The following is a 115,343-nucleotide window of genomic DNA, read 5'->3' on the forward strand; positions in this document are numbered from 1 at the left end:
GCCGTTCTCCCGGAACTGCGCGGCGTGCTCGGGATCGAGGTCGCTCAGGGCGGTCGCGATGGTGTCCACGTAGCGCTGCCCGTTCGTGGGGCTCATCCAGGTGGGGATTGGGTGTTCCGGGCTGGTCCGCGATGTCCACCGTGGGAACACCCTCAGAGACCACCGCGTGCGGCACGTTGGCCGAGGCCACGAACTGCCCGAGCCAGCCCTCCAGGCTGAGCCCGTTGTTCAGGACCAGCTAGGCACCGGACGCCTTGCCCACGTCCGTGAGGGTGGGCTCGTAGTCGTGGATCTCCGCCATGTTGAATCGTACATATTCGGTGCGTCGAACTTGAGGGGCGGGGCGGGTGCTGGGCACGCGCTGCGAGGTGCGGCGCCACCGTGTGGCAGTGGGGAGGCACTGACCGCATGGTGCTGCCGGGCCCGTGCGCGTCCACGTGCTGTGGCTGAGGAAACCGCTCAGCGAGAGCCCGCGCCCGGTGCCTGCGGCAGGAGCTGGTTGTCGAAGCGCACACCCCGCGGGTCCGGGGGCAGCAGCGCCAGGATGAGCAGTGCCGGAGCGCCCAGGAAGGGGACCAGGATCAGGAGGTACCAGAGCCCGGAGAGATTGGCGTCGTGCAGTCGCCGGACGGACAGCGCGATCCCGAAGACCACGCACAGGATCGCAGCAGCCAGCAGCGCGAGGGCCAGGAGGAGGTAGATCACGGCGATCCACTCGGGTCCGTCGGTCAGGGGTCCGCTGAAGTAATCGTGCTCGTCCGCATGCTGGCCGCCCCAGGACAGCAGCGCGGCGTACAGGGCGATCCACCAGTATTCGGAACGGGATGCGCGGCCGGAGAACTGCAAGCCCCTGCCGAAGAAGTTGCGCAGGGCCTTCAGGGGGCCCACGCGCTCGCCGGGCTGGGTGGCGCGAAACGCTGGCTGGTAGGGCATGGTCACGGGTGGTGTCCTCCTGCATCGGTCGCGGTGGCGTCCGCCGGGTCGAGGGGGCCCCGGGCCCCGGAGCCGTCGGACGGAATCGGATGGAGCATCCACGGTATCGGGCACCCGCCCAGCGGGCACTGGCCGAACGGCCAGAGTTCCGTGCGGCGTGAGCCGCCGGGGGCGTTTATGGGATTCTGGGTCCATGGCTTCCAAGATCGAGGACTACGCCCTGCTCTCCAACATGCGCAGCGGGCCGTTGGTCTCCCGTCATGGCTCGGTGGACTGGTGGTGCGTCCCGCGCTTCGATTCGCCCGCGCTGTTCGCGGCGCTGCTGGGCACCCCGGACCACGGCCGCTGGTTGCTGGCGCCGTACTGCGCGGTCAACGATGACGCCGCTGTGGACCTCTCCCTGCCCGGCGTCACCGCGGTGGAGCGGTTCTACGCGGAGAACACGTTCGTGCTGCACACCGTGTGGACCACGGACACCGGCACGGTGCGGGTCACGGACTTCATGCCCCTGAACTCCCGCACGGAACTGATCCGCCGGGTGGAGGGCCTCACGGGCGAGGTCGAGATGTTCCAGGACCTGCGGCTGCGCTTCAACTACGGCTCGTCGGTCCCGTGGCTGAGCCGCTTCGACGTGCTCGAGGAGGAATCGGAGGAGGGCGCGGTCGCGGAGTCCGTGCTCGTGGGCATGGCCGGCCCCGATTCCGTGGTGTTCCACGGTGACCCGCTGCCGGAGGCGGACCCGGACCGCAGCAAGCGGCGCCATGCGGGCTCCTTCACGGTGGCCGCAGGCCAGACCAGGGACTTCACGCTCACGTGGTTCCCGTCCCACGGCGTCCCGCCGGAAGCGGTGGACGTCAATGAGACCCTCACGGCCACGCTGAACCTGTGGCAGGAGTGGACGGATCTGTACGAACCGTACGATCCGCTCACGGACCCCACCGCGGACCCCGAACTCCCGGAGGACGGGGACGACGGCGCGTGGGCGGCGTCGTCGGCGGAAAGAAGAAACGCGGGCGAGCCCGCGTCCGGCCGGGACGTGGGGCGCCACGGGGACCGCCCGGCGGACGCCGACGCCCAGGAGACGGTGCACTTCACGAGCAGCCAGGATGCCCCCGAGGACATCATCCGCCGCAGCCTGCTCGTGGTGCGCGGGCTCATGCACCAGGCCACGGGCGGACTGATCGCCGCGGACACCACGTCCGTGCCGGAGGTGCTGGGCGGGGAACGCAACTGGGACCACCGTCACGCGTGGCCCCGGGACGTGGCCTCCGCGCTGGAGATCATGCTGGACCACGGCCACGACCGGGAGGCCGCGCAACTGCGCAACTGGTTGCTGCGCGCCGTGGCCGGGGACGTGGACAACCCCTCCAACATCTACACGCTGGACGGCTCCGGACAGATCCGCGAACGCCTCGTGGACCTGCCGGGTTACGAGCGATCGCGCCCGGTGCGCGAGGGCAACGCATCCGGCAACCACTACCAGGCGGACGTGGCCGGTCACGTGCTGCGGGTGTTCGAGATGCTGCGCCGGCGCGGCGTGCAGGAGGACCACCTGTCCTGGCCGTTGCAGCAGGCGTTGCTGCGCGCCGTCGTGGCCAACTACGAGGAGAAGGACCAGGGCGTCTGGGAGATGCGCGGCGAACCCCAGTACTACACGCACTCGCGCGTGATGATGTGGGCCGCGCTGCAGGCCGGCGTGGACGCCGTGCGGATCCACGGGCTGCCCGGGGACGTGGAGACGTGGGAGGAACACCGGGACCAGCTCGCGCACGAGATCTGGACCAACGGCTACGACCCCCAGGTGGGTTCGTTCGTGCAGTACTACGGCTCCACGGACGTGGACGCCTCCCTGTTGCAGCTGCCCACGGTGGGTTTCGTGGCCTACGACGACGAACGCATGCTCGGCACCGTGGCGCGCATCCGCAAGGAGCTCACGGACCGATCGGGGCTGCTGCACCGCTACCGCAACCTCCCGCAGCTCACCGACCTGGACGACGCCGAGGCGTTCGTGTCCTCGATCGGTCAGGACGGTTTCGCGGGGCAGTCGGTGCCGTCCGTGTCCGCGACCCTGCAGTTGGCCGAGCAGCTGGCGCTGTGCGGTCACACGGGGGACGCCACGCGGCTCACGGATCTCGTGCTCGGCACCGCCAACGAGCTGGGTCTGTTGCCCTCCACCTATTCGCCGTCCCAGCGCCGGGCCACCGGCAACTTCCCGCAGGTGGAGGCCCACCTGAACCTCATCCGGGTGCTGGACATCCTGGAGACGGAGCTCGATCGGTCGTAGGCCGGCGATTCTTCGCCGTGGCGGGGATCACGATAGCGTGTGAGGACCAGCCACGCCGGGCCCGGTGAGACTCGGCTGGTGGCCGAGGGAGTGCCTCGGCACCCTTCCCGGGCCGAGACTTTGGAGGCGTTGCAATGGCACGCACCGTCAATACCGGAACCGATCCTCACGCCCTCGCCGATCCCGCCGTGGACCTCGTGCGCACGTGGCTGCTCAGGGCTCAGGAGAACCAGCGGAAGAACACCCAGAAGAACCCCGCGGAGGACCGTCTGGCCGCCGTGCTCCAGGACCCCAACGGGTTGGAGTTCACGGTGGGATTCGTGGATCGCGTCGTCCGCACCGAGGACACCAAGGCCGCGGCAAAGGCCCTGCAGGACATCGCGACGTTGACCCCGCAGTCCATGCCCGCCACGGACCGGGCCCAGATCCAGGCGGGCACGGCGCTGTCCGGGGTGCTGCCCTCCGTGGTGGTCCCCGCGGCACGCACCCGATTGCGGCAAATGGTGGGACACATGGTCGTGGACGCCCGCCCCGGCCCGTTCGGCAAGTCCGTCAAGGCCCTGCGGTTGCACGGGCACCGGCTCAACATCAACCTGCTGGGCGAGGAAGTGCTCGGTGAGGACGAGGCCAAGAAGCACCTCGCGGACGCCGAGGGTCTGCTGCGCCGCGAGGACGTGGACTACGTCTCCCTCAAGGTCTCCTCCGTGGTACCGCAACTGTCCCACTGGGGCTTCGACCGCACCGCCGAGCGCGTGGTCGAGCGGTTGCTGCCGCTGTACGAGACCGCGGCCACCAAGGGCACCGGCAAGATGTTCATCAACCTGGACATGGAGGTCTACTCGGACCTCGAGCTGACCATCGAGGTGTTCCAGCGGCTGCTGAACAAGCCCCAGCTGAAGAACCTCGAGGCCGGCATCGTCATCCAGGCCTATCTTCCAGACGCCCTCGGCGCCATCCAGCGGCTCTCCGAGTGGTCCGGGCAGCGCGTCGCGGACGGCGGCGCACAGATCAAGGTCCGCCTGGTCAAGGGCGCGAACCTCGCCATGGAGAACGTGGACGCGGAGATGCACGGCTGGCCGCTGGCCACCATGGAGTCCAAGCAGGCCACGGACACCAACTACAAGCGCGTGCTCTCGTGGCTGTTCCACCCCGAGCGCATGCGCGGTATGCGCCTGGGGGTCGCGGGGCACAACCTCTTCGACATCGCGTTCGCCCACCTGCTCGCGGCGGAGCGCGGTGTCACCGACCGCATCGAGTTCGAGATGCTCCAAGGCATGGCCACCTCCCAGAGCGAGGCCGTGTCCACGGACGTGGGCCAGTTGTTGCTCTACGTCCCGGCGGTCAAGCCCGCGGAGTTCGACGTCGCCGTGTCCTACCTGGTGCGGCGGCTCGAGGAGAACTCCGCGAACGAGAACTTCATGTCCGGGATCTTCGACCTGGGTCCGGACAACTGGGTCTTCCAGCGCGAGGAGGCCCGGTTCCGGGCGGCGCTCGCTGACCTCGAGGACGATCCCCAGGCGCTCGATCCGCGGCGCGTGCAGGACCGCCGCACGGAAACCGCGGGGGAGACCCCCACGATCCCCCTGGACGAGCCGTTCCGCAACGAACCGGACACGGACGTCTCCGTCCCCGCCAACCAGAAGTGGGCGGAGGAGATCGCCGAACGCATCGGGGACCCACAGTGGTACGAATCGCTGGCGGTCCCCGAGCTGCTGCGGGACGTCGAGGAGAACTCGGGGGATGCGGTCGAGGCCGTGAACGACGTCGTCGCCACCGCCAAGGCCGCGGGGCAGCGATGGGCCGCCACGCCCGCTCGCGAGCGCGCCGAGATCCTCAACCGCGCCGGGGACATCCTGGCCGCGCGCCGCGGTCACCTCATGGCCGTGGCCGGCGCGGAGACCGGCAAGGTGCTGGAGCAGAGCGACCCCGAGGTCTCCGAGGCCGTGGACTTCTGCCGCTACTACGCCCGCCGCGTGCTGGAGCTGGAGTTCGTGGACGGTGGCGACTTCGTGCCGCACGCCGTGACCGTGGTGACCCCGCCGTGGAACTTCCCGCTGGCCATCCCCACGGGCACTACGGTGGCGCCCCTGGCCACGGGCTCGGCCGTGATCCACAAGCCCTCCCCCGAATCGCGGCGCTGCTCCACCGCCATGTGTGAAGCACTGTGGGAGGCCGGTGTGCCCCGGGACGTGCTGCAACTCGTGGCCCCCGTGGAGGGGGAGGCCGGTCAGCAGCTGATCTCCCACCCGGACGTGGAGCGCGTGGTGCTCACCGGCGCGTACGAGACGGCGCAGTTGTTCGCGTCGTGGGATCCCGCACGGCCCCTCACGGCCGAGACCTCCGGGAAGAACGCGCTCGTGATCACGCCCAGCGCGGACCGTGACCAGGCGGTGTGGGACCTGGTGTCCAGCGCGTTCGGTCACGCGGGGCAGAAGTGCTCCGCGGCATCGCTCGGGATCCTCGTGGGGTCCGTGGCCACGTCCGAGCGGTTCCGCCGTCAGCTCGTGGACGCGGCGTCCTCCATGGTGGTGGACTGGCCCGTGAACCTTCAGGCGAGCGTGGGCCCCACCGTGGAACAGCCCGGCGACAAGCTACTGCGGGCGCTGACCCAGCTGGAACCCGGCGAGGAATGGCTGATCGAGCCCAAGCAGTTGGACGACACCGGGCGGTTGTGGCGTCCCGGGATCCGCACCGGTGTGAAGCCGGGGTCCTTCTTCCACCTCACCGAGTGCTTCGGCCCCGTCCTGGGGCTCATGTCCGCGGACAGCCTCGAGGAGGCCGTGGAGCTGCAGAACGCCACGGACTACGGGCTCACCGCGGGCATCCACTCGCTGGACGCGGACGAGATCCTGCGCTGGGTGGACACCGTCCAGGCGGGCAACCTCTACGTCAATCGCGGGATCACGGGTGCGATCGTGCAGCGCCAGCCGTTCGGCGGCTGGAAGCGCTCCTCCGTGGGTCTCGGCGCGAAGGCCGGTGGCCCCAACTACCTGGCGTCGCTGGGCCGCTGGAAGCGCGCCGGGTTCTCGTCCTCCAGCACGGACCGCGGTGCGGCCGGTGCGTGGGTTCTGGACCCGCGTGTGCACCGCGCACTGGACGCCGTGACCCCGCTGATCTCGGACGAGGACCTCGTGTGGTTGCGCCGCGCCGCGCAGTCCGACCAGTCCGAGTGGCAGCGCGAGTTCGGCCAGGTCAAGGACCCCACGGCCCTGCTCAGCGAGGCCAACATGTTCCGCTACCGCCCCCGCACCGTGGTGGTGCGCGCCCAGGAAGGGGCGTCCCTCACGGACGTCCTGCGCGTGGGCCTCGCGGCCGTGCGCTCGGGTTCGCAGGTGGTCCTCAGCGCCGCGGACTCGCTGCCCGCAGCCGTGAACGGGCTGTTCGCCACGGTGCTGAACCCGGCGTCCGACGCCGAGTTCGCGCACGCCCTGGGCACCGGTTCCCTGGGCCCGCTGGGTCAGCTCTCGGACCTGCGCGCCCTGGACGACGACGCCCTCGACGTCCGCCACGGCGCCCGCGTCCGCGTGATCTCCCCGTGGGACGGCTCCGAGGAGGACCTCAAGGACCTCTACGCGATGCGCGCCGAGCACCCGGACATCGCCCTGATCACCGAGGACGTGGTGGGCGCCGGGCGCGTGGAGATGATGTACATGCTGGCCGAGCAGGCCGTGTCCATCACCATGCACCGCTTCGGCAACCACAGCCAGTCCATGCAGCGGGTGGTGGACGAGCTGGTGCGGTGACCCGGTGGCGTCGCCCCTGACGCCTGACCGACCACGAGTCGCGCTCCCGATTCACGGTGGCGCGGCTCGTGCCGTGAGGGGCGGTCCCGGTGCGCCGCTCCCCGGCCCACGGTGCGGCTCCCGACCCCGGGGCATTTCGCGCCTCAGATTCACCGCCCCCTGGTGTTCTCCTTCTGCTGCCGCCACGTCAGCCCACCGGCCACCATCACGAGCACCGCCACCAGCAGGAGGGCGCCGGGGAAGTAGAGCCGGGTCCGTCGTGAGACCTGCGCAGTCATGTCTCCACGGTACCGAGGGCCAGGGCACGGGAGCATTGGCCGAACGGCCACTCTTGGGGGACTGCCACCGTGGAGATGCAGCGTGAAGGAGGGCCGCAGTTTCACATGATGCTCGGCGCTATTGCGGGCGCCAGATTGCCGCAGCAGTGATTCCATGGGTGGATCACCGCACTGCCCCCATGCATGCCTGGATCCGGTTGGTCTCGTGGCTCGGGGCCGCCGCGGTGCTCCTGCGGGGTGGAGCCGGCACGGCGGGCGCATGGGGCTCGGTGGTTCTCGGGCACTCGACCTGGGCCGACTCCGCGGTTCTCGGCCATGCCCTCCTGTGGGATCCCCTGTTCGTCCTATGGGGATTGGCGCTTGCCGGAGGACCGGGTCACTCGCTCGTGAGCGCCTTGACGAACACGTCCTGGATATCCTCCGGGGTGCGGGCGACGTGCGAGGAGCCGCCCGTGGCCTCCGCGATCTGCTTCAGGACGTCCTCGTCCGCGTCCTTCGAGATGCCCACGGTGATGATGCGCACGGGGTTGTCCGGGTCCTGCTCGTCCTTGAGCATGGTGAGCAGGTTGTCGAGGGAGATGGAGCCGGGGTCGTGGTTCATGCCGTCGGTCAGGACGATCACCGTGCGCAGATGCCCGGGGGCGTCTTCGTGGAGCACCTCGCGGTAGGCGGCCAGGGTGGTGTCGTACAGGCCGGTGTAGCCGTCGGGGGCGTAGGTCAGGGACTCCGCGTCCCGGGAGAGCTGGTCCCGCTGGGTGCCGCCGTCCACCGAGGCGGAGAGCTCGCGCACCGGGGTGAGGGAACGGTAGTCCTTGTCCCCGTCCAGGTGCCGCTGGAAGGTCCACAGGCCGAGGGCGTCGTGCTCGGGGAACAGCCCCACGGCGGTCGCGGCGGCGGCCTTCGTCAGATCCATGCGGGTGGAGCCGTCCTGGTCCACCTTCTCGCCCATGGACCCGGAGGCGTCGATCGCCACGAGTGCGTGGAACGGTTCCGCCAGGTGCTGCCACTGGGCGAGCGCCTGCTGCAGGGCGGCGTCGTCCGCGGTGGGGGCGTCGTCACCGGGGGTGCTCGCCACGAGCTCCGTGTCCGCGTTACGGGAGTGGTAGGCGTCCCACTCCGCGCGAGAAACCACGGTCGCGCTGCGCGGCGGGGCGCCGGAGGCCGCGCCCGCGGCCAGGGCGGGGCTCAGTGGGCTCGGGCTGGCGGTGGTCTCCGCGGTGGAGTGCTTGACGAGCTGCTCGAGCCGCTCGTCGGCACTGCGCACGGGCGCGGCGTCGCCCTCCGTGCGCGCACGGAATTTCAGGGCCTCGTCCGTGGCGGCCTTATCGGCGCGCCCGTTCTCGGCCTCGCCCAGCGCACGGGAGACCAGCTCGCGCGTGCCGGCGTCCTCCTGGGGGCGCCCCAGCTCCACGTTGCTGTCCTGCAGCACGGCGGACCAGGTGGTCGCGCTGGTCTTGGCGCGGGCGACGACGACGGGCTCCCCACCCGCCGTACTCGCGTCACCGGACGCGGCGCTCGAGGCCGCGTCCGAGGGTTTCTCGCTCGCGGCGTCGTCCCCGCGCGGGATCAGGAAGACGGCGGCGAGCAGCAGCAGGACGGCCACCAGGCCCAGGGCCAGCCAGGTCAGCAGCGTTCCGCTCGGCCCGCGGCGTTCGGCGCGGTGCGCTCCGCGGTGCCGGTGCGTTCCAGGATCAGTCATCTCGGTGTTCCCCCGTCTCGTGCGTCACGGCCCCTGCGGGCGGTGGTGCACAGCCAGCCCGCTGCCCGCAGTGATGCGGCCGCGGTGCGTCCCCACGCCGTGGTGAGGTGGCACACACGACGTCTTCCCCGGGGACAACATTACGAGGTTTCGACGACGCCGCGGCGGCATGACGCTGTTTGGCGCCGCCGCTGGGGCCGGGCCATCCCCCTGCCCGTGCAGACCACCCGGCCCGACCGCCGGGTCAGCCCAGCACGGCCCGCAGGTACGGTGCAGTGGCGCTGTCCGGGTGCGCCGCGACGTCGGCGGGAGTGCCCGCGACAACCACCCGCCCGCCGTCCGAGCCGGCACCCGGGCCCATGTCGATCACGTGATCGGCCTGGGCAACCATGCGCATGTCCAGCTCGGCCATGACCACCGTGTTGCCCGCGTCTGCCAGCCCCTGCAGGTGGTTCATGAGCCGGTCGCTGTCCGCGGGGTGCAGTCCCGCGGTGGGCTCGTCCAGCACGTAGAGCGTGTCCCCGCGCGAGGCCCGCTGCAGCTCGGAGGCGAGCTTGACCCGCTGCGCCTCCCCGCCGGAGAGCTCGGTGGCGGGCTGGCCCAGCCGCAGGTAGCCGAGTCCCACGTCCCGCAGCACGCCCAGGGTGTGGTGGACGGCGTCCTCGCCCTCGAAGAACGTATGCGCCTCGTCCACGCTCATGGCCAGCACATCCGCCACGGAGCGCTCCCGCCACAGCACCTCCAGGGTCTCGGCCTTGTAGCGGGTGCCGTGGCAGTCCGGGCAGGGCGCGTAGATGCTCGGCAGGAACAGCAGCTCCACCATCACACTGCCCTCGCCCTCGCACGTGGGGCAGCGCCCACCGGCCACGTTGAACGAGAACCGTCCGGCCTTGTAACCGCGCCGTTTCGCCTCGTCCGTGGCGGCGTAGAGCTTGCGGACGGCGTCGAACAGACCGGTGTAGGTGGCCACGTTGGAGCGCGGGGTGCGCCCGATGGGCTTCTGGTCGATCACGACGACGCGCCGCACGCTCCCCGGCAGGGAGACGACGTGCCCGCGCACCTCGTCCGCGGCGTCGTCGGCGGTCAGCAGGTCCGCCTCCGGGTCCCCGGTGATCTCCGTGTCCTCCTGGCCGCCGTGGCCCAGCCGCTCGCGCACCAGCACCGGCAGCGCCTGACTGACCAGGCTGGACTTGCCCGAGCCGGAGATGCCGGTGACGGCGGTGAGGCACCCGGCGGGGAGGCTCACGTCCAGGCCGCGCAGGTTGTTGCGCGTGACGCCTTCGAGCTGCAGCCACCCCTGCGGCGTGCGGGGCTCGCGCGCCTCTGCCGACGGCGCATGCTCGGCGAAGAGGTAGCGGCGCGTCGCAGACTCGGGAACTTCCGCGAGACCGCTCGGCTTACCGCTGTAGAGCACCCGCCCGCCGCGCTCGCCGGCGTCCGGGCCGATGTCCACGAGCCAGTCCGCCTCGTGGATCACGGTCAGGGAGTGCTCCACCACGAACAGACTGTTGCCGCGGTCCTTGAGTCCGTGCAGGATCCCGATGAGCGCGTCCAGGTCCCGGGGGTGCAGACCTGCGGAGGGCTCGTCGAGCACGTAGACCACCCCGAAGAGCTGGGACGAGAGCTGGGTGGCCAGCCGCAGCCGCTGCCGCTCACCCCCGGAGAGTGTGGGCGTGGTGCGGTCCAGGGAGAGGTAGCCCAGGCCCAGGTCGATCATGGGCTGCAGCCGCGCCACGAGGTCCGCGGCGAGACGCTGCGCGGCGGCCCGCTTCTCCACGGAGAGGTTCGGGGTGCGCCGGACGTCCGGGGCGGCGTCGTGCGAGGCGCCGCCCTCCGCCACGCGCGAGGCGGTGGAGGCGGCGCGGGCCTCGGCGTCGAGCACGTGGTCATCCAGGTGCTGCGCCTCGCCGGGGGTCCAGTCCTCGGCAGTCACGGAGCGCGCGATCTCCGCCAGGCGCGCGAGCGGCAGGTGCGAGAACTCGGCGATGTCCAGGCCCTCGAACGTCACGGACAGGGACTCGTGCTTGATCTTCTTGCCGTGGCACTCCGGGCACAGCTCGCTCGTGAGGTACTGGGCCGCGCGCTTCTTGGTGCTCGGGCTCTTCGCGTTGGCGAAGGTGTCCAGCACGTAGCGCCGCGCTCCGACGAACGTGCCCTGGTACGTGGGCTCCACACCCTCCTGCTGGGCCCTGCGCGTCTGGTTCGGGGTGAGCCCGCGGTACACACCCACCGTGGGGCGGTCCTCGGTGTAGAGAATCCAGTCCCGGTCCTTCTTCGGCAGGTCCTTCCAAGGGGTGTCCACGTCGTAGCCCAGGGAGACCAGGATGTCCCGCTGGTTCTGCCCCGCCCACGCCACGGGCCAGGAGGCGACGGCGCGCTCACGGATGGTCAGCGACGGGTCCGGGACCATGGTGTCCTCGGTGACCTCGTAGACCCGCCCGATCCCGTGGCAGGTGGGGCAGGCGCCCTGCACGGTGTTCGCGGAGAAGTCCTCCGCGTAGAGCATGGCCTGTTCCGGCGGGTACCAACCGGCGCGCGAGTACAGCATCCGGACCAGGCTCGACAGCGTGGTCACGGTGGCCACGTCCGAGCGCGCTCCGCCCCCGCCGCGCTGCTGCTGGAGGGCGACGGCGGGCGGCAGCCCCTCAATCACGTCCACGTCCGGGACACCCGCCTGGTCGATCAGCCGGCGCGCGTACGGCGCCACGGACTCCAGGTAGCGTCGCTGCGACTCCGCGAACAGCGTGCCGAACGCGAGGGACGACTTCCCCGAGCCGGACACCCCCGTGAACACCACGATGGAGTCCCGGGGCAGGTCCAGGGAGACGTCCCGGAGGTTGTTCTGGCGCGCGCCGCGCACCACCACGCCGTGCTGCCAGGATGCGGTGTCGTTCTGTTCAGTAGTCACCTGGTCCACGCTACCCGGGGGTTCCGTCAGGCGGAGCGGGCCTGCCCTTCGGCGGTGTCCGGCATGGGGGGACAACCAGCCATACAGCGTCCTCAGCACCGTCGACATCCCCGCGGGCGCCGCATGACCGCCCATCACCACGGGGCGCGGTCGAGTGCTGTTCGAACGCCCCGCAGAGCGGCCCGGAGCGCGGCCGCACTCGCCCCGATTGAGCACCATGGGATGGACGTGGACTTCGAGCGCACGGGTATTCTCAACCCGGCCGTGGAGCCTCACCGGGTGCAGTGGCTGAACAAACCCCATGCTGAGGACGGCTCCAGCGTCTTCCTGGATGAGCGCGCGGTGCGTGGGCAGGTCCACTCCCCACATACCTCGCCGGGCGGTGGAGGAAGCGGGCGTGTGCCATAGGCCACCCCGCCACACTGGCCCGGGTGGTCGCGGAGCTGGGTGGCGAGATCCACGAATACAGCCGCGTAACCGAGCGGGACACCTCGGGTGACGGCGTGGTGGCCCACACCGACGCCGGGCTCGTGCGGGCGCCTCGCGCCGTGCTGGCCACCAACGTGTTCCCGTCCCTGCTCGAGCGCGACAGGCTCAAGACCGTCCCGGTCTACGACTACGCGCTGATGACCGAGCCGCTCACCGACGGGCAGCTGGACCCGATCGGGTGGCGCAACAGGCAGGGCCTGGCGGATCTGGCCAACCTACCGACCCGGCGGGGGTCGGCGGTCCTACCGTGGTCAGATCAGCAGCACCAGCACCACGATGACCGCCACGATCACTGCGAACACGATGGCCCAGTTGCGGGCCACGTGGCGGTCCTCGGCCCGGGTCTGCTCGCTGTCCGGGTCCCGGTCCGCGTACCGGTCGCTGCCCACGCCGTAGTACAGCTCGTTGGTGGACGGTTCGCGCGGGGGCACCGGCGGTCCGTGGCGGTCGGGCGAGTCCGAGGGACCGGCCGGGTGGGCGGCGTCGTTCTCGTCCTGGGACTCGCCGCCGATGGGACGTCCCGAGAGGCTGCCCGGCTCCCAGGTCTGCCGCGGTGCGTTGGCGCCGGGGCCCGCGATCGAGTCGCGCACGGGCACGCCCTCGCCCGGGTAGCGATGTCCGGGCCGGGAGGGCTCGTCCAACTCGTCCTCGCCCAGCATCTCGGAGGCCGGGATGCCGGTGGTCGTGACCGCGGGGCCCTGCGAGCCGACGGGACCCTGCGGCGTCGGCATCGAACCGGGCGCGGACGACGCCGCCGCTCCGCCGTCCCGGGGGTTGTCCGCCGCCGCGCGCAGCACCTCCGAGAAACGGGCCAGTGGCTCCCGCTGCGCGGGTGCCGCGTCGTGGGCGACCTGGTCCGCGCGATCCGCGACGGAACGCAGCACTGCAGCGTCGGACAGCCCGAGATCCCGGGCCGCCATGGCGAGTTCGAGGGGCGGGTGAGAAGGGTTTGCGGTGGTGGCCCACTCCAGCAGGCCGGTGCGGACGGGGGAGGACAGGGATTCCCGCAGGGCGGACTGGAGCGCCGGGACGTCCGCGAGCGCGAGCAGTTCGAGTGGCGGGGTGCTGCCGTAGCCGTGGGCGGCCTGGTCCAGCGGGCCGCGGTGGCCGAAGAGGGCGGCGAGCATGGCGGCCGCCGCATACCGGTCCTCCACGGTGCGCACGTCCGAAACGCGGCGCATCAGTTCCGCCTGGGCGGGGGAACCCGCCTGGCGGACCGTGTCCAGCAGTGCAGGGTCCGCGCGCACCAGCCGCGCCGGTTCCTGCAGGGCCCGGGCGAGCTCGGGATCCAGTGAGTCACTCATGACGTCCGCCTTTCTCAGTCGTGGGGAAAGCCTACGGGAGGTCGAGGGCGCGGTGCGGGGCTAGGGTGATCGACTGTGACCCGCACCCCATCTTCGCCGACGCGCACGGCCCCCGGAATCCTGCTGGCGGTGCTCATGGCCGCGATGGCCGCCGGGCCGGTGTTCAACTACGGGGTGGGTGCGCTGAGCGCCACCATCGTGGAGAGCTACGGGATCACCGAGGGGCAGTATGGGTTCATCATCACGGCGGTGTTCGTGGTAGCGGGTCTCGCGGCGCCGCTGCTGGGAGTGCTCGCGGACCGCATCGACACCCGCGTGCAGCTCACCCTGATCTTCGGGGGTGTGCTGGTGGCGTTCCTGCTCAGCGCCACGTGGCAGTCCTACGCCATGCTGATGGTCGCGGCCCTGATTGCGGGTCTTGCGCAGTCCTTCTCCAACCCGGTGACCAACCGCATCGTCGCGCAGCGCGTGCCGCTGGCCCAGCGCTCCGCGTGGATGGGGTGGAAGCAGTCCGGGGTGCAGGTGGGTCTGCTGGTCGCGGGCCTCACGTTCCCGGTGGCGGGCGCGGCGTTCGGGTGGCGGGGTGCCGCACTGTTCGGCGCGCTGCTGTGCGTTCCCCTGCTCGTCACGGGGTGGACCGTGGTCACCCGGCTGCAGCGCCGCGCCCGAGAGAACACCCCGACGACGCCGCCCGCTCCCTCTCCCGTCGCGCCCTCCGCCGCGGCGTCGTCGGGGGCGCTGCCGCCCGCGGTGTGGCTGCTGACGCTGACGTCCTTCCTCAACGCGGTGGGCACGCAGGGCGTGAATGTGTACGCGTCCCTGTTCGCGGTGCGGGCCATGGGGTACACCGTCACGGTGGCCGGGTTGCTGCTGGGCATGATGGGGGTGATCGGGATCGGAAGCCGGATCGGGTGGGGCCGGGTGACCGGCAGGCTCGGCAGACCCGCACCGCTGATCCAGGTCATGAGCCTGGGCGGGATCGTGGGGCTCGGGCTGCTCGTGCTCGCGGAGACGACGCAGCAGCACTGGCTCATGTGGCTGGGCGTCGCCTTCCACGCCGCTTTGCCACTGGCGGCGAACGTAGTGATCAACTCGGGCATCGTGGCCGCCGTGCCCAAGGAACGGATCGGGGTTGCGTCCGGACTGGTGGCCACCGGGATGTACCTGGGCTTCGCGCTCGGGCCCGTGGTGGTGGGCCAGCTCGTGGACCTCACGGGGGCGTTCACCGCCGGATGGGCCGCCGTCGCCGGAGCATACGTGCTGTGCTTTGTGGCGGCGCTGGTGCTCGGGCGGGTGCAGGCACGCAGAGCCTGAGATGTGAACGGGGCCCGGGGCGCGCAGCGCTCGCTTGGCCCTGGTCCCCCGGCCCGTTGCTTGTGGGAAACCGCACGGGGAGGCGGCCCTGCCGCGTGCCCGGCCCCGCACATGTGGTGCGATGGACCCATGAGCACACCTCGCACGGACCTCTCGCAGACCCTCCCCCGCCTGGATGGCAGCAGCTACAGCGCGTACAAGCAGCTCAAGGGCTCGTGGCGGCTCGGGGAGGCGGAGCTCGTCCTGGACCGCGTTCAGTCGGACCCGTACGCCCCGCCGTCCCTCGCGCGCGTGCGGCTGCCCCTGCGCAGCACGGGGATCCCGAGTGGGCTGATCGCCTCGAAGGACCGACGCGTGGCGGTCGGGGACTTTCTCACCCGGCAGTTCTCCCGTGCCGCCCGTGAGCTGGGCCCTCGCGGTGGCAAGGACTCGGGCGGGATCTCCATGCAGAGCACTGGCCAGGAGATCCTGGAGCGCTCGTCCGTCGTGGTGCCGGACCCCGCGGCCGCGGATGCGTACGCGGAGGTGCGCTGCGAGATCGCCCTGCCCGCCGCGGGCCGCCGCATTAAGGGCCATGCCGCGCACCGGCTGCTCACCGAGGTGCTGCCGGGCGTCGTCGAGCGCGCGCTGCGGTACGAGAACCTGGACACCCGCGCCCTGCAGGCCCACGTGACCTCCCACCTGGATGCCCAGCACCTGCGGGAGCAGCTGCCGCAGCGTGGACTCGTGGCGTTCGTCGCGGACAGCGCCGTGCTGCCGCGCGCCTCCGGGCACCGGGACGAACCGCTGGCCCGAGGCGCCGTCCTGTTCGAGACGCCTCCGGAGCTGCGCGTGGAGCTCGAGCTCGAAGACGGGTCGACCGTGAGCGGCATGGGGATCCCCGAGGGCGTCACGGTGGTCGTGGGTGGCGGCTACCACGGCAAGTCCACGCTGCTGCAGGCTCTGGAGCGCGGGGTCTACAGTCACGTGCCTGGCGACGGCCGCGAACGCGTGGTCACCCTGCCGAGCGCCATGTCCGTGCGCGCGGAGGACGGCCGGGCCGTGAGCCACACGGACGTCTCGCCGTTCATCAACAACCTGCCCACCGGCGCGGACACCCGCGACTTCAGCACGTCCAACGCCTCCGGCTCCACGTCCCAGGCGGCCGCCACTGTGGAGGCCGTCGAAGCGCAGGCGGGGGTGCTCCTGCTGGACGAGGACACGTGCGCCACCAACCTCATGGTGCGGGACGAGCGGATGCGGGCCATGGTTCCGGGCGAACGCGAGCCCATCACACCATTCGTGGACCGCGTGGGGGCCCTCTACACGGAGCGTGGGGTGTCTTCGATCCTGGTCACGGGTGGCTCCGGGGCGTTCCTGGACGTCGCGGACCTGGTGGTGGCCATGGACGCCTACCGCGCCGTGGATGTCACTGAGCGCGCCCGGCAGGTGGTGCGGGACTTCCCGCGCCCCGAGGACATGCGTCCTGCGGCGTCCTTCGGGGAGATCCGCCCGCACGTTCCTGGCGGCGCCTCGGAAGCGTCCGGCACGGTCCCGGCCGAACGCGGTACCACCCCGTCCGGACCCGGTGCCGCGGGGCACGATGCCTCCCGGTCCGGTCCGCGCCATGGCGCCACCCAGCAGGGCGGCAGGGACAAACCCGCTCGCGCTCGCGGCCTCGACACCATCCAGTGGGGCCGCGAGGACGTGGACCTCTCCGCTCTGAGCCAGCTCGTGGACCCTTCGCAGACGGAAGCGATTGCGCGGCTTCTGGAGGAGATCGAGCGCACGGCCGACGGCCGCACTCTTCTGACCGAGCTGGTGGACGCGGCCCTGGAGCGGGTGGTGCGGGACGGACTGGACGCCCTGGCCCACCACAGGGGCCACCCGGGACATCTGGCGCTGCCCAGGGCACAGGACGTGGTGGCGGCCTACCACCGGGTGCGCCGATGAGGGGCAGCGCGTGACCCCGGCAGCGGTGTGCGTCCCCTCGTACGGCTGCTCCCTCGGAACAGAGGAGGGGCAGAAATCCGCGGCGGTGGAGCACCGGCGGTGCACAGGCCGAGACTCGCGGAGGAGAAGGGGAGGAGAGACGCGCAGGTGGGGGGCGACGTCGTCCGGGGTTAGTTATCCACCGCGCGGCGAATGTCCTCCAGCGAAGTCAGCTCGCCCGCGTTGATGCGTTCGCGCACCGACTCGTATTGCTCCTGGGAGGACGCGAACGGGATCTCCTGCCCCTGGGCATCCAGCAGCCGGCCGTCCACGAACTGGTCGCCGTCCTGCAGTGCGCCGGCCTCGCGCGGGGAGAGCACCCGCAGCCCCACGGTGTTCATGCCCATGGCCTCGGTGGTGCGCCGGCTGCGGCCCATCTCGTTGAAGAAGAAGTTCATGACCAGCGCGGCCACGGCGGCGGACGAGATACCGGAAGAGAAGATGATGCCCACCCAGTCGGGGAACGCGTCGTAGAAGGTGGGGACCACGATCGGGACCATGCCGAAGGACAGGGAGACGGCCACGATGATCAGGTTCATGCCGCCGCGGTAGTCCACGCGGGCCAGCGTGCGGATGCCCGAGGACATCACGGTGCCGAAGAGCACGAAGCCCGCACCGCCCATCACCGGCAGGGGGATGGCGGCGATGACCTGGCCGAGCACGGGCAGCATGCCCAGCAGCACCATGAACACGCCACCCAGGGCCACCACGTAGCGGCTCTTGACCTTGGTGATCGCCACCAGGCCCACGTTCTGCACGAACGCCGTCTGCGTGAAGGAGTTGAACACCGGCGCCACGGCGGAGGACAGCATGTCCGCGCGCAGCCCGTCCGCGATGCGTGCCGAGTTGATGCGCGAGCCCGTGATCTCGGACAGGGCCAGGATGTCAGCGGTGGTCTCCGCCATGTTCACCAGGATCACAATGCCCATGGCCACGATCGCCGCCATGTGGAACGTGGGTGCACCGAAGTGGAACGGGGAGGGCAGCGCAACCCACGGCCCCTGCCCCACGTGCGAAAAGTCCGCCATGCCGGTGGCCCACGCCACCACGGTGCCCACCACGATCGCCACCAGGATGGCCAGCCGTGACAGCACCGCTCCGCCGAACTTGGACAGCAGCAGCACGGCAAGCAGCGTGACCCCCGCCAGGGCGATGTTGCCCAGCGAGCCGTAGCCGGGTGCCTTCTCGTCCCCGCCCATGGACCACGACGCCGCCACGGGCACCAGGGTGATGCCAATGGTCGTGATGATGGACCCCGTGACCACGGGCGGAAAGAAGCGGAGCACGCGGGCAAAGAAGGGCGCCACCAGGAACCCGAAGGCGGAGGCCACCATGATGGAGCCCATCACCGACTGGATGCCGCCCCCCGTGGCCAGCACGGACAGCATCGTGGCGATCCCGGTGAAGGAGACCCCCTGCACGAGCGGCAGCTGGGAACCGATCCGCGGCAGCCCCCACGCCTGCAGGAACGTGGCGAACCCGCCCACGAACAGGGCGGCGGCTACGAGCAGGGCGGTGGTGGCGGCGTCGTACCCGGCGGCACTGGCCACCACGAGCGGCACGGCGATCAGACCGCCGTACATGGTGAGGATGTGCTGCACGGCGTACGCCACGGTGCGCCCGGCGCCCAGCCGTTCGTCCTCGGGGCGGGACCCCCGCTCGTGGGAAAGGGCGGGTGATGCGCTGCTGGGCATGAGGATCCTCGATCGGGGCAGTCGTGAGGGGACACGGAAAGTGTAGGCGGGCGCGGCGCGTGCAGTGCCCGCCGCGCAAAACCGACTACCCTACGGGAATGGCCTTTCACGCGGACTCCACCGAACTGGACAACAAGGAAATCCTGACCTGGGAGGGGTTCGGGACCGCCACCCGGGAACTCGCCCAGCAGATCGTGGACTCGGAATTCGTCCCGGACATCATCATCGCGGTGGCGCGCGGTGGTCTGCTGCCCGCCGGGGCGCTGTCCTACGCCATGGGCGTGAAGCTCTCTGACGCCGTGAACGTCGAGTTCTACACGGACGTCCACGAGACCCTTCCGGACCCGGTGCTGCTCGCCCCCATGCTGGACACGGACTCCATCAGCGACAAGAAGGTGCTGGTCGTGGACGACGTCGTGGACTCCGGACGCACCCTTTCCCTCGTGTTGGAGCTGCTGCGCGGCTATGGCGCCGAGTGCCGCTCCGCCGTGGTCTACGAGAAGTCCCGCTCGGAGGTCCGTCCGGACTTCTCTTGGAAGTCCACGGACGAGTGGATTGTCTTCCCGTGGTCCGCGCAGGAGCCGGTGACCAAGCAGGGCTGATCCGCCCGTCGGCGCCGCCCCGCGCGCTGCAAAAACTCAGCAGGTGCCGTCTACCGAACAGTAGATGGCACCTGCTCCGTTAAGCACGCGATTGCGGGGGGGGGTGGGGCGTGGGGGGGTCTGGTGCGCGAGGTGTTACTTCTTGACCCGCTCCCACACCAGCCCGGCCGTGGCCTCCGCGATGGCCCGCTCCTCGTCCGTGGCCACCACGAGGACCTCGATTGCGGAGGTCTCCGCACTGATGCGGGCCACGTCCCCCCGGGGGGCCTCGTTGAGCGTGGGGTCCAGGGTGATCCCGAGCGCGCCCAACTGGTCGCACACCAGGGCGCGGAACTTGGGGGAGTTTTCGCCGATGCCCGCGGTGAAGATCAGCGCGTGGGCTCCACCGACTGCCACGTGGTAGCCGCCGATGTACTTCGCCAGGCGGTAGGCGGCCATGTCCAGTGCGAGCTGTGCCCGCCGGTCCCCGGAGCTGGCCCGCTGCGCCACGGCCCGCATGTCCGAGTCCCCGCAGACGCCCTGCAGACCGGACTCGTTGTTGAGGATTCGGTTCATGTCCTGGGCGCTCATCCCGGGGTTGCGCTCCAGCATGGCGGTGACCACGGAGGGGTCCAGGTCCCCGCTACGGGTGCCCATGACCAGTCCGGCCAGGGGGGTGTAGCCCATGGAGGTGTCGTAGGAGCGGCCCTCGCGGATGGCGGTGGCCGAGGCGCCGTTGCCCAGGTGGGCCACCACGGTGTTGAACTGTTCCCGCGGGATGCCCAGGAACTCGCAAGCCTTGCCGGTCACGTAGTCGTGCGAGGTGCCGTGGAAACCGTAGCGGCGCATCCCGTGTAGCTCGTACCACTGCTCGGGGACGGCGTAGCGCCAGGCCTTCTCGGGCATCGTGCGGTGGAAGGCGGTGTCGAACACGCACACCTGGGGCATCCCCGGATAGGTCTTCTGGATGGCCCGCAGTCCCAGGGCATGCGCGGGGTTGTGCAGCGGTGCCAGCGGGGCCAGCCGCTCGATCGCCCGGATGATCTCGTTGTTCACCAGCACGGGGGCGGAGAAGCGCTCGCCGCCGTGCACCACGCGGTGGCCCGCGGCGTCGATGGTGCGCCCGCCGAGCTCTTCGTCCAGACGCTGGGCGAGGATTTTCAGGGCCTGGGTGTGGTCCTGGATCTCCGACGTGCCGATGTTCTCGATCAGCCCCTTGGTGATCACCTCGCCGCCGGCCATTCCCGCCGTGGCCGTGGCGAGGGGGACGTTCTCGTCGATCGCGGGCATGGAGGAAGTGTAGGCTTGCGGTTCCCCGTCCGCCGGTTCGACCTCCCGCACCTGGTACTTGATGGAGGACGAGCCGCAGTTGACGACCAGTACGAGCATGGTGGTTTCCCTTCGGCGGCGCGCGGGCCGCGGTTGCCAGTGGCGGAGTTCGGGGTTGACGACGCCGCTGCGTCACCAACGCGGGTACGGCGGCCCCGCGCGCGGGGCCGCCGTGTCGTCACAGTGTTTGTGCTTGGATCGCGGTGATCGCGACCGTGTTGACGATGTCGTCCACGGTGCACCCGCGCGAGAGGTCGTTCACGGGTTTGCGCAGTCCCTGGAGCACGGGCCCCACGGCCACCGCGCCCGCCGACTGCTGCACGGCCTTGTACGTGTTGTTGCCCGTGTTCAGGTCCGGGAACACGAACACGGTGGCCTGTCCGGCCACGTTCGACCCCGGGAGCTTGGACTTGGCGATCGAGGCATCCACGGCGGCGTCGTACTGGATGGGCCCCTCGACCTCGAAATCGGGGTGGGCCTCGCGCACGAGGTCGGTCGCGGCGCGTACGCGCTCCACGTCCTCCCCGGAACCGGACCCGCCGGTGGAGTAGGAGAGCATGGCCACGCGCGGCTCCACGCCGAACTCGCGGGCGGTCTGCGCGGAGGCCAGGGCGATGTCCGCGAGCTGCTGCTCGTCCGGGTTGGGGTTCACAGCGCAGTCGCCGTAGACGAGCACGCGGTCCGCGAGCAGCATGAAGAACACCGAGGAGACGATGTTCACGCCCTCCCGGGTCTTCACGAATTCCAGGGCGGGGCGGATGGTGTTGGCGGTCGTGTGGGCCGCTCCGGAGACCATTCCGTCCACGTCCCCCATCTGCACCATCATGGTCCCGAAGTAGGAACCGTCGGTCATCCGTTCGAGGGCCTGTCCCTTGCTCACACCCTTGTGGGAGCGCAGTTTCACGTACTCGTCGGCGTATTTCTCGCGCAGTGCGGCGTCGTGCTGGAAGTCCACGAGGTCCAGGCCGTCGGCGTCGAAGTCGAGCTCAATGCCCTCGGACTGCGCGAGCGATCGGACCGTCTCGGGATCGCCCAGCACGGTGAGGTCGCAGAAGTTGCGCCGGTGGATGAGCTCCGCGGCGCGCAGGATGCGGGGGTCGTCTCCCTCGGGCAGCACGATCCGCTTGCGGTCCGCCCGCGCGGACTCCACGAGCTCGTGCAGGAACCGCAGGGGGGTGCGCCGCACGGGCCGCGGCAGGGTGAGCCGCCCCGAGAGCTCGTCGCTGTCCACGTGCTCCGCCCACGCGCCGCGCGCGGCGGCGATCTTGCGGGAGTGCGCGCCGGCCAGGGTGCCGCGCGTGCCGGCCACGGCCTGCGCGGTGGTGAAGGTGTCCTGCTCGGTGGTCAGCACGGGGAATGGAGCCGCGCCCAGCAGCGAGCCCACCGCGCCGGCGGGCCGGAAGCCTCCGGTCAGCAGCATCCCGGCGGGCACCGGCAGCGTGGGCGCCAACGACGACGCCAGGGTTGCCGAGACCACGTCCGTCCGGTCCCCGGGGGTGATCACCAGGTCCCCGTCCGCAATCTGGTCCAGGAAGTTCCCGGCGGTCATCGCGGCCACCTTCACGGCCTTGATGTCGCGGTCCAGGGACGCGGAGTTGAAGTCCGTGCCGTAGCCCTGGGCGTCCACGAGCTCGGCGACGGTGGGGTTGGAGATCGCGGGAATCTCCGGGATCACGTACGCGGGGAGGTTGTGGTTGCCGGGCTTGGCCTCCCGGCGGATCTGCTCCGCCTGCTCCGGGTCCGCGCGGTTGACGATCACGGCGTAGATGTCGCACCCGGCCTGGCGCAGCTCAGTGCGGGTCACGTCGATCGCGTTGAGCACGTCCTTTACACGCCCGGACTCGTGGGCTCCGATCACCGCGGCCACTGAGCAGCCCATGTTGTTGGCCAGGCGGGCGTTGAGGTCGAACTCGGCGGTGACCGCGTTGTGGGCCAGCAGGTCGGTGCCGTCCACGACGAGCACATCGCACTCCAGCGCCATCTCGGAGTACACGGCCATGGCGGCGGAGTCGAGGTCGTCGTGCTCACCTGAGGCGAGGATCTCGCGGCAGCGCTCCAGAGACACCGCGCCCCGGCACCGGGAGTCCGGGAGGTCGAAGGTGCGCTTCATGAGCTGCAGGACGGAGTCGTCTTCCGGTGCCGCGCCGTCGAAGACCGGACGGAAGAAACCCAGGGCGTCCGTGCGCTTGAACATGGTGTCCGCGAGGCCCAGTGCCACCAGCGTCTTGCCGCTCCGCGGTGTCATGGCGGAAATGTAGATGCCCTGCGTCATGGAACGTGCTCCCTCGCGATCGGTCGGCTGTGCCTCCAGTCTATGGACCGGGGCGGGGGTCGCGCCCGCGCAGTGCCGGTGCCACACTGGTCACATGCTGGTTGCCTTCTCAGTCTCCCCGAGCGGTGGGGACAATCCCGATGCCTCCGTCCACGACGCCGTCGCCGCGGCCGTCCACGTGGTGCGCGAGTCGGGGCTGCCCAACCGCACCGATTCCATGTTCACCACGATCGAGGGCGAATGGGACGAGTGCATGGCTGTGGTCAAGGAAGCCACGGCCGCGGTGGCCGAGTACGGTCCGCGCGTGTCCCTGGTGCTCAAGGCGGACATCCGCCCCGGCCACACCGGTGAGCTCACGGGCAAGCTCGAGCGCCTGGAGTCCGCGCTGCACAGCCACGAACTTGGCCGCTCGAAGGAGCGCCGCGGGATCACGGCAGGCGGTTCCGACGGCGCGGCCGGGCAGGATGCCGGCGGCCAGGATTCGGCGGCTCAACGCACTGCAGGCAAGCACGCCGCCGAGCGGAGCGAACCGTCCGCGGACGGCCGGCAGTGACCCCTCGCCGCGCTCTGTGAGCAGGAAGGGCCAGAAGAAGAACCGGAAGCAGGCTGCTGAACCCGCGCGGGTGACGTCGTCGGACGCCCCCGGTCTCGTGGAGCGCACCTGGGTCACGGACACCGGCACTGTGGAGCTGCAGCAGGACACGTACGTGCCCGGCGCGTGGGTGCTGCGCGTGAACGGGGTGCCGTCCTCGCACATCGTTCCGGACCACCCGGAGCAGCTGGAGTTCGAGTACATGCGCTGGTTCTCCACGGTGGCCGAGGAGCACGTCTCTTCCCGCCTGGATCCCACCGCGCTACGCGTGCTGCACCTGGGCGGCGGCGCGTGCTCGATGGCCCGCTACCTCGCGTGGCGCTACCCGCAGGCGCGGCAGGTGGTCGTGGAACTCGACGCCGCCCTCGCCCGCCTGGTGCGCGAGTGGCTGGAGCTGCCCCGCGCGCCCCTGCTGCGGATCCGGGCGGGGGAGGCCCGCGCGGTGACCGAGTCCCTCACTGAGGGGTCACGGGACCTGGTGATCCGCGACGTCTTCGCCGGTGAGCAGACGCCTGGGCACCTGCGCACACTGGAGTTCGCGCACCACGTGGACCGGGTGATGGCCCCGGCCGGTCTCTACCTGCTCAACGTGGGGGACACCCGCAACCTCAAGGGGACGCGCGCGGAGATCGCGGCGCTGCTCGAGGTCTTCGAGCACGTGGCCGCCGTGGCGGACGCCGCGATGCTCAAGGGCCGCCGCTACGGCAACGTGGTGCTCGCCGCTTCCCACGCACCGCTGCCGCAGGCCGGTTCCGCCGACGCCGCCGCGCTGGCCCGCGAGCTGCTCGGCGGTTCCCTGCCGGCCCAGTACAAGGACACCGCGTGGTGCCGCGAACTGGCCGCCGGCACCCAGCCGTGGCACGACAAGCCGGCGGACCCGATCCCGGAGGGGCCGGTGACGGGCGGAGACGACGCCGCGTAGCGCCGTCGTCGTCAGGGAACGGGCGTCAGGCCGCCCAGCCCTCAATGACGCCCACGCCGAAGAACATCACGAAGGCCAGCGCCACCACATACATCAGCGGGTGGATGTCCTTTGCGCGGCCCTGGACGAGACGGATGAAGACGTAGGAGACGAAGCCCGCACCGATGCCGTCCGCGATGGAGTAGGTGAACGGCATGACGGCGAAGGTGAGGAAAGAGGGCACGGCCACGCCCCAGTCCTGCCAGTCGATGTCGACGACGTTGCGGGCCATCAGGAAGCCCACGACGACCATGGCGGGCGCCACCGCCTCGAACGGGGCCAGGCTGACCAGCGGCGTCAGGAACATCGCAGCCAGGAACAGTGCGCCCGTGACGACGTTCGCGAGACCCGTGCGGGCGCCGTCGGCGATCCCCGTGGAGGACTCCACGAAGATCTGGTTGGAGGACGCGGACCCGGCGCCACCGGCAACGGCACCCAGCGCGTCCACGAGCAGCACACGGTCCACGTGCTCGATCTGGCCGTCCTCGGCCACAAGACCGGCCTGCTGGGAGAGCCCGACCATCGTGCCCATCGCGTCGAAGAACACGGACAGCAGGATGGTGAAGATCAGCAGCAGGCAGGAGATCGCCCCGAGCTGCTGGAACGCCTCCAGGGGCGCCGCCGAGCCGATCAGGGAGAGGTCCGGGAGGCCGAAGAACCCGTCCGGAGTGGCGGGCACCACGAGCGACCAGCCGTACGCGTTCTCGGTGGAGGATCCCGAGGGTGCCACCGCCTCCAGCACGTGCGCCAGGACGGTGGTGAGCACCACCGAGATCAGGATTCCGCCCTTCACATTGCGCACCATCAGCGCCACGGTCAGCAGCAGCCCCACCACGAAGGTCAGAGTGGGCCACCCGAAGAGCTGGCCCCCGCTGCCCAGCTGCACGGGCACGGTGGTCCCGGCGGCGTCCGGCATGCGGCGCACGAACCCGGCGTTGACGAAGCCGATCAGGGCGATGAACAGTCCGATGCCCACCACGATGGCCGTCTTCAGCGACGCCGGCACCGCGTTGAACACGGCGGTGCGGAAGCCGGTGAGCACCAGCACCACCATGATCACGCCGGCCCAGATCACCAGGCCCATCACCTCGGGCCACGTGAGCCCTGGGTTGGTGGCGATGGTGACGGCGAGGAACGCGTTGACGCCCAGCCCCGCGGCCATGCCGAACGGGGACCGGGCCCACACGCCCATGACGATGGTCATCACGCCGGCCACCAGGGCCGTCACGGCGGCCACCCGCGCGCCACCCAGGGTGTTGCCCGCCGCGTCCTGGCCGTAGCCGAGTACCAGCGGGTTGAGCACCACGATGTAGCTCATGGCGATGAACGTGGCCACGCCACCGCGGACCTCCCGGCCCACAGTGGAACCGCGCCGGGTGATGGAGAAGAAGCGGTCCAGCCCGCCTCGGGGCTCGCTGCGCTGAGCGGGCGGGGTGGATGACGACATAGGGATCCTCACGGGTGGGCGCGTTCGGGCGCCGAACGGGACGGGTGGGGGATGTTTGTGTAGAAATACTACGACGCCGCCGCCCGCGTACCGTGCTGCCCCGCCGGTTCCGCAGGGCGGGGCGCGCATGTGGTGCGGGCGGCCACGCGAGCTCCTCCGCGTGGTTAGGCAAGACTGACCCGCGTTCACTACCGTTGATCCAAGTCCCTGCAAGCACGTGAGACACGCGTGCGCGTCGAAAGGAATTCCGTGACAACTTCCAACACCCAACGTCCGCTGCGCGTGGCCGTGATCGGCGCAGGCCCGGCCGGCATCTACGCCGCGGACATGCTCACCAAGACCGAGGCGGTCCGTGAGGGTGAGCTCGAGGTCAGCGTGGATCTGTTCGACCGTTACCCCACCCCGTTCGGGCTCATCCGCTACGGCGTGGCCCCGGACCACCCCCGGATCAAGGGCATCATCACGGCGCTGCGTTCCATCCTGGACCGCGGTGACATCCGGTTCTTCGGCAACGTGGAGTACGGCAAGGACATCACCCTCGGGGAGTTCCTGACCCACTACGACGCCGTGATCTTCGCCACGGGTGCGGTCAACGACGCGCCGCTGCAGATCCCCGGCGCGGACCTGGACGGCTCCTACGGCGCCGCCCGTTTCGTGGCGTGGTACGACGGCCACCCCGACTACCCGCGCACGTGGCCGCTCGAGGCCAAGGAGATCGCGGTGATCGGCAACGGCAACGTGGCCCTGGACGTGGCTCGCGTGCTGTCCAAGCACGCCGAGGACATGCTCGTGACCGAGATCCCGGGCAACGTGTACCAGGGGCTGCGCAAGTCCCCGGTCACGGACGTGCACATCTTCGGCCGCCGCGGTCCGGCCCAGATCAAGTTCACGCCGCTCGAACTGCGTGAGCTCGCTAAGTCCCGTGACGTGGACATCGTGGTCTACGACGACGACTTCCAGTTCGACGAGGCCTCCGAGAAGGCCATGGCCGAGAACAACCAGATCAAGGTCATGATGAAGACGCTGCAGAAGTGGCGCGAGGACGATTCCCCCAAGACGGCGTCCCGCCGCCTGCACCTGCACTTCCTGCAGACTCCGGACGAGATCCTCGGGGACGAGAACGGCAAGGTCCGCGCCATCCGCATGGAACGCACCCGGCTCAACGGGGACGCCTCCGTGACCGGCACGGGCGAGTACACCGAGTTCCCCGTGCAGGCCGTCTACCACGCGATCGGGTACCTGGGCTCGCCCCTGCCCGAGCTGCCGTTCGATCCCGAACGCGGTGTGATCCTCAACGAGGAGGGCCGCGTGATCGAGGCAGACGGTTCCCCGGTTCCCGGCGTGTACGCCACGGGCTGGATCAAGCGCGGCCCCGTGGGTCTGATCGGGGCCACCAAGTCGGACGCCCTCGAGACCGTGAACCACATCATGGAGGACCGCGCGTCCCTCGCGGATCCGGATCACCCGCAGCTCGAGGCCGTGGTGGAACTGCTCGAGGACAAGGGTGTGCAGTACACCACGTGGGACGGCTGGCTCGTGCTGGACGAGTACGAACAGAGCCTGGGGCAGTCCTCCCACGATGCCGAAGGCAACCCCCGCGAGCGCGTCAAGGTCGTGGAGCGGGACGAGATGGTGGCGGTCTCCCGCGGAGCTGTCCAGCAGTAGCGCCCATCGGGTCGTCCTCCCCTCCCCTGCACGCCCTTGGGTCGACGCCTGCCCAGGCGCGGGATGGGATCGGTTGTGTGTCCTTGAGTGACGTGACGCGTGAGCCTCAGCTCCGTCAGTCGTAGCGTGGCCTGGACCGGACAGTTACGACAGGAGTGTTTCCCATGGCCCCGATTTCCCTCCACTGGTTCCTCCCTACCGCGTCGGATTCCCGCGGCATCGTGGGCGGAGGCCACGGGGCGAGGATTCAGGCCACGGAGACCCTGCGTGGGCCGCGTCTGCCCTATCTGGTGCAGGTGGCGCAGGCGGCGGAATACAACGGTTTCGAATCCGTGCTCTCGCCCACGGGCCTGTGGTGCCAGGACGCCTGGTTGACCACGGCCGCCATCTCCCAGCACACGGAAAGACTCAAGTTCCTCGTGGCGTTGCGTCCCGGAGCCATGTCCCCCACCCTGGCGGCCCAGATGGCGGCCACGTACCAGGACCTCACGGGGGGACGGCTCAACGTCAACGTGGTGGCCGGCGGGGAGTCCACCGAGCAGCGCGCCTTCGGGGACTTCTTGGACAAAGACGGTCGCTACGCTCGGACCGGAGAGTTCCTGGACATCGTGTCCCGTCTGTGGGATCACGAGCCACCCTTCGACTACCGAGGTGAGCACCTCGCCGTGGAGCAGGCCAGGCTGGACTTCCCGCCTGCGCCCCGTCCGCAGGTGTACTTCGGGGGTTCCTCCGCAGCTGCGGCCACCGTGGCTGCGGAACACGCGGATGTCTTCCTCACGTGGGGCGAACCACCGCAACAGGCAAAGGAGAAGATCGACCGGATCCGTGAACTCGCCAGGGCACGCGGACGCGACGTGCGCTTTGGCATCCGTCTGCACACCATTTCGCGGGAGACGTCGGCTCAGGCATGGGCGGTGGCCGAGGGCATGCTCGCGGGCGTGGACGAACGGATGATCCAGGAGCAGCAGGAAGCGCTGCGCCGTTCCGAGTCCGAGGGGCAGCGCCGGATGCTGGATCTGCACGGTGGTTCCGCGACCAAGTTGCAGGTCCACCCCGGCCTGTGGGCAGGAGTGGGCCTACTGCGTGGTGGAGCGGGGACGGCCATGGTGGGGTCCCACCGGGAGGTGGCCGACCTCATGGCGGAGTATGTTGCCGCGGGCATCGACGAGTTCGTGCTCTCCGGATATCCGTGCCTCGAGGAGGCCTACTGGTTCGGCGAGGGCGTCCGTCCGCTCCTCGAAGCCGACGGTCTGCTCTGAGCAGTGCAGGCTCCGCGCAGGGGCGGAACGAGCGGGCACTAGAGTCCCAGCAGCCTCCGGAGGTGGGGGTTGAGCAGGGTGCCCTGGGGGTCCATGGCGGCGCGCAGAGTGAGGAACTCGTCCCACTGTGTGTAGAGGGGCGCGAGTTCCTCGGCGGTGCGGGTGTGCAGTGTGCCCCAGTGGGGGCGGCCGCCGTGGTCCACAAGGATCTGCTCGGCGGCGGTGAGGAAGGTCTGGCTGGGCCGCCGGCCGTACTGGCGCAGGTTGATCCACCCCGTGTACCGGCCTCCCGCGGGGGAGAGGTGCCCCTGGTCCGGCGGGGAGCAGCGCACGGTCATGGGGAACGCGAGGTCGTACACGTGCGCGTCCACCAGGGTGCGCAGTTCGCGCACCGCGGAGGCGGTGGCCTCCAGCGGTAGGGCGTACTCGGCGGCCACGTAGCGCACCGGGCGGGCCACCGTGAACACGCGGTAGGACACGTCCGTGTAGCGCCGGGAGCTCTCCGCGAGGGACTCGATCCGGTTGAGCCGGCTCACCGCACGCGGGATCAGGTTCCCTACGCGGCCCAGCCCGGCGGTCAGGGAGGTGCGCAGGACGGCGTCGTCCGTGCGTCGCAGCGCCCGGGAGATGAGCGAGGCGGGGCGCGTGTAGGTCTCCGGGAGGCGGTGCAACCGGCTCAGGATGCGGGTGTGGGCCACGGTGGTGCCCGGCATCCACGAGAACTCGAAGTGGTCCGCGGCGGACATCCGCTCCTGCATGGTGTCCAGCAGGGATCCGATCGGCTCGCGGAACTCGGCGCAGTGCAGCCGGAACGCGTTGACGCATTGGAACGTCACGGAGACCACCACGCCCAGCACGCCCAGGTTCACCCGGGCGGCGTCGAGCAGCTCGGGACGGTGGGTATCGGAGCAGGAGATCAGCTCGCCCCCCGGGGTTGCGAGGCTCAGCCCGACCACCTGCCCGCCCAGCGATGGCTGGCCCAGCCCCGTGCCGTGGGTGCCCGTGGCCAGTGCTCCGCCCACGCTCATGTGCGAGGAGTCGGGCAGGTTGGCCAGCGCCAGCCCGTGCTGCTCCAGGGCCAGGTTCAGCTCCTGCAGCGTGGTCCCGGCAAACACCGTGACCCGCTGGTGGTCCTCGTCCACGGACACCAGACCCTTAAGCGCCGAGGTGTCCAGCAGCACGCCCTCGGTGGGGACCAGAGGGGAGCAGCTGCGCCCGGACCCGGCCGGGCGCACCGCCACGCCCTGCGAGGCGGCCTCCTGGAGAACCTGCAGCACCTGGTCTGAGTCCGTGGGGCGCACGGTCACGGCCGGCTTGATGGTGAGGTTGCCGCCCCACGACCGCCACGTGCCGCCCCTGACCTGCGCCGCCATGGTGGGGTGCTCGGCTCTTGCGCTCATGGCTCGCCTCCGTTCCGGGGGCTCGGCCCCTCGATGTCGTCCTCCGGGACGCGCTGCGTGGAGCACGCCCCGGGGCTCGTCCATCATCTCACCGCCTCCGCGGTGTGGGGGAGCACACGACTAGGCTGGCACCAGGACATCCTGCCCAGGGAGGGAGCACCATGAACGCACGTGAGGCCGAGATCGTCGTGGGTGTGGACGGTTCCGAGCAGAGCTTGGCCGCCCTGCACTGGGCCGCCCGGGAGGCCCACCGCCGCGGGGCGCCGCTGCACGTGGTGACCGCCTACTCGGTGCCGATGATCGGGGGCTCCACTTTCGACGTCGGCTACGCCGCGTTCGACGACGCCGCCATGAACCGGGCCGTGGAGGACCTCGTGGGCGAGGCACGACGCCGCGTGGCCGAGTTGGACGTGGACGTCCGGTCCACCGTCCAGGCCGGGGACCCCTCCAGTGTGTTGCTCGAACTGAGCGAGGACGCCCAGTTGCTGGTCCTGGGTTCCCGCGGTCGGGGCGGGTTGATCGGCCGCCTGCTGGGTTCGGTGTCCACCGCGGTGCCCGCCCACGCGCACTGCCCCGTGGGGATCATCCCCCTTCAGTGGGGCAGGGAGTACCAACTGCACGAGAACGTGAGCCGCCGTCAGGCGTTCGTGGACGGTGTGACCGTGGGCTCGGATGGTTCCCAACAGGCGAGTTCCGCGATGCTGTGGGCCGCGGAGGAGGCCGAACAGCTCGGGGTGCCGCTGACCGTGGTGTGCGCCGCGCCGTCGGACTCCGGATCCTCCGCGTGGCTGCCCTCGCCCGTGGACTTCGACAACCTGCGCGGGGAGATCCAGGCCGCGATCGACGCCGGCGTGCGGTGGCTGCGCGGGCACTTCCCGAACCTGGACATCACCGGCGAGCTCGTGGACGGATCCCCCATCCACGTCCTCGTGGAACGTTCGGTCCAGAACCAACTGGTGGTCACGGGGACCCGCGGTCGCGGCGGATTCGCGGGCATGCTGTTGGGCTCCACGTCCCAAGGGGTGCTGCACAACAGTGCCGGGCCGGCCATGATTGTGCCGTGCATCCGGGACCCGCGACTCGCGGACAGACCGGACGTCGCGATCTGAATCGAGGCGGCGCCGCTGCTCGGTGCCGACGCCTGGTGTCGAACGCGATGTGCCCCATCGATGTGCCCCATCGGGGTGCCGCCCCCCGGGGTGCCATCCCCGCCGTTCCGCGGCGTGCGCGGGCCCGCGGGACACCGCGCGGGTTTGTGCAACCGAGCCGTTTGCCTCTAAGCTACTCACGGTCCATCGTCCGATATTGCCGCTGGTGATGCTCGGACGGCGTTCTGGCCCCCATCGTCTAGCGGCCTAGGACACCGCCCTTTCACGGCGGCGGCACGGGTTCGAATCCCGTTGGGGGTACGTTTTCCCGTGCGAGGTACCGCGGGGTGAGCGATTTGCACAGTGAGTCGTTCGTCCTGGTAGGATATTCACTCGTTGGAAACAATCAAGGCCCTGTAGCGCAGTTGGTTAGCGCGCCGCCCTGTCACGGCGGAGGTCGCGGGTTCAAGTCCCGTCAGGGTCGCTCAGGCGGCGATGAAAAGGAAACTTTTCACGCCGTTGCGGCATATCACCGGAGGTCGCCTCCGGGAACGTGCCTGGCTCTGTAGCTCAGTTGGTAGAGCGTACGACTGAAAATCGTAAGGTCACCGGATCGACGCCGGTCGGAGCCACTGAACCCCCGCGTGGCTTCTACACGCGGGGGTTTCTTCATGTCTTCCCGCTTCTCGGAGCGGCCCGACGTTCGCCGGGCGGGTCCCTCGAAGTAGCTCGGCATGGGCCGGGCGGTATCTTCGACCAGCACTGCTGCGGGTTGGTGGCGTGGTGGTGGCGTGCACCCGACCTCCAGGGTGCGCCGAGGTTGGGACCCTAGCGTGGAGTGGGCCGTTCGCGGACGCCGCGGAAGGACTGCGCGGTTCCGCTGCGTCGGTCCAGCAGCCCTGGGTCAGCGAGCGCAGCGGGACCCGACGCCGGATCGGACGGACCCGGGTGGCCGGATCGGAAGGATCAGCTGTGAATCACCAAGTGCGCGCACTGCTGGCGGGGGCCGGTCTCATCGTGCTCCTCACGGCGTGTGGCGCGCGGCAGGGCCAGACCACCACGATCGAACTCTCACCCATCACGCCGTCCGCGAGCGCCGCGCCCCGCGCGCCGTCCGCGAGCCCCGCGGACACCCAGACGTGCTTCGACGTGGCCGAGGTCTACAGCGGGCTGGAGCTGCTGCCCCTCACCGATCGCAGCGAGGACGAGGACGCGAACGAGGACACCCTGGAACAGGCCCTTGAGTCCGTCAGCCGACTCCGTGGGAAGCTCCCCGCCGAGGTGCGTCCGGCGTTCGACGACGTCCGGGACATCCTCGACGACGCCGGCGCCACCCTCCAGCCCTCGGAGGCCGTGCGGATCCACCGGGCGTTGGAGCCGGCCGAGTCGTGGTTGCGGGCTAATTGCGCGAGCACACCGCGCCACTGATCCCGAGGTCCGTTCCGAGATCCGTTTTGCCATTCGCCCCGGGCTTCGCCCTTTAGACGGGGGTCAGCCTCGGCGCGGGGATCACGTCAGGCGCAGCCAGACCGCGCTGTCCACGCTCAACCGGTCGTTGACCACGGCGTTCTGGCCACTTGCCAGAAGCAGCTCACCGCGAGAGAGCTCGTCGAAACCGATCTCGCTCTCCCCGAGGTTCGCGGCCACCAGCATGGTCTCGCCGGTCCCGCACGACATGGTGTAGGCGAGGACGTCCTGGTCACCCTCGCTCAGAGGATGCCACGCGAACTCGGCCGTGCCCAGTTCCAGGTCGTGCCGGAGTTCCAGAGCCCGGCGGTACAGGTTGAGCGTGGACTGCGGGTCACCCAGTTGGTGGTCCACCGTGATCCCAGCGAAGGATTCGGGCTGCGGCAACCACGGATCCGGACCGAAACCCAGCCCGTCACCCACGGGAGCCCACGGCAGGGGGACGCGAGCGCCGTCGCGCCCCAGCTCCGAACCCGCGGTGCGATGGAAGGTGGGGTCCTGCCGCGCGGCATCCGGCAACTCGGTGTGCTCCGGCAGACCGAGCTCGTCACCCTGGTAGATGTACGCGGAACCCGGGAGGGAGAGCTCCACGAGGGCGGCGGCGCGCGCCCGGCGCAGCCCCTGACCGGCGTGCGGTTGCTCGTCCTGCGCGCCGATCCCGTTGGGGTAGGCCGTGCGGGAGCTCAACCCGTAGCGCGAGGCGTGGCGGACCGTGTCGTGATTGGAGAGCACCCACGTGGACGGCGCGCCCACGGCCGCATTGGCGCGCAGGGAGATCTCGATGGTGTCCCGCATGCGGTCGCGATGCCACCCGGCCACCAGGAAGTCGAAGTTGAAGGCCTGCTGCGCCTCGTCCGGGCGCACATAGCGAGCTAGGCGCTCGGCGGGGCCCACCCATGCCTCCACCACGAGCATGCGATCACCGGGGTACTCCTGAAGCACCGTGTGCCAGTCCCGGTAGATCTCGTGCACCCCGTCCTGGTCGAAGTAGGGGCCGGTGTCCATGGTCTTGCTGGGGCCGTCGGGCTCGTCCTGGGCGCCCTGGGCATCCGTGCCCTCGACCATGTGGACCTGCTCGTCCCAGTCCGGCAGGCCCGGGGCCTTGATCATGCCGTGGGCCACGTCCACCCGGAAACCGTCCGCCCCGCGGTCCAGCCAGAACCGCAGGATCGCCCGGAACTCCTCCCACACCTCCGGGTTCTCCCAGTTGAGGTCTGGTTGGGAAGAATCGAACAGGTGCAGATACCACTGCCCGTCCGGCACCCGGGTCCACGCCCGGCCCCCGAACAAGGACTTCCAATTGTTGGGCGGTTCCTCGCCGTTCTCGCCCCTGCCCTCGCGGAACATGTAGCGGTCCCGCTCCGGGGAGCCCGGCTCGGAGGTCAGGGCGGCCCGGAACCACTCGTGGTCCTCGGACGTGTGATTGGGTACCAGGTCCACGATGATCTTCAGGCCCAACCGGTGCGCTTCCTCCCGCATCCGGTCGAAGTCCTCGAGTGAACCGAAGCGCGGATCCACGGTGCGGTAGTCCGCGACGTCGTACCCGGCGTCGTGCTGCGGGGAGAGGTAGAACGGGGAGAGCCACACCGCGTCCACGCCCAGGTGCTTGAGGTATGGCAGCTTCTGGGTGACCCCGCCCAGGTCCCCCATGCCGTCCCCGTTGGAGTCCTTGAAGGAGCGGGGATACACCTGGTAGATGACGGCGTCGCGCCACCATTCGGTGCCGGTCGCGGTACGGGCACTGGTGTCGCTGGCGCTGGCAGTGGAGACCGAGGCGGTCTGGTCGGACCGGGCGGAGGGAGCCGTGGTGCGGTGGTCGGAGTGCGTTGAGGGGTCGGAAGTCACGGGATCCAGGCTACCCATCTCCCGCGGGGGCCTCGCAGCCACCGCGCCCCCATCGCCGAACGTCCCCCCGCTTTTACTCAGCTAAAGCAGATTTTCGGACGCTGAGCTGCTTTAGCTGAGTAAAAGCGCAGGGATGGGTTGGCGCGGATGCGTCGGACGACGGCCCCCCGCCCCTCCCCGCCTCAGTTCGCCTGCTGCAAGTGGGCCAACGGGGCCCAGCGCATGAAGATCCGGCGCAGCGCCGCAGTGGCCGCCGCCAGGTCCCCTTCGCGCAGCAGTTCCACGGCGTCCGCCATGTCCCGGGGGCTTTCGTCCGGCTGGAGCCGATCCGCGATGGACCCGTAGTCCAGGCTCACCACGGAGGCAGCGCTGAACGCGCCCAGCCACCGCCCCAGGCGGGTGAGGTCCTGCGCGAACGCCGCAGCCTGGCGCGCCTCGTCCGGGAGGTCGTGCTCGTCAGCGCCCCCCGAGGCTTGCTGAGTGGCGTCCTCCACGGTCTGGGCGGCCTGGATCACCCGGCGCGCGGCGGTGTCCGCGGGGGCGATGAGTCGGTGCACCTCGTGCCCGGAGTGGTAGGAGGTCACGTGGTCCTCTGGGGCGAAGGCCGCGAACCACGCGAGCGGGACCACGTACGCGGACTCACGGGTGTACACGGGGTCGAACGTCTCGCGGGACGTGGCCTTCGCAGCGTCGCTGACCTGCTTCTCCGGAACGAGTAGCGGCAGCAACTGGGCGCTGTCGTCGTTCTCCGCGGCTGTGAACAGGCGAAGGGATCGACGCAGCCGTTGCGTGGGGTGGAAGACCGGGAAGTCGCCGGTGGGTCCGGGCAGGCGTCGCGAACCGGCGGGTGCGGTGGAGAACGGCATGGTCCACAGCGGCTCGCGTGCGGGTGGGAGCAACGGCTGGGAGGTGTCGGACAGTCGGGCCAGTTGCTCCGAAAGTTCGTGCACGCCCGCGGTAAAGGGGTCCAGGGCGCGGGGGATGCCGGGTGCGTAGGCGGCGTCGAGATCCTGCTGGGGCACGTAGATCCGCAGCGCGAAGCGCATGGGCGGGCCCGTGATGCTGCGGTAGGCGCTGCCCACGTTGATCAGGGGCATGGCTCAGTCGATCTCGATGACGACCGGGGCGTGGTCGGACGCGCCCTTGCCCTTGCGCTCCTCGCGATCGATCCACGCGTTCTGCACACGGGCCGCGAGCGCGGGGGAGCACAGCTGGAAGTCGATGCGCATGCCTTCCTTCTTGGGGAAGCGCAGCTGCGTGTAGTCCCAGTACGTGTACACGCCCGGTCCGGGGTGGCGCTCGCGGACCACGTCCTGGAACCCGGCGTCCTCGATGAACGCGTTGAAGGCTGCGCGCTCGGGTTCGCTCACATGGGTGTACCCGCCGTCGCGGAAGAGCTGGATGTCCCACACGTCCTCGTCACGCGGGGCCACGTTCCAGTCACCCACAAGTGCGATCTGGGCCTGCGGGTCCTCCTGCAGCCACTGTTCGGCGTGGCCCTCCAGGACACGCAGCCACTCGAGCTTGTACGGCATGTGGGGGTCCTCCAGGCCGCGACCGTTGGGCACGTAGAGGGACCAGATCCGCACGCCGTCGCACGTGGCGGCGATCGCGCGCGCCTCCTGGGCGGGTTCCTGGCCGGGTTTGCCGAACGTGGGCTGACCGGGGAACGTGCGCTCCACGTCCTTGAGCCCCACGCGGGACGCGATGGCGACGCCGTTCCACTGATTCACGCCGAAATGCGCCACTTCGTAGCCCGCGAACTCGAACAGCTCCCATGGGAAGTTCTCGTCCTTGGCCTTGGTCTCCTGGATGGCCAGGACATCCACGTCCGAGCGGTCGAGCCACGCCTCGATGCGGTCGGCGCGGGCGCGGATGGAGTTCACGTTCCACGTGGCGATTCTCATGGGGTCCACCGTAGCGAGCCGCGGCCCACGCTGGGAAACCGCGGGCGGGCACGGCCCGGGTTCTCGTACGAGGGACCGAGCGGATCGGTTCCGACGGTGTTGTCGCAGGCCTGCGGGGCAGCGGACTCCATGGCTTCGCCAGCCTGGTCCTGCGCCTCGTTCGCGTCCTGGCTGGCCTCGCTCGCGGTGACGTCCGGGGCCACGGACGCGGCGGCGCCCGGGTTCTGTGTGGCGGCGTCGCCCACGAGGCCGTCCTTCCACAAGGGCTTATGGGACGGGGCGGATTGCCATTCGGCGGATTCCCGCCGCGTAACACCTCAGTGCCCCTGGTCGCGGGACGGGCGGTGTGAATTCCCAGGGCCGGTCCGGTCATGATCCGGGACGCGCCATGTGCCCCCGCAGTAGTGTGAGGTCATGGACGCAAGGCGGGCGCTAGCCGAGATCAGAGAACGCCGTATCCTCCTGAAAGCGGCCGGTGCGGGTGCTGGTGCCCTGCTGGGGGCGCAGGCCGTGGTGATCGCCTCGCTCGCCGGGCTCGACTGGTGGAAGCATCACGGGCGTCAGCAGCGTGACGCCCCGCACCCCGGGACGTTCAACGCGCACGTGCAGGACTCGGACATCACCATCTACACGTCGGGTGAGGCGGTGTACCAGGACATGCTCGATGCCATCGACAACGCCCAGCACTCCATCCACATGGAGACGTTCATCTGGAAGAACGACGAGACGGGTCAGCGCTTCCTGGACGCGTTCAACCGGGCCGCGGATCGGGGCGTGGAGGTGTTCATCATCTACGACGGGTTCGCGAACCTCGTGATCCCGTCCTCCTTCTACGACTTCTCGGACCGGGTTCATGTGTACCGGATGCCGGTGGTGCGCCGCCCGTTCTGGAAGGGGCCCCTGCGGTTCTCGGGCTTCAACCATTCCAAGATCCTGGTGGTGGACGACAACATCGGTTTCGTGGGGGGCTACAACTTCGGTTCTCTCTATTCCCGGCAATGGCGGGACACGCATATCCGGGAGATCGGGCCTGCGGTATGGGGGTTACGCAGCTCCATCGCGAGCGTGTGGAACGAGGACCGGGACCCGGAACACGCCATCGACTGGGTGGCGCCCAAGAATTGGGACCTGGAGGTGCGGGTCTCCGCGAACCTGCCCATCCAGCTCGTGTACCCCATCCGCGAGATGTACATGAACGCGATCAACAGGGCGCAGCACCACATCTGGGTGAACACGCCCTACTTCATCCCCGACCAGCAGATCCTGGACTGCCTCCTGGACGCGGCCGCTCGCGGGGTGGATGTGCGGATCATGGTCCCCAAGGACTCGAACCACATCCTGGCGGACTGGGTGTCCCGCGGGTTCTACGGCCAGTTGTTGGAGGGTGGGGTCACCATCTTGCTGTACGCCGCCTGCATGATCCACGCCAAGACCGCCACGATCGACGGCGAGTGGTCCACCGTGGGCACCGCCAACATCGACCGGCTCTCCCTCTCGTTCAACTACGAGACCAACGTGGAGATCGTGGACCCGGATTTCGCGGCCGAGATGGAGAAGGTCTTCCTCGCCGACTACGAGCACTGTGAGGAGCTGTCCTCGCCCCAATGGCGCGATCGCCACCCCATGGCCCGGGTCGCCGAGACGATCCTGGTACCGCTGCGCCCGTTCCTCTGACCGGACCCTCCCGATCGACGACGACACCGCTGGCGCCGCCGCCGACGCCGCCCCGCCCGCCGTGCGGGGCGGCGTCGTCGTCCTGTGGCGGGGTTGCGCAGCGGGGCCTCAACCCCGCGTGAGGTGACCCCTCAGCGTGGTGGCGGTGTACGCGGTGCGGAACAGGCCGCGGCGCTGGAGTTCGGGGACCACGAGGTCCACGAAGTCGTCCAGGGAGTCCGGCTGGACGGGCGGCATGAGGTTGAAGCCGTCCGCGCCGGCGTTGTCGAACCATTCCTGCATGCGATCCGCGATGGACTCCGGGGTGCCCACCATCGTGCAGTGACCCCCGCCGGCGGCGAGGCGGCCGAGCAACTGGCGGACCGTGGGACGCTCGGCCTCGATGATCCGCAGGATGGTGCCGTAGCGGCCCTGCGGACCGGTGAACTCCTCCAGGGGCGGCAGCGTGGGCACGGGCGCATCTAGGTCCCACTGCGCGCAGTCCTGCTCCACGAACGTGGAGAGCTGTGCGAGCGACTGCTCCACAGGGAGCAAACGGTCCACGCTGGCCTGCTTCTCGAGGGCCTCTTCGTGCGTGCGGCCCACGTACGTGACCAGACCGGGCATCACGATCACGGAACCGGGATCACGCCCGGCGCGGGCCACTTCGGCCTTCACCGCCGCGTAGTACTCCTGCGCGGCGGGCAGATCGTAGGCCACGGCGTAGATCCCCTCTGCAAAGTCGGCAGCGAGTGCCTTGCCGGGCCCGGAGGCACCCGCTTGGAAGAGGACCGGCTCCCCCTGGGGGGAGGGCGGAACCGTGAGGGGTCCATCCACCAGGAAGTGGCGGCCCTCGTGGTGCAGGCGGTGCAGCTTGGAGGGCTCAGCCCACCGGCCCTCCGGGTCTGCGGTGACGGCGTCCTCGTCCCAGCTGGCCCACAGGGCGCGGGCCACCTCCACGAACTCGCGGGCGCGCTCGTAGCGCTCATCCTTGGTCGGCATGGCCCGGTAGCCGTGGTTGCGGGCCTCGGAGTCCCACATGGAGGTCACCACGTTCCACCCCGCTCGCCCGCCCGAGATGTGGTCCAAGGACGCGAGCATCCTGGCCGCGTGGAACGGGGTGAAGAACGTGGTGGACACCGTGCACACCAGGCCGACGCGCTCGGTGGCCCGCGCCATCGCGGACAGCGCTGTCAGGGGTTCCAGGCTCCAGCGGGGTCCGCCGGAGACGTCACCCACGCTGTGCCCGTCCGCGAAGAACACCGCGTCGAACAGACCGCGTTCGGCAGTCCGCGCGAGCTCCTCGTAGTAGGCGATGTCCGTGAGGCGGTGCACCGGGGAGCCCGGCGCGCGCCACGCGGCCTGGTGGTGGCCGGCGCCGTAGAGGAAGGCGTTGAGGTGCAGCGTCCGGGCGGGTGTCCCGGGCGGCTGGTTCACCTGGGTGGGACGGGTGGACGCCGCAGGGGCGGCGGACGGGGTCCGCGCGGTGTCGTGCGGGGCGGCCATGTCAGTCCATCACCAGTCCACCGTCGACCACGAGGTTCTGCCCGGTGACGCCGCGGGACCAGTCGGAGGCGAAGAAGAGGGCGGTGTCCGCGAACTCCTCCGGGCTGGTGACCCGACCCAAGGGCGTACCGGCGGCAATGGCGTCGAAGACTTCGGCCGGGGTAGCGGCACTCGCGTCCGTGGTGCGTAGCAGGCCGCCGGAGATCATGTTGACGGTGATGCCCTGCGGGCCGAGATCTTTGGCGGCGGTGCGGGTGAGGGCGAGCAGGGCGGCCTTCGCGGCGGTGTAGTCGTGGTAGGGGACCACGGGGTTCTGGAAGAGGTTGGTGCCGATGTTGATGATGCGCCCCTCACCGGCCTCCATCATACCCGGGGTGACCGCCTGCATCACGTTGAGAGCGCCCACCACGGCGCCCTGGAACTGCTGCGTAAGGTTCTCGGCGGTCAGGTCCTCGAGGGTGGGTCGGGCGTCCCCGTTGAAGCTGAAGTCCACCAGGGCGTTGTTCACGGCCACGGTGATGGGCGCGCCGAAGTGCTCCCGGGCCCGGGCGACCATGTCCCGAACCTGGTGGGCGTCGGTCACATCCGCCTGGACCGCGAGTGCCCTGTCCTCCCCGAGTTCGCTGACCAGCGCGCGGGCCCGCTCCTCGCTGGAGTGGTAGTTCACGACGACGCGCGCGCCCTCCCGCGCGAACGCCCGGCTGAGGTGCTCCCCGAGCCCGCGGGCTCCGCCGGTGACCAGGACGATGGTGTTCTCGATCCGCATGCTCACTCCTGTGGCTCACGGCGAAGAAAGCGGTGCGCCACCTGCGCGGTGCGACCGTGACATCCCTTCGCCAGTACTAACTGGACAGGTTCGACGGGTGTCATCTCAGCCGCTGCGGTCCCCCACTCCGTGCCAGGTGGGCGAGAAGGGGGAGGGTGGCGGCACCCCGTGTCACTGGTGGTCAGTGTAGTCAAGGAGGTTTGGCGAGGATCAAGTGAGCGGATTGACCGAGAAGGATGGGGTCGCAGGGAACCCTGATAGGAAAGTGGCGAGACCAAATAACCGGCAGCGCGCTCGGCGGAGGGGCACGGCAGCCAGAACGGAGACGGGTGAATGTCACACCCAACAGCCGCTTCGCGGGCAAGGAACGTCGGATGGGTGCTGTGGCTCGCAGCGGTACTCGCCTGGATCGGAGGGCTTGTGGCGGAGCGACTCGTGTACTCCGGATCCCTGTCCTGCGAACTGGGCGACGGAAGCTCGATCTACGGTGAGCCGGGGTGGAGCTGGGTGCCACTGGGCCACACATGCACCTGGGAGAACGTGGGCGGCGTGACAGTCGTGGACGAGCCGTCCATGATGACTCTCGTACCGCTGCTGGTCCTGTTCCTGTGGGGAATCAGCCTGATGTTGACTCGTGTTTCCAAGCCACAGCCGCACCGCAGTCCGGGATAACCGGTCCCGCCGGTGGCAGCTCGGTCAAGACAGGCCGTTGCTCGCGGGGCGGCGCGCCGCTCGACGGCGCTGTGCCGCGACTTCTGCACGCCGTTCTTGCACCGCCTTGGTGAGAAAGATGACGGCGAAAAGCAGTTCCAGGGTCATGAGCAGCCATGATTCCCGCGCTCCAATGAAGGTGATCACGAAGAGGGCCACCATCGCGGACCCCAGGATCAGCAAGCCCACCGAATTCCGTTTCAGCATGCCCCCACCGTAGGCAGGTCACTGCCAGATCGTCTCGTGTCCCGGGTCGCAGCGACAGAGAAGCCGAGTGGGTTGCTGCGGGACCACCTTCTTGAAAGCCGCCCCGCGTGCGCCGCGCAAAAGCGCCCTGCTACCCTTGCTGGCTGGTGTGCCGGGAAGTCTGGTCGGCGGTAATGAGCGTGATGCCCGTCGACATTGGAGAAGTCCATGCCCCAGCACCACACGACCACCCCTGCCCACCGTGAGCCCGGATCGCCGGAGCCCGTGGAGCGGGAAGAGTCCTCCGGCTTCGTCTCGGAGCCCGGTTTCTTCAACCATCCTGAGCTCCCGTGCGAGCCCGACCACCCCTCGGGCGGTGTCCTCTCCCGCCTCCAGGACGTCCTGCGCCGCGAGACCGTGGCCGGCATCCTCCTGGTGGTCGCCGCCGTCATCGCCATCGTCTGGGCAAACTCGCCCTTCGCGGAGAGCTACTTCGCGCTGCGGGACCTCGAGGTCGGCTACGAGCCGTGGCACTTGAACCTCAGCCTCGGCGCCTGGGCCGCGGACGGACTGCTCGCGATCTTCTTCTTCCTCGTGGGCCTGGAGCTCAAGCGCGAGTTCGTCGCGGGTGATCTGCGGGACCTCGGCAAGGCAGCGGTGCCGATTGCGGCGGCGGTGGGCGGCGTCGTCCTCCCGGCTCTGATCTACGCGGGCGTTAACCTCGGCAGCCCCGAGACCCTGGGCGGCTGGGCGATCCCCACCGCCACGGACATCGCATTCGCGGTGGCCGTCCTCGCGATCGTGGGCTCGCACCTGCCCAGCGCGCTCCGCCTATTTCTGCTGACGCTCGCGGTGGTGGACGACCTGCTGGCCATCACCATCATCGCGATCTTCTACACGGATGAGGTGCACGTGCTCCCGCTGCTGCTCGCGCTCGTCCCGCTGGCCGTGTTCGGGCTGCTCGCACACCGCTTCCCCCGCTTCTTCGCGCACCGCACGTGGGCCGCGTGGGTGATCCTGGTGCCGCTGGCCGTGATCACGTGGGCCCTGGTCCACGAGGCCGGGATCCACGCCACGGTTGCCGGCGTGCTGCTCGGTTTCGCCGTCCCTGTTCTCGCGGGGAAGGCCTCCGGGGAGCCCGTGGAGCTCGCCGAGCACCTGGAGCACCGCGTCCGGCCCCTGTCCGCCGGGTTCGCGGTGCCGGTCTTCGCGTTCTTCTCCGCGGGCGTCACGGTGGGCGGCTGGGACGGATTGACGACGGCGCTCGCCGCCCCCGTCACGCTCGGCATCATCGCGGGACTCGTGCTGGGCAAGCCCCTGGGCATCATCTCGGCAACGTGGCTCACCACCGTGCTCACCGGACGCAAGCTGGACCCGTCCTACCGGTGGATCGACCTGGTGGGGATCGCGCTGCTGGCCGGGATCGGGTTCACGGTGTCTCTGCTGATCTCGGAGCTCAGCTTCGACCCGTCCGCAGCCGCAGGGGACCAGGCCAAAGTGGCCGTGCTGACCGCCTCGGTCCTGGCGGCCGTGCTGGCCGGCGGTGTGCTGGCGGTCCGCAACCGCCGCTACCGCAGCGCGTCACCCCGGGTGTTCGGGAACGACGCCGCAGAGGCGTAGGGACCGGGGGCTTCCGTCCCCTGCGGTGGTCGTTGCGGAGGGCATGTGCCGGGCGCTTCCCGGGGCCGAAACTGTGTCAGTCGCGAGGTGGGATCGCGTGGAACGGGGCCGTGCCATGGCACTCCACGACGCGCTGAGGGCCCGCATCACCGGGGCCCCAGTGAGTGACGCCGCCGGGCACAACCCGCTCGGCGGCGTCGGCGCTGAACGGGAGCGGGTTCAACCCTCCCGCCACCACGCATCCGCCGGGGTCACTGGCACGGTGCGCTTGTGGCGGGTGCGCAGGAAGGTCTGCTCCAGCTTCTCCGCGATCTCCTCGGGGACGTCCTTGCCCTCGAGGAAGTCGTCGATGTCGTCGTAGCGCAGGCCCAGCTCGTCCTCGTCCGTGCGCCCGGGGTTCTCGTCCAGGAGGTCCGCGGTGGGGGCCTTGCCTACGAGTTGCTCGGAGGCCCCCAGGTACGCGAGCACCTGGCGGTTCTGCCGTTTGTTCAGCCCGCCCAGGGGCAGGACGTCCGCGCCGCCGTCGCCGAACTTGGTGAAGAACCCGGTGACCGATTCCGCCGCGTGATCCGTGCCGATCACCAGCAGGTTGTGGTCCCCGCCCACTGCGTACTGCGCCGTCATACGCACGCGGGCCTTGGTGTTACCGCGGGTGAAATCGGTGAGCTGCTCACCGGTCGCGGCACCGTAGGCGGACTCGAAACCGCGGACGGCCGGCGCGACGTCGTACGTGATGACCCGGTCCGGTTGAATGAATTCGAGCGCCGCCTGGGCGTCGGCCTCGTCGTGCTGGATCCCGTGAGGCAGTCGCATGGCCACGAACTCGGCCTCGATCTCGTCCTCGCGCAGTTTCTCGACCGCGAGCTGGGCCAGGCGCCCGGCCAGGGTGGAGTCCACGCCGCCGCTGATCCCCAGGACGAACCCCGCGGTGTGCGTGGCCTTGAGGTAGTCGCTCAGGAAGTCGACGCGGCGTTGGGCCTCCCGCTCCGGATCGATCTGCGGAGAGACGCCGAGCTCGGCAATGATCTGTGCTTGCAATTCACGCATGCGTTCATGCTAGTGGCCGGTTCCCGCGGGGACAGGGGCCTACCGCCGGCCCGTCCCGTGGCGCGGAGGACGAAGGCCGGCGCTGGGCCCCGGTGCTGGACCCCCACGCTCGGACCCGCCCCCCGGGGGACCTATGAGATGCTGATCACATGAACGAGAACTCCTACGAGACCATTGAAGTCCGCCGCGAGGGACGCGTGGGTGTCATCACCCTGAACCGTCCCAAGGCACTGAACGCGCTGAACGAACAGACCATGCGGGACGTGGTGGCCGCCGCGACCGAGCTGGACCGTGACTCGGGGATCGGCGCGCTGATCCTCGCAGGTTCGGAGAAGGCCTTCGCGGCCGGTGCTGACATCAAGGAGATGTCCGGCAAGTCCGCGTCCGATATGTACCACGAGGACTTCTTCGCGGGGTGGGACGCTTTCGCCCGGCTGCGCACCCCCAAGATCGCCGCGGTGGCCGGTTACGCGCTCGGCGGTGGGTGCGAGCTCGCGATGATGTGCGATCTGATCCTCGCCGCGGACACTGCAGTGTTCGGTCAGCCCGAGATCGCCCTGGGTGTGATCCCCGGGATGGGCGGCACCCAGCGCCTCACCCGCGCCGTGGGCAAGGCCAAGGCCATGGACATGATCCTCACCGGACGGCAGATGCGCGCCGAGGAAGCCGAGCGTTCCGGTTTGGTCTCCCGCGTGGTCGCAGCGGACGAGCTCATGGACACCGCCCTGGAGGTCGCCGGAAAGATCGCGGAGATGTCCAAGCCCGCGGCCCAGCACGCGGTCGAGACCGTCAATGCCGCGTACGAGTCCGGGTTGTGGGCCGGCGTCCAGCACGAGCGGCGGGTCTTCCACGGGCTGTTCTCCACCGCGGATCAGAAGGAGGGCATGTCCGCGTTCGCGGAGAAGCGTAAGGCGCGGTTCTCCCACGAATGAGCCCTGTAGGGGACGACGACGCCGCGCGGCCCGGTCCGCGCGGCGTCGTCGCGTGTCAGGTCAACACCACGCAAGTGCGGTTCAAACAGGGCTGTGGTTACGCAGATGCGGATAAGCTGCTCCCATGACACACCTCCGTATCTCCCAGGCCGCGACCTTCGTGGGCGTCAGCGACGACACCGTCCGGCGGTGGACCGAGCAAGGCACGCTCACCGGGCACAAGGATTCCGCGGGGTACGCCGTGGTGGACGGCGCCGAACTCGCAGCATACGCGCGCGACAACGCCGTGAGCCCTCAGGATCCCGCCGGGGTGAACAGTTCGGCGCGCAACCGCCTCGTGGGACTCGTGACCGCCGTGACCTCCGATCCCGTGATGTCCCAGGTGGAGCTGCAGTGCGGCCCGCACCGGATCGTCTCGCTCATGAGCACGGAAGCGGTGCGTGACCTGGGGCTGGAACCGGGGGCCGTTGCCACGGCCGTGGTGAAGTCCACCGCGGTCATCGTCGAGACCGAGGGGCGCAAGTGATGGGGCGCGCGGCGACACGCATGCGCGCCCTGGCTTGCGCGGTGAGCGCGGTGGCGCTGGCCGGGTGCGCGGGAGCGTCGGACGGGGGAGGGGACGCGGCGTCGTCGTCCGATGAGGAGACGACCCTGCGGGTGTCCGCGGCGGCCTCGCTGACCCATTCCTTCGACGAGCTCGCGCGCACGTTCGAGGCGGCGCACCCGGGGGTGAAGGTCAGCATGAACTACGGAGGCTCGTCCGGGCTCGTGCAACAGCTGACCGAGGGCGCCCCCGCGGACGTCTTCGCCTCCGCTGACCAGAAGAACATGAAGAAGCTCACGGACGCGGGCCTGGCCGCGGGGGAGCCGAGCGTGTTCGCGACCAATGTGCTCACCCTCGCGGTACCCAAGGACAACCCCGCGGACATCACCTCCTTCCGGGACGTGGTGGACCGGGACGTCAAGCTGGTCACGTGCGCCCCGGAGGTACCGTGCGGTGCGGCCACGCAGGAGATCGAGAAGGCCAACGGTGTCGCGCTCCACCCCGTGAGCCAGGAGAACGCGGTCACGGACGTGCTCGGCAAGGTGACCTCCGGGCAGGCGGACGCGGGGATCGTGTACGTCACGGATGCCAAGTCCGCGCAGGACAGGGTCACGACCGTCGAGATCCCGCGCACGGATCAGGCGGTCAACAACTACCCCGTGGTCGTCCTCAAGGATTCCGCGGAGCCGGAGCTCGCCCGGCAGTTCGTGGACCTCGTCCAGGGTGACGAGGGCCGGAAGGTCTTGGAGGACGCGGGCTTCGGCGCACCGTGACGCGCGGGTTCGTCACGACCCCCCGGTGGGTCCTGGTCCCGGCGGTGGCGGGGGCGTTGGTCATCCTGTTGCCCTTGCTCGGCATGGTGCTGCGCATCGATTGGGCGCACCTGGGGGAGTTGCTCACGAGCGAGTCCTCGCTCGCCGCGCTGTGGTTGAGCCTTCGCACCGCGGTCGTGTCCACGGCGCTGTGCCTGGTGCTGGGGTGCCCGCTCGCCCTGGTACTGGCCCGTTCCACCGTGCGCGGCCTCACGCTCCTGCGCTCGCTGGTGCTGCTGCCGCTCGTGCTGCCACCCGTGGTGGGCGGTATCGCGCTGCTGTACACCTTCGGACGCATGGGTTTCCTGGGCGGCCCCCTGTCCTCGGCGGGCGTGGACATCGCGTTCACCACCGCGGCCGTCGTGCTCGCCCAGACGTTCGTGGCCCTGCCGTTCCTGGTGGTCTCCCTGGAGGGCACGCTGCGCACCGCGGGCGTTCGCTACGAACGGGCCGCGGCGGGCCTTGGTGCATCCCCCACGCGCACCCTGTTCCGGGTCACGCTGCCCCTGGTGCTGCCCGCGGTGCTCTCCGGGGCCGCGCTGTCCTTCGCGCGCTGCCTCGGCGAGTTCGGCGCCACCCTCACGTTCGCGGGCAGCCTGCAGGGCGTGACCCGCACGCTCCCGCTCGAGATCTACCTGCAGCGCGAGACCGATCCCGACGCCGCCGTGGCCCTCTCCCTGCTGCTCGTGATCGTTGCTCTGCTCGTCGTGGGGGTCAGTGCTCCCTCCCGACGACGCCGCGGCGCCGGCTTCCGCGCCAACCTCACCCGGTGGTTCGCGCCGGGTCCGCAGTGGGGTCCCCATCCGGAGGGATCACGGCCCCGGTCCGGTGGCTCGACGCAGTCCTCGAAGGACAGCCGCACTGCCCATGCGGTCGGGGACCGACCCGCGGCCGGGTCTGGGACGGCGGACGCCGGGGCCGGGCGGAATGGCGCCGTGGTCAGGACCGCAGCCGCATCCGCGGTTGCACCCGGGGGCGCGTCGGGCCTAGGGGTGAGCACGCCCCGCGCGGCGGGGGAGGCGCCCGGACTGATGGTCCGTGTTGAACACGACCGCCGCCGTGTGGCCGCCGAGTTCACGGTGGAGCCGGGAACCACCGCGGCCCTGATCGGGCCCAATGGCGCGGGGAAGTCCACCGTGTTCGACGTGATCGCGGGCCTGCTGGCCCCCGACCGCGGTGAGATCCGGGTGGGGGACGAATCCGTGCTGCGCGCCGGTGGGGCGGCCCAGGACATGTGGGTCCCGGCGCATCGCAGGGGCGTGGCCCTGATGGCCCAGGAACCGTTGCTGTTCCCCCATCTCAACGTGCTTGACAACGTGGCCTTCGGCCCCCGGGCGAGTGGCGCGGGGAAGGCGATGGCGCGGCGTCGTGCCCTGGCGTGGCTGCGCGAGGTGGACGCGCGGGCGTTCGCCCAGCGCATGCCGGACGAGCTGTCCGGCGGGCAGGCCCAGCGCGTGGCGATCGCGCGGGTGCTGGCCGCAGAGCCGCGCGTGATCCTGCTGGACGAGCCCCTGAGCGCCCTGGACGTGACCGCGCGGCCTCGGATGAGGAAGGTGCTCCAGCGGGTGCTCGCCGGGCGCACCGCAATGATCGTGACGCACGACCCGCAGGACGTGGCCAAGCTCGCGGACCATGTGGTGCGGCTGGAGCGGGCCGGCAACCGGGATCCGGCACCGCGCACGACCGCCGACTGAGCGCGGCGCGCCTACTTCACCTCGCGCGTGAGCACACGCCAGATCCCGATCACCAACGGGATCCCGATCCACAACAACCCGGAGGTGTCCGCCTGCGCCCATTCCGTGCCGGTGAGATCCAGCCCTTCTGCGAACGGGGTGAGTGCCGCTTTCACGTCCACCCACGCGGCGAGGATCAGGAAGGCCACGAGGGCCATGACCCAGGCGAGAGCACCGCGATGGTGCCCAGCGCCGCCACCGAGAGCAGTTTGGCGAGGACCACGCGCAGCCTGCGGGGTTCCTGCGTGAAGGGGATGAGCGCGGTGCGCTGGCTCCACTCATTGCATGCCGTGATGATCCCGAGCACGGGCAGCAGCAGACCCTGGGGGGTCGTGGTCACGGCCAGGGCCGCCGACAAGGGTGCGCCGTCGTTGCGTGCGACCCACATCAACAAGCCCAGAGCCAGAGCGGTCAGCATGCCGATGGCGATCAGCAGACCGCGCCCGGCGCGGGTGTCCACCTGCTTGCGCAGCTCGACGCGCGGCAGGGTCAGGGGCACACGGCGTCGAGCTCCAGCATCTCGTCCACCCGCGCCCTGCCCGCATCCGTGATGGTGGCGGAGAGCTGCAGCACCTCGCGGCCGGTGCGTCCGGGGTGCTGCGCAGCGGCGTCGAGCATCACGCCCACGTGTCGGCTGGGGTTCGGCAGCTCCGCGTAGCGGCGGCCCAGCACGAGCGCCTCACACGAGCTCACCGGCGTGAGACCGGTGAGCACCGCAGCCACCGAGGCAGGCGTGGTTTGTGGACATGTGCCTCCCACATGTCCAGGTCGATGGTGACCCCTGGGCCCACCGAATCCTGCACCCTCCCTGCGAGTCGTTCGCCCTCACGGCGGCTGGCCTCCCGCTGCTCTGCCGTTGGCCAGCCCCTCTCGTGGTCGAAGTTCCGAGTCCAGACCAGGACGTCCCTGGTGAGTTTCAGCGGGATGGGGAAGTCCTCCTGGTCCGGGAGACCGTTCTCTCCCCAGAACGGCCAGCTGAAGGTGTACTCGTTGAACATGCGAACGACGGGTGGTTCTGCCATGGCCGGTGCTCTCGGGTGGACGGGCAGCGCGTGGTGGGGACATCTTGCCGGGCCACGGTGCACGGCAGCGCATGCCTCCCCGCTGAACCGCGCCAGCTCGGGTCGGTAGCATGAGTCGGGCCGGTGACCGTCCGGCGTCAACATCGAGAGAGGACAACCCATGGCCTTCGTCTGCAGCGCCACCTGGACTGCGAAGCCCGGAGAGGAGGACACCGTGCGTGACGCGCTCTCCCACCTCTCCCCGGCCGCTCGCCAGGAGCCCGGGAACCTCTACTACCAGGCGTACCAGAGCCCGGAGGAGCCTGCCGTGTTCCGCATCTTCGAGGTGTACACGGACGAGGATGCGTTCACGGCCCATGTGAGCTCCGAGCACTTCGACCAGTGGGGAACACGCCAGGCGATCCCCGCCCTGGCGGAGCGTGCGCACAAGACCTACGAGACGCTCGACTTCTGACCGCCACACGTGACCAACTACGAGGGGACAACGCCGCCGCGCCCGGATCCTGCCCCGGCTGAACGAGGGCCCGTGTGGGCCCTTGTCCTCAGCGAGGTCTTCCAGGCGCCGCTCGTGCTGGCCGCGCTGCTGGTGGTCCTGCCGTGGACCGTGCACAGGAGCCTCGGGGCACTGCTGTGGGGCGTGATGGCGGCGCTGGCGGTCTGCGGGGTCTCACTCGCCACGGTCACGGTGCTGGCGCGTAGGGGTGTGCTCACCGACCACCACGTGAGCGTCAAGGAGCACCGCCGACCCGTGATGCTGGGGACCTTCGCGCTGGTGGCCGTGTTCCTGGCGGTCAACCTCGCGTTCCACGGACCCGTGGAGATCACCGGACTGCTCATGGCCACGCTCGCGGCGAGCGCGGTGGTCGCGCTCGTGAGCCCGTTCTGGAAGATCTCAGTGCACGGGATGATGATGGGCGGCACTGCGGTGATCCTGCCCGTCGCGGTGGGGCCGTGGGGTCTGCTGTTCCTGCCCGTCGCGGTGGCGGTGTGCGTGAGCCGCCGCGTCCTGCGTGCCCATACGTGGGCCCAGTTGTTCGCGGGCTTCGGTTTCGGGATCGTCGTCCTGGGCGGGATCTACGCACTGATCGCCGGTTGACGACGACGCCGCGCGGCCCGGTGCCGTCGCCGCGCCAGGGGTCATCGTGCCGTCGGCCCATGTACGGGCGGCCGGGGCGTCGACCGCTATGCGGGCGACTCGAGTATCTGGTTTGTTGCCCGGACCAACCGGCCCTGCCCCGCCGGCTCAGACCAGCGCGGTGAGTAGCGCTGCGGCCACCAACCCGCCGATCACGACCCACCCGGTGACCAGCAGCGTCTGTTTGGTCCCGAAATGTCGGGCGACCATGATGATCGAGGGGATGCTCAGGGCCGGCAGGGTGATGAGCAGGACCCCGGCCACCCCGTAGCTTGCGCCCGCCGCGGTGAGCCCCATGATCACCGGGATCTCGCCGCCGGTGGGGATCACCAGGGCCGCCCCGATCAGGCCCACGATGAGCAGCGAGAAGAGCCCGGCGTGGTCCGCGAGACCCGTGAAGTCCGAGAGCCATCCGGCGAACAACCCCACCAGCAGCACCAGGATCACGTACTCCGGGACGATCACCACCAGGTACCGGCCCAGTGCTCGCCCGAACCGGGTGACCAGCTCACCCCAGTGCTGCGGATCGGCGGGGAGGGCCTCGGGGGTCTGCACCGTGACGGTCGAGAACGTGCGGCTCACGAGCACTGCGGCGATCAACACCACCAGGATGCCCACGGCCACGCGCGTGGTCACGAAGGGCCAGGACATGGTCAGCGCCAGGAACACCAGCACGGCTGGGTTGAGCAAGGGGTTTGCGAGCCAGTACGCCATGGTGGCCCCCGCGGGCGCACCGCTGCGGCGCAGTCCGATGGCCACCGGCGCGGTGCAGTACGTGCACATCATGCTGGGCAGTGCCAGCAGCGCCCCGGAGATCCCCTGACCCCACGAGGTCTTGCGGCTGAGCACCCGCAGCAACCAGCGTCGGGGGACCAGGGATTCGAGGGCCGCGGCCACGAGCAGGGCAACGAGAGCGGCCTTCCATACGGCCTTCAGGTAGACCACGGTGAAGTCGATCGCACCCCGCAACGACGGCGCGGACCCCGGTTCACCCGCGGAGCCGAAGATCGCCGCCCCGTTCCACACCCCGGTTTCGGCGAGCGTCTGGGTCTTGGCCTCGTAGGGGAGCCACTTGGCCCACAACAGCCCGCCCACGAGGATCGCCAGGGTGATGCCCAGTCCCACCCACCCCAGGACGCGGGCGCGTGAGCGGTCGGTGGTCTCCACGGGAGTGACGGTGATGCTCACGGCGGGCCTTTCGCAGCAAGGAAGTTCCAGAGCGCCGTCATCCGGGAACGACGACGCCCGGCAAGCTTACGTCCGCGCCGGAGCTTCGGAGCGCAGGCCCGGGAACGCGCGACCCCGACATCACGCCGTGACGTGGGAGTGACGCAATGGACCCCTCTGTTGCACCCGTCACAGCGTTTTGGAAGGCTGGCTGGTGGATCAACAGTCGTCACCTCCAGGAGTTCCCGTGACCCGTGGTCAGGGAATCGTGCCCGCCGCACTGCCCGCCCACGTCGCGGACAACAACGCCTATTCCTGCGGTGTGCTGGACGAAGATACCCTGCACGTGTCCGGGATGGTGGAGGGCGCTGCGATGGGGCGGATCGCCACGTAAGGACGACGACGCCGCTGCGGCGCCATCCTGCCGCGCGGTCTGTCGGGTGCCGCGCGAGGTGAACTGCCCGGACCCCTACTTCCCGCGCAGCGAGGGGAAGTCAGGGTCCGAGAACTCGGTGTGCTCCCCGGTGGTCCCGCCCTCCGGGCCGCCCGGGTGCAGATGGGCTTCCCGGGTGCGCAGTTCCACCCGGCGGATCTTGCCGGAGATGGTCTTGGGAAGGTCGAAGAACTCGAGGCGCCGGATTCGCTTGTACGGCGCGAGGTTCACGCGGCAGTGATGCAGGATGCTCTCCGCGGTCTCGGCGGTGGGCTCGTGACCCGCGGCGAGCACCACGTACGCCTTGGGAACGGCCAGGCGGATGGGATCCGGCGAAGGCACCACTGCCACTTCCACGACCGCGGGGTGCTCGATCACCACGGATTCCAGCTCGAAGGGAGAGAGCCGGTAGTCGGAGGCTTTGAAGACGTCGTCCGCGCGGCCCACGTAGGTGAAGACCCCGTTCTCGTCCCGCGAGACCACGTCCCCGGTGTGGTAGACGCCGCCCCGGAACGCCTCATCGGTCTTCGCGGCGTCTCCGTGGTAGCCGGGTGTCAGGCTCACGGGACGCGGGTCCAGACGCAAGCACAGTTCGCCCTCGGTCTCGCTCACCTCACCGGTCGTGGTGTCGATCAGCACGGTCTCGTACCCGGGTAGCGCACGGCCCATGGCCCCGGGTTTCACGGGCATCCCGGGGGTGTTGGCGATCTGCAGTGAGGACTCGGTCTGACCGTACCCGTCACGGATCTCGGTGCCCCACGCGGCCTTGACCCGCGCGATGATCTCCGGATTCAGTGGTTCACCCGCGGACACCGTCTTGCGCGGCGGGTTCTTCAGATGGGTCAGGTCCGACTGGATGAGCATGCGCCACACGGTGGGCGGTGCGCAGAAGGACGTCACGCCCTCGCGGTCCATCTGGTCCATGAGTGCCACGGCGTCGAAGCGCGAGTAGTTGTAGAGGAACACGGTGGCACCCGCGATGAACGGTGCGTAGAAGTTGGACCACGCGTGCTTGCCCCACCCCGGCGACGCCACGTTCAGGTGCACGTCCCCGGGTTCCAGCCCGATCCAGTACATCGTGGACAAATGCCCCACGGGGTACGTGACGTTGGTGTGCTCCACGAGTTTCGGCAGGGACGTGGTCCCGGAGGTGAAGTACAACAGCAGCGGGTCATCCGCGGGCGAGGGCTCGGTCACCTCGAACTCCTCGGGACCCGCGAAGGAGTCCCGGTAGTCGATCACGGGGTGCTCCCCGATCTTCCGCGGGCCCGGTTCTTCACCCTCGCCCGACGACGCCGCAGTCCCGGCTTCCGGCGCTCCCGCAGCGTCGTCGCCGGCAGCAGCGGGCGACGGCGCGGCGTCGTCGTGCCCAGCGGAGGACGCGAAGACCGACGGTGCGGAACGGGGACGGTGATCGGGCTGATCGGGAACCTCGATGATCGTGAAGTCCCCGGGGACCTCCTCGAACTTCAGGGCGTTCGTGTGGGACGTGACCACCCAGGCCGCCCGGCCGCGCTCCACGCGGTCCTGCAGATCGGCGGGCCCGAGCATCACGGTCGTGGGGATCATGGGTGCGCCCAGTTTGGTGCACGCAAGCATGGTTTCCCACAACTCCACCTGGTTGCCGAGCATGAGGATGACCCGGTCACCGCGGCGCACGCCCCGCGAGCGCAACCATCTGGCCAGCTGCGACGAGCGCCGGGACAGCTGCGAGTACGTGCGGCGGGTCTCGGTGCCGTCCTCCTCCACGATCACGAGGGCCTCGCGGTCCGCTTCCTCGCCGCTGCCCAGGACGTCGAACCAGTCCAGGGCGAAGTTGAAATACTCGAACCGGGGCCACTCGAACTCGCGGTGTGCGGCGTCCAGGTCGGTGCGTAGGCGCAGCAGCTGGTCCCGTGCGGCGCGGAACCGCTGCGTGACGGAGTGTTCTGAGGCGGTGGTCTCGCTCATGGGATCCTTGCTGCGACGTGTGCGGATCCCCGGCCCGGCGCGCCGGTGGTGCTCGCGCCTCGAACCGGGGGTGGCTGGTTCCTCAAATTTACTGCACCGCACCGGGGCGTCGTCGCTGGTCGCGCGCTGACCGGGGCCTGCCGGCTCATGGGGCCCGTCGACCTGCGCGCACCGGAGCCGTACGATCGGGCGGAGAAGGCGACGAACGGCGTCATCAACAGCGTGCTGGACCGCCCACGAGGCGGGGAACGGAGCGGACATGGACATCAGGGACTCGACGGCGGTCGTCACGGGTGCGGCCTCCGGGCTGGGGGCGGCCACGGCCGCGGAACTCGTGGCGCGTGGGGCGCGCGTGATCGGCCTGGATCTGCCGCAGGTCGTGCACGCCGCCGCGCCGGTCGACGGCGTGCAATACGTGTCCGCGGACGTCACCGACGAGGAGCAGGTGCGGGCCGCCGTGGCCACCGCCGCGGACGTGGCGACGTTGCGCACCGTGGTCAATTGCGCGGGCATCGGGACCTCCGCGCGCGTGGTGGGCAAGAACGGCGTACACGACCTCGCGTTGTTCGACCGCGTGGTGCGGATCAACCTGGTGGGCACGTTCACGGTCCTCGCGCTCGCCGCGGAGGTCATGACCGCGCAGGAGCCCGTGGACGAGGCCGGTCAACGCGGCGTCATCATCAACACCGCCTCCGTGGCTGCCTTCGAGGGACAGATCGGCCAGGCTGCGTACGCCGCGTCCAAGGGTGGTGTGCATTCGATGACGATCGCCGCGGCGCGTGACCTCTCCTCCCGCGGGGTGCGCGTGATGACGATCGCCCCCGGGATCGTGGACACCCCCATGCTCGGTCGGGTGAGCGAGGATTTCCGCAGCGCCCTGGCGGAGTCCGTCCCCTTCCCGCACCGCCTGGCCCGCCCGGACGAGTACGCCCAGCTCGCGGGGATGATCGTGGAGCACGACTACCTCAACGGGGAGACCATCCGCATGGACGGCGCCCTGCGCATGGCGCCGCGTTGATCCTCGCTGCCGCGCGCCTGTCCCGTCCCGGCCACGCAGCCACGGGCGACGACACCGCACGGCCCCGCACATGACGATGCCTCGTCACGGTCCACCCGTGACGAGGCATCGTCGTGAAGTGGTCAGAGCTCCGTGGCCCCGGCCTGCGCGAAAGCCCCCGGGAGTCGCCCCGCTGAGGTCGAGACGCCCCCAGGGCGTTCCGCGGATCAGTCGACCGTGAGCACGATCTTGCCCACGGCGTGGCCCTCCTGGCTGGCGGTGAATGCGTCCGGCAGCTGCGCGAGCGGGAAGGTGCGGTCCACACGGACGGTGAGCTTGCCGTCGTCGGCCAGGCGGGCAAGCTCGGTGAGCTGCTCTGCGTCCGGAGAGACCCACATGTAGCTCCCGCCGTGCTCCTCCACCTCGGGGTCCGCGATGGAGGCGTGCTGGCCGCCGTCCGCGAGCACGGCGACGGAGTCCTCCACCACGCCGCCCACGAAGTCCACGACGATGTCCACACCGTTCGGGGTAAGCTCCTTGACGCGCTCCACGAGACCGTCCCCGTACTCCACGGGCTCCGCGCCGAGCTCACGCACGTAGTCGTGGTTCTTGGTCGATGCGGTGCCGATCACCCGCGCGCCGAACGCCTTGGCGATCTGCACGCCCATGCTCCCCACACCACCGGAGGCCGCGTGGATCAGCACGGTCTTGCCCTCCGCGAGACCCAGTCGGGTGAGCACCTGGTACGCGGTGAGTCCCGCGAGCGGCAGCCCTCCGGCCTGTTCCCAGGAAAGACTCTTCGGCTTGGGGGCGAGTGCGCGCACGGGGACGGAGACGTACTGGGCAAACGTGCCGCCGTGGATCCAGTCCTTGCGGGCGTAGGCGATCACCTCATCGCCCTCGGAGACGCTGGGGGTGTCGAAGCCCTTGCCCACGACGACGCCCGCGACGTCCCAGCCGGGGGTCGCCGGGAACTGGACGGTCATCATGGGATCCAGCCCGCCGGACATGACCTTCCAGTCCACCGGGTTGATGCCCGCGGCCTTCACCTTCACCAGGACCTCACCGGGGCCCACCTTGGGCATGGGCTGGTCGGTGAGCTCCAGTACGGAGGTGTCGCCGTACTGCTGATATGTCTGCGCCTTCATTGTGGTCATGTTTGTCTCAACAGCCCCGGGCGGGGACCTTATTCCATGCCGCAGCAAGGTCTGCCATTCCGGACCTGCCCCTGGGTGCCGGCGGCCACCCTCAACCCCCGCCGCAGCACGTGCGCCATGGCGTCCAGTCCTCCACCGAGGAGATCACGGACCGCGGCTACCTGATGCAGGCCGTCTCGCCCCGCCGGGGGTCATGGTGGTCGAGACGATCGTCGTCGCCGCGCTGCACGGCGCCTACGGCGGCCTCACGTGGGTGGCCTGCGCCAACTCGCGCGGTGTGGCCGTCTTCCTGGTCCTATGGCCTATGACCTATGGCCTATGGCCTATGGCCGTGGGGCGGCGTCGTCGTGCCTCTACCGGGCGCGTGCAGGAGCGCTGAGGCCAGGGACCAGGGGTGCGCGGCCTGACCCGCTCCGCAGGGTGAGCCGCAGCACCCCCTGGGCGTGGAATGGTGGACCCTGGGAAGAAACGACTTGTCGCCGAGTGGGAGCCCGCGCTCGGGCCTTCGTCACCTGGCCCGCGGCGTTGCCGGGTGCCCTGTTGCGGGACCTCGCGCTGGACGCACACCTGTGGGTCCTCGTCACGGACGCCGCCTCGGAGACCGACGCCGCCGCGTGGTTCGCGTCCCAGGGCGTCTCCCCGGACCGGGTCACGTTCGTCCATGCGCCGCAGGGCGACGACGCCGTGTGGGTGCGCGACTGGGGCCCGCACCCCGTGATGGACGAGCATGGTCAGCTGTGGTGCGTGGGCCCGCGGTACGTTTACGCCACGCCGTTCACTGCCCACGAGCCGGGAGCGCCTCTGGAGACTGCGGGCCGCGAGCCCCTCGCCGCGCTCGAGTCCGAGCCCGTGGACCAGCGTGCCCAGCCCGCGCTCAGCCGGGCGCTGGGGCTGCCGTTCGAGAAGCTCCCGCACGCCCATGCGGGAGACCGCACTGAACGGCGAGTACACGGCCCACCTGCCGCAGGCCCGGCCTCGGGCGAGATCGAGTACGCGGTCGAGGCCACCTCCGAGGATGGCCGCGTGCAGCGCTGGCCACGCCCGTCGAAGGCGTGGCTGCGGGCGGCGATAGACTGACCGACCGTGGCCAAGCTCTACTTCCGCTACGGCGCGATGAACTCCGGGAAATCCACGGCGCTGCTCCAGGCCGCCTACAACTACGAGGAGCGCGGACAGCGCGTGCTGCTCGCCAAACCCCACGTGGACACCAAGGGCGAGGACCAGATCCTCTCCCGGCTGGGTGTCAGCCGCACGGTGGACTTCCTGATCCAGCCCGGCGAGAGCGCCATGGGCCTGTTCAAGCGCCACTCCACCGGCGATGACCCGGAGGCCCTGCTCGAGCACGTGGACGCCCAGCCCGTGGCGTGCCTGCTGGTGGACGAGGCGCAGTTCCTGGAGACCGGGCAGGTGGACGACCTGCTACGGATCGCCGTGCTGCTGGACGTGCCCGTGATGGCCTACGGCATCCGCACCGACTTCCGTACCCGTTCCTTCCCCGGCTCCGAGCGGCTCATGGAGCTCGCCCACACCTTGGAGGAACTCAAGACCATCTGCCGCTGCGGACGCAAAGCCCTGTTCAACACGCGGAAGGTGGGCGACGACTTCGTGTTCGAGGGGGACCAGGTGGCCATCGACGGCGTGGCCGTCACCTACGAGTCCCTGTGCGCGGCGTGCTACCTGCGAGAATCCGGCGGCAGGCTGGGCTGAGGGGTTAGCCCCGACACGTAAACTGCCCGTATGAGCACCGACTTCTCTCCCGTGGACCTGGCCACCGCCCGTGAGCGCCTGCGCGAACTGATCAAGGACCTCGCCGTGGTGCGGGGCAAGGTCACGCTGGCCAGCGGCATCGAAGCGGACTACTACGTGGACCTGCGCCGCGTGACCCTGCACCACGAGTCCTCCCGGTACGTGGGTCAGGTCATGCTCGGTCTGCTGGACGAGGCCGGGATCGCGTTCGACGCCGCCGGTGGGCTCACCATGGGCGCGGACCCGGTGGGCAACGCGATCATGCGCACGGCCGGGGACCAGGGCCGCGCCGTCGACACCTTTGTGGTGCGCAAGGCTCAGAAGTCCTACGGCATGGGGCGTCAGGTGGAGGGCCCCAGCGTGGTGGGTCGGGACGTGGTGGTCGTGGAGGACACCTCCACCACCGGCGGTTCCGCCCTGACCGCCGTGGAGGCGCTGCAGAAGGCGGGCGCGAACGTCGTGGCCGTTGCCGTGATCGTAGACCGCCGCACCGGCGCCAAGGAGCGCATCGAGGAGACCGCGGGCGTCCCGTGCCTGTACGCCTACTCCAAGGACGAGCTCGGGCTTGACTGAGCCGGACGCGTCCGGGTCTCGGCAGGACGACGACGCTGCGCCCCGCGTCGTCGGCGTGGGCCCCTGGCAGGGCGAGTGGCCCGCCGGCGAGCGCTGGGACCCCGAGCTGCTGCGCGAGGGCGACCGCCGCAACGTTGCGGACCAGTACCGCTACTGGCGCATGGACGCGATCATCGCGGACCTGGACTCCAGGCGCCACGCCTTCCACGTGGCGGTGGAGAACTGGGAGCACGACTTCAACATCGGCTCCGTGGTGCGCACCGCCAACGCGTTCCTGGCTCGTGAGGTGCACATCATCGGGCGACGCCGCTGGAACCGCCGCGGAGCCATGGTCACGGACCGCTACCAGCACGTGCGCCACCACGCGAGTGTCGCGGAGTTCACGGCCTGGGCACGCGGCGAGGGACTCGCGGTGCTCGCGATCGACAACGTCCCCGGTTCCCAGCTGCTCGAGACGTTCGAACTGCCCGAACGCTGCGTCCTGGTGTTCGGTCAGGAGGGCCCGGGGGTCTCCGAGGAGCTCGTCGCGGAGGCGGACGCGGTGCTGGCCATCGAGCAGTTCGGCTCCACCCGCTCCATCAACGCCGGAGCGGCCGCCGCCGTGACCATGCATGCATGGATCCGCCGCCACGTGTTCGAGCAGCGTCCTGCGCCCTCGTCCGACGTCACGAAGGGCGTGGGAGCGTGAAAAAGGCCGGCCGACCATAGCCAGGAGGCAGAAGTTACCGTAGGGTCATGTGAGTTGAATCACATGATGAAAGGTTCGCATGCTCATGGCTGCCTCGACCACACAGCCATCGTCCTTGCGGCGTTCTGCGGGTGCCCTCGCCCTGGGCGTTGGGCTGCTGCTTGCTGGACTGCAGCCCGCGCATGCGCAGAGCGCAGCAGGCTCCGCACCGGATGGCGGTTTCTCCGAGCTGCCGCGCAGCGAGCAGGACCAGAAGCTCCAGGAGCAGGGTCTGACCCGCGATGATCTTGCTCGCGAGGATGCGCTGAAAAAGCTCCGCAGCTCCACGGACACGGACTTCTACAGCACCCCGGCGCAGCTGCCTGCCGCCAACGGGGGCGTGGTGCGTTCGGAGCCGTCCACGTTCTACCTGGACCCCGTCAAGCTCATCAAGCCCAATGCGTCCGCCACGCGCATCATGTACAGGACCACCAACAGCAAGAACCAGGCCGTGGCCACCACGGGCACCGTGCTGCAGTCCAAGGCTGCGTGGCGCAAGCCCGGCCCACGGCCGCTCGTGGTGCTGTCCTCGGGCACCCAGGGTATGGGCGACTCGTGCGCGCCGTCCCGTCAGATGGCCTTGGGCACGAACTCCGAAGGCCTCAGCCTGGCCGGCCTGATCAATGCTGGCTACAACGTGGTGGCCCCGGACTACATCGGTCTGGGCACTGACGGCGCCCACACCTACATGAACCGTGTGGACCAGGCTCACGCCGTGCTCGATGCCGTGCGCGGTGCGCAGCAGCTCGGCATGGAGGGAGTGGACGCTAAGACTCCCGTGGCCGCCGTGGGATACTCGCAGGGCGGCGGTGCCACGGCTGCAGCCGCGGAGAGCGCCCCTGAGTACGCCCCGGAGGTGCAGCTCAAGAGTGCCTGGGTGGGTGCGCCGCCCGCGGACCTCACACTCACGGGTCAGCACATCGACTCCTCTCTCTTCTCCGGCCTGTCCTTCTACGTGATGGGGGCGGCCGAGGACTCCGGGGTGGCGGTTCGGGACAGACTCAATGCGGAAGGGCAGAGGCGCTATGACAAGGCCCAGGACAGCTGCCTGGTGGGCACCGTCCTCGCCGACGCCCTGGTGCCGTCCGAGAAGCTCACGGCTGACGGGCGCTCCTTCTCCCAGCTGCTCGGGGACCCCGCTCTGAAGGCGTACCTGGACGAGCAGACCATCGGTGCCGCGGGCCGCCACCCTCGTGTCCCGGTGCGCATCGCCCACACCGTGGCGGACGACGTCGTGCCCTACCAGTCGGGCCGACGGCTCGCCCAGAAATGGTGCGCCTCCGGGGTGAACGTCTCCATGCAGACGCTCGCCACGCCCACCCATGTGGGGGCCTCCCTGGAAGGCATTCCCTCGATGCTCGTCTACCTGGACGCACGGTTCAATGGCATCCCGCAGACCAGCTCATGCTGGCGGCTGTGAGCGCCACGGGGCAACGACCCCCGGGCGCCGCGCACCCACCGAGGAGGTCACCCGTGGGTCCGCACGTGGTCACGGCGGCGTGACCACGGCGCGGCTCTGAGCCGATCGGGCCGCCACGGTTCATCCCGTGGCGGGCCGCAATTTTGCGGTGCCGTCCCGGGTCACGAGCAGACCCGTCGCCTAGACTGGAAACAGGCCTCAGGCCACGGTCCAGCCGTGCATCGGGAACCCAGTAGAAGGAGTGTTTCATGCCCATCGCAACCCCTGACGTTTACTCCGAGATGATCGACCGGGCCAAGGAGAAGGGCTTCGCCTACCCGGCCATCAACGTGACCTCCTCCCAGACCCTCAACGCTGCGATCCGCGGTTTCGCCGAGGCGGGTTCGGACGGCATCATCCAGGCGTCCACCGGTGGTGCGGCGTACTGGTCCGGCTCCTCCGTGAAGGACATGGTCACGGGTTCGCTGGCCATGGCCGCGTTCGCCCGCGAGGTCGCCAAGAACTACGACGTCAACATCGCGCTGCACACCGACCACTGCCCCCAGGACACGCTCGAGGGCTTCGTGCTGCCGCTGCTGGCCGAGTCGGAGAAGGCCGTGGCCCGCGGTGAGGACCCCATCTTCCAGTCGCACATGTGGGACGGTTCCGCGATCGATCTGGACGAGAACCTCAAGATCGCTCAAGAGCTGCTGGAGCGCACCAACAAGGCACACATCATCCTGGAGGTCGAGATCGGCGCCGTGGGCGGCGAGGAGGACGGCGTCGTCGGCGAGATCAACGACACGCTCTACACGACCGTCGAGGACGGCATGAAGACCATCGAGGCCCTGGGCGCCGGAGAGAAGGGCCGTTACATCACGGCGCTGACCTTCGGCAACGTGCACGGCGTGTACAAGCCCGGCAACGTGCGCCTGCGCCCCGAACTGCTCAAGCAGATCCAGGACGAGGTGGGTGCCAAGATCGGCAAGGACCGCCCGTTCGACCTCGTGTTCCACGGCGGCTCCGGTTCCACCGCGCAGGAGATCGCGGACGCGGTGTCCTACGGCGTGATCAAGATGAACGTGGACACCGACACCCAGTACGCGTTCACGCGCCCCGTGGCCGGGTTCATGTTCAACAACTACGACGGCGTCCTCAAGGTCGACGGCGAGGTCGGCAACAAGAAGAAGTACGACCCTCGCGTGTGGGGCGCCGAAGCCGAGACCGGCATGGCCGCCCGCGTGGTGGAGGCGTGCCAGAACCTCGGTTCCGCGGGTACCTCCATCAAGTAGGTTCCCCCTGCTCCTCCGGTGCCCCGTACCCCGTGGTGCGGGGCATCGTCGTGTCTCGGGCCGCAACACTACAGGGTCGCTCACCGGGGTGATTCGAATCACTTGTTACGCTCCCCAAGTATGGGAACGAGCCACTCGCCGGAAGAAAACCCAGACCGCGACCGCCACCACCTGACGGCCAATTCCGAGCCCTCCCGGGCCTACCTCGAACAGCTCGAGCAGGATACGGAACGTCGTAAGAACGAGCTGAAACATCACTTGGCCAGCCACGACGGCGCAGCGGATGAGCTGCATGAGCGTCTCGAATCCTCGATCGAGGGCCAGACCACGGCCCTCGGTCACGTACTGCACGAACTGCATGAGAACCCCGAAACGGCATTCCAGGAACATCGTGCGGTCAAGCTGATCGTCGATCATCTGGCGGACCATGACATTCCCGCAGAGAACCCCGCTTTCGGTCTGGACACCGCCATTCGCGCTGAGGTGACCTCCGAGGACTTCGACCCGGCGTGTCACCGCACCATCGCGATCATGTCGGAGTACGACGCCCTGCCCGGTATCGGCCACGGCTGCGGACACAATGTGATCGCCGTGACCGGCCTGGGTGCGTTCGTGGCACTCGTCGAGCTCATCCGGGGCACACCCTCCGCGTTCTCCGGCCGCGTGGTTTACCTGGGAACGCCCGCAGAGGAGGGTGAAGGGGGCAAAGAGATCATGGCCAGAGCAGGTGCACTGGAGGGCATCGACGCCGCGGCCATGGTGCACTCCTACATTGCTGATCTCGTGGACCAGGTGTGGCTCGGTCGCCGTGAGTGCACGGTGCACTATCGCGGTGCGGCAGCCCACGCGTCGTCGCACCCGTTCATGGGACGCAACGCTCTCGACGCCGCGGTGCTCGCCTACCAGGGGCTGGGCCTGCTGAGACAGCAGACCCCGCCCACCGATCGGATCCATGCCGTACTACCCGAGGGCGGAGAACGCCCCAACATCATCACCGAGGCCGCCACCCTGCAGCTGTACGTCCGTTCCCAGCGCCCTGCGACCCTGAAGGCCTTGTCCCAGCGGGTGACCGAGGTTCTCCAGGGTGCCGCGCTGATGGCCGGGGTGGATGTCGAGATCGATTGGGATTCGTCCCCCGCCACCCTTCCCGTGCTGGGCAATTCGCCCCTCTCCGATCGGTGGGTCCTCGCTCAGCGGCGCCGCGGGCGCGATCCTTACCCGGCGGGCACGGTGTCCGAGGTGCTGGCCGCGTCCACGGACTTCGGCAACGTCAGCTATCGGATTCCCGGTATTCACCCGTTGATCAGCATCACGGACCAGGACATGGGCCTGCACACCCGGGATTTCGCGGCTGCTGCAGCTACCCCGCAGGCAGAAGCTGCGGGTGTCGACGGCGCCTACGGACTGGCAGCGGTGGCTCTCGACTATCTGGTCGATGATGCACTGGCTCAACACGTCCGTGATGACTTCCACGCCGGCGGGGGCGGCATTGCCGTGGAGAGCTATTTCGACTGAACCGGAACCGGCGGGCCACGCATCGACATTTTTCGACCACTGACCTCGATGGAGTACACATGACCGCCACCACGACCAAGAGATCGAATGTGGGAGACAGACTCCTCACCGGTATCGAGCGGGTGGGCAACAAGCTGCCCGAGCCCTTCGCCCTGTTCACCATCCTGTTCCTCATCACGGCGGTCGTGTCCACCGCCATGGCCTGGGGCAACGTGGTCGTACACGTACCGGGGAAGGATGAACCCCTGGCGATCAAGGGTCTGTTCACCGGGGAAGGTCTCGCGTGGTTCACCACGACCCTGGGGGAGAACTACATCGGGTTCCCGCCGTTGGTCACCGTGGCCACCATTCTGCTGGCGATCGGGATCGCGGAGAAGTCCGGGTTTCTGGCCGCCGCCATCCGATTCACGATCGGTGGAGCCCCCCGCTGGTTGCTGCCGTACACCGTGGGTTTCGTGGGCGTGGTGGGGTCGATCATGGCCGATTCCGCGTTCGTGGTGATTCCGCCTCTGGCCGCCCTTGCGTTCAAAGCAGCCGGCCGTCACCCGGTGGCAGGTCTGCTCGGCGGCTTCGCGTCGGCCGGTGCGGGTTACTCCACCAATATCTTCCCGACGTCGCTCGATGCCCTGTTCGCGGGCATCACCAACGCCGTGATCCCTACCGTGCCCGCGCTCGCGAATCACGCCACCGAGGCCAACCCGCTGTCCAACTACTACTTCAACATCGTCGCGGCGGTCGTACTCTCCTGCGTGGCGGGGTTCGTCATCGACAAGGTGGTGGAACCGCGAGTCATGCGAGCGGGGGTGTCCAAGGACGAGGTCAACCCGGAGACGGGTCAGCTCATGACCGACACCCTCGCCATGCGCATCGTGGGGGACGAGCAAACCGTTGCGGAATCCCGGGAACCCCAGGTCGAGGCCGGATTGTCCCCTAGGGAGAAAAAGGCACTTCTGTGGGCATGTGTGACGTTCGTGCTGATCGGTGTCGCACTGACCGTCTTCACACTCTTGCCGAACTCACCATGGCGCAACGAAGACGGGAACTTCCTCCCCAAATCACCGCTGCTGGCGTCCATCGTCTTCATCATCTTCGTGTTCTTCTCCGTGAGCGGTTACGTCTACGGCCGGATTGCGGGAACCGTTCGGGGATTCAAGGACGTCCCGGTGATGATGGGAGCAGCCCTCAAGGACATGACGTCCTTCCTGGTCCTGGCGTTCATCCTGGGGCAGTTCATCGCGCTGTTCAACTGGTCCGGGATCGGTTCCTGGATCGCGGTCACCGGCGCATCGGGTCTGGAAAACGCAGGTGTTACCGGCTTCCCCGTGATCATCGGGTTCATCATTCTGTGTTCGATCCTGAACCTGTTCATCATTTCGGGATCCTCCATGTGGACTCTGATGGCCGCAGTCTTCGTGCCGATGTTCGGCATTCTGGGATTCGAGCCTGCCTTCATCCAGGCGGCGTTCCGCGTTGGTGACTCGGCGACGCAGGTGATGACCCCTCTCAACCCCTACATGGTCGTGCTGCTCGCCATGCTCCGTAAGTACGAACCCTCTGCCGGGCTGGGGACGGTGATGGCCAGGATGATTCCGTTCGTAGTCCCCTTCTGGGTGGTGTGGGTTCTCATTCTCATGGTCTTCTACTTCCTCGGCCTGCCGTTGGGCCCGGGAGTGGGCATCATGATCACGCACTGAGCCGCTTCGACGGCGCTCGGCGACGTCGTGCGCGAACGGCGTGGAGCGGCGTCGTGCGCGCTGCGTAGAGTGGCAACGAACCCTTGAACTCGGCGTGGAAAGGAACCCACCGTGGCACTGCTCGGCAAGAATCTGCTGGACGAACCGGCTCCCACCTATCTGGACGAGAACCCCGAGCTGACGGCCCGCCTCGACGCGGGTGACGTGGCCGAGGACCTCGCGGCGGCCTTCCCCAAGGAGCAGTTGCCGTGGGCGATGCTCGCGGAGGAGGCGCTCGCGGACGGCCGCACTCTGGAGGGGTACGCCTACGCCCGGGTGGGCTACCACCGGGGGTTGGACTCGCTGCGCGGCCATGGATGGAAGGGGCACGGCGCGGTGCCGTACTCCCACGAACCCAACCGCGGGTTCCTGCGGGCGCTGGCAGCGTTGGGCCAGGCCGCCGCGCAGATCGGCGAGATGGACGAGGCCGCCCGGATCGAGAAGTTCCTCAACGATTCGGACCCGGAGGCGGCGGAGCAGATCGCTCGCCGCTGACCCCGTCCGGCTGCGACGATGAACCGGTCGCCCGGTCCTGAACGGACCGGGCGACCTGGTCATATTCGCCCCGGCCCCCTGTGCGGATGCGGGTGAGGCGGGGCACAATGGAAGGACAGCCGGGGCCCATCGCCAGACCCGAGCACACCTCCTCGGGTACGCGTGCCCCATGAGAGGAGCGCGCCGTCATGAGAATCTCCGTACCCCGTGAGATCAAACCGGAAGAGGCCCGCGTGGGCCTCACCCCCACCATGGTCACCGCACTGGTCGCCGAAGGCCACGAGGTGTTCGTCGCGGAGCACGCGGGGGAGGGCGCGGGTTTCTCGGACGAGTCCTACCGCGCGGCGGGAGCGCGGATCACGTCCCAGGAGGACGCATGGGCGCAGGCCGAGCTGCTGGTGAAGGTCAAGGAGCCGATCGCCTCCGAGTACGACTTCCTGCGCCCGGACCTCACGCTGTTCACGTACCTCCACCTGGCCGCGAGCCGTTCGCTGACGGAAGCACTGCTGGACAGGGGCACCACGGGGATCGCCTATGAGACCGTTCGGGTGGGACGCACGCTGCCCCTGTTGCGCCCGATGTCCGAGATCGCGGGCCGCCTGGCGATCGCCAACGCCGCACACCACCTCCAGCACCACGCGGGCGGCCCCGGGATCCTCCTGGGTCGGGTGCCCGGCGTTGTTCCGGCCACCGTGCTGGTGATCGGCGGTGGCACCGTGGGTGAACACGCGGCCCGCGCAGCGGTGGGGGCCGGCGCGGACGTCACGATCCTCGAGGCCAACGGCGATCGCTTGCGACAACTGGACGCGCTGTTCCCCCACGCCCGGGTCCTGATGAGCGACACCCACCGCCTGGATGAGGAACTGCCGCGCGCGGACGTGGTCGTGGGTTCCGTCCTGGTCCCGGGCGCCTCCGCCCCCAAGCTCGTGCGCCGGGAGCACCTGTCGATCGTGAAGCCCCATGCGCTGCTCGTGGACGTGGCCGTGGACCAGGGCGGGTGCTTCGAGACCACCCGGCCCACCACGTACGACGACCCGGTCTATGCCGTGGACGGCATTCGCCACTACTGCGTGGCGAACCTGCCCGGCGCCGTGCCCGTCACGGCCACCCAGTCGCTCACGCACGCGACGTCCCCGTACGTGATGGCGTTGGCGCGCGGTGTGGACTCCGCCCTGGAGAACGACGCCGCTCTGGCCGCCGGGCTCTCGACCCGTGCCGGGCAACTGCACTCACCGGGCGTGGCCGCGGCCTTCCCCGACCTACCCGCGGCGAGCTGAGGACGCCGACGGCGCGCCCTGGAGCCGGGGCGCGCCGTCGTTCGAGCGACTCGGGATCTGCGCTTGGCCACGCCGTCGTCGGCGTGGAGCCGGGTCAGAACCGGGGTACGACGTCGTCGGCCTCGCCGGTGGAGGAGGTTTCCTCGGGGCGGACGCGTGAACTCGTGAAGACCTTGCACGCGAGCGCGATCAGGCACACCAGGATGAACGTGGCGATGAGCTGGAACCGCACGGCGGTGTCCAGGAGGCCCAGGATGATGATCGCGGCCAACAGGGCTAGGGCGAAGTAGGACAGCCACGGGAAGGCCCACATCTTCAGCGGCGAGGACACCCCGGCGCGGTCGGCGCGCTTGCGCAGGATGATCTGGGAGATCAGCGCCAGGGCCCAGACCACCAGGCACGTGGAGCCGATCACGTTGAGCATGACGTTGAGCACCGTCTCGGGCCACAGGTAGTTGAGCACCACGGCGATGAAGCCGAAGAGCACCGAGATCGTGACGGCGAGGCGGGGAACCCCGCGCGAGGAGGTGGCCGCGAGCCCACGCGGTGCGGATCCCCGGCGCGCGAGGGAGTAGAGCATGCGCGAACTGCCATACACGTTCGCGTTGAGCGCGGACAGCAGCGCCAGGATGATGACGATGTTCATCAGGACGTTCGCACCGGGGATCCCCACCTCCGTGAGGATCGCGACGAACGGGCTGGAGGAGAGGCCCTCATTGTTCCACGGCAGCACCAGCACCATGACGGTCACGGAGCCCACGTAGAAGATCAGGATGCGGATCAGGATGGTGCGGATCGCGCGGGCCACGTTGGTCTGCGGGTCCTCCGTCTCGGCGGCGGCGATGGTCACCAACTCGGTGCCGCCGAACGCGAAGACGACCACCAGCAGTGCGGCCGCAACCCCCGTGATGCCGTTGGGCATGAACCCGCCGTGCTCCGTGAGGTTGGACAGCCCTGGGCTCGGAGCGGGCAGCACACCGATCAGCAACAGCACACCCACGACCAGGAACGCCACGACCGCGGCGACCTTGAGCAGCGCGAACCAGAACTCCGTCTCACCCAGCGTCCCCACGCGCACCAGGTTGATGACCGTGAACACGGCCATGAAGATCAACGCCCACAACCATTGGGGCAGCGAGGGCCACATCTCGGTCACGAGCTGCGCGGCGGCGGTGGCCTCCGCGGCCACGACCACCACGATCTGGGCCCACCACAACCACCCGAGGGCGCGACCGATCGTGGGTCCCATGGCCTTGCCCGCGTAGGTCGAGAACGCGCCGGAGGACGGATCCGCGGCGGCCATCTCGCCCAGCGCGCGCATCACGAGCACGAGCAGCAGACACGCCACGAGGTAGGAAATCAATACGGCGGGCCCGGCGGTCTGGATCGCCGCGCCCGTCCCCACGAACAGGCCGGTGCCGATGGCCGAACCGAGCGCCATCATCACCAGGTGGCGCGGCTTGAGGTAACTCCCCTGTGGCGGTTGCGACGGCGCGTGCGGCGAGTGCTCGCGGGATCCCCCGTGGATCACGCTGGCCGAACCGCGTGCGCCGGTGGGACCGTCATGGGGTGGGCGGGGTGCAGTCATGGGAGAGAACATTACCCGTCCGCACGGGCACCGGTGATGGCCGTCCGTCATCTTGCGCACGGCAGGCGGGACCGGACGGGGCTACTCTGGGGCTGCCGCGGCCGATGTGTTCGGCGCGGTGATTCGCCGAGCCGACAACGGCCCCGCCGATGGGGGCACATTGCAACCCCTGAATCCGGGGATCGACCTGTGGGTACCCTGCATCCATGCGCAATCTTCTGAAGGACCATCGACGGGTCCCTCCCGCTCGTAAGCCCCCGATCTATCTGATCTCATGGGCGGGCTACCCGAATTTCGGGGACGAGCTGATTGCGGCCACCTGGGTCAATTACCTGGCCAAGGTGGCACCCACCACGGACGTGTGGCTGGACGTCCGCGAACCGGGGACCGTCACCGCCCTGCTGCGCGGCATCCATCCACGACTGCATGTGGTCAATACGGTCTTTCGCGCTCTGCACGACGTTGAACACGGCTCGGGGCGCTCGATGCGCAGCCTGATCGAGGATCTGGGGTCCCCGAAGTACGACGCGGGATTGCTCGCCCTGCGCGAAGCGAGCACCGTGCACCTGCTGGGCGGCGGGGTGCTGCACCGGGACTGGGCCGCGAACCTGCACATCGTCGAGGCGATGCGCGCGGTCCGGGAGGTCTCGGGAGCGCGGTTGTTCGCCACGGGCCAGGGGCTGATGCCCTTCGCGGGGGACCCGCTCACGGACCTGGACCACCTCAGCGTGCGGGACCGCCCCAGCGCCCAGGCTGCCGGAGTGCCCATGGGGTTCGACGACGCTTTCCTCCTCGCGGAGGAAGCCCGCCACGCACGCGCCCTCGGGCTCCTGGCCGAGCACAAGGGGGATGGGTCGTCCGCTCGCACCGAAGGTACGGACGCCCCGAGCGAGGTGGTGGTGTGCGTGCAGTCGGACACCCTGGCGGAGGGGTCCTTCGAGCGGATGCTGGACTTCGCCGGGGCGCAAGTGCGGCGGTGGGATCTACCCCGGGAATCCGTGCGCTACCTCGAGGCCATCCCCGGGGACGATCATGAGGGCTTCGACCGGCTGCGGGATCTCGTGGCCCCGGACGGGTTCATCCCGTTCCAGGCCGCATGGGACGGGGATTTCACGTTCGGGCCGCACCAGGTGTGGCTGACCACCCGTTTCCACCACCACCTGGTCGCGGCGCTGCACGGGGCCAGGGGTGTCGCGCTCAGCGGCAAACCCGGGTACTACGACGTCAAGCACCAGTCCGTGATCGAGGTCGGCTCCAACTGGTCGCTGGTCCATGCCGGGCAGACCTCGGAGCCTGTGGCCCTGGAAGAACTGACGGCGCCCGCGGGCTTCGCCGAGGCGGTGCGTGCCAAGCGGGACGAGGCGAAGCAGCTTTACGGCCGGTAGGGCAACAGGCCTGACCCGGACACGGCGAGGGCCCCATGACATCCACACTGTGGCTGCCACGGGGCCCTCGCCGTTGCGGAGGATCAACCGATGTGGTGAACCCCGCTGGGAGCGACTACTTCTGCTGGTCGTAGCGGAAGAGGAACGCCGCCATCTGATCGCGCCTCACGGGCTCGTAGGGGCGGAAGGTCCCGTCCGACCAACCACGGGCGATGTTCTGCCCGTTCATCCAGGCGATCTCCTTGTAGAAGACGCGGTTGGTGGGCACGTCCTTGAAGGGGGAGGCCTTCGGAGCGGTGTACGCCGGGGATCCCGCCATCCGGTAAAAGAACGCGGCCATCTGGTCGCGGTTGATCTGCTGGTACGGGCGGAAGGTCCCGTCCGGCCACCCCTTGGTGATGCCCTGCTCGCTCATCCAGGCGATCTCCTTGTAGAAGACGTGGCTGGTGGGCACGTCCTTGAAGGGGGACTTGGTGGGAGGCGTGTACTGCGGCGAACCGGCCATCCGGTAGAGGAACGCGGCCATCTGGTCGCGGTTCACGGCCTGGGCGGGGCGGAACGTCCCGTCCGGCCAACCGCGGGTGATGCCCTTGTTGGCCAGCCAGGAGATCTCCGAGTAGAACACGTGGTTCTTGGGAACGTCCTTGAACATCGGGTTCTGGGTCTCGGGGGCCTTCGCCGCGGACTGGAAAGTCTTGACCTCGGCCTTGGCGCCGTCCTGACCCGCGCGGATACCGGAGAGGTCCCCGGCGGCGTTGTGCAGGTGCAGGAACAGGGCCTCGCCCTTGGCGCTCTCCGAACCGCGGTGCGCGGTCAGCTTCTTACCGGGCAGGTCGGTGAACAGCGACGTGTTGACCTGTTCCCCGCGGAAGGAGATCTTCGGGGTGACCGGGCTGTACTCGATCACGCCCGTGCGGTCCACGGGGCCGTCGATGCTCCCGGAAAAGGTGGTCACCTGGTAGGTCAGCTTGGTGTCGGTCTTGGTGGGATCGATACCCAGCTTCGCGGCGCTGACCGGCATCACCATGGCGTTGGTGTCGAACGTGTTGGTGTCCACGTCACCCCAGGAACCGTTCAGCGGCTGGCTGTCGATCACCGTGAGCTCACCGTTGACGTAGCCGTACAGGTTCACCACCGGGTAGTCCAGACCATCCGTCCGGCCCAGGGCCGCGATGTAGTCGGGGCGACCGTTGCCGGTGGTGTCTATCGCGATCTCCGTGGAGACGTCCGGCTTGATTGTGCTCGCGTTGCCCCAGCTGGAGACACCGAAGTTGATCATGCCGTCCTTGCTCACGTCCTTCTTCTCGGCCTTCAGTTGCGGGAGGTTCGAGGAAGCGCCCACGTACTGCAGATCGGCGAACTGGGAGTTGCCGCCGGCCAGCTTGGTGGAATCCAGGCGGCCCGACTTGGCGCCCAGCTCGAAGGCCCCCAGGGCCGACTGCCAGCCGCCCTGGTCCAGGCCGGTGCCGGCGAGGGCGACGGCGCTCGTGCCGTTCTTGTCCCACCGGTCCAGCGTGGCGTTCTCCACCCGCATGTCGGCCGCCGGCTTCGGGGCGATCGACATGGGGACGCGCAGGTCCTGGCCGTTCTCCGTCAGGACCAGGCGGCCGGATTCGGAGGCCAGGAACTGACGGGCGAAGCCCAGCTGGGTCACGGCCTCGGAGGGGTCGTGGGTCTTGGCCAGTTGCGCGCGATCCACGGTGGCGGTCACCTTGACGGTGGCCTTGCCGCCCTTGGCCACACTGACCGATCCCGGCGTGGACAAGCTCACGCCCGGGACGTCGGTGGAAGCGTCGAAGCGCACCTGGTACGTGTGCGCCGCGCCGCTGGTGTTGTCCACGACCAGCTCACGGGAGAAGGTCTCCTTGCCGTTCTTGATCTCGGTGACCCCGAAGGTCGAGGAGATCAGGGCCGGATTGGCCTTGTCGTAGACCAGCACGTCCTGGTTCACGGCGCGCAGTGCGTCCACACGACCCGAACCCACGCGGTCCACCGCGGAGGTGGCCCCGTTCGCGGCGTGCACGTCGTGCACGGCCGAGTTCATGATGGCGGCCTTGATCATCTGGGGGTCGTAGTTCTGGTGCTTCTGCTGCACCAGGGCGGCGATCCCGGCCACGTGCGGGGTGGCCATGGAGGTGCCGGTCTTGACCGACACGCCGTTGCCCGCGGCCACACCGGCGGAACCGATGTTGGTGCCGGGTGCGGCGACGTCGGGCTTGATGACCCCGTTGCTGCCGTGCTGACCGCGGGAGGTCGAATCGTTGACCTGGTCCTTCTGGCCGGTCTGAGCCCTGGCGGCGCCGATCCACTCCGGGGCTAGCTTGACCCGGGCCCCGCCGGCCTGGGCGGCCGGCTTGATCTTGGCGACGGATTCCTTGCTCATCAACAGACCCGGGACGCCGGCGTTGCCCGCGATGCTCGTGGGATCCACCGAGTAGTCGGACTCCAGGACCACGCCCTTGCCGCCGGCGGCCTGGACGTTGTCGAAGCGGACCTTCGAGCCGCACGGGAAGCCGGCCTTGTCCTCCCAGTCGAGCATGACCCACTTGCCGCCGAAGTTCTGCGAGAAGGGAGTGCAGCCGAAACGGTTGTCCTGCGGGCCGACCACGACGTCGCCCTGGAGCTGTTCGGGCTTGGCATCGCTGTAGTTGAAGCTCCCGCTGTAGGAGCCGGTCAGTTCACCCTTGGCGCTGTCAGGCGAGAGGCCCTCGGCCTTGTCCTGCGCGGCGGTGCTGCCCTGGGAGTTGGCCACAGTCAATGCGGAACGCGCGCTGCCCGGGGAGCCGGAGATCTCGTGGGCGTCCCCGGCGTTGCCCGCGGCGATGACCGAGAGGATGCCCTGGCGGGACAGCGCGTCGATCAAGTCGTTCTGGGGGTCGTCGGCCGGGCCGAAGTCGGACCCGAGGGACATGTTGATGATGTCCGCCTTGTCCGAGAAGTCCCCGTCCATGTTGGGGTCCAGGGAACGGTCCAGGGCGTCGAGGACCAGGTTGGTGGAACCCTCACAGCCGAAGACGCGCAGTCCGATCAGTTGCGCCTCGGGTGCGGTGCCCGGGCCGATCCGCATCTTGCCGACCTGCTCCTGCGTCAGCTTGGTGAAATCGCCCTTGTAGGTCTTGCCGTCCGCGCCCACGCCGTAGCCCGCGGTGGTGCCCGCCACGTGCGTTCCGTGGCCGCCGGCCTCGCAGTCCAGCGGGTTGTTGTCCGGCTTCGGGACGCTGGTGGGAATCTGGGCGTCGTAGGCGTCGCCCGCGAGGTCGTACCCGCCGAGGAACTTCTTGGAGTCGTACAGACCCGAGTCCTTGCCCGGCAGGTCGTTCGAGGCCTTGGCCTTCTTGTAGGCGTCGACGGTGCCCGGACCACCGAAGTCGGCGTGGGTGTAGTCGATGCCCGAGTCGATGATGGCGACCTTGACGCCCTTACCGGTCTGGCCGGTCTGGGTCCAGGCGTTGAGGGTGTTGGTGTCCAGCACGGAACCCGCGTTGTTGCGGTAGGCGGGGACGATCTTGGAGATCTTGACCACGTCGGAGCGCTTGCTCAGCTCACGCAACTGCGCGGCATCTCCCTTGAGGGCGACTCCGCGAAGGGCGTTGGATGTGGTGTACAGCAGGTCGGACCCGGAGGCGGAGGCCAGGGTGGAACCCATGCTCTCCACCGACTTGCGGATGGCCTGCACCCGCGCGGCGGCCTGGACCGGGTCCTGGCTCCCGGAGCGCACGCCCTCGGGTTGCGTGGCCTCGAAAGCACTCGGTCCCTGCAGCTGCACGAAGACCGCCACCTGGCCCTCGGCATCCTTGAGGTCCGAGCCGATCAGCCGGTCGGGGTTCTGGGTGTTGTGGTCGTCCGTCTTGGGCGCCGGGGTGATGTCGACGGCGCTCGCCGGCAGCGCCGTGACCAGGGCCAATGCCAGGCCCAGGGCGGTCGTGAGGCAGGCCTTGGCGGCTCTGCCACGACCAGCCCTTGTCTCGTGGTTCATGTCTCGTCCTTTGACATTCGGGGGATGTCGTGAGGTGCATCGCAATGACCCAAGCCTGCGTGCGACCTACCGAAAAGTAAAGGTTTCATCAAAATATTCTGTGCTCTCACCAGTCGCGATGTCCGTGGCGTGTCGGACGCCGAATTCGCGCCGTGACCGGGGTAGGCGGACGAGAGCGGCGGTGGTGGGCGTCACCGTTAGAATTGGTTGGTACGTGCCCCGCGCGTACTCCTCAACCGTTGTCGTGCCGAATGGGTGCAAGCCCGGGCAGGAGTAGCCAGCTATGCCAGCAATCGTGATCGTCGGAGCCCAGTGGGGCGATGAGGGCAAGGGCAAGGCCACGGATCTCCTGGGTGGCCGGGTGGACTACGTGGTCAAGCCCAACGGCGGCAACAACGCCGGGCACACCGTGGTGGTGGGCGGTGAGAAGTTCGAGCTCAAGCTTCTTCCCGCGGGCATCCTCAGCCCCAACGCCACCTCTGTGATCGGCAACGGCGTGGTGATCAACCCCCAGGCCCTGTTCGAGGAGATCGATGGCCTCGAGGCCCGCGGCGCGGACACGTCCCACCTGCGGATCTCCGCCAACGCGCACCTCGTGGCCCCGTACCACCAGACGCTGGACCAGGTCACCGAGCGGTTCCTGGGCAAGCGCGCGATCGGTACCACGGGCCGCGGGATCGGTCCCACGTACATGGACAAGGTGGGCCGCCTGGGCATCCGCGTGCAGGACGTGCTGGACGAGTCCATCCTGCGGCAGAAGATCGAGGGCGCGCTGCGCCAGAAGAACGAGCTGCTCGTCAAGCTCTACAACCGCCGCGCGTTCGAGGTGGATGAGATCGCGGAGTACTTCCTGGGCTTCGCCGAGCGCCTCGCGCCCATGATCGTGGACTCCACGCGAGTGCTCAACGAGGCCCTGGACCGCGACGAAGTGGTGCTCATGGAGGGCGGCCAGGCCACATTCCTGGACGTGGACCACGGCACCTACCCGTTCGTGACGTCGTCGAACCCCACCGCGGGCGGCGCGTCCGTGGGCTCGGGTGTGGGCCCCACGCGCATCACCCGGGTGATCGGCATCCAGAAGGCGTACACCACGCGCGTGGGCGCCGGTCCGTTCCCCACCGAGCTCTTCGACGAGATGGGTGAGCAGCTGCGCAAGACCGGCGGCGAGTTCGGCGTCAACACGGGCCGGCCGCGCCGCACCGGCTGGTACGACGCCGTCATGGCCCGCCAGGCCGCGCGGATCAACGGCTTCACGGACTTGTTCATCACCAAGCTGGACGTGCTCACCGGGCTGCGTGAGATCCCGGTGTGCGTGGCCTACGAGGTGGACGGTCAGCGCTTCGACGAGATGCCCATGACCCAGTCCGACTTCCACCACGCCCAGCCCGTGTACGAGAACTTCCCGGGCTGGACCGAGGACATCACCGGGGCCCGCACCCTGGGGGACCTCCCCGCCAACGCCCGCGCGTACGTTGAGGCGTTGGAGAAGATGTCCGGGTGCCGGATCTCCGCGATCGGTGTGGGCCCGGATCGGGACGACACCATCGTGATGCGGGATCTGATCGCGGACTGACGCCCCGATCCCCACCCGCGGACACGACGACGCCGCTCCAAGCCTTGGAGCGGCGTCGTCATGTCATCCGTGGGGCACGGTCGGATCAGTGCTGCGAGACGTCTGCGGTGAGCAGGTCCACGGGCTTGTCCTTGGTCACGACCTTGTGCCCGAGCCACAGGGCCAGGAACACGGGCAGGCCCAGGTACGAGGACAGCAGGCCGAGGGCGTTGACCTCCCCGGACGTGATCAGGCTGTAGCCCTGACCCAGGATCACCACGGCACACATGATGAGCGCGACCACGGGGCCGATGGGGAAGAACCGGGCACGGTAGGTGAGGTTCTTGGGATCCCCGCCCTGCAGGACGTAGGCCCTGCGGAACCGGTAGTGGCTCCACGCGATCCCCATCCACACGATGAAACCGGCCAGGCCGGAGGCGTTGATGAGCCACACGTACGCCTGACCCTCACCGATCAGGGTGGTCAGGAAGCAGAACATGCCGATCAGCGTGGTGGCCAGCAGTGCGAGCATCGGGACACCGCGGCGGTTGACCCGGGCCAGGAACCGGGGAGCCTTCCCGCCCTTCGCGAGCGCGTAGAGCATACGGGTGGAGGCATACAGGCCCGAGTTGCCCGCGGAGAGGATGGCGGTGAGGATCACGGCGTTCATCACGCTCGCCGCGGCCAAGACACCGGCGTGCTCGAACACCAGGGTGAACGGGGAGATGGAGACGTCCTCCACGTCGCTCGCGAGCAGGTGGGGATCGGTGTAGGGGATCAGGAAACCGATCACGGCGATCGCACCGATGTAGAAGAGCAGGATGCGCAGGAAGACCGTGCGGATGGCCCTGGGAACGGTCTCGTGGGGGTTGTCGGCCTCGCCGGCCGCGACACCCACGAGCTCGGTGCCCTGGAAGGAGAACCCCGCGACCATGAAGATGGCCATGATGCCGGTGAAGCCGTTGACGAAGGGCGCCTCGCCGGCGGTCCAGTTGTGGAACCCGGGGGACGGGCCGCCCAGGATGCCCAGGATCATCAGAACACCCAGGACCAGGAAGATCACCACGGTGATCACCTTGACCAGGGAGAACCAGAACTCACTCTCGCCGTACGCGCGAGCGCTGAGGGCGTTGAGGGAAAAGAGGATCACCAGGAACAGCGCGGACCAGATCCACGCGGGGACGTCCGGGAACCAGTAGCGCATCACCAGCGCGGCCGCCACGAGTTCCGCGGCCACGGTGATCGCCCAGTTGTACCAGTAGTTCCACCCGATCGCGAAGCCGAAGGAGCGGCTGATGTAGCGGGTGGAGTACTCCTCGAACGAGCCCGCCACGGGCAGGTGCGTGGCCATCTCGCCCAGGGACTGCATGAGCAGGAACACCATGAACCCGATCGCAGCGTAGGCGACGAGCGCCCCGCCGGGACCCGCGGTGTTGATGGAGTTGCCGGAGGCCACGAACAGACCGGTGCCGATCGCACCGCCCATCGCGATCATGGTCAGGTGACGCGACTTGAGGGTGCGGCGCAGTGAGCCGTCGGGCGCGACGTCCTGGTCGGTGGGCCGTGGATCGGGGCGGTGGGATGCGTGTGGATCGGGCGGCGTGGCCGCCGTCGAGATGTTTCCCCCACCGGACGAAGATGAAGACACAGGGTTCTCCCGTAGTTGTGATGGTCCGGCGCCGCGCGGATTGCGGCGGCTGAGGGATATTATGCGCGGCATCACAGCACACGTGGGGATCCCCACGCAAGGGTCCACCGAAGTGGCCACAAATTCTCAGAAGACGATCACCGTGGTGATTCCCAGGACGCCTAGCATCAGACACGTGCCGGAGGTCACGGCCACGGCCACCAGGTCCGGCGTGATCCGCTCCCCGGCGATTCCCACGGATTCCCGCCGATAACGCATGCGTTGTGTGGCATAGATCCCTCCGGAGAGGCACAACGCCACGGCGAACAACGAGAGCACGAACGTGCCGTGGGCCGGGAGCCACTTCAGGTAGATCCCCGCGGCGGTGCACAGTGCCAGCATGGTCCGGCCCCAGGACAGCACAGTGCGCTCGGGTTGCAGTCCCGGATCTTCGTGCGTGCGCACGCCCGGCGGGGTGATGGAACTCATCGGGCCAGCACCACGACCACGAGCACCCCGGAGGCGATCGCGCCCCCCACCGCCACGAGCGGGACGATCAGCGGCAGGGGCAGGGGAGCCTTGTGCCGCATGGAACGTTCCACGCGCAGCCACCGCAGTGCGGCTCCGGCACTGAGGAACATGCCCAGCACCAGCAGGACCAGGGCCAGGAACTTGCGCACCGCGATGTCGAAGATGTCCCCGGTGAACGCCTCGATGGCGATGCCCCCGGCCAAGAAGGCCAGGGACGTGCGGATCCAGGCGAGGAACGTGCGTTCGTTTGCCAGCGTGAAGCGGGGGTCCGGTTCCGTCCCGCCGCGCAGGACACGGTGGCTGATCGATCCACGACGCCGCTCGGCCGGGTCTTCGGGGTGGCTCACGGTTCTCCTTCGTCTGGGCTCTCCGTACGCGCCTCTCGGCGCAGAAGCAGGATCCTGAGGTGATGGTATGCGCTCGGGGGCCGGAAGCGGCGTCGTGGGCGGGGGCGCACCCTTGTCCGCTCGTGCCGCGCACGAGAAGATGGTCGCACTCGCAGACCACTGGCGTAGGGAGAACGGGTCATGAGCACGAGCAACCACCCGGGCAGTGGCACCTCGCCCCACGAGGAAGGAACCCGGTACCCGGGGACCGAGTACCACCGCGACACGCAGCCCCTGTCCGTGTCGGCCGATACCCACCGTCCCTACGCGCAGCCCGCAGGACAGTGGCACTACGTCCCCGCCGGACCGGAGGACGCCCAGCGGCAACAGCAGGCGAGCTCCAGCTCGGAGACGTCACTCGTGCTGGGCATCCTGGGGGTCACCGTCCTGCCGATCCTCGCACCGTTCGCCCTGTGGCAGGCCACGAAGGCCGAGAAACTCGGCGGCAGGGCGACCGCGGGCAAGGTCCTGGGCTGGGTCGGTGTGGTGCTGCTGATCCTGATGGTGCTGTGGTTCGTGTTCTTCTTCGCGATCTGGGGATTCGCGATGAACGAGTTCATGCAGCAATCCCGCTCGAGCGTCTGAGACGCGCAGAAGCCCCGCCGGTCCGACCGGCGGGGCTCCGTCCACGTAGCTCGAGGGGCGCTACCAGATGGCCACGCGTTCCTCCTTCGGCAGCCACATGCCGTCCGAGTCCTGGACGTCGAACGCCTCGTAGAACGCGTCCACGTTGCGCGGGGTCTGGGCAGCACGGAACTCGGCGGGGGAGTGCGGATCCGTGGCGATGCGTGTCTTTAGCGCCTCGTCCCGGGACTTCTCCTGCCACACGTAGGCCCAGGAGATGAACAGCCGCTGCGCGGGGGTGTACCCGTCGACGCTCTCGCTGTCCGGACGGTCCTTCTTCTCCTGCGCGGTCTTCCATGCCTTGTAGGCAATGGACAAGCCGCCCAGGTCTCCGATGTTCTCACCCAGGGTGAGTTCGCCGTTGACGTGCGGAGCGGCGTCGTCGTCCGCGAACTGCGCGGGGGACAGCGCCGCGTACTGGCCCACGAGACGGGCCGTGCGCTGCTCGAACGCCGCGCGGTCCTGGTCCGTCCACCAGTTGCGCAGCTTGCCCTCGCCGTCGCACGTGGAACCCTTGTCGTCGAAGCCGTGACCGATCTCGTGACCGATCACCGAGCCGATGGCCCCGTAGTTCACGGCGTCGTCCGCGTCCTCGTTGAAGAAGGGGGGCTGCAGGATGGCCGCGGGGAACACGATCTCGTTGCGCAGCGGGTGGTAGTACGCGTTGACCGTCTGCGGGGTCATGAGCCACTCGTGCTTCTCCACCGGCTTGCCGGCCTTGCGCGCGAGCTCGTCCACCGCGAACTGGGCGGTGCGCACTACGTTGCCCACCAGGTCGTCCCCGCGCACCAGCAGGCCCGAGTAGTCCTTCCACTTCTCCGGGTAGCCGATCTTGGGAGTGAATCCGGAGAGCTTCTTGAGCGCCTCGGCCCGGGTGTCTTCCGTCATCCAGTCCAGGTGCTCGATCGAGTCGCGGTACGCCTCCAGCAGGTTCGCCACGAGCTCGTCCATGCGCGCCTTGGCGGACGGCGAGAAGTTCTCGGCGACGTACAGTTCGCCCACGGCCTCACCCAGGGCGCCGTTGACCAGACCGACGCCGCGCTTCCAGCGTTCGCGCAACTGCGGCGTCCCGGAGAGCACGGTCCCGTAGAACGAGAAGTTCTGGTCCACGAAGGCCTGCGGCAGGTACGCGGCGCGGGCGGAGACCACGTGCCAGCGGGCCCAGGACTTCCACGCGTCCAGCAGGTCGTCGGTGAGCAGCTCGTCCAGGCCCGCGAAGAAGCTGGGCTGGGCGTTGATCACGGTGCTCAGGTGCTCCGGGGTGAGCCCCATGCCCTCGAGCACGGCGTCCCAATCCAGGCGGGACACCTGGTCCGTGAGTTCCGCGAACCCCATGGGGTTGTACATCTTGGTGAGGTCCCGCACCGTGACCTTGTCCCAGTGCTGCGCAGCGATGCGCGTCTCGAGGTCCATGACCGCCTGCGCTTGCGCCGCGGCGTCCTCGAACCCGGCCAGCTCGAGCATCCTCTGGACGTGCGCCACGTACTTCTCGCGGATCTCGGTGTACTGGTCCTCGCGGTAGTACTCCTCGTCCGGCAGCCCCAGCCCGGACTGCCCCACGAACACGAGATTGCGCTGCGGGTCCCCGGGGTCCGAGTCCAGGTCGATGTCCAGCGCCGCACCGATCCCCCGGCGCATGGCCGTGCCGAACCACTTGGACAGCGCCCGCGTGGAGTCGATCGCCGCCACGGCTTCGAGGTCCTCGCGCAGCGGTTCGGTGCCGAGCTCCTCGATCCGGTCCGTGTCCATGAAGGACGCGTACAGCAGCGCGATCTTGGTCTCCGCACTCTGTTCCGCCGGGTCCGACGCCGCTGCCCCGCCGTCCGCGCTCGCGCCCGTGATGATCTCGCGCACCGCCTGCTCAGCCTGGTCCCGCAGCTCGATGAACGCCCCGGTGCTGGCCTTGTCGTCAGGGATCCGTGCCTCCTCCAGCCACGATCCGTTCACGTGGCGGAAGAGGTCGTCCTGGGGGCGGACCGAGCGGTCGAAGGCGTCGAGGTCGAAGACGGAAGAAGTCATGGCCCCACGGTACTGAGCGGCGGTGGGGTGGGTCACACCGGGGCCCGGGCTGTTCCCGCAGGGCGGAACCGGGCGACGTCGTGACCCTGGGGGCGGGCGGCGTCGTGGTCCCGGGATCCCCGGGGCTACAGCTGCAGCGCCACCGCGCGCACCGGGGACCCGTCCAACCCGCGCAGCTTTAATGGCAGCGCGCACAGCACGGGGTCCGGCCACGTGACGTCTCCGAGGTTCGTGAGGTTCTCGAGGATGACCCCGCCGGAACCCAGGAACCGTTCGTGGAACGGCAGCTCCCCCGAGTCGTGCTCGCCGTGCGGCGTGTGGTCGGGGTTGAGGGTGTCCACGCCCATCACGCGCACGCCGGCCGTGAGCAGGTGCTGCGCGATCTCGGCATGCAGAGCCGGGTGGGCCAGGTAGTGCGCGGTGCCGAAGTGCCGGGACCAGTCGGTGCGGAACAGCACGGCGTCGCCGGGACGCAGATCCGCGAGCTGCTCGCGGACGTCACCCCAGCCGATCACGTCCCGCGCGCCCGGGTCCGGGACGTGCACCACGCGGCACGGGCCCACGAAGTCCCCCAGGGATAGCTCGTCGATGGTGGCCCCGCCCGCCACGATGTGCGAGGGGGCGTCCATGTGAGTGCCGCTGTGCGTGCCCAGGTGCAGCTCGGTGACCTCGAAACCGTCCTGCTCCACCGTGGTGGCGACCCGGCAGGACACACTCGGGTCCCCCGGGAACACCTGCATACCCGTCTCCACGGGATGGCTCAGGTCAACGACCCGCATCGGAGGTCTCATCCTCTCTGCGCTGTTGCTCCACCCGAACCGCCTCTGGGTCCTCGGCCAGGTGACGCTGCTGCGGGGAGCCCGACACGGACTGCCCGGTGGCGAAGGCCAGGCCCAGGTACAGCGCAGCGGAGAGCACGAAGGTGGGGACGGTGGTACCCACCGGGGTGGGGAACCAGTACGTGAAGGCCAGCGAGGAGGCCGCACCGAGTACCCACACGACCACGGCCACGATGTTCACGCCACCGCGGTACCAGTACGCCCCACCGCGCCGGCGCAGGATGTCCGCGTGGTAGCTGCGCCGCTTCACCACGTAGTAGTCCATGAGCATGATCGCGAACACCGGGATGAACAGGGACCCGATCAGCCCCAGGAAGCTGGTGAACTGGTCCAGCAGACCGAGCCACGTGGCCCCCAGGACGGAGATGCCCCCGAGGATCAGGGACGCCGGCAGGAAGCGGATCTTGTGGGACGGCGCCAGGTCCACCACGGAGGACACCATGCCGTAGACCACCATGGTGTTGGTGGCCATCACGGACAGGAAGATGACCACGGCCAGCGGTGCGCCGAAGGCCACCACGAGCACCGTGGGGTCGAAGCCCACCGGTTCACCACCGCCCAGGATCACGTGCGTGATGGCGGTGGCCCCCAGGCTCATCGCGGCCACGGTGGAGATCACGTAGCCGACACCGGAACCCACGACACCGGCGGTCTGGGAGCGGGCCAGGCGGTTGAACTCCGCGGAGAGCACGGTCCAGGAGATGGCCGTGGCGATCACGATGTCCAGCACACCGATCGCCGAACTGCCCGCGGCGGGATCCACGGTCACGGCGGCGAAATCGGACACGGGGTGGGTGGTGAACGCGACCACGTAGACGTAGCCCATGATCGCCAGGATCACGAAGGCCAACCACGGTTCCACGCGGGCGATCCCCTCGTGGCCGAAGATGGCCAGCGCGACCACGAGCAGCTGGCACAGCACGGAGAACAACACCGGGCTGGAGAACCCGGTGGCCTGGGCCACCAGGAAGTTCACGGTGATGCCCGCGAGCATGGCCTGCACCCAGCTCCAGCCCATGAGGATCACCACGTTCGCCGCGACCGGCAGGAACGAACCGCGCAGTCCGAAGGACCCCCGGGTCAGGGCCATGGTGGCGAGCCCGGTGCGGGTCCCCATGTTGCCCACGAGCACGAGCACGGCGGCCCCCACGAGGGTGCCCAGCACGATCATGCCCAGGGCCACTGGCCAGGACACCCCGGGGACGAACAAGGTGCCCGTGAGCAGCGTGGTCACCACCAGGTTCGCCGCCAACCAGATCATCCCGATCCGGCCGACGCCCAGCGTGCCTCGCAGCGGGCCGAAACCCTCGGAGTTCTCCTCCAGGTGGTCGGACAGGCGGGACCACGCGGACCGACCGCCGGTGCGCTGCGTGCTCACGACTCGTCCCCGACCTGCGCCGGCTGGGCGGAGAGGTGCTCGTGCACGGCGACGATGCCGCCGTCGGACGCCCGCGCGAACACGATGGTCTCCCGCTCGAACGTGGTGCTGGGCGCGCCGTCGGTCTCCGTGGTGGTGCGGACGTCGTGGACGAACACCGCGGCGTCCCCGAGCAGGTGCACGCGGGCGTTGCTGCTCTCGCACGCGGTGACCCGCCACCCGGCGTCGAGCCACGATTGCCACAGCCGCTCGTAGCTCGCCCGATCCGGCAAGCGTTCGGATTCGGTGTGGAAGACGAACTCGGTCTCCGGGGCGAAGGATGCGAAATAGGCCTGCGTGTCGGTGGCGGCGAACGCGGCCACCAGTGCGGCCGCCGCGTGCTCCACCTCCTCACGGGTCAACGGAGCGCTGTTACGAACGGATGGGTCCAGGTTGTTCATGGACTGACTTCTTTCCTGAAGGGTGCGGGTGACGTGACCACAGGGTGTGGTCACGATTGGAAGGCATGAATGCGGAGAACGGGAAGGGCGGGGGATCGGTTCGGGCGTCCCGCATCACGCCCGCCCGTCACCGTTCACCGGTACGGGCGGGTGCTCGTATCTCGCTGTGTTCTCGCACAGTATGACCGCAATCACATTCCCGCCGAAAACCGGGTGTGAGGCGGTGGCGGATTCCCTGCGGGCCGTATGGGAATGGGTTCCGATCCATGCCCCGCGGGACGGTCAGTCCTCTTCTTCGTCCTCGGACGACGCGTCCGAGATCCTCTCGCCGCGGCGCTCGGCCATGAGCAGTTCCCACGTGCGGATGAGGCGGGGGATGGAGATGATCACCAGGCCGCCGATCATGTTCAGCGGGATGACCCACGCGAACCACACGAACCAGTCCAGGTAGGAGTAGTCCCAACCGGCGTGCATGGCACCGAAGATCACGATGGAGTTCAGCGCTCCGTGGAGCATGCCCAGGCCCACGACCAACAGGCCGCCGATCAGGGAGATCACCGCGGTCATCATGTCGTTGTCCGTACCCTGCTGCATGCGGGTCATGAGGGTGATGGTGGAACCGGCCAACAGGGCCAGGCACACGGTCTCCAACCCGATCCCGTCCGCGACGTACCCCGAGGCGACCTCCACCAGGGAGTCCGTGAAGTCGGGGAACGCCGCCACGACCACCCACATGAACACCCAACCACCCACGAGGTTGGCCAGCAGGGTCCCACCCCACAGCCGCACGAGTGACCACCACGTCCCGTGACCGGCGACCACCGCGTTGATGGGGAGCAGGAAGTCCTCGGTGAACAGCTCGGAGTGGGCCAGGCGCAACGCGAGCAGCCCCACGCCGAACGCGATGCCCGCCAGCAGTTTGGAGTCGGTGACATCCATGACCGCGAGCATGGCCATGATGCCCAGGCCCACGTCGATCCCGCCGAAGAGGCCGGTGATGATCAGCGCCCGCCACGTGCGGTGCAGCCGATCCGTGCCTTCCTGGACGGTGTTCTGGAACTCCTCGACCAGCTCGTCCTCCAGGGGCTGAGCGGTGCGTCCCGAGGAACGCCGCTTGGACTCGCTGTCACGCGCTGTGGGCATGGGCCTCAGCGTAGGGCACCCGGGAAGCCATCATGGGGAACATCTGTGCTGCAGAAAGACGATTTTCGCCGCCCCGAACGGTCTTATCGCAGCACAGATGTATCCAGCGGGAACCCCAGGGCGGCCCAAGCGTTCAGCCCCGGCCCGTGAACTCCGGCTTGCGTTTCTGCTGGAAGGCCGCGAATCCCTCCTTGTAGTCGTCCGTGGCGCACAGGGCCGCCTGGGCCTTGTTCTCCGCGGCCATGGACTCCCACAACCCCACGCGGTTGTCCCGCACCTGGGCCACGAGCTCCTTGGACGCCAGGTAGGACTGCGTGGCACCGCGGGCCACCTTCGACACCCGCTGCATGGTGAACCCCATGAGCTCGTCCGCCGGCACGGCCCGAGAGAACAGTCCCGCGGCCACGGCCTCAGCACCGGTCATCATCTCGGCGGTGTAGATCAGGTCCAGGGTGCGGTGGGCGCCCAGCCGCTCGGTGAACAGGGCGTGCCCGCCCGAGTCCAGCGTGGCCCCCAGGTTGGCGAACGGGGATCCGATGGTCGCGTCCTGCGCCACGTACACCACGTCCGTGGCGATCGCGAGTCCCAGCCCCACGCCCAGGCACGCGCCCTGTACCGCGGCGAACGTGGGCGCGGGGAAGCTGGACATCTGCTGCAACAGCGGTTGCACCTTGCCGGTGAGGTAGCCGTCGGTGTCGTCACTCGCCGGGTCCACGGCGGAGATGTCCCGGCCCGCGCAGAACGCACGCCCCTCGCCACTCAGCACGAGCGCTCGCACGCCGGCCCGCTCGGCCTCGGTGTACGCGGCGGCGAGTTCGTCCAGCGCGGCCTCGTCCAGCGAGTTGAGCTTCTTGGGTGCGTCGAGCACCACGCGGGCGATCTCGTCCTCGATCGTCAGGTCGATCACGGGGTTCTCCTTGCGGTTCGGGGTTCCGGTGCGCCCCGCGGGGCGAGCGGGCAGGTACGACGACGACGCCGCGCGGTCCCGGCGCGGCGTCGTCGTCGGAGTGCATGGGACTCAGGCGTCGAAGTCCACGCTCAACTGATCGGAGGTGGGGCGGGTCTGGCACGTGAGGACGTACCCGGCGTCCACCTCGTCCTTCTCGAGGGCGAAGTTCTCCTCCATCTCGAACTCCCCGCCGGTGACCTTGGCGCGGCACGTGCCGCACACACCGCCGGCGCACGCGAACGGGACGTCCGGGCGCACGCGCAGGGCGGCGTTGAGCACGGTCTCCTGCGCGGACTTGGGGGAATCCACCTGGGCGGAGGTGCCGTCCAGGTTGAAGACGATCTTGTAGTTCTCGCCCTTGGGGTCCGCCTTGACCGCGCGGCCCTGCTGGCCCTGCGGGGTGGTGGGCTTGCCCGTGGTGAACAGCTCGAAGCGCACGCGGGACTCGTCCACGCCGCGTTCCTTGAGCACGTCACGGCACAGCTGCACGAGCTCGAACGGCCCGCACAGGAACCACTCGTCCGCGGAATCCACCTGGATCACGTGGTTGAGCAGTTCCTCGAGCTTGTCGTGGTCGATCCGCCCGGACATCAGCGGCGAGATCCGCTGCTCGCGGGACAGCACGTGGTGCACGGCCAGGCGGGCGGGGTACTTGTCCTTGAGGTCGCCCAGCTCCGCCGCGAACATCACGTCCATGGACGAGCGGTTGGCGTAGATGACGTCTATCGCGGCGGTGTCGGAGGCGCGCAGCAGCGCGCGGGCGATCGCCATGATGGGCGTGATCCCGGACCCGGCGGCGAACGCCACCAGGTGCACGTTGCGCTTCTTGGCCACCTCCCGCTCGGCGAGCTTCTCGGGGTCGTTCATGGAGGTGATGTTGACCTTGGACGTGAATGCGCCCTGCGGGTTCATCACGTCCAGGGTGTCCCCGGCGGCGAGCTGCTCGTTCGCCCACGTGGAGAACACGCCGCCCATGTCCTTCTTGATGGCCACACGGATCTCACCCGGGGTGGGGTCCGCGCAGATCGAGTAGGAGCGGCGCACCTCGTGGCCGTTGATCTGCGCGCGGATGGCCACGTACTGCCCGGGCAGGTAGTTGTAGTCCGCCACGAGGTCCTCGGGGACCTCGAACGTGACCTCCACGGAGTCGGGGGTCAGCTTGCGCACCTCGGAGACCGCGAGGGTGTTGAACGTGGCGCGGCGCTTGCCGCCGCCCGCGCTGGCTTCGGCGGCGTCCTCCAGCGTGGAGGTGTCCGCGGTTTCGCTCATGATCAGTGCACCTTGAAGTAGTCGAAGGGTTCTTTGCAGTCGTTGCAGACCCACAGGGCCTTGCAGGACGTGGACCCGAAACGGGTCATTTCGCGGGTGTCCAGGGAGCTGCAGTGCGGGCACTTCACGGCCAGGCTCAGTCGCACCGGTCCGGAGTTGTGCCCGGCGGCGGTGCGCCCGGTGGGCGGGGCGATGCCGTACTCGCGCAGCTTGGCCTGGCCCTCGGGGGACATCCAGTCGGTGGTCCACGCCGGGCGCAGCACCTGCACCACACGCACGTCCTCGTAGCCGGCGGCGGTCACGGCCGCCTCGAGGTCTGCGGCCATGGTGTCCATGGCGGGGCACCCGGAGTAGGTAGGGGTGATCACCACCACCGTCTCGTCCTGCCCGGCCACGGCGTCCCGCAGCACCCCGAGGTCCTCGAGCGTGAGCACGGGGATCTCGGGGTCGCACACGGTGGCGGCGACGTCCCACAGGGCGGCGTCGGCCGGGTCGTCCGGGCGCTGCGAGGGCCCCAGGGGGACCTCACGGGGTGCCACGCCACCCGTGGGCGGCAGGGAACGGGGTGGAACGCGGGAGAACACGGAACTCACCACGTGGCGCCGGGATGCTGGCGGGCGAGCCACTGCATCTCGGCGAGGATGTACCCGCGGTACTCGGAGTAGGAGCCGTCACGCGGTGCGGCGGAGAGTCGGGCCTGGGCCACGCTCGGGACCTCGAGCTCGGCCTCCGCCAGCAGGGCGGTGACGCGGTCCATGGTCCGCTCGCGCAGGCTGGAGGGCCGCACGGCGATGCCCTCGAGCTCGTCGTGCAGGGGCTCGTCCGCGAACAGCTCGTCCAGGTAGGGCCACATGTAGTAGAGGCCCTCCTGGATGCGCCGCTTGGACTCCTGGGTTCCGAGGCCCAGGCGCAGCATCCACTGGGCGGCGTGGTCCTGGTGGTACTCGACCTCCTTCAGCGCCTTGTCCGCGATCGCGGCCAGGGTCTGGTCCGTGGAGGACTGCAGCGCCGAGTAGAGCTCGTACTGGTAGAAGGAGAACAGCAGCTGACGCGCGATGGTCTGACCGAAGTCCCCGTTCTCCTGCTCCACGAGGCGCACGGAGCGGAACTCCTCCTCGTTGCGGAAGTACGCGAGCTCGTCCTCGGTCTTCCCCCACGCGGAGCCCGCGTAGGTCAGCAGGAAGCGCGCGTGGCCGATGAGGTCCAGCGCGATGTTGCCGAGGGCGATGTCCTCCTCGAGTTCGGGGGCCCGCGAGATCCACCAGCCCAGGCGCTGGGACAGCATCAGGGCGTCGTCGCCGAGACGCAGAGCGTACTGGGCCACAGCCTCCGAGGCCTTGCCGCCGGTCTCCGCGATCTCCTCGGCGGTGATCGCGTCACCCGCGGACTGCTTGGTGGCGGAGTCGTGGGAGGCGAACGCGCTCACAGGTGCTTCACCCCTTCGCTCTTGGTGTAGTACGTGGCGTGGCGGTAGCTCTTGCCCTGCGCGGACTCGAAGTACCCGCCCTTGGAATCGGGGTCCGACGCCGTGATGGCGTCCGCGGGCACCACCCACACGCTCGTGCCCTCGTTGCGCCGGGTGTAGAGGTCACGCGCGTTGCGCACGGCCATGGTGGCGTCCGGGGCGTGCAGGGAGCCCGCGTGCACGTGGGACAGCCCGCGCGAAGAACGCACGAAGACCTCCCACAGGGGCCAATTACCGTCCTGGTTCTCGCTCATGCTCACGCTCCGATCAGTTCTGCGGAGCCGCGGCCCGCCATGACGGTGGTCTGGTCCTGCGCGTCCTCGGACGACGCCGCTGCTTCGCGCGCCTGGCGCTCGGCGTAGGCCTGCGCGGCCTCTCGCACCCACGCACCGTTCGCGTGGGCCTCACGACGGCGCTTCATGCGTTGGACGTTGCACGGCCCGGAGCCCTTGATCACGGACGTGAATTCGTTCCAGTCCAGCTCGCCGTAGTCGTAGTGGCCGCGCTCCTCGTTCCACTTCAGGTCCGGGTCCGGCAGGGTCAGACCCAGGGCCTCGGCCTGCGGGACGATCATGTCCACGAAGCGCTGGCGCAGCTCGTCGTTGGAGAAGCGCTTGATGTTCCACTCCATGGACTGCTGCGAGTTGGGCGAATCGGCGTCCGGGGGACCGAACATCTGCAGCGCGGGGCCGTAGAAGCGGTTCACGGCCTCCTGGGCCATCTGCTTCTGCGCCTCGGTGCCGTGGGAGAGCTCGTAGAGGATCTCCCAGCCCTGGCGCTGGTGGAAGGACTCCTCCTTGCAGATGCGCACCATGGCGCGGCCGTACGGGCCGTAGGAGGCGCGGCACAGCGGCACCTGATTGCAGATCGCGGCGCCGTCCACGAGCCAGCCGATCGCGCCCATGTCCGCCCAGGTGCGGGCCGGGTAGTTGAAGATCGAGGAGTACTTGGCCTTGCCGCTCAACAGCTGCTCGGTGAGCACGGAGCGCGGGGTGCCCAGGGTCTCCGCCGCGGAGTAGAGGTACAGCCCGTGGCCGGCCTCGTCCTGGACCTTGGCCATCAGCACGGCCTTGCGCTTGAGGCTCGGGGCGCGGGTGATCCAGTTGGCCTCCGGCTGCATGCCGATGATCTCGGAGTGCGCGTGCTGGGAGACCTGGCGGGTCAGGCTCTTCCGGTAGGCCTCCGGCATCCAGTCCCGGGGCTCCACGCGGGAGTCCTCGCTGAGGAGGTGCTCGAAGTGCTGCTGCTCGGCGGTGGGCTCCGCCTGGTCCGCAGAGGTGGTCTGCTCAGTCATGGTGTGTGTCCTCGGTTCGCGGGTGAGATGGGAGCGGAGGATGAACTCTGTACGCTGCCGACAATAATAACTGACCGCTCGTTCAGAATATAGGCCCCCGGTGTGGTCGTCAACACAATTTCCGCCCGGGAGGCGGGGGCCCGCCAATGGATGTGCAGGGGTGGCGACGCCGCGGCGGAGCCCTGGACTTGTTGACACACGTCACATTTCGCGGTTACCTACTGACCGATCGTTCTGAAAATCTGAGGAGCCCCCGTGCCACACCATCCCGTCCTCACTGGCGACCGTGCCTCCGAGTGGTTGGGGATCACCGTGCAGCGCGCGGACCCCGGGCACTGCGTGATCTCCATGGCCGTGCGGGAGGAGATGCTCAACGGCTTCGGCATCGTGCACGGCGGGATGATCTTCGCGCTCGCGGACTCGTGCTTCGCCATGACGTGCAACGACCCGGAACCGGACGGCACCTCCATGACCGTGGCTCAGGGCGTGGACATCAACTTCCTCAGCTCGGCCCACCCGGGCCAGACCCTCGTCGCGGAGGGTCGCCAGATCGCCACCACCGGGCGCAGCGGCCTGTGCGACATCACCGTCTCCACCCAGGACGGGGACGTCGTCGCCCAGTTCCGCGGCCGCAGCCGCACCGTGCCCCTTCGCCAGAAAGCGTGAACCCATGACGTCGTGCTCCGTGCCCAGCCCGTACCACCCCGTGGCCTCCGGGGACTCCTCTCAGCCGGATCCCGAGGAGCTGATGAGCCGGGACCAGATCGAGGCGCTGCAGACGGAGCGCCTGAACTGGACCCTGCACTACGCGTACGAGAACGTGCCCGCCTACCAGGAGCTCTTCGACGAGCACGGGGTGCACCCGGATGACTTCCGGGAGCTCGAGGACCTCGCGAAGTTCCCTTACACGGACAAGGAATTCCTGCGCAAGGCCTACCCGTTCACGTCCTTTGCCACGCCCATGTCCGAGATCCGACGCATCCACGCGTCGTCGGGCACCACCGGGCAGCCCACCGTGGTGGCTTACACGGAGGAGGACCTGCAGACATGGGGGGCCCTCGTGGCACGCTGCTTCCGGCTCTCGGGAATGAAGCCCGGGGACAAGGTGCACAACGCGTACGGCTACGGGCTGTTCACCGGCGGGCTGGGCGCCCACTACGGTGCGGAGCGCCTGGGATGCGCCGTGATCCCGATGTCCGGAGGGCAGACGGAAAAACAGGTGCAGCTCATCCGAGACTTCGAGCCGCAGGCCATCCTCTCCACCCCCACGTACCTGCTCACCATCGCGGACGGCTTCTGCAAGCTCGGTCTCGACCCGCGCGAGACCTCCCTGCGGCGCGCGGTACTCGGGGCGGAGCCGTGGACCGAGGAGATGCGCCACGAGATCGAGAAGACGTTCAACATCTCCGCGTGCGACATCTACGGCCTCTCCGAGGTCATGGGCCCCGGCGTGGCCGGCGAGTCCTGCGAGACGAAGGATGGTTCGCACATCTGGGAGGACCACTTCCGCCCGGAGGTCATCGACCCGTTCGACGACACGGTGCTGCCCACCGGGCGCCCCGGCGAGCTCGTGTTCACCGCGCTGACCAAGCAGGCGCTGCCGATCATCCGCTACCGAACCCACGACCTCACCCGCCTGCTGCCGGGCACCGCGCGTCCGGGTCACCGGCGCATGGGCCGGATCACGGGGCGCTCGGACGACATGATCATCCTGCGCGGCGTGAACCTCTTCCCGTCCCAGATCGAGGAACTCGCGCTGAAGATCCCCGCGCTCTCCCCGCACTTCACGCTCGAGATCACCCGGCCCAACCGCATGGACCAGATGACCATCCACATCGAGCGCCGCGAGGAAGCCACCGTGGAGCAGGCCCAGGAGGGTGGCAAGAAGCTGCTGCACGACATCAAGACGAAGATCGGTTCGAGCGCCACGATCGACATCGCCGAGCCCGGGACCCTCGCACGTTCCTCGGGCAAGCTGCGCCGCGTCTACGACCACCGCGACAAGTAGGCCCCTCCGCGGCGACGCCTGCGGGCGCCGTCGCGGGGTCGGTCGCGGAGTTCCGCCGCGGTGTCGGGCAACGGGGCAGGGTGGCGGCGCCGCGTCGTCGGCCCGGGGTGTGGGTCCCGGCGACGTCGCCTGATTCCCGCCCGACGCCGCCCCGCCACCTTCCCGGCGGTGAGAAAGCGACGACCGGGTAACCTGAGGTATTCCGTCCCCGCCAGAAGGTCGAGGCCACGTCCATGCCCACCGAGCTCAACTCCTCCGCCGACGTCGCTGTGGCGCCGCGGCGCGGCCGTCCCGGCTACGACCGCGAGACCCTGCTGTCCGTGTGCGTGGACGTGTTCAACCGGCACGGCTACGACGCCACGTCCATGGGGACGCTGTCCAAGCACCTGGGGATCTCCAAGTCCGCGATCTACCACCACGTGGAATCCAAGGAGGCGATCCTCGAGCAGGCGCTGGACCGTGCCCTCGACGCGTTGGAGGCCGTGTTCGAACGGGTCTTGGCGGGGGGCAGCGGGCCGGTGAACAAGCTCGAGCAGATCCTGGACGGTTCGGTGCACGTGCTCGTGGACCAGATGCCCTACGTGACCCTGCTCCTGCGGTTGCGGGGCAACTCGGAGGTGGAGCTCGCGGCGCTGCAGCGGCGTCGTACGCTGACGCGCACCGTGGAGGAACTCGTGCGGCAGGCGCAGGAGGAGGGCGAACTGCGCACGGACATCTCCGGCAGGTCGGCGCCGCGTCTGATGCTGGGCATGGTCAACTCGATCGTGGACTGGTACCAGCCGGAGCGTTCCGGGACGGTGGACCAGCTCGCGGACACGGTCGTGAAAATGGTGTTCTCGGGCTTGCGGGCGTAGTTCCCCGGCCGCTCAACTCTCCGCGGGTGTGGCCCGTCGTTGCTGCTGGGGCAGTGACCACCTGTCGCCGCCGCCCCCGGTTCAGTCGGCGGCCACGCCTTCGGCGGGGGGCCAGGTCTTGGCCACCAGGGTCAGGACGTCGTAGGTGGCCACGATCTCGTCCTTCTGGTTGGTCAGGCGGGCGTCCCAGGCCACCTCGCCGTACTCGTCCGTCACGCGCGGGGTGATCTTCTTGGCGGTCAGGGTGACCCGGATGGCGTCGTCATACGTCACGGGGGTGACGAACCGCAGGTTCTCCAGCCCGTAGTTGGCGAGTACTGGCCCGGGGGCGGGCTCCACGAAGAGCCCCGCGGCCCACGAGACCAGCAGGTAGCCGTGGGCCACCCGCCGGGGGAAGAACGGGTTGGCCATGGCGGCTTCCTCGTCCGTGTGGGCGTAGAACGTGTCCCCGGTCTTCTCCGCGAACTCCAGGATGTCCTCGAGTGAGACCGTGCGCAGGTCCGAGACGAACTGGTCCCCGATCCGCAGGGTCTGCAGCGACTTCCGGAAGGGATGCTCCCCAGTGCCGTTCTCCACGTCCTCGCGGGTCACGGTGTTGGCGGTCGCGCCCCAGTGCCACTGGCCGGTGATCCCGGTCAGCAGGTCCGGGGAGCCCTGGACGGCGGTGCGCTGCATGTAGTGCTTGACCGCGCGCACGCCACCGAGTTCCTCCCCACCACCGGCGCGGCCGGGGCCGCCGTGGACCAGGTGGGGAACGGGGGAGCCGTGACCTGCGGAGGTTTTAGCGTCGTCGCGATCCAGGAAGAGCACGCGCCCGTGGTACGCGCCGATCCCGGAGGCGAACTGCGCCGCGAGCTCGGGGGAGTGAGTGCACACGGTCGCCACGAGCGAGCCGCCGCCCAGCGCGGCGATCTCCACGGCGTCCGCGATGTCCCCCGAGTAACCCAGCACCGAGGTGACCGGGCCGAACGCCTCGAGCTCGTGGACGGCGGGGGTGCGGGCGTCGTCGAACGAGAGCACCGTGACGGGGAAGAAGGCGCCCTGCTCCGGCAGGGACGCGAGTTCCTCGGGACCGCCGAGTTCCACGGTGGCGCCGGCGTCGATCAGGGCGCGCACGGAGCGCAGCACCTCGAAGTGCTGGTCGTCGGACGCGAGCGGGCCCACCGTGGTGGCGGAATCGCGCGGGTCGCCGACGACGGCGCGCTGCACCACCCGCTCCCGCAGCGCGGCGATCACGGCGGGCTTGAGCGCCTGCGGAACGATGACCCGGCGGATCGCGGTGCACTTCTGCCCGGCCTTGGCGGTGATCTCCAGGACCACGGACTTCACGAACGCCTCGAACTCGGGGGAGTCCTCGGTGACGTCCGGGGCCATGATCGCGGCGTTGAGCGAATCGGTCTCCGCCGTGAAACGCACGCCCTTCTCCTGCGCGTTGGTGTGGGCGCGCAGCAACTGGGCGGTGGCGGCCGAGCCGGTGAAGGCCACGTGGTCGCGGGCGTCCAGGTGGTCCAGCAGATCGCGCGCGGCGCCGGAGATCAGCTGCAGGGAACCCTCCGGCAGTAGACCCGAGGCCAGCATGAGGCGCACGCACGCCTCCGTCACGTACCCGGTGGGGGTCGCGGGCTTCACGATGGTAGGCACGCCCGCGATGAACGCCGGCGCGAACTTCTCCAGCATGCCCCACACGGGGAAGTTGAACGCATTGATCTGCACGGCCACACCGGGCACGCGGGTGTAGACGTGCTCACCCAGGAACGAGCCGTCCCGCGAGAGCTGTTCCACCGCGCCGTCCACGATCACGTTGGCGTTGGGCAGTTCGCGGCGTCCCTTGGACGAGAACGTGAAGAGGGTCCCGATCCCACCGTCGATGTCGATCAGGTGGTCCTTGGCCGTGGCCCCGGTCGCGTAGGAGATCTCGTACAGCTCCTCCTTGTGCTCGCCCAGGTATTGCGCGAGCTGCTTGAGGATCAGGGCGCGGTCGTGGATGCGCAGTTGCCCCAGTGCGGCCTGGCCCACGGTGCGTCCGTGGTCCACGGCGCCCGCGGTGTCGATCCCGTCCGTGCTCGCCCGGGCCACGAGCTCCCCGGTGGTGGCATTGCGCACGTCCGTGATCTTCTGCGGGTCCTCCGGCCGCCACCACTTCCCGGCGACGAAGCTGGGCAGGATCTGCGGTTCCTGGGTCTCGGATGCCTGGGTCTGGGTGTTCACGCGGGGTCCTCCGGACTGTCGCGGCCATCAGCCGAACGATCGGTCAGTATTTGGTCCAGGATAACCTAGGTCACACAAGGGCACCATGGTCACCACGCTCCGCCGTCGGCGTTCGACGCAGCTCTGCGCGCCGCTCAGCGCGGCCCACCGGCGCGGCGTGGGGCCTGATCACCGAGGAGTCAGCATGCACGAGGATCCCACCCGCGCGGACGTCCGCGCCGAGAACGCACGAGTCGCGTCCCCCGCCGAGGAGTTCGGTGAGGCGTACGAGCCGTGGATCATCGAGTTGGGTGAACTGGACGAGAAGATGGGCGTGGTGGTGGAGGAGCAGTCCGCCGAGCGCGTGGTGGCGACCATGCCCGTGGAGGGCAACCGGCAGTCCCTGGGGCTGCTGCACGGCGGCGCGTCCGTGGCGCTCGGGGAGATGCTGGGCTCGTGGGCCGCGGTGATCCACGGCTCCACCATGGGCAAGGTGGCCGTGGGCGTGGACATCAACGCGACCCACCATGCCTCCGCTACAAGCGGCCGGGTGCGCGGCGTGGCCACGGCGATCCACCTGGGGCGCAGCGTCACGAACCACGAGGTGGTCATCACCCACATCGACACCGGCAAGCGCCTGTGCACCGTGCGGATCACCAATTACCTCAAGCCCGCGAAGCGCTCCTGAGCATTCGTCCGACGATGCCGCGGTACCCGTCCCTCGGGAAGGGTACCGCGGCGTCGTCGTCCGCGGAGCCGCCCCGGCACCGCGGAGGGCGCGCGGAACCGCCCCGGCACCGCAGGGAATACACGGAACCGCCCCGGCACCGTGTGGGAACGGTGTCGGGGCGGTTCGTGGTCCGCGGGAGGGCTGAGGAGTCCCCTCTCAGGCCGCGCGGACAGGGTGGACGCGGAGACCGGATGCCCGGAGTTCTTTGGCCTCAGTGACCGTGCTCCGGTCTCCGCGGGTCTTCAGGGCGCCGGGTTCAGAACTGGGCGCTCTCGGTGGAGCCCGTGAGGGCGATCGTGGAGGAGTTGGGGTTGACCACCTGGGAGACCAGGTCGAAGTACCCGGTACCCACCTCGCGCTGGTGCTTGGTGGCGGTGTAACCGCGCTCCTCGGCGGCGAACTCGCGCTCCTGCAGTTCCACGTACGAGGTCATCTGGTTGCGGGCGTAGCCGTGGGCCAGATCGAACATCGAGTAGTTCAGCGCGTGGAAACCGGCCAGGGTGATGAACTGGAAGCGGTAGCCCATGGCGGAGAGTTCGCGCTGGAACTTGGCGATGGTCTCGTCGTCCAGGTGCTTCTTCCAGTTGAAGGACGGCGAGCAGTTGTACGCGAGCATCTGGTCCGGGAAGTCCTCATGCACAGCATCCGCGAACTGGCGGGCCAGCTTGAGATCCGGCGTGCCGGTCTCCATCCAGATCAGGTCCGAGTAGGGGGCGTACGCCTTGGCGCGGGCGATGCAGGGCTCCACACCGTTGCGGACCTTGTAGAAGCCCTCCGGGGTGCGCTCGCCGGTGATGAACTCGGCGTCCTGCTCGTCGATGTCCGAGGTGATCAGGGTGGCCGCCTCGGCATCCGTGCGGGCGATGATGATGCTGGGGACGTCCTCCACGTCCGCCGCGAGGCGGGCCGCGTTGAGGGTGCGGATGTGCTGCTGGGTGGGGATCAGCACCTTGCCGCCCAGGTGTCCGCACTTCTTCTCGGAGGCCAGCTGGTCCTCCCAGTGCACGCCCGCCGCACCGGCGTCGATCATGGACTTCATGAGCTCGAACGCGTTGAGCGGTCCGCCGAAGCCGGCCTCCGCGTCCGCGACGATCGGCGCCATCCAGTTCTCCACGGTGTGGACGTCCTCGGCGTGCTCGATCTGGTCCGCACGCTTGAGCGCGTTGTTGATCCGGCGCACCACCTGGGGAACCGAGTTCGCCGGGTAGAGGGACTGGTCCGGGTAGGTCTGGCCCGCGAGGTTCGCGTCACCGGCGACCTGCCAACCGGAGAGGTAAATTGCCTTGAGCCCGGCCTTGACCTGCTGGACGGCCTGGTTACCGGTCAGAGCGCCCAGAGCATTGATGTAATCCTCCGAGTTGAGCAGGTACCAGAGCCGTTCCGCACCGCGGCGGGCGTTGGTGTGCTCTTCTCGAAAGGAACCCTGCAGACGCAGGACCTCCTCGGGGGCGTAGTCACGGGTCACGCCGGCCCAGCGGGGGTTCTCCTCCCAGTCCCGGGCGAGTTCCTCGGCGCTGCGGAGGTTGCTGTTCTCGTTGCTCATCTCGTTCTCCTTTGATCGTTCGAGCCGGCGGCCTCGGTGGGAGCTCCGCACGGGTAACTTGATGTGTTCCACTTTTGCCGCGATCTGCACTCCCGCATAGAGGCTTTTAGGATGAAGAATTGGTTTTCTTCACGTTTGAGAAAAATCTGCCTAAACTCGGACTATGACCCCGGACACAGGACCCCGCAGGCGCCGTCGCACCGGCGACGGCGCTCCCCCTCGCCCCGCCGCACCGCGGAGCGCTCATGGCTCGGAACCCGCGCGCGCTGCGCGGTCGCGGGGCACGGAGCCCGCCCGGACGGCAACACCGCGGCGCACGGACCCCGCGTCCGGCACGCGGGTCCCCGCGCGCTCGTCGTCCGACGTGCCACCCGAGGAGTCCGGGGACCCGACCGATCCGATCGTGCTGGGGCGGCGGATCCGCTACCGCCGCAAGCGACTGCGGATCACGCTCGAGGAGCTCGCGCGCACCGTGGGCATGGCGGCGTCGGCGCTGTCGCTGATCGAGAACGGCAAGCGCGAACCCAAGCTCAGCGCGCTGTCCGCCATCGCTGCCGCGCTGGACATGAGCGTGGAGCAACTGCTGGGGACCAAGGCGCCGTCGCGCCGCATGGAACTGGAGATCCAGGTGGAGCGCGTGCAGCGCGGACCCATGTACGCGTCCCTCGGGTTGCCCACGGTGCGGGTGGGGCCGGGCACAAGTACCGAGACCCTCGAGGCGCTCGCGGCCCTGCAGCAGCAACTCGCCCAGCGGCTCGAGGAACAGGCGGCCACACCGGAGGAGGCCCGGCGCGCCAACACCCAGTTGCGAGCGCGCATGCGGGGGATCGACAACTATTTCGAACGCATCGAGACCATGGCCGCGGACCTGCTCGCCGCGATCCGCCACACGGGCGGACCGCTGTCCGAGCACCACATTTCGCGGCTCGTGGAGCACGTGGGATTCGAGATCCACCAGGTCCCGGACCTGCCGCACTCCACGCGCTCGGTCACGGACCTGCGCAACCGTCGGTTCTACCTGCCGGCCACCGCCGGGGCGGGCTCGCCGTGGTCGGTGTTGTTGCAGGCCGTGGGGCATCACTTGCTTGAACACCACCGCCCGGCGGACTACGGCGAGTTCCTGGAACAGCGCGTGGAGACGAATTACTTCGCGGCGGCCCTGATGATCCCGGAGGCCTCCGCGGTGGACCTGCTGGGGCGCGCCAAGTCCCAGCGGGAGTTGTCCGTGGACGACCTACGGGACGCGTTCGCGGTGTCCCACGAGACCGCGGCACACCGGATGACCAACTTGATGACCCACCACTTCGGCATCCCCACCCACTTCGAGAAGGTGCACTCCTCCGGGATCATCCACAAGGCCTGGCAGAACGACGGGTTGCAGTTGCCCACCGACCACAGTGGCGCGGTGGAGGGGCAGAGGGCCTGCCGGTTCTTCTCCGCGCGGCAGGCGTTCTCGGGGACCAACCGGTTGCTGTCCCACTTCCAGTACACCGACACCCCGCACGGCACGTTCTGGTGCTCGGCCCGCGTGGAGGGATCCGAGAACGGGGAATTCTCCATCTCTTTCGGTGTGCCGTACGAGCACGTCAAATGGTTCCGGGGCCGCGCCACCACGGTGCGCCACACCTCCACCTGCCCCGACCCCGCGTGCTGCCAACAGCCCGCCCCGGCGCTCGCCGAGCAGTGGGACGGCCAGTCCTGGCCCTCCGCCCGCCCCGCGTCCCACATGCTCGCCGCCATGCCCGCCGGCGCGTTCCCCGGGGTGGACGAGACCGAGGTCTACCGCTTCCTGCAGCGACACGCCCCCGTTGCCTCATCTGGCGACCTCGCGTAACCTCCATCACGTTCCCGCCGACGACGCCGCGCCACCCCTACGCGCCCAGACCGTCCGTGTCCGGACGCCGCGTGCCCGGGCCCCGAGCGTCGTCGGCGATCCGTAGGCACGAAAGGTGACCCATGAGCTTCGCGACCGCCGACCTGTACGACGAACACGGCGAGGACCTGCAGTCCGTGACCACCCAGTTCATCTCGGTGGGTGGTGTCCACCGGTTCACCGGACCCATCCGCACGGTGCGCTGCTTCGAGTCCAACGTGGACGTCAAGAAGCTCGTGGCCACCCCCGGTGAGGGCGCGGTGCTCGTGGTGGACGGGCAGGGATCCATGAACCGCGCGCTGCTCGGGGACAACGTGGCCCGCACCGCCATGGAGAACGGGTGGGCCGGGCTGATCATCAACGCCCCCGTGCGGGACCGCGTGGAGCTGGGCACCCTGGACATCGGCATCAAGGCGCTGGGCACGAATCCCCGCAAGTCCGAACCCAACGACTCCGGGGAAGTGGACGTGATCGTCACCTTCGGCGGCGTGACCTTCCGCCCGGGCAGGACCCTGTGGGCGGACGAGGACGGGGTCCTGGTGGAGCGCTGAGCCCGCTGCCTCCGCTGGACGGATATACGACGGCGACTTCCGCACCCGCGGGGTTCGCCGTCGTCGTTCCGGTGGGGGCCGGGTGTCGTGACTACTTCTGGGCCACGAACTCCTGGCCGTTCCAGGTCCAGTTCACCCGCTTGCCCGAGTCATTGCCCTGCTCGTTCGTGACGTGCTGGATGACCGTGGGCTCACCCGTCGCGTCGATCACCAAATCGGCCCAGTTGAACGGGTGGTTGGACGTACCCCGCTGGGCGGGCATGGTGTCGTGGGAGTCGTACCCCTTGTCGGTGGGGGTCAGCACGGTCACACCCTGGCCGTCCGTCAGGTACACGTTGCCGTGCTTGTCCACGGTGGAGTTGGTGCGCAGATCCCACTCCTGAGCTCCCAGCACGGGAGCGGGGCCGAAGGAGACCACCGTGGTGCCCTCCCTGGGCGGCACATACCCCACGGCCTGACCGTTCTGGTACACGGCGTAGCTGGCCTGCTTGCCCGCGGGGGCGCTGCCGGGTTCCACGACACGTTCGTAGCTCACGATCTCCATGGCGCCGAAGACGGGGTGGTGCACCGGGATCGCTGCGGTCTTGTCGCACGGCCCCGCGCAGGGGTCCGCGACGGCCGGCAGGGACGGCGCCGTAGCGGTGGCTGACGCGGCCGGGGTGCTGCCCGCACCCGCGGTGTTCGCAGCGGTGGCCGTGTCGGCGGGACTGGGCTGGGCCACCGCGGTGGCGCCGTCGGTGGCCGCCGTGGAACCGTGCGGGGTCTGCTGCGCCGGAGTGCTCACGCTCTGAGACCCCTGGGGCGTGGTGGCCTCTGCCGCGCTCTGGCCATTCTGGCCGCAGCCCACGAGCAGGGGGACCGCGAGAACCGCGGCGGTCAGGGTCTTGGTCCTGGTGCTCTGCATCTCCATCACCTCTACGAAGTTTTTCGATGACGAACACGCCCTACGATTCCTCAAGACGTTTGCTTTCGCAACACGCCGTGACGAAATCGCGACCTCTGTCGTGCAGGGGCGGTGACCGGGCCGGGGGGTGGGGAACAGCCCCGCGGCGTCGTCGAACCCCAAGTCAGAAGGGGTTCGACGCGCGGAACAGCCGATGCGCATCCGACCCGCCACGAGTACTGCCGTGCACGCGCTCAGGAGTAGTCGTAGAACCCCTTGCCGGATTTACGGCCCAGTTCGCCGCGCTCCACCATGTCCCGCATGAGCTGGGGCTGGGCGAAGCGGGGGCGTCGTTCACGGTGGCCGGCGTCTTGCCGATGCCCGCGACCCACTGCAGGGTCAGCTCTTTCAGCTCCTGACGGGTCTTGCGCCCGATCACGATCTCCACGAGCTTGGAGGCCGGGACGGGGTTGAAGAAGTGCATGCCGCAGAACCGCTCGGGGCGCTGGAGCTCATCGGCGAGCCCGTCCACCTCCACCACGGTCACGCGCGCTCCGGAGATCAGGAACGCGTGGGCGATCCCCGCGCCCATGCGCCCGCCTCCCAGGACTCCCACGCGGGACCGGACGGTTGCGGTGGTGTTCTCGGTCATGTCTTGGGCTCCTTCTTGCGGTCCAGGAACGCTTGCATACGGTCGAATTTGGCCTGCGACTCGAACAGGATGGCCTGCGCGAGCTCGTCCACGTGGGGGTGCGCCTCGCGCGGCATGGCGAACACACGCTTGGACACGCGCACGGCCAGCGGGTCCTGCGCGGCGATGCGATCGGCCAGGGCGTCCGCCGCGGCCAGCAGCTCGTCTGGTTCGTGGATCTCGGTGATCAGGTGGGCCTCCAGGGCCTCCTGCGCGGAGAGGGTCCGACCGGCCAGCAGGATGTCCTTGGCGAGTGACTCACCGGCCAGTTCCCGCAGTCGCCACAGGGCCCCCGCGGCGGCGATGATGCCCAGGCCGGTCTCGGGTTGGCCCACCGTGACCCGCGGCGTGCCGATCCGGAAGTCCGCGGCCCACGCGAGTTCCGCGCCCCCGCCCAGCGCGTAGCCGTCCAGGGCCGCGATCACGGGCATGGGTAGCTTGGCGATCCGGCCGAACAACTGCGAGTTCACGCCGCGCAGGGCGTCCTCACGACGCCGCTCGCGCAGTTGCGCGATGTCCGCACCGGAGGCGAAGATCCCCTTCCCGTTCACGTGCGTGCCGCTCAGGATCATGATCCGGGGATCGTGTTCCAGACGGGTGCACACAGCGTGCAACTCGTCCACCATGACCTCGTCGATGGCGTTGCGCACTGCGGGGCGGTCCAGCGCCACGTGCATGCGGTCCGGGGTGTCGGTGATGCGCAGGGCCGTGAACTGCGCGGCCCACTCGGGGGTGTCGTGCTGCGTCATGGCCGGATCACACCCGCTCCACGAGCAGTGCTGCACCCTGGCCCACGCCGATGCACATGGTGGCCAGCCCCTTGGCGGTCTGCTCCCGCTGCATCCGGCCCAGCAGGGTGATGACGATGCGCGAGCCCGAGGAACCCAGGGGGTGGCCCAGGGCGATCGCCCCGCCGTCCCGGTTCACGATCTCCGGGTCCAGGCCGAGCCGGCGGATCGATGCGAGCGACTGGGTCGCGAATGCCTCGTTGATCTCCACGGAGCCCAGATCGCCCGCGTTCCAACCGGCGCGCTCCAGGACCTTCTCGGATGCGGGCACCGGGCCCAGGCCCATGATCTCGGGGGAGAGACCGGCGGAAGCACCGTCCACGACGCGGCCTCGGGCGTTGAGCCCGTACTTGGTCACGGCCCGTTCGCTGGCCACGATCACGGCGGACGCGCCGTCGTTGAGCGAGGACGAGTTACCGGCCGTGACCACGGACCCGCCCTTGACCACGGGGCGCAGCTTGGCGAGCACCTCCGGGGTGGAGCCCTCGCGGGGGCCCTCGTCCGTGTCCACGACCGTGACCGCACCCTTGCGGCCGTGGACCTCCACGGGCACGATCTCGGCGTCGAAATGACCGGCGCGGATCGCGGCCAGGGCCTTTTCGTGCGACTGCGCGGCGAAGGCGTCCGCGTCCTCGCGGGAGATTCCGTCCACCCGGGCGACCTCCTCGGCCGTCTCGGGCATCGAGTAGGTGGCCTTGCCGTCCCGCGAGAGCGGGCCCTCCACGAACGCGGGGTTCACGAACCGCCACCCGATCGAGGTGTCGAAGACCTCCCCGGGCTTGGCGAACGCCGTACGGGGCTTCTCCATGACCCACGGCGCGCGGGACATGGATTCCACACCGCCGGCCACCACGATGTCCGCGGCCCCGGACTTGATCATCTGGGACGCGATCGTGATCGCGGACATCCCCGACGCGCACAGCCGGTTGACCGTAATCCCGGGGACCGTGTCCGGGTACCCGTTGAGCAGCCACGCCATCCGGGCCACGTTGCGGTTCTCCTCACCGGCGCCGTTGGCGTTGCCCAGGATCACCTCGTCCACGAGCGCGGGATCGATGCCGGCGTCCTCCACGACGGAACGGATGCACAGTGCGGCTATGTCGTCCGGGCGCACCGAGGACAGGGCACCGCCGTAACGACCCACGGGGGTTCGCGCCCCTCCGACGAGGAAGGCTTGGGGCATCGAGGACATGGCAACTCCTAAGTGGGGCAATAACCGACCGATCGTTCACGGTAAAGGTTCCCCAATCATGTGAGCCACGTCAATCGATGACGGTTACGCGGGGAAGAGCGCGACGGGCCCGGCAACCGTATGGCTGCGGGGCCCGCCGTGCGCCGTCGTGACCTCCGACGAATCAGAGGCCGGGACGGTTGGTTCGTATGTCGGGGATCAGTGGCGGCGGATGCGCGCCGGAGCGGTGGTCTCGGGCTCGCCGGCCACCGGGGGAACGATCTCGTCCGGGTGCGCCCGGACGTACTCCTGGTGCACCTCCGCGACGTGCAGGTCCTTGCCCTGGTCCGACTTCTTGACGAAGGAGACCGCGATGAAGGACACGAGCGAGATCAGGGAGATGTACAGGCCGATGGTCCACGCGGCGCCGGTGCGGTTGAGCAGCAGCTGGGCGATCATGGGGGCGAACGCGCCACCAATGATCGACCCCAGGGCGTAACCGATCGAGACACCGGAGTAGCGGACGCGGGCCGGGAACATCTCGGCGTACATGGCGGACTGCGGACCGTAGGACGGACCCAGACCGATCGTCAGGATGAGGATCGCGGCCGCGAACAGGGGCAGGGACGCCGTGTTGAGCATCCACCACATGGGGATGGCCCACAGGATGATGATGCCGTAGCCGATCTGGAACGTGAGCTTGCGCCCGATCTTGTCCGAGATCCACCCGCCGAACATCGTGAAGATGAGCCACCCGACGCCGCCCACGAGCGTGGCGATCAGCGTCTCGGGGCGGGACATCCCCAGGGCCTTGGTGCCGTAGGACGCGAAGAACGCGATGACCAGGTAGCCCGCGGCGTTGTTCGCGGCGAAGATCAGCGCGGCCAGGATGACCTGCGGGGAGTTGGTCCGGAACAGCTGGCCCAGGGGAGCGGAGGATTCCTTGGCGCGCTGGCGCATCTCCAGGAACACGGGGGACTCGTCCACGGAGCGGCGGATCAGCCAACCCACGAAGATCAGCACGATGGAGAACAGGAACGGAACGCGCCAGCCCCAGGCCTCGAACTGCTCGGGGGTCAGGATGGTGCTCAGACCGAACATGAACAGGGTGGCCATCAGCACGCCCAGGGGCACACCGATCTGGGGATAGGCGCCGAAGAAGCCGCGCTTGTTCGCGGGCGCGTGCTCCACGGACATCAGGGCCGCACCACCCCACTCACCACCGGCGGAGAAGCCCTGCAGGATACGCAGGACCAGCAGGATGATGGGGGCCGCGATACCGATCTGCTCGTACGTGGGCAGCAGGCCGATCAGCGTGGTGGCCGCGCCCATCCCGAAGAGGGTCATGACCAGGGTGATCTTGCGCCCGTACTTGTCACCGATGTGACCGGCCACGATCGCACCCAGGGGACGGAAGAGGAAGCTGATGCCCAGGGACGCCCAGGCGACGACCTGTCCCAGCGTGGCGTTCTGCTCGCCCGCCGGGTTGAAGAAGTGGGTGGCCAGGATGAAGGCGGCCGCCTGCGCATAGATGAAGAAGTCGTACCACTCGATGGTGGTGCCCACGAGGGTGCCCGCAAGGACCTTGCGTTCTTCTCGGGTCATGGTGTGCGCCAGCTGAGCGGGCGCTGAGGTGGTGGATGCCATGTGGGTCTCCAGGATCGGCGGACGCGGGGTCCGTGGGGTGCCAGTGGCGGAGTGGATCAGGGGAATAACCGACCGATTGGTCTCGAAATAAGTGTACGAAAGAATGTGAAGCGCACCACACGTTTCGTGTATTAAATCGTATATTTTTCCCGGGCCGTTCACCCGGGCGGGCAGCATGTCGGCCGTTGTGACGCGTTCATGACACGGCAACGCCCCCTCCCGCCGTGCCGCACCGTGGAAGGTGCGGGTGCAGCGGAAGGGGGCGGGCGGCGTCGTCCGGGAAGATCGGGGAACCGGAACGGTCAGCGACGCGGTGGGACTAAAAGCTGCAGGACCAGCCGCGCGGCCTGATCAGAACAGGCGCTCGGACGCGATCCGCGCACCCTCCACGAGGGACTCGAGCTTGGCCAGCGCGATCTGCGGGTGCAACCGCCCGCCCAGACCGCAGTCCGTGGAGGCGATCACGTTCTCCTTGCCCACCACGGACGCGTACTGCTCGATCCGGTCCGCCACGAGCTCGGGGTGCTCCACCACGTTGGTCGAGTGCGAGACGAAACCGGGGTAGACCACCTTGCCCTCGGGCAGCTGGTGGTCCTTCCAGACCTTCCACTCGTGGCCGTGGCGCGGGCTGGACGCCTCGAAGCTGTAGCCCTGCGCGCGGATGGTGAGCATGAGGTCCACGAGGTACTTGAACTCGAGGTCCGTGGTGTGCGGGCCGTGCCACGAACCCCAGCACAGGTGGAAGCGGATCTGCTCCTCGGGGAGGTCGCGCAGTGCGTAGTTCAGCGCGTCCACGCGCAGCTGGGTGAAGGCCAGGTAGTCCTCCACGGTGGGCTCGGGGTTGATCTGGTCCCAGGACTCGGCGATCGAGGGGTCGTCGATCTGCACGGTCAGTCCGGCGTCTACGATGGCCTTGTACTCCTCGCGCATCACGTCCGCGCACGCGTAGACCAGTTCCTCGTCCGTGGCGTAGTACTCGTTCTTCACGCGCGCGCAGGAGCCGGGGGACAGTGCCGCGACGAAGCCCTGCGTGGCACCGTTCAGAGCCATCGCGTCCTTCACGCGGCGGATGTCTCCGGCCACCGCCTCCTGACCCGTGTAGGTCAGCGGGCCCGTGATCTTGGGCTGGGAGACCGTGTTGCGGTGCACGAGCACGCCCGCTGTGGGGTCCTCATAGGCATCCCGGAAGCGCTCCCGGTCGCGGCGGTCGGGGAAGCTCGTGAGCACGATGTGTCCCGGGCTGGAACGGTGCTTCTCGCCCTCGTTCCACCGGTCCTCGTCTGTGGGGGTCAGCCCGCCCAGTCGGTGGAACGAGTAGTTCCACCAGGCCCCGTAGTCCACGGCGCCGGACGTGGTGTGGCCGTACTCGCCGTCGTTGACGATGTCGATGCCGATCTCGCGCTGGGTGCGCACGATCTCTGCGACGCCTTCGTCGAGCGCCTCGCCCAGCTGGGAGAGGTCGATCTCGCCCGCCTGGAAACGGTTGTTGGCCTTCAGCAGCTCGGGCGTGCGAGGCAGGGAGCCCACGTGGGTGGTCTGGATGCGATCGGTGTTCAAGGGCATGGCTGTGCTGTTCCTTTCCATCGGTCCTGGCGTTAGCACCGGTGTCACCCCGGTTGCTGCGGCTTCCACGAGCCAGATCTCTCGGCCGCTCTGGATGGGTACTGCTCCATCCAACAGCATCGCGAGGAGTGGACGCCAGTTGTGGCGTGTCGGACGACGACGCCGCTCCCCGGGTTCCTCCTGCCCGGCCCCTCGGGCTCGGGTCACCGGGGCTTCCGTGACCGGGCGGCCCCCGGTGCGGGCCGTGACTCGTAGCTGGTCCGGGGTGGTCCGTTCCGGATCGTGACCCGGCGGCCCCCGGGGCGTAGCGTGACGCGGTAGGAGAACCGTCCACGCGCAAAGAGGCTGTCATGGAGCAATCACTCGGGGGGAAGAAGGCCCTGGTCACCGGTGGGGCCAGCGGGATCGGCCGCGCCGCCGTGCAGGCGTTCGCGGACCGCGGCGCCCATGTGGTCGTCGCGGACATCAATGAAAAAGCCGCTCAGACGACGGCCTCCGAGGTGGGCGGGGAAGCCTGGGTCTGGACCTCTCGGACACCGCCGCGCTCACCGAACTGAGCCTGGACGTGGACATCCTGGTCAACAACGCGGGGATCCAAAAGGTGGCACCCGTGCAGGACTTCGACCCCGCGGACTTCCACCGCATCCTCACGCTCATGCTCGAGGCTCCGTTCCTGCTGATCCGTGCCGCACTGCCGCACATGTACGAGCGCGGATGGGGCCGGATCATCAACGTCTCCTCCATCCACGGTCTGCGCGCGTCCGCGTACAAATCCGCGTACGTCACGGCCAAGCATGGGCTCGAAGGGCTGTCCAAGACCGTGGCCCTGGAGGGCGCTGAGCACGGTGTGACCAGCAACTGCGTCAACCCCAGTTACGTGCACACCCCGCTCGTGGACAAGCAGATCAAGGACCAGGCCGCGACCCACAGGATCCCCGAGGACCAGGTGATCGAGAAGATCATGCTCACCGAGTCCGCGATCAAGCGCCTCGTGGAACCCGAGGAGGTTGGCGAGCTCGTCGCGTTCCTGGCCGGCCCGTCCGCGGGCATGGTCACGGGTGCGTCCTACGCGATGGACGGTGGCTGGACGGCGTCCTGAGCGCGGGGCGACGTCGCCGCGTCCACCCTCGCTGCCGTTCGGTGTCGAGGCAATGGCCCGCGTTCCACGGCCCCTCTCCGGCCAAGGCCCCGAACATCTGCGTCCCGAAAAAACACCCGCAGTCGCACAACGCATGCGATATCGGGGCACAGATGTTCCGGGGTGCAAGGACGCGGGGTCTGACGGTACGGGACGACGCCGCTGCGTCCGGTTCACACGGTCGTGGCCCCCGCGCGCAGCGCCGTGGAGAGCTTGTGGGCCTGGTCCAGCAAAGCCGCCCCGAGACGGGGTCTGCGTTCCGCGGTGAACCGGGGTTCGATCCCCGTCAGGGAGAGTGCGTAGCGGGGTTGGCCGGTCGCGTCGAACACCGCGGCCGCCATGCCCCACGAGCCCTCCACAATACGTCCGGGGTTCAGGGACCAGCCGTCCTCCCGGACCTGGGCGACGAGGCGGCGGACGTGAGCGTCGTCGTGCTGTGGACCGAGGCGCGTCCGCTCCTCCCGGGTGTCCGCGAGGGCGGTCTCCAATTGGTCCGGGGGTAGGTGACCGAGGATCGCGAGTCCCGCGGAGGCCACGCCCAGGGGCAACCGCAGGCCCTCGTAGAGCACGTGCGAGCGCACCGGGAACGCCCCCTCCACCCGGGCCAGGCAGATGACCTCGTTGCCGCGGCGAGCGGAGAAGAACGCGGACTCGCCCGTGGCCTCGGCGAGCCGCTGCAGGCACGGGGTCGCGAGGTCCTGGGCGGGATAACGTTGGGCGGCCACCGTGCCCAGGATGTGCAGTTCGGGACCCAGGGCCCAGTTGCCGTCCTCCGTGCGGTCCACGAACCCCTCGGCGGCGAGCGCTGCGAGCAATCGGTGCGCGGTGGGCCGGGTCAGCCCCGTGCGGTGGGCGATGGCCGCGGTGGATCCGGCTGACTCCCCGGATGCCACGGCCTGCAGGATCGCGGCGATCCGGGAGACCACCTGCGTGCCCTGCGGGGAGGGCTGCGGGTTCCGGGATTTCTGCGGGGTCATGCACGCTCCTGCGTCGGGACGTTCACAATATGGACAGACTAGCGACAGTTTTTCAGATTGTGATCCCTTCACCGACGATTACGGGTGAAGCATTGACCAAAATGTGGTCACTTTCTAGCCTGAGAGGCAGATCACGCACTGGAGGGGTGACCATGTCCAAACTCAGGGACAACGTGGCCGAGTTGCTCGCCGAGACGCTGCGGGACGGGATGACCGTGGCGGTGGGCGGTTTCGGACTGTCCGGGATCCCGCGGGACCTCATCGAAGCGGTCCGGGACAACGGAGCCAAGGACCTGACCGTAGTGTCCAACAACATGGGCGTGGACGGCAAGGGGCTCGGTCTGCTGCTGGAGAACAAGCAGGTGAGTAAGGTGCTGTCCTCGTACGTGGGGGAGAACAAGGAGTTCGCCCGCCAGTACCTGGAGGGTGAGCTCGAGGTCGAGTTCAACCCGCAGGGCACGCTCGCCGAACGGCTGCGCGCGGGCGGTGCGGGGATCCCCGCGTTCTACACCGCCACCGGTGTGGGCACGCGCGTGGCGGAGGGGAAGCCCACCGCGGAGTTCGACGGGCGCACCTACGTCCTGGAACGCGGGATTGTCGCGGACATCGCCCTGGTGCACGCGTGGCGAGGGGACACGGACGGCAACCTGATCTACCGGCGGACCTCGCGCAACTTCAACCCGGTGTGCGCCACGGCCGCACGGATCACGTTTGCAGAGGTCGAGGAGATCGTGGCCCCGGGCGAGTTGGACCCGGACCACATCGTGACCCCCGGGGTCTTCGTGCAGCACGTGGTGCAGTACTCAGGGGCGCCCAAGGAGATCGAGCAGCGCACCACGCGACCGAGGCCCGCGGCGTCGTCGTCGGAGGGCGGAACGGACGTGCGGACCGGCGGTGGTGCCGTCCGAGGCACTGGCAACGGCGGAGCGGAAGGAGCGGTGGCATGAGCTGGACGCGTGATGAGATGGCGGCCATCGCGGCGTCGGAACTGCATGACGGCGACTACGTGAACCTGGGCATCGGGATCCCGACCCTCGTGGCGAACAACCTGCCCGAGGGCGTGAGCGTGGTGCTGCAGACCGAGAACGGGGCGCTGGGCATGGGCCCGTTCCCGTACGAGGGGGACGAGGACCCGGACCTGATCAACGCCGGGAAGCAGACGATCACCCTGCAGCCGGGGGCCGCGATCTTCGACTCCGCGATGTCCTTCGCGATGATCCGCGGTGGACACGTGAAGATGGCGATCCTGGGGGCCATGCAGGTCTCGCAGCGCGGCGACCTGGCCAACTGGATGATTCCCGGCAAGATGGTCAAGGGAATGGGCGGGGCCATGGACCTTGTGACCGGAGCACCTCGTGTGCTGGTCTTGACGGAACACGTCGCGAAGGACGGCTCCGCCAAGCTCAAGCGGGAGTGCGATCTGCCCCTGACCGGTGTCGGGGTCGTGGACCGCATCATCACCGACCTGTGCGTCTTCGACGTGGAGGAACACGGGCTGGTGTTGCGGATCCTCGCCCCGGGTGTGACCGAAGAAGAAGTAGCAGCCAAGACCGAGGCCGAATACCGGGTTGAGCTCGTGGACGTCACCCCGGACTCCGTGCCCGTACAGGAGGAGAAATGACAGAGAACGCCAATGACGTGGTGATCGTCAACGGAGCACGCACACCCCAGGGCAAATTGCTGGGCGCGCTCGCGGACCTGAGCGCCGTGGACCTGGGCGCGCACGCGATCAAGCACGCCGTGCAGCGCGCGGGGGTCTCCCCCGAGGACGTGGACTACGTCTATATGGGCAACGTGGTGCAGGCGGGCACCGGGCAGAACCCGGCCAAGCAGGCCGCGGTGAAGGCCGGACTGCCCAAGACCGTCCCGGCGGCGGCCCTGAACAAGGTGTGCCTGTCCGGTCTGGTGGCCGTCACGGAAGCGGCGCGAATGCTGCGCCTGGGTGAGGCGGACGTCGTCGTGGCCGGCGGGATGGAATCCATGACCAACGCGCCGCACCTGGCCCTGGGCGCCCGCAAGGGCAAGTCCTACGGGGACATGCGGCTCGCGGACTCGCTCGCCCACGACGGGCTCGTGGACGTCGAGAAGGGCGTGCCCATGGGTGAGCTCACCGAGTCCGGCAACGGCGAGCGTCAGATCGACCGCGCCGAGCAGGACGCGGTGGCCGCGCGCAGCCACCAACTCGCGGGCAAGGCCCAGCAGGACGGGATCTTCGCGGACGAGATCGCGCCCATCGAGGTGCCCCAGCGCAAGGGCGATCCGATCACGGTGTCAGAGGACCAGGGCGTGCGCCCGGATTCCACCGCGGAGGGCCTCGGCAAGCTGCGCCCCGCCTTCACGAAGGACGGCGCCATCACCGCGGGCAACTCGTCCCCCATTTCCGACGGCGCTGCGGCCCTCGTGCTGACCACGCGCGGCTACGCGGAGGAGCACGGACTCGAGTGGCTCGCCGTGGTGGGCAAACCCGGTCAGGTGGCCGGTCCGGATACCTCCCTGCACTCCCAGCCCTCCCGGGCCATCGAGCACGCGCTCTCGCGGTCCGACTGGACCCTGGAGGATCTGGACTTCATCGAGATCAACGAGGCGTTCGCGGCCGTGGCCGTGCAGTCGGTGCGCGACCTGGGCGTGGACCCCGAGAAGGTCAACATCCACGGTGGTGCGATCGCCCTGGGCCACCCCGTGGGGGCCTCGGGCGCGCGGATCGCGCTGCATGCCGCTTTGGAACTGGCGCGGCGTGGCTCCGGCAAGGCCGCCGTGTCCCTGTGCGGTGGCGGCGGTCAGGGTGAGGCGTTGTTGTTGAGCCGTTGAGCCGTTGAGCCTTGAAGGTGGGTCACGTCCGTCCCGGACTCGGGGCGGGCGTGATCCGCACCAGAGGCGGCCCGGCTCGAGCCGGCTGACCGGCCCGGGTGCTAGCCGGGGGCGGGCGGCCGGGGTGATCGAATGGATTCAGGAGGAACCATGGCGCACACGGCATCCACACCGGACTCGACATGGTCGGAGGGCCCTGGATCAGGGGGCGGGCCTGTTCCGGACCCCCGGCGCACCCGCAAGCGGGCGGCGCTGTCCGGGTTCCTGTTCGGATGCGGTATCGCCGCCTCCATGATCGACTTGTTCATCTTCCACCTGGGCCTGCAGTGGCACCACTTCTACGACCTTTCCACGCACGAGGTGGCTCTCGTGACGGACGGGTTCTTCCACGCCTTCGGGTGGTTCATCACCATCTGGGGTCTGTTCCTGCTCGCTGACGTGCGCCGACGGGGTGGGGTGCACTGGCCCCACTGGATCGGGGCCGTGATCCTGGGCGTGGGGACCTTCCAGCTCTTCGATGGCATCGTGGACCACAAGCTGCTGGGCATCCACCAGATCCGCTACGGGGTGGACATCCTGCCGTACGACCTCGTGTGGAACGGCACCGCGGTGATCCTCATGCTCATCGGGTTCGTGGTGCTGCGGCGCGGCGCGCGGGCCTATCGGACCCGCTGATGTCCTCGGACCACGCCCACCATGCGGATCACACCCGCCACTCGGAGACCGCCGCTGCTGTCGGATGGCCTGTGTTCGAGTGGCTGGTCGTGGTGGTGCTGGTGCTGGCTGCCGCGGGGTACGGGTGGTTGTTGTGGTCGGGCCGTCACAGGACGGGCCCGAGTCCGTGGCGTCCCGTGAGTTTCTACGTCGGCCTGCTGGGCGTGGGGGTGGGCCTCGTGGGGCCCCTCGCCCACGCCGGGCACACCAGCTTCACCGCTCACATGGTGGGGCACCTGTTGGTGGGCATGCTCGGACCCCTGCTGCTCGTACTGGGCACGCCCGTGCGGGTGGCGCTGCGCGGGCTGTCCACCGCCGGGGCGCGCCGGGTCTCGCGGGTGCTGCGGTTCCCGGTCGTCCGCTGGGTCACGCACCCCGTGGTGGCCGCGATCCTCAATGCCGGCGGGTTGTGGTTGCTCTACACCACCGCGCTGTTCCACTGGATGCACGCCTCCGCGTGGGGCCACGCGCTCGTCCACACCCACATCTTCCTGGCCGGCTACGTGTTCACGGCGGCCATCGCCGGACCAGACCCCGATCCGCATCGTTCGTCCTTCCGGGTGCGTGCCGTGGTCCTGGTGCTCTTCATCGCGGCGCACTCGGTCCTGGCCAAGTGGCTCTACGCGCATCCGCCCGCGGGAGTCGCGCCCCACGACGCCCACGTGGGCGCGCAGGTCATGTACTACGGCGGCGACGTCGTGGACGTCCTGCTGATCGTCCTGCTGTTCCTGGGCCACCACCGGGCCACGCGCCCGCGCCCGGCAACCGATCGCATGTACCCAACCCTGATCCAGATCGGAGAACCACCCGTGTCCCGCCACCACCGAGAGCCGTTGTCATGAGCACCCCGGGAACCCCGCAGGCCACCGCCACCCGGTCCGAACCGCCGCTGGCCCGCGTGATGCGGCCGCTCAACACCGCCGTGGAGAGGTTCATCCCCTCGGCGCTGATCTTCGCCATAGTCCTCACCGTCCTGGTGGCCCTCATGGCCCTGCTGCTGACCGATTCCGGGCCCGTGGCCGTGATCCAGGGATGGGGCACGGGACTGTCCGGGCTGCTGGAGTTCATGACCCAGATGGCGCTGGTGCTGTTGCTCGGTCATGCCCTGGCCAGTACCCGGCCCGTGCGCGCCAGTCTCGGCAAGTTGGCCTCGGTGCCCCGCTCACCCCTGCGCGCCTACGTCTTCGTGTTCGTCATCGCTGCGATGGCCTCGCTCATCACATGGGGTTTCGGCCTGGTGATCGGCGGTCTGCTCGCCCGGGAGGTCGCCGCGGAGTTCGCGCGCAGGCGCCAAGCCGTGAGCTTCCCGATGCTCGTGGCGTCCGGGTTCTCCGGGTTCGTGGTGTGGCACATGGGGTATTCGGGCTCCGGCCCACTGACCGCCGCGACCCCGGGCTCGTTCATCGAGAAGCAGGTGGGCCACATCATTCCCATCAGGGAGACCATTTTCTCGTGGTGGAACATCAGCGCGATCGTCGTCACCCTGAACATCGTGAACTGGATGTTCCTGGGGCTGATCTTCCTGTTGTCCCGCAACACGTTCGAGGTCATGGGCCTGGTCAAGAACGCCGCGTCGAACGTGGGGGACATCCTGCTGCAGTTCCCCCTGTACGCCGGGATCATGGGCATCATGACCGCCACGGGGCTGATCCAGGTGCTCTCCGACTCGATCGTCGCCGTGGCATCGCCCCAGACGCTGGGCCTGCTGGCCTTCCTGTCCGCAGGGCTGGTCAACTTCTTCGTCCCGTCCGGCGGCGGGCAGGTGGCCATCCAGGCACCCATCCTGTTGGACGCCGCCGCCCGCCTGGACGTGGACCCCTCCGTGGTGATCATGGCCGTGCCCTACGGCGATCAATGGACGAACATGATCCAGCCGTTCTGGGCCCTGCCGTTGCTGGCCATCGCGGGACTGAAGATCCGGGACATCCTGGGCTACACGACCGTGGTGTTGTTGGTCTCCGGGATCGTCTTCGCCGCCACCATGCTGGTCGTGGGCGCGGGGGTCTGAGCGCGTGTCGTGTTCCGGGCGCACCGCGGTCTCGGAGCACGACGGCGCTCGACGTCACCTCGCTGAGGTGGCCGGGGTGTCAGACCTCGTCCGGGTTCCAGCCCTGGACCTTGCCGTCCGGGGCCGCGTACTTCACGATCAGGCTGCAGTCCAGATCCCCGTACCCCTCGTCGATCAGGCGCTGGAAGCGCTGGGCCGCGAGTTCGGCCGCGGGGAGGTCCACGCCCGTCTGCTCACCGGCGGACATCGCGAGCCCCACGTCCTTGGCGGCCAGGACGGAACCCTCCGCACACGCTTCGAGATTGACGAAGAGCATCATGTTGTTCACGATCTTGGCCGATTGCCCCATGCCCGGCCCGCCGGTGTGCACGATCCGACCCGCCATGGGAGTGATGACCTGCTCGGCCCGGGCCACGGTGTCCTTGTCGCCCCCGATCATGAACGTGAGTGTTCCCGCCGCAGCACCGCTGATCCCGCCCGAGACCGGGGCGTCCACGAACGCGAAACCCTTCTCCGCTGCGGCCTTGTGCAGCTCCAGGGCGGTTTCCACGTCGATCGTGGAACTGTCGATGAGGAGGGCGTCCTTCGGGGCGAGCGCCAGGACGCCCTGGTCGCCGAGGTAGACGGCGCGGGAGTGCTCGCCCTTGGGCAGCATGGTGAACACCACCTCCGCACCCTCGAGGGCTTCGGCCATGGAGGAGAACGTCTCCACACCGCCGTCCCGCGCGGTGGCCATGGCCCGCTCGTCGAGGTCGAAGCCGCGCACGGTGTGACCCGCTTCGACCAAGTTCGCAGACATCGGGGATCCCATGTGGCCCAGTCCGATCCAGCTGATGACGGTCATGATGTCGATCCTTTCGTCGTGCCCCGAGGGTGTCGTCGGTCGCGCGTCGCGGGGTTCAGGCGCCGTGGTGCGCGGCGCGTTCTTCGTCCAGGCGGCGGCGATCGGCGTCGTCGACCGACTGCAGGGAAATCCCGCGGGTCTCACGCAGCGTGATCACGGCGAAGAGCGTGATCACGCACGCGATGGAGATGTAGATGGAGATGGGGACCCACGAGTCGAACTGGCGCAGCAGCGTCGTCGCGATGATGGGCGCAAGGGAACCCGCGATGATCGAGGTGACCTGGTAGCCCAGGGAGACGCCGGAGTAGCGCATGCGGGTGGGGAACATCTCGGCCATGATCGCGGGCTGACCGGCGTACATGAACGCATGGATCACGAGACCCACCACGATCGTGCCCAGGATGATCCACTCGTTGCGGGTGTTGAACAGCGGGAAGGCCGCGAATGCCCAGACGATGCCCAGCGCGGCCCCGGTGGCGTATACGGGACGCCGCCCGGCTTTGTCGGAGAGCCGGCCCACGAGCGGGACCACGATCGCATGGACGACGTGCCCCACCAACAGGAGCAACAGGATGTTCGAGGTGTTCATCTTCAACTGCGTGGACAGGTAGGTGATGGAGAACGTGACGACGATGTAGTAGAGGATGTTCTCCGCGAAGCGCAGGCCCATGGCGCCGAGCACGCCGCGGGGGTAGCGGCGGAACACCTCCGCCACGCCGTACGCCGCGCCCTTGGCCTCGATGATCTCCTGCTGGGTCTCCTTGAAGATCGCGGCATCCGTGACGTGGGTGCGGATGTAGTAGCCCACGGCCACGATCACCACGGAGAGCCAGAAGCCCACGCGCCAGCCCCACGACAGGAACTGTTCGTCCGAGAGCGTGCGGGACAGCACCAGGAGCACGACGGTGGCCAGGAGGTTGCCCAGGGGGACCGCGGCCTGGGGCCAGCTGGCCCAGAACCCGCGTTCCTTGTTGGGTGAGTGCTCGGCCACGAGCAGGACGGCGCCGCCCCATTCGCCACCCACGGCGAATCCCTGCGCGAACCGCAGGAAGACGAGCAGTGCCGGGGCCAGGTAGCCCACCTGGTGGAACGTGGGCAGGCAGCCCATGAGGAAGGTCGTGGCACCCACCAGGACGATGGCGACCTGCAGCAGGTGCTTGCGGCCGTACTTGTCACCGTAGTGACCGAAGACGATGCCGCCGAGCGGGCGGGCGATGAAGCCCACCGCGTAGACCAGGAACGCCTTGATGATGCCGTCCAGCGGGTTGCCGGTGTCTACGAAGAACAGGGGACCGAAGACCAGGGTCGAGGCGGTCGCGAACAGGAAGAATTCGTACCACTC

Annotated in this window: 98 protein-coding genes, 3 tRNA genes, 3 pseudogenes and 2 riboswitches (2 of these 106 only partly in view); of the genes and pseudogenes, 51 read left to right on the top strand and 53 right to left on the bottom strand. The window is 69.1% G+C overall.

Features of this window, described 5'->3' with window-relative positions; translation table 11 throughout:
• Positions 1-96, bottom strand: partial view of a metal ABC transporter solute-binding protein, Zn/Mn family gene (locus RF650_RS02405; protein ID WP_368813968.1) — the beginning only. The gene continues 333 nt to the left of window position 1, outside the view; 96 of the gene's 429 nt are visible here — the first part of the coding sequence; its start codon is at positions 94-96; its stop codon lies beyond the left edge, outside the window.
• Between the two features lie 363 nt (positions 97-459).
• A complete protein-coding gene (locus RF650_RS02410; protein ID WP_368814040.1) occupies positions 460-933 on the bottom strand; it encodes a DUF805 domain-containing protein in 474 nt (157 codons plus the stop codon).
• Between RF650_RS02410 and RF650_RS02415 the strand changes: the two genes are divergently transcribed.
• Both RF650_RS02415 and RF650_RS02420 read left to right on the top strand, forming a co-directional pair.
• Positions 932-3,217 carry a glycoside hydrolase family 15 protein gene (locus RF650_RS02415; protein ID WP_368813969.1) on the top strand — a complete coding sequence of 762 codons (2,286 nt, stop codon included), beginning with the start codon at positions 932-934 and terminating at the stop codon, positions 3,215-3,217. The genes RF650_RS02410 and RF650_RS02415 overlap by 2 nt on opposite strands.
• 134 nt (positions 3,218-3,351) lie before the next feature.
• On the top strand, positions 3,352-6,960 hold the full coding sequence (locus tag RF650_RS02420) for a bifunctional proline dehydrogenase/L-glutamate gamma-semialdehyde dehydrogenase (RefSeq protein WP_368813970.1): 3,609 nt from the start codon (positions 3,352-3,354) through the stop codon (positions 6,958-6,960).
• Between the two features lie 149 nt (positions 6,961-7,109).
• Here the strand turns inward: RF650_RS02420 and RF650_RS02425 are convergent, their stop codons facing one another.
• The 4 genes from RF650_RS02425 to RF650_RS02440 form a co-directional block, all read right to left on the bottom strand.
• Positions 7,110-7,238 (bottom strand): hypothetical protein, encoded by a 129-nt coding sequence (locus RF650_RS02425; protein WP_276401450.1) that lies wholly within the window; start codon positions 7,236-7,238, stop codon positions 7,110-7,112.
• A 376-nt stretch (positions 7,239-7,614) separates the two neighbouring features.
• Positions 7,615-8,937, bottom strand: a complete 1,323-nt coding sequence (locus tag RF650_RS02430; protein ID WP_368813971.1) for a VWA domain-containing protein — start codon at positions 8,935-8,937, stop codon at positions 7,615-7,617.
• A gap of 244 nt (positions 8,938-9,181) precedes the next feature.
• Positions 9,182-11,845 (bottom strand): excinuclease ABC subunit A, encoded by a 2,664-nt coding sequence (locus tag RF650_RS02435; protein ID WP_368813972.1) that lies wholly within the window; start codon positions 11,843-11,845, stop codon positions 9,182-9,184.
• Between the two features lie 740 nt (positions 11,846-12,585).
• Positions 12,586-13,638: a hypothetical protein gene (locus RF650_RS02440; protein WP_368813973.1), complete on the bottom strand. Its 1,053-nt coding sequence runs from the start codon at positions 13,636-13,638 to the stop codon at positions 12,586-12,588.
• Between the two features lie 75 nt (positions 13,639-13,713).
• Between RF650_RS02440 and RF650_RS02445 the strand changes: the two genes are divergently transcribed.
• A complete protein-coding gene (locus RF650_RS02445; RefSeq protein WP_368813974.1) occupies positions 13,714-14,952 on the top strand; it encodes an MFS transporter in 1,239 nt (412 codons plus the stop codon).
• Between the two features lie 129 nt (positions 14,953-15,081).
• A complete protein-coding gene (locus RF650_RS02450) occupies positions 15,082-16,884 on the top strand; it encodes a P-loop domain-containing protein (protein ID WP_368813975.1) in 1,803 nt (600 codons plus the stop codon).
• 170 nt (positions 16,885-17,054) lie between these two features.
• On the opposite strand, the gene RF650_RS02455 is transcribed toward RF650_RS02450, so the two are convergent.
• Positions 17,055-18,617: a nucleobase:cation symporter-2 family protein gene (locus tag RF650_RS02455; RefSeq protein WP_131332140.1), complete on the bottom strand. Its 1,563-nt coding sequence runs from the start codon at positions 18,615-18,617 to the stop codon at positions 17,055-17,057.
• Between the two features lie 98 nt (positions 18,618-18,715).
• On the opposite strand from RF650_RS02455, the gene RF650_RS02460 reads away from it, so the two are divergent.
• The gene (locus tag RF650_RS02460) at positions 18,716-19,219 is read left to right on the top strand and encodes a phosphoribosyltransferase (protein WP_368813976.1); all 504 of its coding nucleotides are present in this window, start codon (positions 18,716-18,718) and stop codon (positions 19,217-19,219) included.
• 135 nt (positions 19,220-19,354) lie between these two features.
• Here the strand turns inward: RF650_RS02460 and RF650_RS02465 are convergent, their stop codons facing one another.
• Together RF650_RS02465 and pta are read right to left on the bottom strand one after the other, a co-directional pair.
• Positions 19,355-20,587 carry an acetate/propionate family kinase gene (locus RF650_RS02465; RefSeq protein ID WP_131332141.1) on the bottom strand — a complete coding sequence of 411 codons (1,233 nt, stop codon included), beginning with the start codon at positions 20,585-20,587 and terminating at the stop codon, positions 19,355-19,357.
• A gap of 118 nt (positions 20,588-20,705) precedes the next feature.
• Positions 20,706-22,799 (bottom strand): phosphate acetyltransferase, encoded by a 2,094-nt coding sequence (gene pta / locus RF650_RS02470; protein WP_131332142.1) that lies wholly within the window; start codon positions 22,797-22,799, stop codon positions 20,706-20,708.
• A gap of 94 nt (positions 22,800-22,893) precedes the next feature.
• Here pta and RF650_RS02475 point away from each other — a divergent pair.
• Positions 22,894-23,187, top strand: a pseudogene (locus RF650_RS02475) (MTH1187 family thiamine-binding protein); the annotation flags it as partial.
• A 181-nt stretch (positions 23,188-23,368) separates the two neighbouring features.
• Positions 23,369-24,313: a spermidine synthase gene (locus tag RF650_RS02480; RefSeq protein WP_206478759.1), complete on the top strand. Its 945-nt coding sequence runs from the start codon at positions 23,369-23,371 to the stop codon at positions 24,311-24,313.
• 25 nt (positions 24,314-24,338) lie between these two features.
• Here RF650_RS02480 and RF650_RS02485 read toward each other — a convergent pair whose 3' ends face one another.
• A complete protein-coding gene (locus tag RF650_RS02485; RefSeq protein WP_311253985.1) occupies positions 24,339-25,799 on the bottom strand; it encodes an NCS2 family permease in 1,461 nt (486 codons plus the stop codon).
• 249 nt (positions 25,800-26,048) lie between these two features.
• Here RF650_RS02485 and RF650_RS02490 point away from each other — a divergent pair, with 249 nt between their 5' ends.
• Both RF650_RS02490 and RF650_RS02495 read left to right on the top strand, forming a co-directional pair.
• Positions 26,049-27,464: an FAD-dependent oxidoreductase gene (locus RF650_RS02490; protein ID WP_098053573.1), complete on the top strand. Its 1,416-nt coding sequence runs from the start codon at positions 26,049-26,051 to the stop codon at positions 27,462-27,464.
• A gap of 164 nt (positions 27,465-27,628) precedes the next feature.
• Complete coding sequence (locus tag RF650_RS02495) at positions 27,629-28,723, top strand: LLM class flavin-dependent oxidoreductase (RefSeq protein ID WP_368813977.1); 1,095 nt, start codon at positions 27,629-27,631, stop codon at positions 28,721-28,723.
• Positions 28,724-28,761: 38 nt separating this feature from the next.
• Here RF650_RS02495 and RF650_RS02500 read toward each other — a convergent pair whose 3' ends face one another.
• Complete coding sequence (locus RF650_RS02500) at positions 28,762-30,123, bottom strand: D-arabinono-1,4-lactone oxidase (protein ID WP_368813978.1); 1,362 nt, start codon at positions 30,121-30,123, stop codon at positions 28,762-28,764.
• 161 nt (positions 30,124-30,284) lie between these two features.
• Here RF650_RS02500 and RF650_RS02505 point away from each other — a divergent pair, with 161 nt between their 5' ends.
• The 5 genes from RF650_RS02505 to RF650_RS02525 all read left to right on the top strand — a co-directional run bounded on the left by RF650_RS02505 (position 30,285) and on the right by RF650_RS02525 (position 32,639).
• On the top strand, positions 30,285-31,232 hold the full coding sequence (locus RF650_RS02505) for a universal stress protein (protein WP_368813979.1): 948 nt from the start codon (positions 30,285-30,287) through the stop codon (positions 31,230-31,232).
• 227 nt (positions 31,233-31,459) lie between these two features.
• Positions 31,460-31,532, top strand: a tRNA-Glu gene (locus RF650_RS02510).
• An 89-nt stretch (positions 31,533-31,621) separates the two neighbouring features.
• A tRNA-Asp gene (locus RF650_RS02515) sits at positions 31,622-31,695 on the top strand.
• Between the two features lie 75 nt (positions 31,696-31,770).
• Positions 31,771-31,843 (top strand) — tRNA-Phe (locus RF650_RS02520).
• A 340-nt stretch (positions 31,844-32,183) separates the two neighbouring features.
• Complete coding sequence (locus tag RF650_RS02525) at positions 32,184-32,639, top strand: hypothetical protein (RefSeq protein ID WP_098053571.1); 456 nt, start codon at positions 32,184-32,186, stop codon at positions 32,637-32,639.
• A gap of 81 nt (positions 32,640-32,720) precedes the next feature.
• Here the strand turns inward: RF650_RS02525 and RF650_RS02530 are convergent, their stop codons facing one another.
• The 4 genes from RF650_RS02530 to RF650_RS02545 all read right to left on the bottom strand — a co-directional run bounded on the left by RF650_RS02530 (position 32,721) and on the right by RF650_RS02545 (position 36,693).
• Positions 32,721-34,367, bottom strand: a complete 1,647-nt coding sequence (locus tag RF650_RS02530) for a glycoside hydrolase family 13 protein (RefSeq protein ID WP_368814041.1) — start codon at positions 34,365-34,367, stop codon at positions 32,721-32,723.
• Positions 34,368-34,705: 338 nt separating this feature from the next.
• Complete coding sequence (locus RF650_RS02535) at positions 34,706-35,620, bottom strand: hypothetical protein (protein ID WP_368813980.1); 915 nt, start codon at positions 35,618-35,620, stop codon at positions 34,706-34,708.
• Between the two features lie 3 nt (positions 35,621-35,623).
• Entirely contained in the window at positions 35,624-36,430 is an 807-nt protein-coding gene (locus tag RF650_RS02540; RefSeq protein ID WP_368813981.1) for an exodeoxyribonuclease III, read from the bottom strand.
• Entirely contained in the window at positions 36,427-36,693 is a 267-nt protein-coding gene (locus RF650_RS02545; RefSeq protein ID WP_368813982.1) for a hypothetical protein, read from the bottom strand. The genes RF650_RS02540 and RF650_RS02545 overlap by 4 nt, the downstream gene beginning before the upstream one ends.
• A gap of 151 nt (positions 36,694-36,844) precedes the next feature.
• Between RF650_RS02545 and RF650_RS02550 the strand changes: the two genes are divergently transcribed.
• Positions 36,845-38,104 (top strand): phosphatidylserine/phosphatidylglycerophosphate/cardiolipin synthase family protein, encoded by a 1,260-nt coding sequence (locus tag RF650_RS02550; protein WP_368813983.1) that lies wholly within the window; start codon positions 36,845-36,847, stop codon positions 38,102-38,104.
• A gap of 108 nt (positions 38,105-38,212) precedes the next feature.
• Here the strand turns inward: RF650_RS02550 and RF650_RS02555 are convergent, their stop codons facing one another.
• The 3 genes from RF650_RS02555 to RF650_RS02565 form a co-directional block, all read right to left on the bottom strand.
• Entirely contained in the window at positions 38,213-39,589 is a 1,377-nt protein-coding gene (locus RF650_RS02555; RefSeq protein WP_241246867.1) for an LLM class flavin-dependent oxidoreductase, read from the bottom strand.
• Between the two features lies 1 nt (position 39,590).
• Positions 39,591-40,355: a 3-oxoacyl-ACP reductase gene (locus tag RF650_RS02560; RefSeq protein ID WP_368813984.1), complete on the bottom strand. Its 765-nt coding sequence runs from the start codon at positions 40,353-40,355 to the stop codon at positions 39,591-39,593.
• Positions 40,356-40,400: 45 nt separating this feature from the next.
• Positions 40,401-40,534, bottom strand: a riboswitch (TPP riboswitch).
• A 517-nt stretch (positions 40,535-41,051) separates the two neighbouring features.
• Positions 41,052-41,273, bottom strand: coding sequence for a hypothetical protein (locus RF650_RS02565; protein ID WP_193519108.1), 222 nt, complete (start codon positions 41,271-41,273; stop codon positions 41,052-41,054).
• 207 nt (positions 41,274-41,480) lie between these two features.
• On the opposite strand from RF650_RS02565, the gene nhaA reads away from it, so the two are divergent.
• Positions 41,481-42,872, top strand: a complete 1,392-nt coding sequence (nhaA, locus tag RF650_RS02570; protein ID WP_368813985.1) for a Na+/H+ antiporter NhaA — start codon at positions 41,481-41,483, stop codon at positions 42,870-42,872.
• A gap of 219 nt (positions 42,873-43,091) precedes the next feature.
• Here the strand turns inward: nhaA and nadE are convergent, their stop codons facing one another.
• On the bottom strand, positions 43,092-43,919 hold the full coding sequence (gene nadE, locus RF650_RS02575) for an ammonia-dependent NAD(+) synthetase (protein WP_312794496.1): 828 nt from the start codon (positions 43,917-43,919) through the stop codon (positions 43,092-43,094).
• 149 nt (positions 43,920-44,068) lie between these two features.
• Here nadE and RF650_RS02580 point away from each other — a divergent pair, with 149 nt between their 5' ends.
• From RF650_RS02580 to RF650_RS02595, 4 genes are all read left to right on the top strand, one after another.
• A complete protein-coding gene (locus RF650_RS02580) occupies positions 44,069-44,851 on the top strand; it encodes an enoyl-CoA hydratase (RefSeq protein WP_098053563.1) in 783 nt (260 codons plus the stop codon).
• A gap of 124 nt (positions 44,852-44,975) precedes the next feature.
• Positions 44,976-45,377 carry a molybdopterin-binding protein gene (locus tag RF650_RS02585; RefSeq protein WP_368813986.1) on the top strand — a complete coding sequence of 134 codons (402 nt, stop codon included), beginning with the start codon at positions 44,976-44,978 and terminating at the stop codon, positions 45,375-45,377.
• Positions 45,378-45,397: 20 nt separating this feature from the next.
• Positions 45,398-46,168 (top strand): molybdate ABC transporter substrate-binding protein, encoded by a 771-nt coding sequence (modA, locus tag RF650_RS02590; RefSeq protein WP_368813987.1) that lies wholly within the window; start codon positions 45,398-45,400, stop codon positions 46,166-46,168.
• On the top strand, positions 46,165-47,901 hold the full coding sequence (locus tag RF650_RS02595) for an ABC transporter permease (RefSeq protein ID WP_368813988.1): 1,737 nt from the start codon (positions 46,165-46,167) through the stop codon (positions 47,899-47,901). The genes modA and RF650_RS02595 overlap by 4 nt, the downstream gene beginning before the upstream one ends.
• Positions 47,902-47,912: 11 nt before the next feature.
• On the opposite strand, the gene RF650_RS02600 is transcribed toward RF650_RS02595, so the two are convergent.
• Genes RF650_RS02600 through RF650_RS02615 form a run of 4 tightly spaced genes read right to left on the bottom strand, consistent with a single transcriptional unit; the run spans position 47,913 to position 48,962 of the window.
• Entirely contained in the window at positions 47,913-48,098 is a 186-nt protein-coding gene (locus RF650_RS02600; RefSeq protein ID WP_368813989.1) for a hypothetical protein, read from the bottom strand.
• A complete protein-coding gene (locus tag RF650_RS02605; protein WP_368813990.1) occupies positions 48,077-48,439 on the bottom strand; it encodes a hypothetical protein in 363 nt (120 codons plus the stop codon). Before RF650_RS02605 ends, RF650_RS02600 begins: the two co-directional genes overlap by 22 nt.
• Positions 48,430-48,633: a hypothetical protein gene (locus tag RF650_RS02610; RefSeq protein WP_368813991.1), complete on the bottom strand. Its 204-nt coding sequence runs from the start codon at positions 48,631-48,633 to the stop codon at positions 48,430-48,432. Before RF650_RS02610 ends, RF650_RS02605 begins: the two co-directional genes overlap by 10 nt.
• Positions 48,630-48,962, bottom strand: a complete 333-nt coding sequence (locus RF650_RS02615; RefSeq protein WP_368813992.1) for a hypothetical protein — start codon at positions 48,960-48,962, stop codon at positions 48,630-48,632. Before RF650_RS02615 ends, RF650_RS02610 begins: the two co-directional genes overlap by 4 nt.
• 160 nt (positions 48,963-49,122) lie before the next feature.
• Between RF650_RS02615 and RF650_RS02620 the strand changes: the two genes are divergently transcribed.
• Entirely contained in the window at positions 49,123-49,416 is a 294-nt protein-coding gene (locus RF650_RS02620) for a putative quinol monooxygenase (RefSeq protein WP_064846468.1), read from the top strand.
• Positions 49,417-49,488: 72 nt separating this feature from the next.
• Positions 49,489-50,058, top strand: a complete 570-nt coding sequence (locus RF650_RS02625; RefSeq protein WP_311253968.1) for a hypothetical protein — start codon at positions 49,489-49,491, stop codon at positions 50,056-50,058.
• Positions 50,059-50,205: 147 nt separating this feature from the next.
• Here RF650_RS02625 and RF650_RS02630 read toward each other — a convergent pair whose 3' ends face one another.
• Entirely contained in the window at positions 50,206-51,285 is a 1,080-nt protein-coding gene (locus RF650_RS02630) for a permease (protein WP_368813993.1), read from the bottom strand.
• Positions 51,286-51,511: 226 nt separating this feature from the next.
• Here RF650_RS02630 and RF650_RS02635 point away from each other — a divergent pair, with 226 nt between their 5' ends.
• Positions 51,512-51,658 (top strand): hypothetical protein, encoded by a 147-nt coding sequence (locus RF650_RS02635; RefSeq protein WP_368813994.1) that lies wholly within the window; start codon positions 51,512-51,514, stop codon positions 51,656-51,658.
• Between the two features lie 75 nt (positions 51,659-51,733).
• On the opposite strand, the gene RF650_RS02640 is transcribed toward RF650_RS02635, so the two are convergent.
• Complete coding sequence (locus RF650_RS02640) at positions 51,734-53,647, bottom strand: AMP-binding protein (RefSeq protein ID WP_368813995.1); 1,914 nt, start codon at positions 53,645-53,647, stop codon at positions 51,734-51,736.
• 259 nt (positions 53,648-53,906) lie between these two features.
• Here RF650_RS02640 and RF650_RS02645 point away from each other — a divergent pair, with 259 nt between their 5' ends.
• Positions 53,907-54,665, top strand: coding sequence for an SDR family NAD(P)-dependent oxidoreductase (locus tag RF650_RS02645; RefSeq protein WP_368813996.1), 759 nt, complete (start codon positions 53,907-53,909; stop codon positions 54,663-54,665).
• Between the two features lie 206 nt (positions 54,666-54,871).
• On the opposite strand, the gene RF650_RS02650 is transcribed toward RF650_RS02645, so the two are convergent.
• Positions 54,872-55,792: an NADP-dependent oxidoreductase gene (locus RF650_RS02650; protein WP_368814042.1), complete on the bottom strand. Its 921-nt coding sequence runs from the start codon at positions 55,790-55,792 to the stop codon at positions 54,872-54,874.
• Between the two features lie 202 nt (positions 55,793-55,994).
• Here RF650_RS02650 and RF650_RS02655 point away from each other — a divergent pair, with 202 nt between their 5' ends.
• The 11 genes from RF650_RS02655 to ald all read left to right on the top strand — a co-directional run bounded on the left by RF650_RS02655 (position 55,995) and on the right by ald (position 66,558).
• Positions 55,995-56,180, top strand: a complete 186-nt coding sequence (locus RF650_RS02655; RefSeq protein ID WP_368813997.1) for a hypothetical protein — start codon at positions 55,995-55,997, stop codon at positions 56,178-56,180.
• A 104-nt stretch (positions 56,181-56,284) separates the two neighbouring features.
• Entirely contained in the window at positions 56,285-56,878 is a 594-nt protein-coding gene (locus RF650_RS02660) for a hypothetical protein (protein ID WP_368813998.1), read from the top strand.
• Positions 56,879-56,884: 6 nt separating this feature from the next.
• The gene (locus tag RF650_RS02665) at positions 56,885-57,508 is read left to right on the top strand and encodes a thymidine kinase (protein WP_312918082.1); all 624 of its coding nucleotides are present in this window, start codon (positions 56,885-56,887) and stop codon (positions 57,506-57,508) included.
• A gap of 30 nt (positions 57,509-57,538) precedes the next feature.
• A complete protein-coding gene (gene pyrE, locus RF650_RS02670) occupies positions 57,539-58,120 on the top strand; it encodes an orotate phosphoribosyltransferase (protein WP_368813999.1) in 582 nt (193 codons plus the stop codon).
• The gene (locus tag RF650_RS02675; protein WP_368814000.1) at positions 58,113-58,808 is read left to right on the top strand and encodes a TrmH family RNA methyltransferase; all 696 of its coding nucleotides are present in this window, start codon (positions 58,113-58,115) and stop codon (positions 58,806-58,808) included. Before pyrE ends, RF650_RS02675 begins: the two co-directional genes overlap by 8 nt.
• An 85-nt stretch (positions 58,809-58,893) precedes the next feature.
• Positions 58,894-60,267, top strand: a complete 1,374-nt coding sequence (locus tag RF650_RS02680) for a lipase family protein (protein WP_368814001.1) — start codon at positions 58,894-58,896, stop codon at positions 60,265-60,267.
• A 248-nt stretch (positions 60,268-60,515) separates the two neighbouring features.
• Positions 60,516-61,538 (top strand): class II fructose-bisphosphate aldolase, encoded by a 1,023-nt coding sequence (fbaA, locus tag RF650_RS02685; protein ID WP_368814002.1) that lies wholly within the window; start codon positions 60,516-60,518, stop codon positions 61,536-61,538.
• Between the two features lie 120 nt (positions 61,539-61,658).
• Complete coding sequence (locus tag RF650_RS02690; RefSeq protein ID WP_368814003.1) at positions 61,659-63,053, top strand: amidohydrolase; 1,395 nt, start codon at positions 61,659-61,661, stop codon at positions 63,051-63,053.
• Between the two features lie 59 nt (positions 63,054-63,112).
• Complete coding sequence (locus RF650_RS02695; protein ID WP_368814004.1) at positions 63,113-64,747, top strand: AbgT family transporter; 1,635 nt, start codon at positions 63,113-63,115, stop codon at positions 64,745-64,747.
• Positions 64,748-64,858: 111 nt separating this feature from the next.
• On the top strand, positions 64,859-65,281 hold the full coding sequence (locus RF650_RS02700) for a DUF3151 domain-containing protein (protein WP_286738724.1): 423 nt from the start codon (positions 64,859-64,861) through the stop codon (positions 65,279-65,281).
• 188 nt (positions 65,282-65,469) lie between these two features.
• Entirely contained in the window at positions 65,470-66,558 is a 1,089-nt protein-coding gene (gene ald, locus RF650_RS02705) for an alanine dehydrogenase (RefSeq protein WP_085106809.1), read from the top strand.
• A 94-nt stretch (positions 66,559-66,652) separates the two neighbouring features.
• On the opposite strand, the gene RF650_RS02710 is transcribed toward ald, so the two are convergent.
• Positions 66,653-68,146: an amino acid permease gene (locus RF650_RS02710; protein ID WP_368814005.1), complete on the bottom strand. Its 1,494-nt coding sequence runs from the start codon at positions 68,144-68,146 to the stop codon at positions 66,653-66,655.
• Positions 68,147-68,352: 206 nt separating this feature from the next.
• On the opposite strand from RF650_RS02710, the gene RF650_RS02715 reads away from it, so the two are divergent.
• Complete coding sequence (locus tag RF650_RS02715; RefSeq protein WP_368814006.1) at positions 68,353-69,531, top strand: polysaccharide pyruvyl transferase family protein; 1,179 nt, start codon at positions 68,353-68,355, stop codon at positions 69,529-69,531.
• Between the two features lie 115 nt (positions 69,532-69,646).
• Here the strand turns inward: RF650_RS02715 and RF650_RS02720 are convergent, their stop codons facing one another.
• On the bottom strand, positions 69,647-73,507 hold the full coding sequence (locus RF650_RS02720; protein ID WP_368814007.1) for a S8 family serine peptidase: 3,861 nt from the start codon (positions 73,505-73,507) through the stop codon (positions 69,647-69,649).
• Positions 73,508-73,790: 283 nt separating this feature from the next.
• On the opposite strand from RF650_RS02720, the gene RF650_RS02725 reads away from it, so the two are divergent.
• Positions 73,791-75,080, top strand: coding sequence for an adenylosuccinate synthase (locus RF650_RS02725; protein WP_064846482.1), 1,290 nt, complete (start codon positions 73,791-73,793; stop codon positions 75,078-75,080).
• 85 nt (positions 75,081-75,165) lie between these two features.
• Here the strand turns inward: RF650_RS02725 and RF650_RS02730 are convergent, their stop codons facing one another.
• From RF650_RS02730 to RF650_RS02740, 3 genes are all read right to left on the bottom strand, one after another.
• Positions 75,166-76,554 carry an amino acid permease gene (locus RF650_RS02730; protein WP_368814043.1) on the bottom strand — a complete coding sequence of 463 codons (1,389 nt, stop codon included), beginning with the start codon at positions 76,552-76,554 and terminating at the stop codon, positions 75,166-75,168.
• A 279-nt stretch (positions 76,555-76,833) separates the two neighbouring features.
• A complete protein-coding gene (locus RF650_RS02735) occupies positions 76,834-77,175 on the bottom strand; it encodes a DUF202 domain-containing protein (RefSeq protein WP_368814008.1) in 342 nt (113 codons plus the stop codon).
• Positions 77,172-77,564, bottom strand: a complete 393-nt coding sequence (locus RF650_RS02740) for a YidH family protein (protein WP_368814009.1) — start codon at positions 77,562-77,564, stop codon at positions 77,172-77,174. Before RF650_RS02740 ends, RF650_RS02735 begins: the two co-directional genes overlap by 4 nt.
• Before the next feature lie 180 nt (positions 77,565-77,744).
• Here RF650_RS02740 and RF650_RS02745 point away from each other — a divergent pair, with 180 nt between their 5' ends.
• Positions 77,745-78,188 carry a DUF4190 domain-containing protein gene (locus RF650_RS02745; RefSeq protein ID WP_186317142.1) on the top strand — a complete coding sequence of 148 codons (444 nt, stop codon included), beginning with the start codon at positions 77,745-77,747 and terminating at the stop codon, positions 78,186-78,188.
• Between the two features lie 60 nt (positions 78,189-78,248).
• On the opposite strand, the gene RF650_RS02750 is transcribed toward RF650_RS02745, so the two are convergent.
• From RF650_RS02750 to paaA, 11 genes are all read right to left on the bottom strand, one after another.
• A complete protein-coding gene (locus RF650_RS02750; RefSeq protein WP_368814010.1) occupies positions 78,249-80,246 on the bottom strand; it encodes a M13 family metallopeptidase in 1,998 nt (665 codons plus the stop codon).
• Positions 80,247-80,371: 125 nt separating this feature from the next.
• Complete coding sequence (locus tag RF650_RS02755) at positions 80,372-81,025, bottom strand: cyclase family protein (RefSeq protein ID WP_368814011.1); 654 nt, start codon at positions 81,023-81,025, stop codon at positions 80,372-80,374.
• Positions 81,012-82,463: a cytosine permease gene (locus RF650_RS02760; RefSeq protein ID WP_368814012.1), complete on the bottom strand. Its 1,452-nt coding sequence runs from the start codon at positions 82,461-82,463 to the stop codon at positions 81,012-81,014. The genes RF650_RS02755 and RF650_RS02760 overlap by 14 nt, the downstream gene beginning before the upstream one ends.
• A complete protein-coding gene (locus tag RF650_RS02765) occupies positions 82,460-82,903 on the bottom strand; it encodes a nuclear transport factor 2 family protein (protein WP_368814013.1) in 444 nt (147 codons plus the stop codon). Before RF650_RS02765 ends, RF650_RS02760 begins: the two co-directional genes overlap by 4 nt.
• 282 nt (positions 82,904-83,185) lie before the next feature.
• On the bottom strand, positions 83,186-84,046 hold the full coding sequence (locus RF650_RS02770) for a formate/nitrite transporter family protein (protein WP_368814014.1): 861 nt from the start codon (positions 84,044-84,046) through the stop codon (positions 83,186-83,188).
• 133 nt (positions 84,047-84,179) lie between these two features.
• Positions 84,180-84,953 carry an enoyl-CoA hydratase/isomerase family protein gene (locus RF650_RS02775; RefSeq protein WP_368814015.1) on the bottom strand — a complete coding sequence of 258 codons (774 nt, stop codon included), beginning with the start codon at positions 84,951-84,953 and terminating at the stop codon, positions 84,180-84,182.
• Between the two features lie 111 nt (positions 84,954-85,064).
• Positions 85,065-86,264, bottom strand: a complete 1,200-nt coding sequence (gene paaE / locus RF650_RS02780; protein ID WP_368814016.1) for a 1,2-phenylacetyl-CoA epoxidase subunit PaaE — start codon at positions 86,262-86,264, stop codon at positions 85,065-85,067.
• Between the two features lie 2 nt (positions 86,265-86,266).
• The gene (gene paaD / locus RF650_RS02785) at positions 86,267-86,782 is read right to left on the bottom strand and encodes a 1,2-phenylacetyl-CoA epoxidase subunit PaaD (protein ID WP_368814044.1); all 516 of its coding nucleotides are present in this window, start codon (positions 86,780-86,782) and stop codon (positions 86,267-86,269) included.
• A gap of 71 nt (positions 86,783-86,853) precedes the next feature.
• Complete coding sequence (gene paaC, locus RF650_RS02790; protein WP_368814017.1) at positions 86,854-87,690, bottom strand: 1,2-phenylacetyl-CoA epoxidase subunit PaaC; 837 nt, start codon at positions 87,688-87,690, stop codon at positions 86,854-86,856.
• Positions 87,687-87,983, bottom strand: coding sequence for a 1,2-phenylacetyl-CoA epoxidase subunit PaaB (gene paaB, locus RF650_RS02795; RefSeq protein ID WP_368814018.1), 297 nt, complete (start codon positions 87,981-87,983; stop codon positions 87,687-87,689). The genes paaC and paaB overlap by 4 nt, the downstream gene beginning before the upstream one ends.
• A 2-nt stretch (positions 87,984-87,985) precedes the next feature.
• Positions 87,986-89,023, bottom strand: coding sequence for a 1,2-phenylacetyl-CoA epoxidase subunit PaaA (paaA, locus tag RF650_RS02800; RefSeq protein ID WP_368814019.1), 1,038 nt, complete (start codon positions 89,021-89,023; stop codon positions 87,986-87,988).
• A 255-nt stretch (positions 89,024-89,278) separates the two neighbouring features.
• Here paaA and RF650_RS02805 point away from each other — a divergent pair, with 255 nt between their 5' ends.
• The 3 genes from RF650_RS02805 (at position 89,279) to RF650_RS02815 (ending at position 91,885) form a co-directional block, all read left to right on the top strand.
• Positions 89,279-89,689, top strand: coding sequence for a PaaI family thioesterase (locus tag RF650_RS02805; protein WP_167317985.1), 411 nt, complete (start codon positions 89,279-89,281; stop codon positions 89,687-89,689).
• A 4-nt stretch (positions 89,690-89,693) separates the two neighbouring features.
• Positions 89,694-91,031: a phenylacetate--CoA ligase family protein gene (locus RF650_RS02810; protein WP_368814020.1), complete on the top strand. Its 1,338-nt coding sequence runs from the start codon at positions 89,694-89,696 to the stop codon at positions 91,029-91,031.
• 233 nt (positions 91,032-91,264) lie between these two features.
• On the top strand, positions 91,265-91,885 hold the full coding sequence (locus tag RF650_RS02815) for a TetR/AcrR family transcriptional regulator (RefSeq protein ID WP_313362457.1): 621 nt from the start codon (positions 91,265-91,267) through the stop codon (positions 91,883-91,885).
• 81 nt (positions 91,886-91,966) lie between these two features.
• On the opposite strand, the gene paaZ is transcribed toward RF650_RS02815, so the two are convergent.
• The gene (gene paaZ / locus RF650_RS02820) at positions 91,967-94,093 is read right to left on the bottom strand and encodes a phenylacetic acid degradation bifunctional protein PaaZ (RefSeq protein ID WP_368814021.1); all 2,127 of its coding nucleotides are present in this window, start codon (positions 94,091-94,093) and stop codon (positions 91,967-91,969) included.
• A gap of 184 nt (positions 94,094-94,277) precedes the next feature.
• Between paaZ and RF650_RS02825 the strand changes: the two genes are divergently transcribed.
• Positions 94,278-94,760 (top strand): hotdog fold thioesterase, encoded by a 483-nt coding sequence (locus RF650_RS02825; RefSeq protein ID WP_098053542.1) that lies wholly within the window; start codon positions 94,278-94,280, stop codon positions 94,758-94,760.
• Between the two features lie 298 nt (positions 94,761-95,058).
• Here RF650_RS02825 and aceA read toward each other — a convergent pair whose 3' ends face one another.
• Positions 95,059-96,345: an isocitrate lyase gene (aceA, locus tag RF650_RS02830; protein ID WP_064846502.1), complete on the bottom strand. Its 1,287-nt coding sequence runs from the start codon at positions 96,343-96,345 to the stop codon at positions 95,059-95,061.
• A 364-nt stretch (positions 96,346-96,709) separates the two neighbouring features.
• On the opposite strand from aceA, the gene RF650_RS02835 reads away from it, so the two are divergent.
• Positions 96,710-98,179 (top strand): XRE family transcriptional regulator, encoded by a 1,470-nt coding sequence (locus RF650_RS02835; protein WP_098053590.1) that lies wholly within the window; start codon positions 96,710-96,712, stop codon positions 98,177-98,179.
• Positions 98,180-98,301: 122 nt separating this feature from the next.
• Entirely contained in the window at positions 98,302-98,769 is a 468-nt protein-coding gene (gene rraA, locus RF650_RS02840) for a ribonuclease E activity regulator RraA (RefSeq protein ID WP_064846504.1), read from the top strand.
• 91 nt (positions 98,770-98,860) lie between these two features.
• On the opposite strand, the gene RF650_RS02845 is transcribed toward rraA, so the two are convergent.
• The 6 genes and pseudogenes from RF650_RS02845 to RF650_RS02870 all read right to left on the bottom strand — a co-directional run bounded on the left by RF650_RS02845 (position 98,861) and on the right by RF650_RS02870 (position 105,512).
• Positions 98,861-99,673: a hypothetical protein gene (locus tag RF650_RS02845; RefSeq protein ID WP_368814022.1), complete on the bottom strand. Its 813-nt coding sequence runs from the start codon at positions 99,671-99,673 to the stop codon at positions 98,861-98,863.
• A gap of 233 nt (positions 99,674-99,906) precedes the next feature.
• Positions 99,907-100,304, bottom strand: a pseudogene (locus tag RF650_RS02850) (3-hydroxyacyl-CoA dehydrogenase NAD-binding domain-containing protein).
• Positions 100,301-101,092: an enoyl-CoA hydratase/isomerase family protein gene (locus tag RF650_RS02855; protein ID WP_368814023.1), complete on the bottom strand. Its 792-nt coding sequence runs from the start codon at positions 101,090-101,092 to the stop codon at positions 100,301-100,303. The pseudogene RF650_RS02850 and the gene RF650_RS02855 overlap by 4 nt, the downstream one beginning before the upstream one ends.
• A 7-nt stretch (positions 101,093-101,099) precedes the next feature.
• A complete protein-coding gene (locus tag RF650_RS02860) occupies positions 101,100-102,323 on the bottom strand; it encodes an acetyl-CoA C-acyltransferase (RefSeq protein WP_368814024.1) in 1,224 nt (407 codons plus the stop codon).
• 198 nt (positions 102,324-102,521) lie between these two features.
• Positions 102,522-103,949 (bottom strand): MFS transporter, encoded by a 1,428-nt coding sequence (locus tag RF650_RS02865; protein ID WP_368814025.1) that lies wholly within the window; start codon positions 103,947-103,949, stop codon positions 102,522-102,524.
• Between the two features lie 351 nt (positions 103,950-104,300).
• Positions 104,301-105,512, bottom strand: a complete 1,212-nt coding sequence (locus tag RF650_RS02870) for a cobalamin-independent methionine synthase II family protein (RefSeq protein WP_064846510.1) — start codon at positions 105,510-105,512, stop codon at positions 104,301-104,303.
• Positions 105,513-105,526: 14 nt separating this feature from the next.
• Positions 105,527-105,613: riboswitch (SAM riboswitch) on the bottom strand.
• Positions 105,614-105,862: 249 nt separating this feature from the next.
• Between RF650_RS02870 and RF650_RS02875 the strand changes: the two are divergent.
• Positions 105,863-106,611: pseudogene (locus tag RF650_RS02875) on the top strand (3-hydroxybutyrate dehydrogenase).
• A 212-nt stretch (positions 106,612-106,823) separates the two neighbouring features.
• Here RF650_RS02875 and RF650_RS02880 read toward each other — a convergent pair.
• A complete protein-coding gene (locus RF650_RS02880) occupies positions 106,824-107,627 on the bottom strand; it encodes an IclR family transcriptional regulator (protein ID WP_239317336.1) in 804 nt (267 codons plus the stop codon).
• 152 nt (positions 107,628-107,779) lie between these two features.
• On the opposite strand from RF650_RS02880, the gene RF650_RS02885 reads away from it, so the two are divergent.
• From RF650_RS02885 to RF650_RS02910, 6 genes are all read left to right on the top strand, one after another.
• Positions 107,780-108,574 carry a CoA transferase subunit A gene (locus RF650_RS02885; RefSeq protein ID WP_368814026.1) on the top strand — a complete coding sequence of 265 codons (795 nt, stop codon included), beginning with the start codon at positions 107,780-107,782 and terminating at the stop codon, positions 108,572-108,574.
• Complete coding sequence (locus tag RF650_RS02890) at positions 108,571-109,248, top strand: CoA transferase subunit B (protein WP_131332204.1); 678 nt, start codon at positions 108,571-108,573, stop codon at positions 109,246-109,248. The genes RF650_RS02885 and RF650_RS02890 overlap by 4 nt, the downstream gene beginning before the upstream one ends.
• Positions 109,245-110,435 (top strand): acetyl-CoA C-acetyltransferase, encoded by a 1,191-nt coding sequence (locus tag RF650_RS02895; protein ID WP_064846513.1) that lies wholly within the window; start codon positions 109,245-109,247, stop codon positions 110,433-110,435. The genes RF650_RS02890 and RF650_RS02895 overlap by 4 nt, the downstream gene beginning before the upstream one ends.
• A gap of 150 nt (positions 110,436-110,585) precedes the next feature.
• Positions 110,586-111,110: a DUF2243 domain-containing protein gene (locus RF650_RS02900; protein WP_368814027.1), complete on the top strand. Its 525-nt coding sequence runs from the start codon at positions 110,586-110,588 to the stop codon at positions 111,108-111,110.
• Positions 111,110-111,991 carry a cytochrome c oxidase assembly protein gene (locus RF650_RS02905; protein WP_368814028.1) on the top strand — a complete coding sequence of 294 codons (882 nt, stop codon included), beginning with the start codon at positions 111,110-111,112 and terminating at the stop codon, positions 111,989-111,991. The genes RF650_RS02900 and RF650_RS02905 overlap by 1 nt, the downstream gene beginning before the upstream one ends.
• A 59-nt stretch (positions 111,992-112,050) precedes the next feature.
• Positions 112,051-113,157 (top strand): short-chain fatty acid transporter, encoded by a 1,107-nt coding sequence (locus RF650_RS02910; protein ID WP_368814045.1) that lies wholly within the window; start codon positions 112,051-112,053, stop codon positions 113,155-113,157.
• Between the two features lie 79 nt (positions 113,158-113,236).
• Here RF650_RS02910 and RF650_RS02915 read toward each other — a convergent pair whose 3' ends face one another.
• On the bottom strand, positions 113,237-114,001 hold the full coding sequence (locus RF650_RS02915) for an NAD(P)-dependent oxidoreductase (protein WP_368814029.1): 765 nt from the start codon (positions 113,999-114,001) through the stop codon (positions 113,237-113,239).
• A gap of 55 nt (positions 114,002-114,056) precedes the next feature.
• Positions 114,057-115,343, bottom strand: partial view of an MFS transporter gene (locus RF650_RS02920; protein WP_368814030.1) — the 3' portion only. The gene runs 33 nt beyond the window's last position; the window shows 1,287 of its 1,320 coding nt (coding positions 34-1,320); the start codon falls outside the window, past its right edge; its stop codon occupies positions 114,057-114,059.

This window comes from Kocuria sp. CPCC 205297, from assembly GCF_040981035.1.
In the GTDB taxonomy this organism is placed as follows: domain Bacteria; phylum Actinomycetota; class Actinomycetes; order Actinomycetales; family Micrococcaceae; genus Kocuria; species Kocuria marina.

Bases quoted from the DNA above. Each gene is read 5' to 3' on its own strand.
- RF650_RS02815 (WP_313362457.1), top strand. From the start codon at position 91,265: ATGCCCACCGAGCTCAACTCCTCCGCCGACGTCGCTGTGGCGCCGCGG.
- RF650_RS02620 (WP_064846468.1), top strand. From the start codon at position 49,123: ATGGCCTTCGTCTGCAGCGCCACCTGGACTGCGAAGCCCGGAGAGGAG.
- RF650_RS02750 (WP_368814010.1), bottom strand. From the start codon at position 80,246: ATGACTTCTTCCGTCTTCGACCTCGACGCCTTCGACCGCTCGGTCCGC.
- RF650_RS02580 (WP_098053563.1), top strand. From the start codon at position 44,069: ATGAACGAGAACTCCTACGAGACCATTGAAGTCCGCCGCGAGGGACGC.
- nadE (WP_312794496.1), bottom strand. From the start codon at position 43,919: ATGCGTGAATTGCAAGCACAGATCATTGCCGAGCTCGGCGTCTCTCCG.
- RF650_RS02910 (WP_368814045.1), top strand. From the start codon at position 112,051: ATGCGGCCGCTCAACACCGCCGTGGAGAGGTTCATCCCCTCGGCGCTG.
- rraA (WP_064846504.1), top strand. From the start codon at position 98,302: ATGAGCTTCGCGACCGCCGACCTGTACGACGAACACGGCGAGGACCTG.
- RF650_RS02425 (WP_276401450.1), bottom strand. From the start codon at position 7,238: ATGACTGCGCAGGTCTCACGACGGACCCGGCTCTACTTCCCCGGCGCC.
- RF650_RS02585 (WP_368813986.1), top strand. From the start codon at position 44,976: ATGACACACCTCCGTATCTCCCAGGCCGCGACCTTCGTGGGCGTCAGC.
- paaB (WP_368814018.1), bottom strand. From the start codon at position 87,983: ATGAGCGAGAACCAGGACGGTAATTGGCCCCTGTGGGAGGTCTTCGTG.
- RF650_RS02450 (WP_368813975.1), top strand. From the start codon at position 15,082: ATGAGCACACCTCGCACGGACCTCTCGCAGACCCTCCCCCGCCTGGAT.
- RF650_RS02845 (WP_368814022.1), bottom strand. From the start codon at position 99,673: ATGCAGAGCACCAGGACCAAGACCCTGACCGCCGCGGTTCTCGCGGTC.
- ald (WP_085106809.1), top strand. From the start codon at position 65,470: ATGAGAATCTCCGTACCCCGTGAGATCAAACCGGAAGAGGCCCGCGTG.
- RF650_RS02695 (WP_368814004.1), top strand. From the start codon at position 63,113: ATGACCGCCACCACGACCAAGAGATCGAATGTGGGAGACAGACTCCTC.
- RF650_RS02720 (WP_368814007.1), bottom strand. From the start codon at position 73,507: ATGAACCACGAGACAAGGGCTGGTCGTGGCAGAGCCGCCAAGGCCTGC.
- RF650_RS02710 (WP_368814005.1), bottom strand. From the start codon at position 68,146: ATGACTGCACCCCGCCCACCCCATGACGGTCCCACCGGCGCACGCGGT.
- RF650_RS02770 (WP_368814014.1), bottom strand. From the start codon at position 84,046: ATGCCCACAGCGCGTGACAGCGAGTCCAAGCGGCGTTCCTCGGGACGC.
- RF650_RS02890 (WP_131332204.1), top strand. From the start codon at position 108,571: ATGAGCTGGACGCGTGATGAGATGGCGGCCATCGCGGCGTCGGAACTG.
- RF650_RS02505 (WP_368813979.1), top strand. From the start codon at position 30,285: ATGAACGCACGTGAGGCCGAGATCGTCGTGGGTGTGGACGGTTCCGAG.
- RF650_RS02810 (WP_368814020.1), top strand. From the start codon at position 89,694: ATGACGTCGTGCTCCGTGCCCAGCCCGTACCACCCCGTGGCCTCCGGG.
- paaE (WP_368814016.1), bottom strand. From the start codon at position 86,264: ATGAGCGAAACCGCGGACACCTCCACGCTGGAGGACGCCGCCGAAGCC.
- RF650_RS02440 (WP_368813973.1), bottom strand. From the start codon at position 13,638: ATGAGTGACTCACTGGATCCCGAGCTCGCCCGGGCCCTGCAGGAACCG.
- paaA (WP_368814019.1), bottom strand. From the start codon at position 89,023: ATGACTGAGCAGACCACCTCTGCGGACCAGGCGGAGCCCACCGCCGAG.
- RF650_RS02560 (WP_368813984.1), bottom strand. From the start codon at position 40,355: ATGCGGATCGAGAACACCATCGTCCTGGTCACCGGCGGAGCCCGCGGG.
- aceA (WP_064846502.1), bottom strand. From the start codon at position 96,345: ATGAGCAACGAGAACAGCAACCTCCGCAGCGCCGAGGAACTCGCCCGG.
- RF650_RS02455 (WP_131332140.1), bottom strand. From the start codon at position 18,617: ATGCCCAGCAGCGCATCACCCGCCCTTTCCCACGAGCGGGGGTCCCGC.
- nhaA (WP_368813985.1), top strand. From the start codon at position 41,481: ATGCCCCAGCACCACACGACCACCCCTGCCCACCGTGAGCCCGGATCG.
- RF650_RS02640 (WP_368813995.1), bottom strand. From the start codon at position 53,647: ATGAGCGAGACCACCGCCTCAGAACACTCCGTCACGCAGCGGTTCCGC.
- RF650_RS02915 (WP_368814029.1), bottom strand. From the start codon at position 114,001: ATGACCGTCATCAGCTGGATCGGACTGGGCCACATGGGATCCCCGATG.
- RF650_RS02735 (WP_368814008.1), bottom strand. From the start codon at position 77,175: ATGAGTTCCATCACCCCGCCGGGCGTGCGCACGCACGAAGATCCGGGA.
- RF650_RS02880 (WP_239317336.1), bottom strand. From the start codon at position 107,627: ATGACCCCGCAGAAATCCCGGAACCCGCAGCCCTCCCCGCAGGGCACG.
- RF650_RS02555 (WP_241246867.1), bottom strand. From the start codon at position 39,589: ATGGCCGCCCCGCACGACACCGCGCGGACCCCGTCCGCCGCCCCTGCG.
- RF650_RS02860 (WP_368814024.1), bottom strand. From the start codon at position 102,323: ATGTCCTCGATGCCCCAAGCCTTCCTCGTCGGAGGGGCGCGAACCCCC.
- RF650_RS02870 (WP_064846510.1), bottom strand. From the start codon at position 105,512: ATGCCCTTGAACACCGATCGCATCCAGACCACCCACGTGGGCTCCCTG.
- RF650_RS02895 (WP_064846513.1), top strand. From the start codon at position 109,245: ATGACAGAGAACGCCAATGACGTGGTGATCGTCAACGGAGCACGCACA.
- RF650_RS02460 (WP_368813976.1), top strand. From the start codon at position 18,716: ATGGCCTTTCACGCGGACTCCACCGAACTGGACAACAAGGAAATCCTG.
- RF650_RS02500 (WP_368813978.1), bottom strand. From the start codon at position 30,123: ATGAGCGCAAGAGCCGAGCACCCCACCATGGCGGCGCAGGTCAGGGGC.
- RF650_RS02765 (WP_368814013.1), bottom strand. From the start codon at position 82,903: ATGAACAACCTGGACCCATCCGTTCGTAACAGCGCTCCGTTGACCCGT.
- pta (WP_131332142.1), bottom strand. From the start codon at position 22,799: ATGACGCAGGGCATCTACATTTCCGCCATGACACCGCGGAGCGGCAAG.
- RF650_RS02745 (WP_186317142.1), top strand. From the start codon at position 77,745: ATGAGCACGAGCAACCACCCGGGCAGTGGCACCTCGCCCCACGAGGAA.
- RF650_RS02410 (WP_368814040.1), bottom strand. From the start codon at position 933: ATGCCCTACCAGCCAGCGTTTCGCGCCACCCAGCCCGGCGAGCGCGTG.
- RF650_RS02865 (WP_368814025.1), bottom strand. From the start codon at position 103,949: ATGGCATCCACCACCTCAGCGCCCGCTCAGCTGGCGCACACCATGACC.
- RF650_RS02655 (WP_368813997.1), top strand. From the start codon at position 55,995: ATGGTGGTCGAGACGATCGTCGTCGCCGCGCTGCACGGCGCCTACGGC.
- RF650_RS02535 (WP_368813980.1), bottom strand. From the start codon at position 35,620: ATGCCCCTGATCAACGTGGGCAGCGCCTACCGCAGCATCACGGGCCCG.
- fbaA (WP_368814002.1), top strand. From the start codon at position 60,516: ATGCCCATCGCAACCCCTGACGTTTACTCCGAGATGATCGACCGGGCC.
- RF650_RS02540 (WP_368813981.1), bottom strand. From the start codon at position 36,430: ATGAGAATCGCCACGTGGAACGTGAACTCCATCCGCGCCCGCGCCGAC.
- RF650_RS02600 (WP_368813989.1), bottom strand. From the start codon at position 48,098: ATGGCCCTCGTGGCCTTCCTGATCCTCGCCGCGTGGGTGGACGTGAAA.
- RF650_RS02885 (WP_368814026.1), top strand. From the start codon at position 107,780: ATGTCCAAACTCAGGGACAACGTGGCCGAGTTGCTCGCCGAGACGCTG.
- RF650_RS02900 (WP_368814027.1), top strand. From the start codon at position 110,586: ATGGCGCACACGGCATCCACACCGGACTCGACATGGTCGGAGGGCCCT.
- pyrE (WP_368813999.1), top strand. From the start codon at position 57,539: ATGAGCACCGACTTCTCTCCCGTGGACCTGGCCACCGCCCGTGAGCGC.
- RF650_RS02755 (WP_368814011.1), bottom strand. From the start codon at position 81,025: ATGCGGGTCGTTGACCTGAGCCATCCCGTGGAGACGGGTATGCAGGTG.
- RF650_RS02415 (WP_368813969.1), top strand. From the start codon at position 932: ATGGTCACGGGTGGTGTCCTCCTGCATCGGTCGCGGTGGCGTCCGCCG.
- RF650_RS02730 (WP_368814043.1), bottom strand. From the start codon at position 76,554: ATGATCGCGATGGGCGGTGCGATCGGCACCGGTCTGTTCGTGGCCTCC.
- RF650_RS02565 (WP_193519108.1), bottom strand. From the start codon at position 41,273: ATGCTGAAACGGAATTCGGTGGGCTTGCTGATCCTGGGGTCCGCGATG.
- RF650_RS02495 (WP_368813977.1), top strand. From the start codon at position 27,629: ATGGCCCCGATTTCCCTCCACTGGTTCCTCCCTACCGCGTCGGATTCC.
- RF650_RS02905 (WP_368814028.1), top strand. From the start codon at position 111,110: ATGTCCTCGGACCACGCCCACCATGCGGATCACACCCGCCACTCGGAG.
- RF650_RS02855 (WP_368814023.1), bottom strand. From the start codon at position 101,092: ATGACGCAGCACGACACCCCCGAGTGGGCCGCGCAGTTCACGGCCCTG.
- RF650_RS02680 (WP_368814001.1), top strand. From the start codon at position 58,894: ATGGCTGCCTCGACCACACAGCCATCGTCCTTGCGGCGTTCTGCGGGT.
- RF650_RS02465 (WP_131332141.1), bottom strand. From the start codon at position 20,587: ATGCTCGTACTGGTCGTCAACTGCGGCTCGTCCTCCATCAAGTACCAG.
- RF650_RS02615 (WP_368813992.1), bottom strand. From the start codon at position 48,962: ATGGCAGAACCACCCGTCGTTCGCATGTTCAACGAGTACACCTTCAGC.
- modA (WP_368813987.1), top strand. From the start codon at position 45,398: ATGCGCGCCCTGGCTTGCGCGGTGAGCGCGGTGGCGCTGGCCGGGTGC.
- RF650_RS02550 (WP_368813983.1), top strand. From the start codon at position 36,845: ATGGACGCAAGGCGGGCGCTAGCCGAGATCAGAGAACGCCGTATCCTC.
- RF650_RS02715 (WP_368814006.1), top strand. From the start codon at position 68,353: ATGCGCAATCTTCTGAAGGACCATCGACGGGTCCCTCCCGCTCGTAAG.
- RF650_RS02485 (WP_311253985.1), bottom strand. From the start codon at position 25,799: ATGTCGTCATCCACCCCGCCCGCTCAGCGCAGCGAGCCCCGAGGCGGG.
- RF650_RS02725 (WP_064846482.1), top strand. From the start codon at position 73,791: ATGCCAGCAATCGTGATCGTCGGAGCCCAGTGGGGCGATGAGGGCAAG.
- RF650_RS02420 (WP_368813970.1), top strand. From the start codon at position 3,352: ATGGCACGCACCGTCAATACCGGAACCGATCCTCACGCCCTCGCCGAT.
- RF650_RS02825 (WP_098053542.1), top strand. From the start codon at position 94,278: ATGCACGAGGATCCCACCCGCGCGGACGTCCGCGCCGAGAACGCACGA.
- RF650_RS02650 (WP_368814042.1), bottom strand. From the start codon at position 55,792: ATGAAGGCGCAGACATATCAGCAGTACGGCGACACCTCCGTACTGGAG.
- RF650_RS02690 (WP_368814003.1), top strand. From the start codon at position 61,659: ATGGGAACGAGCCACTCGCCGGAAGAAAACCCAGACCGCGACCGCCAC.
- RF650_RS02430 (WP_368813971.1), bottom strand. From the start codon at position 8,937: ATGACTGATCCTGGAACGCACCGGCACCGCGGAGCGCACCGCGCCGAA.
- RF650_RS02645 (WP_368813996.1), top strand. From the start codon at position 53,907: ATGGACATCAGGGACTCGACGGCGGTCGTCACGGGTGCGGCCTCCGGG.